This is a genomic window from Pseudomonas mandelii (assembly GCF_024138395.1).
GTDB lineage: Bacteria > Pseudomonadota > Gammaproteobacteria > Pseudomonadales > Pseudomonadaceae > Aquipseudomonas > Aquipseudomonas mandelii_E.
The window spans coordinates 343,909-456,808 of record NZ_JAMYDU010000003.1 but is presented as its reverse complement, the minus strand read 5'-3'; the positions used below and the strand labels follow the sequence as shown (position 1 = coordinate 456,808).

105 protein-coding genes, 1 tRNA gene and 3 pseudogenes (2 of these 109 running past the window's edge) are annotated in these 112,900 nt (G+C 59.0%); 58 read left to right on the top strand and 51 right to left on the bottom strand.

Translation table 11 applies throughout. The features are described from left to right. A protein-coding gene (locus NHU87_RS08380; RefSeq protein ID WP_253547335.1) for an NfeD family protein crosses the window boundary here: on the bottom strand, window positions 1-96 show its start. Its footprint begins 453 nt before the window's first position; 96 of the gene's 549 nt are visible here — the first part of the coding sequence; it begins with the start codon at window positions 94-96; its stop codon lies off the left edge, out of view. Window positions 97-311: 215 nt separating this feature from the next. On the opposite strand from NHU87_RS08380, the gene NHU87_RS08375 reads away from it, so the two are divergent. From NHU87_RS08375 to pgaD, 10 genes are all read left to right on the top strand, one after another. Further along, complete coding sequence (locus tag NHU87_RS08375) at window positions 312-779, top strand: aminoacyl-tRNA deacylase (RefSeq protein ID WP_253547333.1); 468 nt, start codon at window positions 312-314, stop codon at window positions 777-779. Between the two features lie 123 nt (window positions 780-902). Next, on the top strand, window positions 903-1,148 hold the full coding sequence (locus tag NHU87_RS08370; protein ID WP_008068578.1) for a DUF2789 domain-containing protein: 246 nt from the start codon (window positions 903-905) through the stop codon (window positions 1,146-1,148). 143 nt (window positions 1,149-1,291) lie between these two features. Next, window positions 1,292-1,537 carry a type II toxin-antitoxin system Phd/YefM family antitoxin gene (locus NHU87_RS08365; RefSeq protein ID WP_253547331.1) on the top strand — a complete coding sequence of 82 codons (246 nt, stop codon included), beginning with the start codon at window positions 1,292-1,294 and terminating at the stop codon, window positions 1,535-1,537. Further along, complete coding sequence (locus NHU87_RS08360; protein ID WP_007899567.1) at window positions 1,527-1,808, top strand: type II toxin-antitoxin system RelE family toxin; 282 nt, start codon at window positions 1,527-1,529, stop codon at window positions 1,806-1,808. The genes NHU87_RS08365 and NHU87_RS08360 overlap by 11 nt, the downstream gene beginning before the upstream one ends. A 252-nt stretch (window positions 1,809-2,060) precedes the next feature. Beyond that, window positions 2,061-2,696 (top strand): NADH:ubiquinone oxidoreductase subunit N, encoded by a 636-nt coding sequence (locus tag NHU87_RS08355; RefSeq protein ID WP_253547329.1) that lies wholly within the window; start codon window positions 2,061-2,063, stop codon window positions 2,694-2,696. A 324-nt stretch (window positions 2,697-3,020) separates the two neighbouring features. Further along, window positions 3,021-4,532 (top strand): YdgA family protein, encoded by a 1,512-nt coding sequence (locus NHU87_RS08350; RefSeq protein WP_253547327.1) that lies wholly within the window; start codon window positions 3,021-3,023, stop codon window positions 4,530-4,532. Window positions 4,533-5,024: 492 nt separating this feature from the next. After that, entirely contained in the window at window positions 5,025-7,505 is a 2,481-nt protein-coding gene (pgaA, locus tag NHU87_RS08345; protein WP_253547325.1) for a poly-beta-1,6 N-acetyl-D-glucosamine export porin PgaA, read from the top strand. A 12-nt stretch (window positions 7,506-7,517) separates the two neighbouring features. Further along, window positions 7,518-9,515 (top strand): poly-beta-1,6-N-acetyl-D-glucosamine N-deacetylase PgaB, encoded by a 1,998-nt coding sequence (gene pgaB, locus NHU87_RS08340; protein ID WP_253547322.1) that lies wholly within the window; start codon window positions 7,518-7,520, stop codon window positions 9,513-9,515. A 1-nt stretch (window position 9,516) separates the two neighbouring features. Continuing rightward, on the top strand, window positions 9,517-10,872 hold the full coding sequence (gene pgaC, locus NHU87_RS08335; RefSeq protein WP_253547320.1) for a poly-beta-1,6-N-acetyl-D-glucosamine synthase: 1,356 nt from the start codon (window positions 9,517-9,519) through the stop codon (window positions 10,870-10,872). Then, complete coding sequence (gene pgaD, locus NHU87_RS08330) at window positions 10,869-11,396, top strand: poly-beta-1,6-N-acetyl-D-glucosamine biosynthesis protein PgaD (RefSeq protein WP_253547318.1); 528 nt, start codon at window positions 10,869-10,871, stop codon at window positions 11,394-11,396. Before pgaC ends, pgaD begins: the two co-directional genes overlap by 4 nt. Window positions 11,397-11,425: 29 nt before the next feature. On the opposite strand, the gene NHU87_RS08325 is transcribed toward pgaD, so the two are convergent. Continuing rightward, window positions 11,426-12,955, bottom strand: a complete 1,530-nt coding sequence (locus NHU87_RS08325; RefSeq protein ID WP_253547316.1) for an apoptosis inducing factor family protein — start codon at window positions 12,953-12,955, stop codon at window positions 11,426-11,428. 137 nt (window positions 12,956-13,092) lie between these two features. On the opposite strand from NHU87_RS08325, the gene NHU87_RS08320 reads away from it, so the two are divergent. The 6 genes from NHU87_RS08320 to NHU87_RS08295 all read left to right on the top strand — a co-directional run bounded on the left by NHU87_RS08320 (window position 13,093) and on the right by NHU87_RS08295 (window position 17,171). Beyond that, complete coding sequence (locus NHU87_RS08320; RefSeq protein WP_253547314.1) at window positions 13,093-13,653, top strand: YbhB/YbcL family Raf kinase inhibitor-like protein; 561 nt, start codon at window positions 13,093-13,095, stop codon at window positions 13,651-13,653. A gap of 86 nt (window positions 13,654-13,739) precedes the next feature. Next, the gene (locus NHU87_RS08315) at window positions 13,740-15,500 is read left to right on the top strand and encodes a vWA domain-containing protein (protein WP_253547312.1); all 1,761 of its coding nucleotides are present in this window, start codon (window positions 13,740-13,742) and stop codon (window positions 15,498-15,500) included. Between the two features lie 17 nt (window positions 15,501-15,517). Then, window positions 15,518-16,099 carry an RNA polymerase sigma factor gene (locus NHU87_RS08310; protein WP_253547310.1) on the top strand — a complete coding sequence of 194 codons (582 nt, stop codon included), beginning with the start codon at window positions 15,518-15,520 and terminating at the stop codon, window positions 16,097-16,099. Continuing rightward, window positions 16,096-16,716 (top strand): hypothetical protein, encoded by a 621-nt coding sequence (locus tag NHU87_RS08305; protein ID WP_253547308.1) that lies wholly within the window; start codon window positions 16,096-16,098, stop codon window positions 16,714-16,716. The genes NHU87_RS08310 and NHU87_RS08305 overlap by 4 nt, the downstream gene beginning before the upstream one ends. 21 nt (window positions 16,717-16,737) lie before the next feature. Then, window positions 16,738-17,007, top strand: coding sequence for a hypothetical protein (locus NHU87_RS08300; protein WP_253547306.1), 270 nt, complete (start codon window positions 16,738-16,740; stop codon window positions 17,005-17,007). Continuing rightward, on the top strand, window positions 17,004-17,171 hold the full coding sequence (locus tag NHU87_RS08295; protein WP_253547304.1) for a hypothetical protein: 168 nt from the start codon (window positions 17,004-17,006) through the stop codon (window positions 17,169-17,171). The genes NHU87_RS08300 and NHU87_RS08295 overlap by 4 nt, the downstream gene beginning before the upstream one ends. A gap of 66 nt (window positions 17,172-17,237) precedes the next feature. Here NHU87_RS08295 and NHU87_RS08290 read toward each other — a convergent pair whose 3' ends face one another. Continuing rightward, a complete protein-coding gene (locus tag NHU87_RS08290) occupies window positions 17,238-17,531 on the bottom strand; it encodes a DUF3077 domain-containing protein (protein ID WP_253547302.1) in 294 nt (97 codons plus the stop codon). A 545-nt stretch (window positions 17,532-18,076) separates the two neighbouring features. Here NHU87_RS08290 and NHU87_RS08285 point away from each other — a divergent pair. Both NHU87_RS08285 and NHU87_RS08280 read left to right on the top strand, forming a co-directional pair. Then, window positions 18,077-18,181 (top strand): annotated as a pseudogene (locus NHU87_RS08285) (type II toxin-antitoxin system HicA family toxin); the annotation flags it as partial. Continuing rightward, a complete protein-coding gene (locus NHU87_RS08280; protein WP_253547300.1) occupies window positions 18,178-18,510 on the top strand; it encodes a type II toxin-antitoxin system HicB family antitoxin in 333 nt (110 codons plus the stop codon). The pseudogene NHU87_RS08285 and the gene NHU87_RS08280, both read left to right, overlap by 4 nt. Before the next feature lie 119 nt (window positions 18,511-18,629). Here the strand turns inward: NHU87_RS08280 and NHU87_RS08275 are convergent. Further along, a tRNA-Arg gene (locus NHU87_RS08275) sits at window positions 18,630-18,706 on the bottom strand. 348 nt (window positions 18,707-19,054) lie between these two features. On the opposite strand from NHU87_RS08275, the gene gabD reads away from it, so the two are divergent. The 3 genes from gabD to NHU87_RS08260 all read left to right on the top strand — a co-directional run bounded on the left by gabD (window position 19,055) and on the right by NHU87_RS08260 (window position 23,314). Continuing rightward, window positions 19,055-20,497 carry an NADP-dependent succinate-semialdehyde dehydrogenase gene (gabD, locus tag NHU87_RS08270; RefSeq protein ID WP_019581696.1) on the top strand — a complete coding sequence of 481 codons (1,443 nt, stop codon included), beginning with the start codon at window positions 19,055-19,057 and terminating at the stop codon, window positions 20,495-20,497. A 188-nt stretch (window positions 20,498-20,685) separates the two neighbouring features. Further along, the gene (gene gabT, locus NHU87_RS08265) at window positions 20,686-21,963 is read left to right on the top strand and encodes a 4-aminobutyrate--2-oxoglutarate transaminase (protein WP_007899625.1); all 1,278 of its coding nucleotides are present in this window, start codon (window positions 20,686-20,688) and stop codon (window positions 21,961-21,963) included. Between the two features lie 136 nt (window positions 21,964-22,099). Beyond that, window positions 22,100-23,314, top strand: a complete 1,215-nt coding sequence (locus NHU87_RS08260; protein WP_253547298.1) for a response regulator — start codon at window positions 22,100-22,102, stop codon at window positions 23,312-23,314. A 132-nt stretch (window positions 23,315-23,446) separates the two neighbouring features. Here the strand turns inward: NHU87_RS08260 and NHU87_RS08255 are convergent, their stop codons facing one another. Together NHU87_RS08255 and desA are read right to left on the bottom strand one after the other, a co-directional pair. Then, a complete protein-coding gene (locus NHU87_RS08255) occupies window positions 23,447-24,436 on the bottom strand; it encodes a GGDEF domain-containing protein (RefSeq protein ID WP_253547295.1) in 990 nt (329 codons plus the stop codon). A gap of 253 nt (window positions 24,437-24,689) precedes the next feature. Beyond that, window positions 24,690-25,871: a delta-9 fatty acid desaturase DesA gene (desA, locus tag NHU87_RS08250; RefSeq protein WP_253547292.1), complete on the bottom strand. Its 1,182-nt coding sequence runs from the start codon at window positions 25,869-25,871 to the stop codon at window positions 24,690-24,692. A 147-nt stretch (window positions 25,872-26,018) separates the two neighbouring features. On the opposite strand from desA, the gene dibA reads away from it, so the two are divergent. The 6 genes from dibA to NHU87_RS08220 all read left to right on the top strand — a co-directional run bounded on the left by dibA (window position 26,019) and on the right by NHU87_RS08220 (window position 32,384). Next, a complete protein-coding gene (gene dibA / locus NHU87_RS08245; protein ID WP_253547290.1) occupies window positions 26,019-27,944 on the top strand; it encodes a phosphodiesterase DibA in 1,926 nt (641 codons plus the stop codon). Window positions 27,945-28,180: 236 nt separating this feature from the next. Next, window positions 28,181-28,363, top strand: coding sequence for a sulfur starvation response protein OscA (gene oscA / locus NHU87_RS08240; RefSeq protein WP_022643503.1), 183 nt, complete (start codon window positions 28,181-28,183; stop codon window positions 28,361-28,363). Between the two features lie 88 nt (window positions 28,364-28,451). Then, window positions 28,452-29,465, top strand: coding sequence for a sulfate ABC transporter substrate-binding protein (locus tag NHU87_RS08235; RefSeq protein ID WP_253547288.1), 1,014 nt, complete (start codon window positions 28,452-28,454; stop codon window positions 29,463-29,465). A gap of 224 nt (window positions 29,466-29,689) precedes the next feature. Next, complete coding sequence (cysT, locus tag NHU87_RS08230) at window positions 29,690-30,508, top strand: sulfate ABC transporter permease subunit CysT (protein ID WP_033058556.1); 819 nt, start codon at window positions 29,690-29,692, stop codon at window positions 30,506-30,508. A gap of 13 nt (window positions 30,509-30,521) precedes the next feature. After that, window positions 30,522-31,391: a sulfate ABC transporter permease subunit CysW gene (gene cysW / locus NHU87_RS08225; RefSeq protein WP_253547286.1), complete on the top strand. Its 870-nt coding sequence runs from the start codon at window positions 30,522-30,524 to the stop codon at window positions 31,389-31,391. Window positions 31,392-31,394: 3 nt separating this feature from the next. Further along, window positions 31,395-32,384 (top strand): sulfate/molybdate ABC transporter ATP-binding protein, encoded by a 990-nt coding sequence (locus NHU87_RS08220; protein WP_253547284.1) that lies wholly within the window; start codon window positions 31,395-31,397, stop codon window positions 32,382-32,384. Between the two features lie 93 nt (window positions 32,385-32,477). Here NHU87_RS08220 and NHU87_RS08215 read toward each other — a convergent pair whose 3' ends face one another. Then, window positions 32,478-32,996, bottom strand: coding sequence for a DUF962 domain-containing protein (locus tag NHU87_RS08215; protein WP_253547282.1), 519 nt, complete (start codon window positions 32,994-32,996; stop codon window positions 32,478-32,480). A gap of 85 nt (window positions 32,997-33,081) precedes the next feature. Here NHU87_RS08215 and NHU87_RS08210 point away from each other — a divergent pair, with 85 nt between their 5' ends. After that, the gene (locus NHU87_RS08210; protein WP_253547280.1) at window positions 33,082-33,768 is read left to right on the top strand and encodes a Crp/Fnr family transcriptional regulator; all 687 of its coding nucleotides are present in this window, start codon (window positions 33,082-33,084) and stop codon (window positions 33,766-33,768) included. A gap of 76 nt (window positions 33,769-33,844) precedes the next feature. Then, the gene (locus NHU87_RS08205) at window positions 33,845-34,204 is read left to right on the top strand and encodes a response regulator (RefSeq protein ID WP_253547278.1); all 360 of its coding nucleotides are present in this window, start codon (window positions 33,845-33,847) and stop codon (window positions 34,202-34,204) included. Between the two features lie 125 nt (window positions 34,205-34,329). Here NHU87_RS08205 and NHU87_RS08200 read toward each other — a convergent pair whose 3' ends face one another. Next, the gene (locus NHU87_RS08200; protein WP_253547276.1) at window positions 34,330-35,334 is read right to left on the bottom strand and encodes an AraC family transcriptional regulator; all 1,005 of its coding nucleotides are present in this window, start codon (window positions 35,332-35,334) and stop codon (window positions 34,330-34,332) included. A 100-nt stretch (window positions 35,335-35,434) separates the two neighbouring features. Here NHU87_RS08200 and NHU87_RS08195 point away from each other — a divergent pair, with 100 nt between their 5' ends. The 9 genes from NHU87_RS08195 (at window position 35,435) to NHU87_RS08155 (ending at window position 43,837) form a co-directional block, all read left to right on the top strand. Further along, on the top strand, window positions 35,435-36,508 hold the full coding sequence (locus tag NHU87_RS08195; protein WP_253547274.1) for a fatty acid desaturase: 1,074 nt from the start codon (window positions 35,435-35,437) through the stop codon (window positions 36,506-36,508). Window positions 36,509-36,720: 212 nt separating this feature from the next. Next, a complete protein-coding gene (locus NHU87_RS08190; RefSeq protein ID WP_038978461.1) occupies window positions 36,721-37,047 on the top strand; it encodes a hypothetical protein in 327 nt (108 codons plus the stop codon). A 662-nt stretch (window positions 37,048-37,709) separates the two neighbouring features. Then, window positions 37,710-38,291 carry an alpha/beta hydrolase gene (locus NHU87_RS08185; protein ID WP_367399018.1) on the top strand — a complete coding sequence of 194 codons (582 nt, stop codon included), beginning with the start codon at window positions 37,710-37,712 and terminating at the stop codon, window positions 38,289-38,291. A 56-nt stretch (window positions 38,292-38,347) separates the two neighbouring features. Then, complete coding sequence (locus NHU87_RS08180) at window positions 38,348-39,280, top strand: sigma 54-interacting transcriptional regulator (protein WP_253547270.1); 933 nt, start codon at window positions 38,348-38,350, stop codon at window positions 39,278-39,280. 261 nt (window positions 39,281-39,541) lie between these two features. Continuing rightward, a complete protein-coding gene (locus NHU87_RS08175; RefSeq protein WP_253547268.1) occupies window positions 39,542-40,324 on the top strand; it encodes a MetQ/NlpA family ABC transporter substrate-binding protein in 783 nt (260 codons plus the stop codon). Window positions 40,325-40,880: 556 nt separating this feature from the next. Beyond that, on the top strand, window positions 40,881-41,546 hold the full coding sequence (locus tag NHU87_RS08170) for an amino acid ABC transporter permease (RefSeq protein WP_253547266.1): 666 nt from the start codon (window positions 40,881-40,883) through the stop codon (window positions 41,544-41,546). Further along, complete coding sequence (locus NHU87_RS08165; protein WP_253547264.1) at window positions 41,527-42,186, top strand: amino acid ABC transporter permease; 660 nt, start codon at window positions 41,527-41,529, stop codon at window positions 42,184-42,186. Before NHU87_RS08170 ends, NHU87_RS08165 begins: the two co-directional genes overlap by 20 nt. Then, window positions 42,183-42,965: an amino acid ABC transporter ATP-binding protein gene (locus NHU87_RS08160; RefSeq protein WP_253547262.1), complete on the top strand. Its 783-nt coding sequence runs from the start codon at window positions 42,183-42,185 to the stop codon at window positions 42,963-42,965. The genes NHU87_RS08165 and NHU87_RS08160 overlap by 4 nt, the downstream gene beginning before the upstream one ends. Continuing rightward, the gene (locus tag NHU87_RS08155; protein ID WP_253547260.1) at window positions 42,962-43,837 is read left to right on the top strand and encodes a transporter substrate-binding domain-containing protein; all 876 of its coding nucleotides are present in this window, start codon (window positions 42,962-42,964) and stop codon (window positions 43,835-43,837) included. Before NHU87_RS08160 ends, NHU87_RS08155 begins: the two co-directional genes overlap by 4 nt. A gap of 143 nt (window positions 43,838-43,980) precedes the next feature. Here the strand turns inward: NHU87_RS08155 and NHU87_RS08150 are convergent, their stop codons facing one another. Next, window positions 43,981-45,177 carry an AAA family ATPase gene (locus tag NHU87_RS08150; protein ID WP_253547258.1) on the bottom strand — a complete coding sequence of 399 codons (1,197 nt, stop codon included), beginning with the start codon at window positions 45,175-45,177 and terminating at the stop codon, window positions 43,981-43,983. 307 nt (window positions 45,178-45,484) lie between these two features. Here NHU87_RS08150 and NHU87_RS08145 point away from each other — a divergent pair, with 307 nt between their 5' ends. Genes NHU87_RS08145 through NHU87_RS08135 form a run of 3 tightly spaced genes read left to right on the top strand, consistent with a single transcriptional unit; the run spans window position 45,485 to window position 50,699 of the window. Further along, a complete protein-coding gene (locus NHU87_RS08145) occupies window positions 45,485-46,588 on the top strand; it encodes an efflux RND transporter periplasmic adaptor subunit (protein ID WP_253547256.1) in 1,104 nt (367 codons plus the stop codon). Then, a complete protein-coding gene (locus tag NHU87_RS08140; RefSeq protein ID WP_253547254.1) occupies window positions 46,585-47,652 on the top strand; it encodes an efflux RND transporter periplasmic adaptor subunit in 1,068 nt (355 codons plus the stop codon). The genes NHU87_RS08145 and NHU87_RS08140 overlap by 4 nt, the downstream gene beginning before the upstream one ends. Continuing rightward, window positions 47,649-50,699, top strand: a complete 3,051-nt coding sequence (locus NHU87_RS08135; RefSeq protein ID WP_253547252.1) for an efflux RND transporter permease subunit — start codon at window positions 47,649-47,651, stop codon at window positions 50,697-50,699. The genes NHU87_RS08140 and NHU87_RS08135 overlap by 4 nt, the downstream gene beginning before the upstream one ends. 112 nt (window positions 50,700-50,811) lie before the next feature. Here NHU87_RS08135 and NHU87_RS08130 read toward each other — a convergent pair whose 3' ends face one another. From NHU87_RS08130 to NHU87_RS08070, 13 genes are all read right to left on the bottom strand, one after another. Next, complete coding sequence (locus tag NHU87_RS08130) at window positions 50,812-51,441, bottom strand: class I SAM-dependent methyltransferase (protein ID WP_253547250.1); 630 nt, start codon at window positions 51,439-51,441, stop codon at window positions 50,812-50,814. Window positions 51,442-51,627: 186 nt separating this feature from the next. Continuing rightward, window positions 51,628-51,984, bottom strand: a complete 357-nt coding sequence (locus NHU87_RS08125; protein ID WP_253547248.1) for a DUF6124 family protein — start codon at window positions 51,982-51,984, stop codon at window positions 51,628-51,630. Window positions 51,985-52,544: 560 nt separating this feature from the next. Next, entirely contained in the window at window positions 52,545-53,189 is a 645-nt protein-coding gene (locus NHU87_RS08120; protein ID WP_008005138.1) for a methionine ABC transporter permease, read from the bottom strand. Beyond that, window positions 53,179-54,300 (bottom strand): methionine ABC transporter ATP-binding protein, encoded by a 1,122-nt coding sequence (locus tag NHU87_RS08115; protein ID WP_253547246.1) that lies wholly within the window; start codon window positions 54,298-54,300, stop codon window positions 53,179-53,181. The genes NHU87_RS08120 and NHU87_RS08115 overlap by 11 nt, the downstream gene beginning before the upstream one ends. Before the next feature lie 2 nt (window positions 54,301-54,302). After that, entirely contained in the window at window positions 54,303-55,112 is an 810-nt protein-coding gene (locus NHU87_RS08110) for a MetQ/NlpA family ABC transporter substrate-binding protein (protein ID WP_253547244.1), read from the bottom strand. Between the two features lie 127 nt (window positions 55,113-55,239). Further along, complete coding sequence (locus NHU87_RS08105) at window positions 55,240-56,598, bottom strand: LLM class flavin-dependent oxidoreductase (RefSeq protein ID WP_253547242.1); 1,359 nt, start codon at window positions 56,596-56,598, stop codon at window positions 55,240-55,242. Next, a complete protein-coding gene (locus tag NHU87_RS08100; protein ID WP_253547239.1) occupies window positions 56,598-57,791 on the bottom strand; it encodes an SfnB family sulfur acquisition oxidoreductase in 1,194 nt (397 codons plus the stop codon). The genes NHU87_RS08105 and NHU87_RS08100 overlap by 1 nt, the downstream gene beginning before the upstream one ends. A gap of 38 nt (window positions 57,792-57,829) precedes the next feature. Beyond that, window positions 57,830-59,071 (bottom strand): SfnB family sulfur acquisition oxidoreductase, encoded by a 1,242-nt coding sequence (locus NHU87_RS08095; RefSeq protein ID WP_253547237.1) that lies wholly within the window; start codon window positions 59,069-59,071, stop codon window positions 57,830-57,832. A 455-nt stretch (window positions 59,072-59,526) separates the two neighbouring features. Continuing rightward, complete coding sequence (locus NHU87_RS08090) at window positions 59,527-60,285, bottom strand: hypothetical protein (RefSeq protein WP_253547235.1); 759 nt, start codon at window positions 60,283-60,285, stop codon at window positions 59,527-59,529. 504 nt (window positions 60,286-60,789) lie between these two features. After that, on the bottom strand, window positions 60,790-61,539 hold the full coding sequence (tcyN, locus tag NHU87_RS08085) for an L-cystine ABC transporter ATP-binding protein TcyN (protein WP_253547232.1): 750 nt from the start codon (window positions 61,537-61,539) through the stop codon (window positions 60,790-60,792). Between the two features lie 4 nt (window positions 61,540-61,543). Then, window positions 61,544-62,209, bottom strand: a complete 666-nt coding sequence (gene tcyL, locus NHU87_RS08080; RefSeq protein ID WP_007903115.1) for a cystine ABC transporter permease — start codon at window positions 62,207-62,209, stop codon at window positions 61,544-61,546. Further along, complete coding sequence (gene tcyJ / locus NHU87_RS08075; RefSeq protein ID WP_253547229.1) at window positions 62,209-63,003, bottom strand: cystine ABC transporter substrate-binding protein; 795 nt, start codon at window positions 63,001-63,003, stop codon at window positions 62,209-62,211. Before tcyJ ends, tcyL begins: the two co-directional genes overlap by 1 nt. Before the next feature lie 327 nt (window positions 63,004-63,330). Further along, window positions 63,331-64,323 (bottom strand): D-cysteine desulfhydrase, encoded by a 993-nt coding sequence (locus tag NHU87_RS08070; protein ID WP_253547227.1) that lies wholly within the window; start codon window positions 64,321-64,323, stop codon window positions 63,331-63,333. 190 nt (window positions 64,324-64,513) lie between these two features. Between NHU87_RS08070 and epsC the strand changes: the two genes are divergently transcribed. Both epsC and betT read left to right on the top strand, forming a co-directional pair. Next, window positions 64,514-65,440: a serine O-acetyltransferase EpsC gene (gene epsC / locus NHU87_RS08065; protein ID WP_253547225.1), complete on the top strand. Its 927-nt coding sequence runs from the start codon at window positions 64,514-64,516 to the stop codon at window positions 65,438-65,440. 401 nt (window positions 65,441-65,841) lie between these two features. After that, window positions 65,842-67,797, top strand: a complete 1,956-nt coding sequence (gene betT / locus NHU87_RS08060) for a choline transporter BetT (RefSeq protein ID WP_253547390.1) — start codon at window positions 65,842-65,844, stop codon at window positions 67,795-67,797. 24 nt (window positions 67,798-67,821) lie between these two features. On the opposite strand, the gene NHU87_RS08055 is transcribed toward betT, so the two are convergent. Further along, complete coding sequence (locus NHU87_RS08055; RefSeq protein ID WP_253547223.1) at window positions 67,822-68,082, bottom strand: hypothetical protein; 261 nt, start codon at window positions 68,080-68,082, stop codon at window positions 67,822-67,824. A gap of 164 nt (window positions 68,083-68,246) precedes the next feature. Beyond that, window positions 68,247-68,429: pseudogene (locus NHU87_RS08050) on the bottom strand (SDR family oxidoreductase); the annotation flags it as partial. Between the two features lie 120 nt (window positions 68,430-68,549). Between NHU87_RS08050 and mgrA the strand changes: the two are divergent. Continuing rightward, window positions 68,550-69,587, top strand: a complete 1,038-nt coding sequence (gene mgrA / locus NHU87_RS08045; protein ID WP_253547221.1) for an L-glyceraldehyde 3-phosphate reductase — start codon at window positions 68,550-68,552, stop codon at window positions 69,585-69,587. Between the two features lie 162 nt (window positions 69,588-69,749). Here the strand turns inward: mgrA and tauD are convergent, their stop codons facing one another. The 7 genes from tauD to NHU87_RS08010 all read right to left on the bottom strand — a co-directional run bounded on the left by tauD (window position 69,750) and on the right by NHU87_RS08010 (window position 78,234). After that, window positions 69,750-70,592 (bottom strand): taurine dioxygenase, encoded by an 843-nt coding sequence (gene tauD, locus NHU87_RS08040; RefSeq protein ID WP_253547219.1) that lies wholly within the window; start codon window positions 70,590-70,592, stop codon window positions 69,750-69,752. 202 nt (window positions 70,593-70,794) lie between these two features. After that, on the bottom strand, window positions 70,795-71,628 hold the full coding sequence (gene tauC / locus NHU87_RS08035) for a taurine ABC transporter permease TauC (protein ID WP_253547217.1): 834 nt from the start codon (window positions 71,626-71,628) through the stop codon (window positions 70,795-70,797). Next, entirely contained in the window at window positions 71,625-72,419 is a 795-nt protein-coding gene (gene tauB / locus NHU87_RS08030) for a taurine ABC transporter ATP-binding subunit (protein ID WP_253547215.1), read from the bottom strand. The genes tauC and tauB overlap by 4 nt, the downstream gene beginning before the upstream one ends. Before the next feature lie 16 nt (window positions 72,420-72,435). Then, window positions 72,436-73,413 (bottom strand): taurine ABC transporter substrate-binding protein, encoded by a 978-nt coding sequence (tauA, locus tag NHU87_RS08025; protein ID WP_253547213.1) that lies wholly within the window; start codon window positions 73,411-73,413, stop codon window positions 72,436-72,438. A 254-nt stretch (window positions 73,414-73,667) separates the two neighbouring features. Continuing rightward, window positions 73,668-75,251 carry a glutamate--cysteine ligase gene (gene gshA / locus NHU87_RS08020; protein WP_253547211.1) on the bottom strand — a complete coding sequence of 528 codons (1,584 nt, stop codon included), beginning with the start codon at window positions 75,249-75,251 and terminating at the stop codon, window positions 73,668-73,670. 275 nt (window positions 75,252-75,526) lie between these two features. Next, window positions 75,527-75,910, bottom strand: a complete 384-nt coding sequence (locus NHU87_RS08015) for a PaaI family thioesterase (protein WP_253547209.1) — start codon at window positions 75,908-75,910, stop codon at window positions 75,527-75,529. Further along, on the bottom strand, window positions 75,910-78,234 hold the full coding sequence (locus NHU87_RS08010; RefSeq protein ID WP_253547207.1) for a Tex family protein: 2,325 nt from the start codon (window positions 78,232-78,234) through the stop codon (window positions 75,910-75,912). Before NHU87_RS08010 ends, NHU87_RS08015 begins: the two co-directional genes overlap by 1 nt. A 118-nt stretch (window positions 78,235-78,352) precedes the next feature. Between NHU87_RS08010 and NHU87_RS08005 the strand changes: the two genes are divergently transcribed. The 3 genes from NHU87_RS08005 to NHU87_RS07995 all read left to right on the top strand — a co-directional run bounded on the left by NHU87_RS08005 (window position 78,353) and on the right by NHU87_RS07995 (window position 80,762). Next, window positions 78,353-78,619: a hypothetical protein gene (locus tag NHU87_RS08005; protein ID WP_253547205.1), complete on the top strand. Its 267-nt coding sequence runs from the start codon at window positions 78,353-78,355 to the stop codon at window positions 78,617-78,619. Next, window positions 78,594-79,334, top strand: coding sequence for an osmolarity response regulator transcription factor OmpR (gene ompR / locus NHU87_RS08000; protein WP_253547203.1), 741 nt, complete (start codon window positions 78,594-78,596; stop codon window positions 79,332-79,334). The genes NHU87_RS08005 and ompR overlap by 26 nt, the downstream gene beginning before the upstream one ends. A gap of 114 nt (window positions 79,335-79,448) precedes the next feature. Continuing rightward, window positions 79,449-80,762, top strand: coding sequence for an ATP-binding protein (locus NHU87_RS07995; RefSeq protein ID WP_253547201.1), 1,314 nt, complete (start codon window positions 79,449-79,451; stop codon window positions 80,760-80,762). A gap of 102 nt (window positions 80,763-80,864) precedes the next feature. Here NHU87_RS07995 and rimK read toward each other — a convergent pair whose 3' ends face one another. After that, on the bottom strand, window positions 80,865-81,770 hold the full coding sequence (rimK, locus tag NHU87_RS07990) for a 30S ribosomal protein S6--L-glutamate ligase (protein ID WP_008005189.1): 906 nt from the start codon (window positions 81,768-81,770) through the stop codon (window positions 80,865-80,867). After that, window positions 81,767-82,228: an ATP-dependent zinc protease family protein gene (locus tag NHU87_RS07985; RefSeq protein ID WP_173667533.1), complete on the bottom strand. Its 462-nt coding sequence runs from the start codon at window positions 82,226-82,228 to the stop codon at window positions 81,767-81,769. Before NHU87_RS07985 ends, rimK begins: the two co-directional genes overlap by 4 nt. A 232-nt stretch (window positions 82,229-82,460) precedes the next feature. Between NHU87_RS07985 and NHU87_RS07980 the strand changes: the two genes are divergently transcribed. The 3 genes from NHU87_RS07980 to NHU87_RS07970 all read left to right on the top strand — a co-directional run bounded on the left by NHU87_RS07980 (window position 82,461) and on the right by NHU87_RS07970 (window position 85,717). Continuing rightward, window positions 82,461-82,868 carry an RNA-binding S4 domain-containing protein gene (locus NHU87_RS07980; protein WP_253547199.1) on the top strand — a complete coding sequence of 136 codons (408 nt, stop codon included), beginning with the start codon at window positions 82,461-82,463 and terminating at the stop codon, window positions 82,866-82,868. Window positions 82,869-83,090: 222 nt separating this feature from the next. Next, entirely contained in the window at window positions 83,091-83,993 is a 903-nt protein-coding gene (gene hslO, locus NHU87_RS07975; protein ID WP_253547197.1) for an Hsp33 family molecular chaperone HslO, read from the top strand. 179 nt (window positions 83,994-84,172) lie between these two features. Further along, entirely contained in the window at window positions 84,173-85,717 is a 1,545-nt protein-coding gene (locus tag NHU87_RS07970) for a phosphoenolpyruvate carboxykinase (RefSeq protein ID WP_253547195.1), read from the top strand. A 123-nt stretch (window positions 85,718-85,840) separates the two neighbouring features. On the opposite strand, the gene NHU87_RS07965 is transcribed toward NHU87_RS07970, so the two are convergent. The 8 genes and pseudogenes from NHU87_RS07965 to NHU87_RS07930 all read right to left on the bottom strand — a co-directional run bounded on the left by NHU87_RS07965 (window position 85,841) and on the right by NHU87_RS07930 (window position 90,941). Continuing rightward, entirely contained in the window at window positions 85,841-87,112 is a 1,272-nt protein-coding gene (locus NHU87_RS07965; RefSeq protein WP_253547193.1) for a type II toxin-antitoxin system HipA family toxin, read from the bottom strand. Next, entirely contained in the window at window positions 87,109-87,603 is a 495-nt protein-coding gene (locus NHU87_RS07960; RefSeq protein WP_253547191.1) for a helix-turn-helix domain-containing protein, read from the bottom strand. Before NHU87_RS07960 ends, NHU87_RS07965 begins: the two co-directional genes overlap by 4 nt. Before the next feature lie 243 nt (window positions 87,604-87,846). Then, window positions 87,847-88,200: a DUF1493 family protein gene (locus NHU87_RS07955; protein WP_253547189.1), complete on the bottom strand. Its 354-nt coding sequence runs from the start codon at window positions 88,198-88,200 to the stop codon at window positions 87,847-87,849. Between the two features lie 64 nt (window positions 88,201-88,264). Further along, window positions 88,265-88,429: pseudogene (locus NHU87_RS07950) on the bottom strand (transcriptional regulator); the annotation flags it as partial. A 113-nt stretch (window positions 88,430-88,542) separates the two neighbouring features. Further along, window positions 88,543-88,842, bottom strand: coding sequence for a hypothetical protein (locus tag NHU87_RS07945; RefSeq protein ID WP_253547388.1), 300 nt, complete (start codon window positions 88,840-88,842; stop codon window positions 88,543-88,545). Window positions 88,843-89,166: 324 nt separating this feature from the next. Further along, entirely contained in the window at window positions 89,167-89,349 is a 183-nt protein-coding gene (locus tag NHU87_RS07940; protein ID WP_253547187.1) for an antitoxin PaaA2 family protein, read from the bottom strand. A gap of 77 nt (window positions 89,350-89,426) precedes the next feature. Further along, window positions 89,427-90,554, bottom strand: a complete 1,128-nt coding sequence (locus tag NHU87_RS07935; protein ID WP_253547185.1) for a hypothetical protein — start codon at window positions 90,552-90,554, stop codon at window positions 89,427-89,429. A 108-nt stretch (window positions 90,555-90,662) separates the two neighbouring features. Then, on the bottom strand, window positions 90,663-90,941 hold the full coding sequence (locus NHU87_RS07930) for a hypothetical protein (RefSeq protein WP_253547183.1): 279 nt from the start codon (window positions 90,939-90,941) through the stop codon (window positions 90,663-90,665). Window positions 90,942-91,354: 413 nt separating this feature from the next. Between NHU87_RS07930 and NHU87_RS07925 the strand changes: the two genes are divergently transcribed. Further along, on the top strand, window positions 91,355-93,289 hold the full coding sequence (locus tag NHU87_RS07925) for a RecQ family ATP-dependent DNA helicase (RefSeq protein WP_253547181.1): 1,935 nt from the start codon (window positions 91,355-91,357) through the stop codon (window positions 93,287-93,289). A 24-nt stretch (window positions 93,290-93,313) separates the two neighbouring features. Here the strand turns inward: NHU87_RS07925 and NHU87_RS07920 are convergent, their stop codons facing one another. Then, the gene (locus NHU87_RS07920; protein WP_253547179.1) at window positions 93,314-94,816 is read right to left on the bottom strand and encodes a Fic family protein; all 1,503 of its coding nucleotides are present in this window, start codon (window positions 94,814-94,816) and stop codon (window positions 93,314-93,316) included. Between the two features lie 305 nt (window positions 94,817-95,121). Here NHU87_RS07920 and NHU87_RS07915 point away from each other — a divergent pair, with 305 nt between their 5' ends. Then, window positions 95,122-96,348 carry a 3-hydroxyacyl-CoA dehydrogenase gene (locus NHU87_RS07915; RefSeq protein WP_253547177.1) on the top strand — a complete coding sequence of 409 codons (1,227 nt, stop codon included), beginning with the start codon at window positions 95,122-95,124 and terminating at the stop codon, window positions 96,346-96,348. A 137-nt stretch (window positions 96,349-96,485) separates the two neighbouring features. Then, complete coding sequence (locus NHU87_RS07910; protein ID WP_253547175.1) at window positions 96,486-96,917, top strand: acyl-CoA thioesterase; 432 nt, start codon at window positions 96,486-96,488, stop codon at window positions 96,915-96,917. A 70-nt stretch (window positions 96,918-96,987) separates the two neighbouring features. Here NHU87_RS07910 and NHU87_RS07905 read toward each other — a convergent pair whose 3' ends face one another. From NHU87_RS07905 to NHU87_RS07890, 4 genes are all read right to left on the bottom strand, one after another. Further along, entirely contained in the window at window positions 96,988-97,482 is a 495-nt protein-coding gene (locus tag NHU87_RS07905) for a glycine zipper domain-containing protein (RefSeq protein WP_253547173.1), read from the bottom strand. A 358-nt stretch (window positions 97,483-97,840) separates the two neighbouring features. Continuing rightward, window positions 97,841-100,189, bottom strand: coding sequence for an FdhF/YdeP family oxidoreductase (locus tag NHU87_RS07900; RefSeq protein WP_253547171.1), 2,349 nt, complete (start codon window positions 100,187-100,189; stop codon window positions 97,841-97,843). Beyond that, window positions 100,186-101,025 carry a formate dehydrogenase accessory sulfurtransferase FdhD gene (fdhD, locus tag NHU87_RS07895; RefSeq protein WP_253547169.1) on the bottom strand — a complete coding sequence of 280 codons (840 nt, stop codon included), beginning with the start codon at window positions 101,023-101,025 and terminating at the stop codon, window positions 100,186-100,188. The genes NHU87_RS07900 and fdhD overlap by 4 nt, the downstream gene beginning before the upstream one ends. A gap of 94 nt (window positions 101,026-101,119) precedes the next feature. Further along, on the bottom strand, window positions 101,120-102,007 hold the full coding sequence (locus NHU87_RS07890) for a LysR family transcriptional regulator (RefSeq protein ID WP_253547167.1): 888 nt from the start codon (window positions 102,005-102,007) through the stop codon (window positions 101,120-101,122). Between the two features lie 137 nt (window positions 102,008-102,144). Here NHU87_RS07890 and lysM point away from each other — a divergent pair, with 137 nt between their 5' ends. Beyond that, window positions 102,145-102,585 carry a peptidoglycan-binding protein LysM gene (gene lysM / locus NHU87_RS07885; protein ID WP_253547165.1) on the top strand — a complete coding sequence of 147 codons (441 nt, stop codon included), beginning with the start codon at window positions 102,145-102,147 and terminating at the stop codon, window positions 102,583-102,585. A gap of 126 nt (window positions 102,586-102,711) precedes the next feature. Here the strand turns inward: lysM and yrfG are convergent, their stop codons facing one another. Then, window positions 102,712-103,374, bottom strand: a complete 663-nt coding sequence (gene yrfG, locus NHU87_RS07880; protein WP_030129609.1) for a GMP/IMP nucleotidase — start codon at window positions 103,372-103,374, stop codon at window positions 102,712-102,714. Between the two features lie 90 nt (window positions 103,375-103,464). Between yrfG and nudE the strand changes: the two genes are divergently transcribed. Continuing rightward, window positions 103,465-104,031 (top strand): ADP compounds hydrolase NudE, encoded by a 567-nt coding sequence (nudE, locus tag NHU87_RS07875; protein WP_123721690.1) that lies wholly within the window; start codon window positions 103,465-103,467, stop codon window positions 104,029-104,031. Beyond that, a complete protein-coding gene (gene cysQ, locus NHU87_RS07870; RefSeq protein ID WP_253547163.1) occupies window positions 104,028-104,861 on the top strand; it encodes a 3'(2'),5'-bisphosphate nucleotidase CysQ in 834 nt (277 codons plus the stop codon). Before nudE ends, cysQ begins: the two co-directional genes overlap by 4 nt. Before the next feature lie 101 nt (window positions 104,862-104,962). On the opposite strand, the gene NHU87_RS07865 is transcribed toward cysQ, so the two are convergent. From NHU87_RS07865 to rfbC, 4 genes are all read right to left on the bottom strand, one after another. Beyond that, complete coding sequence (locus tag NHU87_RS07865) at window positions 104,963-105,418, bottom strand: thioesterase domain-containing protein (RefSeq protein ID WP_253547161.1); 456 nt, start codon at window positions 105,416-105,418, stop codon at window positions 104,963-104,965. Window positions 105,419-105,458: 40 nt separating this feature from the next. Next, entirely contained in the window at window positions 105,459-106,853 is a 1,395-nt protein-coding gene (locus NHU87_RS07860; RefSeq protein ID WP_253547159.1) for a sigma-54-dependent transcriptional regulator, read from the bottom strand. After that, window positions 106,850-108,658: a sensor histidine kinase gene (locus tag NHU87_RS07855; protein WP_253547157.1), complete on the bottom strand. Its 1,809-nt coding sequence runs from the start codon at window positions 108,656-108,658 to the stop codon at window positions 106,850-106,852. The genes NHU87_RS07860 and NHU87_RS07855 overlap by 4 nt, the downstream gene beginning before the upstream one ends. A gap of 106 nt (window positions 108,659-108,764) precedes the next feature. Then, the gene (gene rfbC / locus NHU87_RS07850; RefSeq protein ID WP_253547155.1) at window positions 108,765-109,310 is read right to left on the bottom strand and encodes a dTDP-4-dehydrorhamnose 3,5-epimerase; all 546 of its coding nucleotides are present in this window, start codon (window positions 109,308-109,310) and stop codon (window positions 108,765-108,767) included. A gap of 177 nt (window positions 109,311-109,487) precedes the next feature. Here rfbC and NHU87_RS07845 point away from each other — a divergent pair, with 177 nt between their 5' ends. Together NHU87_RS07845 and aguB are read left to right on the top strand one after the other, a co-directional pair. Beyond that, entirely contained in the window at window positions 109,488-112,400 is a 2,913-nt protein-coding gene (locus NHU87_RS07845; protein ID WP_253547153.1) for an aminotransferase, read from the top strand. Window positions 112,401-112,716: 316 nt separating this feature from the next. Next, window positions 112,717-112,900, top strand: partial view of an N-carbamoylputrescine amidase gene (aguB, locus tag NHU87_RS07840; RefSeq protein WP_253547151.1) — the 5' end (the start) only. The gene runs 695 nt beyond the window's last position; only the first 184 of its 879 coding nucleotides appear in the window; the start codon lies at window positions 112,717-112,719; its stop codon lies beyond the right edge, outside the window.

Below are 112,900 nucleotides of genomic sequence, written 5' to 3'. Positions count from 1 at the left end.
GAGGGGGTCGGGAACCAGCACTACGAGAGTGTCCGCTGCGAAAACCGATCCGCTCAAGGCCAGCAGCAGCGCCATTGCACAGTAACGAATGTTCACTTGCCCCTCCGCAAGAGTCATTCCGTCCACGCGTCGTTCATGACTCTGTATACAAGTCTAGTTGACCCTGCATTTGTATGAATTTTGACCCGTTGTCGACGGCGTCCGACGGGCGGATTTCCCGCCGGATCCCCTCGGTAGGCCTAGACTTTTAATGGAGACAAAAAAGTTAACTGTCGTCCGCGATTTCGTTGCTACGGACACCGAGGTGCATCATGCGTATGGCAAAAACCGTGCAGAACAGCCTCGAAAAGGCTCACTGCGAATATGACATCGTTTCTCACCCGCATTCGGCCAGCAGCCTTGAAACGGCTCGGCTCGCGGGCATTCCTGCCGAACGGGTCGCCAAATCGGTGATTCTCGACGACAAACACGGCCATTACTTGATGGCCGTACTGCCCGCCAGCTGTCACCTGGACCTGAGCAAAGTACGTGGCAGCGGCGAATGGCAAGTCACCCGTGAAAGCGACCTGCCGCGCCTGTTCGACGATTGCGAGCGCGGCGCCGTGCCTGCATTGGGTGAATCCTACGGGATGGACATGGTCATCGACCCACTGCTGACCCGGCAGAAAGACATCTACCTCGAAGCCGGCAACCACAGCAACCTGGTGCACATGAGCGTGCCGGAATTTCTGAAAATGGTGCCGCATGCCCAGGTGCGCGAGTTGAGTCAGTCGGCATAGCGCTGCCGTCAATCGCGGGCAAACCCGCTCCCACTGGAGTTGCAAAAAACCTGTGGGAGCGGGCTTGCCCGCGATTGACCGCGTAGCGGTCATCCCAATTTAGCCATTACGAAGGAGCCAGACATGGAATCCCCAACCCACAGCCTCCCATCGCTGTTCAAACAACTCGGCCTGCCTGATGACGCCGAAAGCATCGATAAATTCATCGCGACCCACTCACCGCTCAAACCCGAACTGCACCTGGCGGACGCGTTCTTCTGGAGTGAGAGTCAGGCAGAGCTGCTGCGTGAGGAGATTCTGGATGATGCGGATTGGGCGGAAGTGGTGGATCAGCTGGATGTGCTGCTGAGGAAAGGGCGAGGGGTATAAAAAATCTGAATGAAAATGGCGAAATGTAAAAAAACTGTTGAGGTGTAAGAAATCTGAGCAAAAACTCAATTTTTCAGTTTTTTCAAAGGTTGCTCAGAAACAGTCAATAGACCAGAATAAAGACCTCTATTGAGGTCTTTATTATGCAAAGTGTTCTGGCCGACATGGCAGTTAGCGTGTCTGAGTTGAAGAAAAACCCATCTGCAGTTCTGAGTAATGCTCATGGTGGGCCTGTGGCAGTGCTGAACCATAACCGAGTAATGGGATACATGGTTCCGGCCGATGTTTTCGAGCAAATGATGGAGCGCCTCGATGACTTCGAGTTGGCGGAAATTGTTCGCTCTCGTAGAAATGAAACCCCGGTCCCGGTAAGCCTGGATGACCTATAAGCTTGAGTTCCTGCCATCCGCACGCAAGGAGTGGGACAAGCTGGGGCATACATTGCGTGAGCAGTTCAAAAAGAAACTGGCGGAACGACTTGAATTGCCTCGAATCCCTTCCGACTCACTGCATGGAATGCCTGATTGCTACAAAATAAAGTTGAAGTCATCGGGATACAGGCTTGTGTATCAAGTTTTTGATGAGCGTGTAGTCGTTTCTGTGGTGGCGGTTGGTAAGCGCGAACGCAGCGATGTGTACGACCGAGCCAAGAAGCGCTGATAGTTCTTAGGCCTCTCCTGTTTTTGTCGATGCTCAAGCATCGACCCGACGTACGGGCGCAACTGGCCTCGGCCCACCCAAGTCGCCAATGAGCCAGATAGATTTGTTCCTTACTTTCGGCGGCGGCCCGGAAAGCGGACGAACGCAAGGGTCACAACCCGGCAAACCCTGAGGCCGTTGCTATGCTTTGTTTTGATGGGGGCGCGCGGCGAACCCGTCGATCAGGCTTGCGTTGGTCATGGGGATCTAATAATGAAAAACCCTTATGCTCCCGGCTTCTGGTGCGCCATTGCGGCATTGGTTTTGCTGTCGGCCACCTATTTCTACGGCGTCATGCTGGCCCACCAGCTCGACAAGGCGCTGATATTCCTCGACAGCGCGGCGGCGTTGATCGCCGTGATGGCTATCGTGGTGGTCGCCTGGGCTTCTTTACAGAACCAGCGCATCAAGAAACGCCAACTCGAACAAGGCAAGACCCTGGTGCTGATATGGGACACCAAGGTGGCTTTGCGTCGTGTCGAAACCGTGTTCGACCGGTATTTCTGGGGCAGTTATTGGCAACCGGGACGCACCTTCCAGGAAGTCATGGGCGAACTCACCGGCACGCCGCTGGAAAAAAGCCTCGAAACTTTGAAAAAACAATGCCTGGCGCTGGACAAGCAAGTGGCCGATGAAGGGTGGCACTGGCTCAACAATGCGCGAGAGCTGTCCGATGTCGCCAATGCCATGGCCCGTGAGCGCTATCAGCTGGAGTTTTGTGACCCACGCGGGGAAGTGACGGGCGGGGCGGTGATCAATCGGGATTTTGAAGTGCTGGTGTATACGTGGACGGCGCGGCTCAAGAGCTTTGATCATCAATTGGATGAAATTGAGGTTCAGTATTCCTGAATTGATGTTGGCTGGACGGACGCCTTCGCGGGCAAGCCTCGCTCCTACAGGTTCGCGCCGTGCGTGATATTCGTGAATGACCCCAATCCTGTAGGAGCGAGGCTTGCCCGCGAAGGCGATTGCATGACCGCCGAAACTCTCAGCCCTTGCCAGTTGTCCACAAGCAGCAATATCCCATGGACACTCTTTCACCTTTAATCATTGGGCCGCTTTGCGGCGCAAATGCTAATCTCCATCCCACTTTCAGCGAAGTCGAGCCGCAACCTGTCATGGGTTCAGGGAAGACGACCATACTTTCAACAACGGACATTGAACGGGTACTTCATGAATAAATCAGCAGGCGTGCTTCTAGGAATTGTCGTGGCCATCGGTGCGATCAGTGCCGGCGGGGCGTGGTACACCGGCTCCAAACTCGATGGGGTGCTGAACACCTCGATCGCCGACGCCAACAAAGAACTGCAAGCCGCACTGGCAGGTTCCAATGGCAAGGCGTCGCTGGAATTGGTGTCGCTGGACCGCCATGTATTCAGCAGCACCGCGCACTACCGCCTCAAGGGCGAAGGCGAGATGTTTGGTGAAGCGCCGGTCGAGTTGCTGTTCGTCGACCGCATCGAGCACGGTCCGCTGCCGTTTTCGCGTCTGGTATCGCTGAAGTGGTTGCCGGTCCTGGCCACCAGTCACTACGAGCTGGAAAAAACCCCGCTGACCGAGAAGTGGTTCGCTGCCGCCAAGGACAAATCCCCGGTCAAAGGCGTGGTCAATATTGGCTACGACAATTCCACCAAGGGCACCCTCGAGTTTTTGCCGCTGGAAACAGCGCTGGATGACAAATCCAATTTGACCTTCTCCGGCATGAAACTCGATGTAGCCGCCAGTGCCCAGGCGCAAAAGGTCAAGGCAGACGGTTACATGGACAGCCTGAAGCTGACCACCGTGGCCGAAGATCAGACCCCGGTGCAGGTCGAGCTCAACGGCTTGACCGTGGCCAGTAACCTGAACAAAAGCACGTACGGTTATTACACCGGCGAAAACACCATCGAGCTGACCAACAGCAAGACCACCTTCGGGGCCAAGCAGTCGGTACTCGGCGTCAAGAACTTTGAAATGAAGAACAAGACCGAGGAATCGGGCACCAACGCTTCGGGGCGTGCCGACTACAAGGTCGGTGAAGTGTCCTTGAACGGCAAGGTTATCGGCTCTGCGCAGATGGCCATGAGCCTGAAAAATCTCGACATCCCGTCAACGATGTCGCTGATGCAGATCTATCAGACCAAGCTGCAACCGTACGAAAAGGCCGCCACTGAAGCCGCTGCCGCCGGACTACCGGCGCCGGAACTGAACCTGACGCCGGCCGAAGAGGCACAGGTCAAGGCCGGTCTGGAAAAACTGCTGGCCGCCGGCCCGCAGGTGGCTCTGGAAAACCTGTCGTTCAACACCAGCAACGGCGAAAGCCGCGCCAATATGGTGCTGGACCTGACCAAACCACAGTCCATGGATCTGCCGCCAGACCAGTTGGTCAAGCAGTTGATCGCCCTGTTGGACTTCAACCTGTTGGTGTCCAAGCCAATGCTGGTTGACGTGCTCACCGTGCAGTCGCAAATCGACGGCCAGACTGACGCCAAGCTCATTGCCGATCAGGCGAGCGCAACCGCCGACATGTTCAGCAGCATGGCGGTCGGCACGCAACTGGCGAAACTGGACGGTAACAACGTCGTCACCAAGCTGCACTACGCCAACAATCAGGTGGACTTCAACGGCCAGAAAATGACCCTCGAAGAATTTGTCGGCTTCGTGATGAGCAAACTCGGCGGCACTGGCAACGTCACCCTCCAGTAAAACCGCAGGCTCTACCGCAACGCCCGGCCTCTGCAACACGCAGACGTCGGGCGTTTTGCTGTCTGGGGTTTGGAGACGGGGGAGAGGGAAGAGGCCCTGAAACCTTATGCCAATCAGTTAAGCCGTAATGCGATCCGTAGCAGCTGCCGAGCTCGCGAGGCTGCGTTCGGCTGCGAAGCAGTCGCAAAATCAGAAATTTCGGTGCGTCAGGCAGAACACCATTGCTGGACTCACGACTGCTACGCAGCCGAACGCAGCCTCGCGAGCTCGGCAGCTGCTACAAAAGTGCAGCGCGGCGGAATGCTTGACTGACTGGCATCAAAGAAGCCCCACGCGTCACGAATCTGAAGAATTATTGTGTTCTGAATAGTCGACTAGGCTTGCATGCAAAACTGCGTCGATAAAGCCTGGCTGGGTCTTTCGATCCGGCTTTCCGCTACGAATGGGCAAGGGGACATTGCGACCCGGCTGGCCATGTAAGGATGCTGACGAATGCCGTGTATTGCTGGTCCCTTCATTCATCGTGGTTTACGCCCCTTGTTTCGCGTTGCGCTTTGCGGCCAATTACTGTGGCCGGCGCTGGCGTTCGCCGATACGCCTTACGACCAAATGGTTCGCGATGCACGGGCCGGCAACTACACGCCTGCGCTGACTGTATTGCGCCAAGTGCCGGTAAACCAGGCCACAACCGGCCAAATCAGCGATCACTTGCAGATCGCCAGCTGGGCCGGTCTGGACGCTGAAGTGGTCCAGGTCTATGAAACCCAAGGGCATAATCGGGCGCTGCCGGTTCAGGCCCTGACCGCCACCGCGCGTGCCTATCGCAACCTCAAACGCTGGGACTCGGCGACCCAGGTGTACAACAAGGCTCTGGCTCTTGAACCGCAAAATGCCGACCTGCAGCTGGGGCTGGCGATGACCCAGGCCGATGCTGGTAAACCTGACGAGGCGGTTGCCCGCGCCAGGGCGCTGGTGGCGGCGAAACCGGATGATCCTTCCCGCCGTTTGGCCCTGGCCTACGCCTTGACCCGTGCCGGAGCCACCTACGACGCGTTGTTTGAATACGATCAGGCCTTCATCCGCGCCGGCAGCAAGCCCGACGTCGCTCGGGAGTACGTGATTGCCCTGCAACGCGCCCGCCTGCCTGAACCGGCCTTGCGCCTGGCGCGTCAGCGGCCGGGATTGCTGGATCCGGTCACGCTGCGACGCCTTGAAGGTGACTTGGCCGCAGAACGCGTGCGCCTGGCCGAGCTGGCCACTCGCAGCGAAAAAGAACGTTATGTGATCGCCGATCGGGCGCTGGCCGATTACGACCAGTTACTGGCGACCTGGACGCCGGATCCTCAGGCCCACGATGACGTCATCCGCTGGCGAATCGACCGCATGGGCGCCCTCAAGGCCCGCGCGCGCACTGCTGATGTGATCGCCGAATACCAGAAGTTGCGCGCCGAAGGCGTGAAAATTCCGACCTACGCCCTGCGTTGGGTGGCGTCGTCCTATCTGGACCAGCGTCAGCCAGAAATCGCCACCGATTTGTATCGTCAGGTGCTGGTGGCGCCGGATGCCGATGTCGGCGACCGCCTGGAAGACAGCACTGCGCTCTATTACGCCTTGCTCGAAAGCGATAAGGCCGATGAAGCGCGTCAGGTCGCTGAAGACCTGGCCAAGACCCAGAAGCCACGGGTCGAGCTCAAAGGCTTGCCGGTGGGCAATCCCAACGATGAATGGATGGACGCGCAGCAACTCGCCGCCCAGGCCGGCACCTACGGCGCTGATCTGCCGTCGGGCGAGCAGCGTTTGCAGACGCTGGTGGATCAGGCCCCGGGCAACCTCGGCCTGCGTCTGGCCCAGGCCGATCTGTACCTGGCCCGGGACTGGCCACGGCGCGCCGAAAATCAGCTCAAGGAAACCGAGAGCACGGCGCCACGGGACATCGGCCTGGAAGTTGCGCAAGGCCACACCGCCATGGATCTGCAGGAATGGCGGCAGCTGGATGCGCTGACCGACGATGTGGTCGCGCGTTTCCCCGACAACCGTCAGGTCCAGCGTTTGCAGCGTCAGCGTGCGGTCCATGACATGGCCGAGCTGCGAGTGGAGGCCTACGGCGGCAAGAGTTATGGCGGGGGCAACGGCGACGCCGGGGCGGTCAATGGCAGTCGCGATTTCGGCATCGAAACCACGCTGTACAGCCCGCCCATCGATGAAGACTGGCGCGTGTTCGCCGGTGCCGGTTACGCCACCGGCGACTTCCAGGAAGGCACCGGTCACCATCGCTTTCAGCGCGTCGGGCTTGAACGTCGGACCCGCGACATGACCCTGGAAGCGGAAGTCTCCAACCATTCCTATAGCTTCGGTGACAAGCAGGGCGCGCGTCTGGCGATGGCCCGAGACATCGACGATCACTGGCAGTACGGCGGCAGCCTCGAATACTTGTCGGCACAAACGCCGTTGCGGGCCTTGAACAGCGACATCACCGCCAACGGCGGCAGCGGTTTCATCCGTTGGCGCGCCAATGAGAGCCGTGAGTGGAGGCTGGCGGTCAGCCCCTCGCACTTCAGTGATGGCAACAATCGTGTCGAAGCCTTGCTCACCGGTCGCGAGGGTGTTTACCGCGCGCCGGGGTTGCAGGTCGACCTCGGCCTGGAAGTCGGAACCAGCCATAACTCCAAGTCCGACGACGTGCCGTACTTCAATCCCAAATCCGACTTCAGCGTGCTGCCGACGGTGAACGTCAATCACCTGCTTTATCGCCGCTACGAAACCTCCTGGAGCCAGCAGTTCCAGGCCGGTGCGGGCACCTATAGCCAGCGCGATCACGGCACCGGCGGCGTCGGCCTGCTGGGTTACGGCCAGCGTTACAGCTGGAACGACGTATTCGAGGTGGGCGGCCTGCTGAGCGTGATCAACCGGCCTTATGACGGCGACCGCGAAACCGATCTGCGCTTGCTCGTCGACCTTACTTACCGCTTCTAGAAGAGTTTGAAGATGCCTTTTATTTCGCGTTTCATCCTTCTGCTGGGAGCGCTGTTGATCAGCGCCTGCGCCCAGCAAGCCCCGGCCTTCGCACCGCCGTCCGAACGCCCGGTGCCGGCCAATGAAAAGCCGTGGCCGAAAAACCACGTACTCGGGATTGCTTATCACGATGTCGAAGACCATGACCCCGATCAGGCGGTGGTGGCTGTACGCACCGAGCGTCTGCTCGAGCAATTGGCGTGGCTGCGGGAGAACAACTACAAACCGGTCACCGTCGACCAGATCATGGCGGCTCGCAACGGCGGCCCCGAACTGCCGCCACGGGCGATCATGCTGAGTTTCGACGACGGTTATGCGAGCTTCTACACCCGCGTGTTGCCAGTGCTGCGCGCCTATAACTGGCATGCCTTGCTGGCGCCGGTCGGGGTATGGATCGATACGCCGCTGAACCAGCCGGTGGATTTCGCCGGCACACCGCGCAAGCGTTCGGACTTCCTGACCTGGGAACAGATCCGCGAGGTTTCCCGATCCGGCCTGGTGGAAATCGCCGCCCACACCGACGCCAGCCACAAAGGCGTGTTGGCCAACCCGCAAGGCAACCTGCAACCGGCGGCCGCCACTCGGCGTTATGACGCTGCTACCGGCCGCTATGAAACCGAAGCCCAATTCCAGGCCCGGATGCGCGCCGACGTGGCGGCCATTTCGGAGAAGATCCGCAAGGTCACCGGTTACAAACCGCGGGTCTGGGTCTGGCCGTATGGCGCGGCGGATGGCACTTCGCTGCAAGTGATCAACGATCAGGGTTATCAGATGGCCCTGACCCTGGACGACGGCCTCGATGCCCTCGACAACCTGATGAGCAGCCCGCGCTTTTTGGTGGCTTCAGATCCGAATGGCGAACGCTTCGCCAACAGCATGGTGTCGGTGCAGTCCAAAGCGCCGATGCGCGTGGTGCACGTGGACCTGGACAACGTCTACGACCCAGACCCGGCCCAACAGGAAATCAACCTCGGCAAACTGGTCCAGCGCATGGCCGACATGGGTGCCAACACAGTGTTCCTGCAAGCCTTCGCCGACCCAGCGGGCGATGGCCTGGTGCACTCGCTGTACTTCCCCAACCGTCACTTACCGGTGCGCGCCGACCTCTTCGACCGCGTGGCCTGGCAGTTGCGCACTCGGGCTAACGTCAAGGTCTTCGCGTGGATGCCGGTACTGAGTTTTGCCCTGGACTCGAAGCTGCCACGCGTCACTCGCTGGGACCCGAAAACCGCTACTACGTCGATCGATCCGGACCAGTACAAGCGCTTGTCGCCATTCCATCCGAACGTGCGGCGCATCATCGGTGAAATCTACGAAGACGTGGCGCGCCTGACCTCGGTCGACGGCATCCTCTATCACGATGACGCGGTGCTGTCGGACTTCGAAGACGCCGGGCCTGAAGCTCTGAAGGTCTATGCCGCCAACGGTCTGCCCGGTTCGATTGCCACCCTGCGCGGCGATCCAGCCATGCTGCAACGCTGGACGCGGTTCAAGAGCCGCTACCTGATCGATTTCACTCACGAACTGACCGCCAAGGTCCGCGCCATTCGTGGCCCGCAAGTGAAAACGGCGCGCAATATTTTCGCCGAACCCATGCTCAACCCCGAGAGCGAAGCGTGGTTCGCGCAGAACCTCGACGACTTCCTGGGTGCCTACGACTGGACGGCGCCAATGGCCATGCCACTCATGGAAAAACAGAGCCGCCAGCAATCCGGCCCTTGGCTTGAAGCGCTGGTGGCGACGGTTAAATCGCGCCCCGGCGCCCTCGACCGCACGGTGTTCGAATTGCAGGCCCGTGACTGGACGAAAAGCACCGACGCCGACATCGACGGCGAGCAGTTGGCTGACTGGATGGGCCGCCTCAAGCGTCAGGGCGTCACCAGTTTCGGCTACTACCCGGACAACTTCCTCGAGAACCAGCCGGACCTGAAAACCGTGCGGCCCGCGCTCTCCAACAAGTGGAATCCATAACATGCTGGACAGACTTCTAGCCCTGCTGGTTCTGGCGATTGTCCTCGGGGTCCCCCTCGGGCTGATCTTTCTGCTCACCGGGCAATTCCTGATGGACTTCGTGTTCTTTTATCCGCTGTTCATGTCGGGACTGTGGATCGCCGGTGGCCTGTATTTCTGGCTGCACTGGGAGCGGCACTGGCCGTGGCAGGACGACACTTTGCCGCCAGCGCTGGCCGGCGAACCACTGATCTCGATTTTGATCCCTTGCTACAACGAAGGCGACAACGCGGCCGATACCATCCACGCGGCGCTGGCCCAGCATTACCCGAACATCGAAGTGATCGCGATCAACGACGGCTCCAAGGACAACACTGCCGCGGTGCTCGATGCACTGGCGGCGCAGGATCCGCGTCTGCGAGTGCTGCATCTGGCGGAAAATCAGGGCAAGGCTGTGGCCCTGCGCATGGGCGCCATCGCGGCGCGCAGCGAGTATCTGGTGTGCATCGACGGTGATGCCCTGCTGGCGCCGAACACCGCGGCGTATCTGGTGGCGCCAATGCTCGACAATGCGCGACTGGGCGCTGTGACCGGTAACCCGCGAATCCGCACCCGTTCGACCCTGGTCGGCCGCGTGCAGGTCGGCGAGTTCTCGTCGATCATCGGCCTGATCAAGCGCACCCAACGGGTGTTCGGGCGGATCTTTACCGTCTCCGGGGTGATCGTCGCCTTCCGCCGCACGGCGCTGAACCGGGTCGGCTACTGGAGCCCGGACATGATCACTGAAGACATCGACATCAGTTGGAAGCTGCAACTGGATCATTGGAGCATTTTCTACGAGCCTCGCGCGTTGTGCTGGATTCTTATGCCGGAAACCCTCGGCGGCCTGTGGAAGCAGCGTCTGCGCTGGGCCCAGGGCGGCGCCGAGGTGCTGTTCAAGAACATCCGTGGCATCTGGCAATACCGCCATCGTTACCTCTGGCCGCTGCTGTTCGAATACTGCCTGTCCACCGGCTGGGCGTTCACGTTCCTGTTGTCGGTGATTTTCTGGGGCGTCGGCAAGTTCGTCGAAATGCCGCCAGCCATTGCTGTCGATCACCTCATGCCACCGGCGTTTACCGGGCTGCTGTTGGCGGCGGTCTGCCTGGTGCAATTCGCGGTCAGCATCCTGATCGACCGCCGTTATGAAAAGGGCCTCGGCAAGACCATGTTCTGGGTGGTCTGGTACCCGCTGGTGTTCTGGTTCATCAGCCTGCTCACCACCCTGGTCAGTTTCCCCAAAGTGCTGTTCGGCCAGCATCAGAAGCGCGCGCGCTGGGTCAGCCCGGACCGGGGCATCAAGCCGCTGAATGACGATGAAGAGGAGGTCATCAAATGAAAATCATCAGAACCCGGCAGCGACCCTTTCTGGTCGTGATCGATGTTTTTCTCACCGTGCTCGCCTGGGTCGGGCTGCTGTATTTGCTGGCGCGGGGGTTGTGGCCATTGATCGATACCCATGACGGCCCGCGCATCGATGCGTCGTTTTTCGATGCGCTCGGCACGTTGCAGATTTACCTGTGGGTGGCGCTGTTGAACGCGGTGATCCTGATCACATGGGCGCGTTATCAACAGCGCAAAAGCAAGAGCTTCGCCCAGCGCCGTTTGCCGGCGCCGGTGGTGGATGATCAGGGGCTCAGTAAAAGCTTCAAGCTGACCGGCGACCGGCTGGCGAAACTGCGCACGCCGGGCTCGATGACCATTCATAACGATCAGGATGGCGATGTCAGTCATGTCGTTACGCACTTCTTCCCGGTCGACCCGGCCCAGCTGCCACCGCCTTTGGCGCCACTGGAGCATCCGCTGGTGATCCGCCTGCAGGCCGAAGATGACGATAACCGAGAGCCGGTTAGTCACGTCTGAGTCTGGTACGTTCCTGTTGTTTGGGTCGGTCAGGCAACGTCCCGAATCATCCGCCATGCCTCATCCACCGACAGCGGCTGTTTCATTCGTTCGGCGAGCATTGCCATGGCCCGCTCCTGATCGCAGGCAACGGCCGCCGCCACCACGCCGTTCTTGCCGAACAGGCCGATAAACGGTGGATGATCAGGGTCGCCCTTGAACTCGACCTCGTCCCAGGCCTCGGCGTGTCCGAGGTAGTCGTAGTTTTTGCCGAAGTGCCAGGTCCAGAAATACGGTACGTCGAGATAGCGCTCATCGTCGCCGAGCATATTCGCCGCCGCAATTCGTGCCTGTTGCTGAGCCAGGCGCCAGTGTTCGATCCGTTGGGGCTGGCCGTTGAGCGGGAAGGTTGCGATGTCGCCGACGGCCCAGAGCCCATCGGTCACGCGCATTCCACCATCGACCTTCAATGACTGATCTTTTTCCTTTGGCAGATCGGCAAACGGGGCCGTTGCCGGGGTGACGCCAATGCCGACCAACACCAGGTCCGCCGGCAAGCGCTGACCGTTGTCCAGTAGCACCGCTTCGACTTTGCCTGTGCCTTCGATCTGCGCGGCTTCGCCATCCGTATGAAACACCACGCCGTTGGCCTCGTGCAGGGCACGAATTGACTTGCCAACGGCATCGCCGAATTGCGCCTCGAAAGGGATGGCATGGCGGGCCAGGACAGTGACGTCCAGGCCGTATTCACGCAGGGATGAAGCGGACTCCAGAGCAATGAAACTGTCGCCAACGATCACTGCCCGCTGACCGGGTTTCGCGGCTGAAAGAATCTGCTGCGCCTGTGCTTTCGAACGCAGCACGAACACCTGCGGCAGATCGGCGCCCGGCAGTGAAAGATGATTCGGGGCACCGCCGGTGGCGATCACTGCGCCGTCATAGCTCAATGATTGGCCATCGGCCAGACGCAGGGTCCGGCGCGATGAGTCCAGCCCCGTCACTTCGCCGTTTATTCGTTCGATGCGCTGTTCACGATAAAAACTTTCATCGCGCAGTGGGGGTACTTCGTCCGGTGGCATCTCCCCGGCAATCACGAATTTGCTCAGTACCGTTCGGTCATAACCAGCCTCAGGTTCACGGTCGATCAGCAACACCCGGCCACCGAAACCTTTCTCCCTCAGTGCCGCCGCACAGGCTGTACCTGCGGCACCGGCACCGATGATCACAAAGGTCCGCTTATCGTCCGCCGGTGGGGTGCTCGCGGTGGGCATCGGCTGGTCATCGACCCAGACCTCATCGTCGCGGATTTCAAGTGGGTAGCGCCGCAGACTGTCCAGGGACGGTGGCTCGCATAACGCGCCGTCTTCAAGCCGATAGGCTGCCTTGTGCCACGGACAGATCAGTCGCCCATGACACAACGCACCTTTGGCCAAGGGAGCGCCGGCGTGGGGACATTTGCCCTGATAGGCGCGCAATTGATCGCCGACCCGCAGCAAGACGATTTTCATCTTGTCGATCCGGACCTCAAGGCCACGGTCTTGGGGCACATCGGCGAAACGGGCGACGCGATGCAGTGCCATGATCGATCTCCAGGGGATGTATCACTTAGGAGTTTGGCGCCTATGCCGAGGTTCAGCCAATTCCCCTGCCACCGCACGAACGGTCCGGCTATAGTTTGCCAGCCGACCACGGCCCCACCCGCACAAGGTGCTCCGGTATGACCCGATTGACCTCTTTGAACCCTTGGCTGGCGGCCGTTGCAGTCGCCCTTTGCGTGCAGTTTCCGGCACAGGCCCAGGAGCGTTTCACCCTCAGCATTCCCGGTGTTTCGGACAATCGCCTGTTCACCTCGGCGGCGGCCAGCGATGCCAGCGGTTGTGGCGGCAAGAACCAGTCCCCGGCCCTGAGCTGGAACGCCGGCCCTGCGGGCACGCTCAGCTATGCCATCGTCATGCACGACCCGGATGGCCAGAAAGGCTTGGGTGTCGACCACTGGATTCATTACGGCATCAAAGCCACCACGCGGCAGATCGCGGCCGGCGTCGGCGCCAAATCCGCCCTCGAAGGCGTAGGCGGCAGCAACAGCAAAGGCACCACCGGTTACATCGGCCCTTGCCCGCCCATTGGCGACAGCTCCCATCACTACCTCATTCAGCTTTACGCCCTGGACCTGGCGCCAGACGCCTTGCCTGCCGGCCTGACCCGCGCGCAGCTGATGGAACAGATCAAAGGCCATGTGCTGAAAAACAGCAGCGTGGTGCGGCGTTATCACCGCTGAAGATTTTTTCGGGGAGTTAACCCGAACCTGCCGAGGTGTCCGTCTCAGAGGATGAATGAGTCAATTTCCTCCTGAGGTCAGCCCCCATGTCCCTCCCTCTGTATTACCTCCGCCCGGCCGCCCAGGGTTTCGCCGCCGGGTTGCTGCTGGCCGTTGCCGGTTGCGGCGCTTCATCCACGCCAGATTCTGCGACGCACGCCTCTGAGACAGACAGCCCGGCTGCGGTTGCGCCACCGGCTCAAGGTGCGCTGAAAACTGAAGCGTTGGTGCGTGAGGCGGTCATGGCAGACACCGCGCAGGCCAAGCGCAGCGCGCGACCAGCACCGGTAGTCGCTTTCGCGCCCATGCCGGCCGGTGAAGCTTATCCACAGGGCTATCGGGACGAGCAGCGAGAGCAATATCAGGCGCTGGCCGATAACCCGATCCACAGCGTGGCCGAGGCGCCGGTCTCGACCTTCAGTGCCGATGTCGACACCGGCGCTTACGCCAACGTCCGACGCTTGCTCAATCAGGGGCGTTTGCCTCCCGAAGGGGCGGTGCGGCTGGAAGAAATGGTCAATTACTTCCCCTACGATTACGCCTTGCCTACTGATGGCTCGCCGTTCGGCGTGACCACCGAACTGGCGCCGTCGCCCTGGAGCCCGCATACCCGCTTGCTGCGCATCGGCATCAAGGCATCTGATCGCGCGGTGGCGGAGCTGGCCCCGGCGAACCTGGTGTTTCTGGTGGACGTGTCCGGCTCCATGGACCGGCGCGAAGGCTTGCCCATGGTCAAAAGCACCCTGAAATTGCTGGTCGATCAACTGCGCGAGCAGGACCGGGTTTCGCTGGTGGTGTATGCCGGAGAATCACGCGTGGTGCTGGAGCCGACTTCCGGACGGGAAAAAGCGAAAATTCGTACCGCCATCGACCAATTGACCGCAGGCGGTTCGACCGCCGGCGCGTCGGGTATCGAACTGGCCTATCAAATGGCGCAACAGGCGTTTATCCCCAAAGGCATCAACCGCATCCTGCTGGCTACCGACGGTGACTTCAACGTTGGCATCAGCGACTTCGACAGCCTCAAGCAAATGGCTGTGGATAAACGCAAAACCGGCGTGTCCCTGACCACGCTGGGTTTCGGTGTGGATAACTACAATGAACACCTGATGGAACAACTGGCCGATGCTGGCGATGGCAACTACGCCTACATCGACAATCTGCGCGAGGCGCGCAAGGTGCTGGTGGATCAGCTCGGCTCGACCCTCGCGGTGGTGGCGAAAAACGTTAAGCTGCAGGTGGAATTCAACCCGGCGCAGGTCAGCGAATATCGACTGTTGGGCTATGAGAATCGCGCCTTGAAACGTGAGGATTTCAGCAACGATAAAGTCGACGCCGGAGAAATCGGCGCAGGGCATACGGTGACGGCGTTGTATGAAATTGTGCCCAAGGGTGAGAAGGGCTGGCTGGAACCGTTGCGCTATGGCAATCCTGGGGCCGAGGTTTCTGCAAAAAACGGGGAATTGGCGATGCTGCGGGTGCGTTATCAGTCGTCGGAAGGTGGGAATAGTCGCTTGATCGAGCGGCCAATCTTGAGTGGAGAGCTGAATGGTGAGGCCGGCAAGCTTTCGACCGCCAGCGATGACCTGAGATTTGCCGCCGCCGTCGCTGCCTTTTCCCAGCAGCTCAAGGACGGGCGCTATACCGGTGAATTCAGCCTGAAAGACACCGAAGCCCTGGCCCGTGGCGCACGGGGCGATGATCAATTCGGCCTGCGCAGTGAATTCGTGCAATTGGTGGAGTTGGCGCAGAGCCTGCGAACCCCGACCGCCTCCAATCAACAGCCCAACGACAACCGGATAGAGTGAAAGAGGCCAGCGCTGACATGTCCGATTCTGCAATAAGCTCAGCCGCCAGCAGCGACGAATCGCTGCTGGCGCGCTACCGCTCCGGCGACGGGCCGGCGTTCGAAGTTTTGTACGCCCGTCATCGCCAGGGCCTTTATCGATTCCTCCTCGGCCTCAGCGGCAAACCCGAACTGGCCGAAGAGGTGTATCAGGAAACCTGGCTGAGCCTGATCCGCAGCACCAGTCAGCCACAAGGCCGGGCGAACTTTCGTACCTGGCTCTACCAGATCGCCCGCAACCGACTGATCGATCACTGGCGCAAACACGGAAACCACAACCCCTTGCACGACAGCTACGACGAACAAACCCACGCCCTGATCGATGACGCGGCCGACCCCGAACAACTGCTGAGCCTGAGCCGCGACGGTCAACGCCTCGAAGCCGCCCTGCAAACACTGCCCGCCGACCAGCGCGAAGTGTTCCTGCTGCGCGCCCACGGCGACCTCGACCTGCCGCAGATCGCCACCCTCACCGAAACCCCGCTGGAAACCGTTAAAAGTCGCTTGCGCTACGCCCAGCAAAAACTGCGTCGGCTGCTGGCCGAGGAGGTACTGACATGACTGACGCCAAACAGACGCCACCATCGCATGACGATGATGTGCTCAAGCATTTCCGCGACCACGCAACCGGTGAACCACCGGCGCATCTCGATGCCTTCATCCTCGCCACTGCGCATCGTGAAGCCCCCGCACCGAAGCCGAACCTGTGGCACCGCTGGCTCCGCGCCTGCCAACAACCCCGCTGGCAAGTGGCATTCGCCAGCCTCGTTGGTGTGGCCCTGATGTTGGCATTGGTGCAACGCACGCCGGAACAACTGCCGAGTTACGACTTCGCGCCTGCGCCCAAAGCGTCCGCCCCGGCCGCCAAGCCGGAAGCTGCTGCTCGCTCCCAGGCTGCACCGACCGGCGCTTTATCCGCCCCCGCACCTGCTGCGCCCATGGCGGAGTCTGCTGCACCGTTGCAGCGCGAGTCGATCAATAACGAAATGGCCGACGAAGCAAAACTCAGCAAACGCGCCGCCGCGCCGGTTAAGTCATTGGATGATCAATTACGTGAAGTGATACGCCTGCAAGAGACCGGTCAAACCCAAGCCGCCGAAGCGCTGCTGGCAGACTTGCACAAACGCTTTCCCAAGGAAAATCTCACCGCTCGACTCAAGGATTTGCAGAAAAAATGAGATGAACAGCGGTCGACAAATTTGGCATCGACACCCGAAAGCGCGCACTATCAGCCCATAGCCGATGCGTTGGAGGATGCCGTGGCACAAAAAATCGACCGCATCGCCCAAATGCTCAACTGCCCGGTGAAGGGTGAGGAATTACGGCGAGCAGTGACTGAGAGTCGTAAGGAGTTTCTTCTGGCGAAGCAGGCAGAAGAAGCGATTGAGGAAGACGTTCTTGATGATGAAGTGGTCGAGGACGAAGAAGACGATGATGACTACGACGAGTTTGATTGGACGACAGAATGAAAAAAACCTATCAGCAGCAATTTGATCGGTTACGGGTCGCAGAAATACGTGAATCTATTGCCGTCAGCCGTAATGACCCACGTCCGGCAATTCCTGCCGAAACAGTGTTTGCCGAGCTTGATGCGCTCATTAATGAGGTTGAAGCAGAGCGTAGCCGCCCTTGAAAACACTCACTCAAAAATTGCAGGCCCCGAAAAATCGGGGCCTGCTTTTTTTTGGGTGCGTTGCCGCTATTCTGCGGCTTGTTGCGTCGTCGACTGCGGTGGTCGCGTCAAAACTTTCACCACATCATCAATCACTGCTTTGCCCATCGCCGTAAAATAGTGCGCGGCCCACGCATGGCGGTCAGTGTCTTTCGAGTAAGCAGCATCCTCAGCAAACGACTTGGCCAGGAACAACAGGTCGGACGCCTGCGCCAACGCTTCGCTGATGGGCACACCACCATTCACTCGAAACAGCGGTTCAACAGAGCAGTAGTGGAAGGGTGTGAAGCCGATGGTTTTTAGTTCAGATTGGTCAGACATTGTCACCTCCATTGGCGGAGGTGCGGTGGAAGCATGATTCAAGATAGCGTTGAGGGGTGAACCGAATTTCGTACGGATTTGTATTGCGCATGGTCTAGCTCCTTGACGAGGAACTGCCACTTTTTCGTTACCAAGCGAATGGGTGGCAGCTGTGCGCAGGTTGGTAAACCGGGAGTCAAGGAATCCGGCACGCCCGAAGACGTCCCACGCACAGCCGCCATAACTCAAAATTGCGGGCATAAAAAAACGCCTGCAAATCTAATGGGGGCGCTGTTGCGCTTAACTCTCGGGTTACCAAGCCCGGTCGCTGAATTGGCAGCGACGGCAGAAGGGTATCGTGCAGGCTGATCTGCTGCAACCTCGGATATTGGGTGAATGGCAACGGCGATTGTCAGAGCACTAGTCGCCGTTGACTACCCAAGAAACGCCCAAGAACTACCAAGAAATGTACGAAGGCCGGCACGCGTCTGACACTGACGCGTGCCGCAGTTGTAAACTTTTAGTTTACAACTGCCCCTTCAGCCCGCTCACCATCGGCTTATACAGGTGTGGTCGCCACCTTTCACCGACCACACCCGGACAAAGAAGCAAAGCCCTACCAGGTTCGTGATGCTCGGGCTTTCCTTGAACAAGCAGGAGTCACCCCATGAGCGTAATGAATTACAAAGGCTATGCCGCCCGAATTGAATACAGCGAGGAAGATGGCCTGTTTGTCGGCCATATCGCTGGTATCAGAGATGTCGTTGGGTTCCATGGCGAGTCAGTGCAGGAGCTTCGAGATGCATTTGAAGAGGCCGTCACCGATTATCTGGAGACTTGCGCCAAGCTCGGGCGTACGCCGCAGAAGCCCTATTCTGGCCACCTCAGTCTGCGTTTAGCGCCAGCACTCCATGCAACTGTCGCCGTAAAAGCGCAGCTAGCCCACAAGAGTATCAATCAGTGGGTAGCTGACGTTCTTGATCGTGAGGTGCATGCCTGACCACTGCCGTTGCACCTTCCTGATAAGAAGCCGGAAGGTGTAAACCTTATTCAGGGCGAGACAGCACCCACAAAAAAGCCCCAGACCCTAAGATCTGAGGCTTTCTCGTTTCTACATTATGGTGCACCAGGCGGGATTCGAACCCACGACCCCTGCCTTCGGAGGGCAGTACTCTATCCAGCTGAGCTACTGGTGCAATGCGGGCGCCATGATACTCATATGCGTTGCGGGCGTCCATGCTGCTGAATCGTCTGCCTTTTTCAAAAGCGTAACCTGCGTTTGCTACGCTGATCTGAAAAAATAGGCAAATGCGGCGTTTTCGTTCTTTTTTTCGAACAGCCTATTGTCCTTTACCCCCTTTGATCCTAGGATTCGTTTGAGATTTCAAACGCTCTTGTCTGGGTGCTGAACCGCACGAGTTCGATTTGTGCGCTATTTATGTGCTTCAGCCCGGTGAATGATTTCCCTGACGGCAGCCTATAAGGCGCCTTTCAACAATCATAATTCGCTCCGCGCCTGCGCGGTGCTGTTAAGGAAAGCCGACATGCAGCTTAAAGATACCCAGTTGTTCCGCCAGCAAGCCTTTATCGATGGCGCTTGGGTCGATGCGGATAACGGTCAGACGATCAAGGTCAACAACCCGGCAACGGGTGAAATTCTGGGCACTGTGCCGAAGATGGGCGCTGCCGAAACCCGTCGTGCGATCGAAGCCGCGGACAAAGCGCTGCCGGCCTGGCGAGCACTGACCGCCAAGGAACGCGCGAACAAGTTGCGTCGCTGGTTCGAGCTGATCATCGAAAACCAGGACGACCTGGCTCGCCTGATGACTCTGGAGCAGGGCAAGCCATTGGCTGAAGCCAAAGGCGAGATCGTTTACGCCGCTTCCTTTATCGAGTGGTTCGCTGAAGAAGCCAAGCGTGTTTACGGTGACGTGATTCCGGGCCACCAGCCAGACAAGCGCTTGATCGTGATCAAGCAGCCGATCGGCGTGACCGCTGCGATTACTCCGTGGAACTTCCCGGCCGCGATGATCACCCGTAAAGCCGGCCCGGCCCTGGCCGCCGGTTGCACCATGGTGCTCAAGCCGGCTTCGCAAACCCCGTTCTCTGCATTCGCGCTGGCTGAACTGGCTCAGCGTGCCGGTATTCCGAACGGCGTGTTCAGTGTGGTGACCGGCAGCGCTGGCGATATTGGCAGCGAGCTGACCGGCAACCCGATCGTGCGCAAACTGTCGTTCACCGGCTCGACCGAAATCGGTCGTCAGTTGATGACCGAGTGCGCCAAGGACATCAAGAAAGTCTCGCTGGAACTGGGCGGCAACGCGCCGTTCATCGTGTTCGACGACGCGGACCTGGATAAGGCCGTCGAAGGCGCGATCATTTCCAAGTACCGCAACAACGGCCAGACCTGCGTCTGCGCCAACCGCCTGTACATTCAGGATTCTGTCTACGACGCGTTCGCGGAAAAACTGAAAGTGGCCGTGGCCAAACTCAAGATCGGTAACGGTCTGGAAGATGGCACCACCACTGGCCCGCTGATCGACGAAAAAGCCGTGGCCAAGGTTCAAGAGCACATTGCTGACGCCGTCGGCAAAGGCGCCACCGTGCTGGCGGGTGGCAAGAGCATGCAAGGCAACTTCTTCGAGCCGACCATTCTGACCAACGTGCCGAACAACGCTGCTGTGGCCAAGGAAGAAACCTTCGGTCCATTGGCGCCACTGTTCCGCTTCAAAGACGAAGCCGACGTGATCGCGATGTCCAACGACACCGAGTTCGGTCTGGCCTCGTACTTCTATGCTCGCGACCTGGGCCGTGTGTTCCGTGTGGCTGAAGCCCTGGAATACGGCATGGTCGGCGTCAACACCGGGTTGATCTCCAACGAAGTCGCGCCGTTCGGCGGCATCAAGGCGTCGGGTCTGGGTCGTGAAGGCTCCAAGTACGGCATCGAAGATTACCTGGAAATCAAATACCTCTGCCTGGGCATCTAAGCTCGGCCCGGCAAGGCATTGCTTCAAGCGCAAAGGGCACGAGAGCGCTGTCCCTTTGCGCGCTTCAAACGGAATTTTCTCTGTGGCCGGGAAAGCTGTGGCAGTCGATCATCGCATGCTGCCGTAGTTGCCTCCCCGCCGCATTTTCCTTGAACAACGCCGCCCGATGAGCGGTGAATGAGGACACTATGAGCAAGACAAACGCATCCTTGATGAAACGCCGCGAAGCCGCTGTACCGCGCGGTGTTGGTCAGATTCACCCGATCTTCGCCGAGTCCGCGAAGAATGCCACCGTGACCGACGTTGAAGGTCGCGAGTTCATCGACTTCGCCGGCGGTATCGCTGTGCTGAACACCGGTCACGTGCACCCGAAAATCATCGCCGCCGTGACCGAGCAACTGAACAAGCTGACCCACACCTGCTTCCAGGTACTGGCTTACGAGCCGTACGTGGAAGTGTGCGAAAAAATCAACGCCAAGGTGCCAGGTGATTTCGCCAAGAAAACCCTGCTGGTAACCACCGGCTCCGAAGCTGTGGAAAACTCCATCAAGATCGCCCGCGCCGCCACTGGCCGTGCCGGCGTGATCGCGTTCACCGGCGCTTACCACGGTCGCACCATGATGACCCTGGGCCTGACCGGTAAAGTCGTGCCTTACTCGGCCGGCATGGGCCTAATGCCAGGCGGCATCTTCCGCGCGCTGTACCCGAACGAACTGCACGGTGTGAGCATCGACGATTCGATCGCCAGCATCGAACGCATCTTCAAGAACGACGCCGAGCCGCGTGACATCGCGGCCATCATCATCGAGCCGGTTCAGGGCGAAGGTGGTTTCTACGTCGCGCCTAAAGAGTTCATGAAGCGTCTGCGCGCCCTGTGCGACCAGCACGGCATTCTGTTGATCGCTGACGAAGTGCAGACTGGCGCTGGCCGTACCGGCACTTTCTTCGCCATGGAACAGATGGGCGTTGCTGCCGACCTGACTACCTTCGCCAAATCCATCGCTGGCGGCTTCCCGTTGGCCGGTGTGTGCGGCAAGGCCGAATACATGGACGCCATTGCTCCAGGCGGCCTGGGTGGCACTTACGCCGGTAGCCCGATCGCTTGCGCTGCGGCCTTGGCCGTGATGGAAGTGTTCGAAGAAGAGCACCTGCTGGACCGCTGCAAAGCGGTCGGCGAGCGTCTGGTGACTGGCCTGAAAGCCATTCAGGCCAAGTACCCGGTCATCGGCGAAGTGCGTGCCCTGGGCGCGATGATCGCGGTCGAGCTGTTCGTCGACGGCGACAGCCACAAACCGAACGCCGCTGCTGTGGCATCGGTGGTGGCCAAGGCGCGTGACAAGGGCCTGATCCTGCTGTCGTGCGGCACCTACGGCAACGTTCTGCGCGTACTGGTACCGCTGACCTCGCCGGACGAGCAACTGGACAAAGGTTTGGCGATCATCGAAGAGTGCTTCTCCGAGCTCTGATTATTGATTTGTGATCTGATCGACAAAAAACCCGCTTCGGCGGGTTTTTTTATGCTGCGTGAAACATCAGCGGCAATTGAGCTGTATCGAATGGCCATCATTGACTAAGGTGCAAGCATTGCCGTTGGAGTGTGCGATGACTGCTGTGGTGTTGCCCGTTGTACCGCGAGTGCTGATTGCCGAGGCCGACCCTTGGTCCCGCGATCTGCTCAAGCAAGTGTTGTTGAATGTGCGCTGCGACGCGCGGCTGGACCTGTGTGCTGATGGCCAGGAAACACTGCACCTGTTGGCGGAAAATCCTTATGACCTGGTGATCGTCGACTGGGAGTTGCCTGGCGTTGATGGCCTGCACGTCTTGCGCAGTGTCCGTCAGCGCAAACGTAATCCGCCGCTGCCCTTCATTCTGATGAGCAGCCGCAACGACAGCGCCAGCGTGCGCGAAGTCTTGCCCCTGGCGCCCACGGCGTATCTGACCAAACCCTTGAACATGGAAAGCCTGACCCAGCGCCTGCAGGATTTGTTGCTGAGCGCCGGTGAAGAGGTGTCTTGCGAGGTCCCGTCATTGGCGCCGGGCATGACCTTGTCGGTGTACCTGGAGCGGCGGCGCGAACTGGCAGAGGGTGCGCCGTTGATGACCGACGTGCAGGTGGCGATCAAACGTAGCCTCAATCCCGATGGCCTCGATTTGACGCGGCTGGAAGACGAGATCCGCACCGACCCGCAAATTACCGCTGTCCTGATCGCCGCCGCCAACAGCGCAGCCCAGCATCATGGCGTCGCGGTGCAAACCCTGGCCCAGGCGCTGCACCGCTTGGGCACCGGGCAAAGCATGAACCTGATTCTGGGGCTCGCCCTCAAACGAAGTGCCCGGCTCAGCGATCCGCAATTGGCGGACTATGCCGAACGTTATTGGGAGTTGTCCCTGCACACCGCCGAATACGCGCGAACGTTGGCGCGTTTGCTGGATCTGGATCAGGCGCGCTGTTATTGCGCAGGCATGCTGCATTGCCTCGGCGACCTGGCGTTGCTGCGCTGTTTGCAGGAGTGGAAGCAGGCCGGCGGGGAGCTGGATGAATGGCAGGAAGTCGGCGATGCCCTGGCCGAGTTCGGCGCGGCTTACGGTTCGGCGCTGCGGGCCCGCTGGCGCCTGCCTCTGGAGTTGCGGGAGCTGATTGCGGCGGTTTACCAGTTCGGTGGCGGGGTTTACTCCCGCGAAGCGCTGGTGATGAACATGGCCGCGCAATTGGCGCGTCTGACCGAACATGAGGGGATCGAAGTGTTGTCGAAGAGCCGCACGGCGCGATTGCTCAAGATCGGATTGCCGGAATTGATGCGTTTGCGCAAAAAATGAGCTTCATGCAATACCTGTGGGAGCGGGCTTGCCCGCGATGAGGGTCTGACATTCAGCATTGAAGTAGGCTGATAGTCCGCCATCGCGGGCAAGCCCGCTCCCACAAGTTTTGCGTTGAATTTCGATTCGAGTTCAGCCAGAAATAATCCGGTTCTTGCCCTGGCGTTTGGCCTGGTACATCGCCGCATCGGCACGGGCGAACAGGCTGTCGATGCTTTCATCCTCGTGCGTAAGGCTGCTCAGACCCTGGCTGACGGTGATGCCGAAGGTCTGGTCGTCATGGCTGAAGCTCAACCGCTGAATTTCCCGTTGCAGGCGCTCGGCCACTTGCAGGGCCATGTCCGGTGCACAGCCGGGAAACACCGCGGCGAATTCCTCGCCGCCGATCCGCCCGAACAAATCACCACGCCGCAGGGCTGCGCGGCCGCTCTCGGCGATGCGTTGCAGCACCTTATCGCCTTCCTGATGGCCGTAGGTGTCATTGATCACTTTGAAGTCATCGATGTCCAGCAGCAGGAACGCCATCGGCGCACCGCTCAGCCGCGCCTGCTCGAACTCACGATTGGCGCACTCGAAGAAGTGCCGGCGGTTGCTGCTTTGGGTCAACACATCGGTGCTGGCCAGGCGTTGCAGCTCGGCTTCCATCTGCTTTTTTTCGGTGATGTCTTCGGCAATGCCGACGATGATCACCGGTTGGCCCGGCTCGGCCTGACGGTTGATAAAGCACTTGTCGCTGAGCCAGCGTACTTGGCCGTCGGCGGCGATGATGCGGTACTCGCGGTCTTCAACGGCGCCTTTGTCCAGCACTTGCGCGAGGCTACGCTCGGCGTAGTCCAGATCCTCGGGATAGACGCTGTCGCGCCAGTGGTTGTAGTCGGACAGCAACAGGCCGGCGGAGCGGCCGAAAATCCGGTCATAGGCCGGGCTGACGTAGAGCACCTGACGGGTTTCCCAGTTGAATGCCCAAAGCACGGCGTTGACGCTGACCAGCAGCGAGCTGAACAACTGTTCGCGCTCACTCAGGCGCGCCACTTCACCTTGGGCATGCATCAGCGCCATCAGGGTTTGCGCGGCTTCTGGCCACTGGGGAAGGGATGTGTCTTGTAGGTTTTTATGGACCATCGGCACAAATCTCAAAGGGCGTGCCGCTATGTCGACAGCGGCCAGAACAAGGCCCGCCTGAATGGCGAAGTGTCTTTGAGATAGGGGATTTGGAGCGAAGTTCCCGGTTTTTGTGGCGAGGGGGCAGGGGACCGCTGGGCGGTACTGGCGACGCGTTTGTAGGAGCTGCCGCAGGCTGCGATCTTTTGATCTTGAAAGAGCAAAATCAAAAGATCGTCCGAACGCGGCCCGAGCCTGCGGCAGCTCCTACATGTCAGGTGGCAGGGCGCAGGGAGTAGGTTTTCAACTGGTCGGCGAACTCACGCAGGGATTGAATCCCGCTGGCCTCGGCTTCGTGTACCCAATCCTTGATGGCAGCCAGCATGTCGTGACCATTTGAGCTGGTCTTGACCCAGATCTGTTGCAAGGCCAGGCGTTTCTCGTAAATTACCTTCAGCGCCTGGCTGTGCTCGAGCATGGTCTGGATGCGCATATGGTGTTTGTCGTCCAGCAGGCTGGTTTCCCGCGAGAGCAAACGCTTGGCCCGGTGGAACTGGTGGCGGACCGAGTGATCGACCTTTTCCAACTCTTGCTTGACCAGTGGCGCGATCACCAGCTTGCGGTACTGGGCCATGATCTGGAAGCGGTTGTTGAGGATCGCCATGGCGGTGTCCATGTCCAGGCTGCCTTTGCCTTCGACACGGTGGGCGATCGGTGCAACCCGCTGGACCTTGGCCAGGCGCAGGAAGCTGAAGACCTGGATCCAGGCCCAGCCGAGGTCGAATTCCCACTTTTTCACCGACAGTTTGGCGGAGTTAGGGTAGGTGTGATGGTTGTTATGCAGTTCTTCGCCGCCGATCAGGATGCCCCAAGGCACCAGATTGGTCGCCGCATCGCGGCATTCGAAGTTGCGGTAGCCGATGGCATGGCCCAGGCCATTCACCACGCCGGCGGCCCACACCGGGATCCACATCATCTGGATGGCCCAGATGGTGATGCCGATGGTGCCGAACAGCAGCAGGTCGATGACGCCCATGATCGCCACACCCAGCAGCGGGAAGCGGCTGTAGAGATTGCGCTCGATCCAGTCCTCGGGGCAGTTCTTGCCGTAGATGCGCAGGGTCTCGGGGTTTTCCGCTTCGGCGCGGTACAGCTCGGCGCCTTTGCGCAGAACGGTGGACAGCCCCTTGATGACCGGGCTGTGCGGGTCATCGACGGTTTCGCATTTGGCGTGATGCTTGCGGTGGATAGCCGTCCACTCGCGGGTGTTCTGCGCCGTGGTCAACCACAGCCAGAAGCGGAAGAAATGTTTCAGGCCGGCATTGAGCTCGAGCGAGCGATGGGCTGAATAGCGATGCAGATAAACCGTGACGCCGACGATCGTCACGTGGGTCATCAGCAGGGTGACTGCCACCAGTGACCAGGGCGATAAGCCAAGAAAACCTTCGTACCACATAGCCTATAGGACCCTCGATAAAGAAAAAAACAGCCGTTGCATTATCACTTAGCTCACAGATAAAACCAGTCGCCCTTTCAGATAAGAGTGGCTGGATGTTTCTTTAATCTATAATTCCAGCTTTTTTGTAGGGACATGGACGCTCTAATGTCAGCCACCTATCGCGATGCTTTGCGTGCAGCGCTGCTCTATCTGGTGCTTTCCGTAGCCTGGCTTCAGTTTAGTGGTTATTTACTGAACAGGTTCTTCGATAGTTCGATTGACCTACTGCACTGGCAGCTGATCAACGGTTATGCCTGGGTGGCGTTCAGCGCCGGGCTGATCTTCATGGCACGGGCCCGATTGTTTCGCTGCCTGGGCGTCGGCGCCAAATTGCGTGAGCGCACTGCCGACCGGGAACGTTTGCGTCAGGCGGCAGCGGTGTTCGATTGCACCCGAGAAGGGGTGCTGGTCACCAATAGCAACGGGTTGATCGTCCATGTGAACCGGGCGTTCATGGAAATCACCGGCTACCAGCGCGAGGAAGTGTTGGGGCAGCGACCGAACATGTTCAAGTCGGGCCATCACCCGCCGGGTTTCTACCAGGCTATGTTCGCGACACTCGACAGCCTCGGCGAGTGGAGCGGGGAAATCTGGAACCGGCGCAAAAGCGGCGAGATCTACCCGCAATGGCAGACGATCCGCCTCATTCACGACGATCAGGGGCAGCTCAGTCAGTACGTTGCGGTGTTTTCCGACATCAGCGCGATCAAGAACTCCGAACATGAATTGACGCACCTGGCCCACCACGATCCGCTGACCGATCTACCCAATCGTTTACTGCTTTCCGACCGTGCCGGGCAGGCCGTGGCCTCGGCGCAGGTCCACAAGCGCGGTTGCGCGTTGCTGATGATCGACCTCGATCACTTCAAGTTGATCAACGACAGTCTTGGTCACAGTGTCGGCGATCAGCTGCTCAAAGCCGTGGCTGAGCGCCTGAACGCCTTGTTCGGCCCGGGCATCACGCTGGCGCGGCTCAGTGGCGACGAATTCGCGGTATTGGCTGAAAACTGTCCGCAACCGGGGCACGCCGCGGCACTGGCTCAGCGGGTCATTGATGGTCTTAAAGAACCGTTTCAGATCGACGGGCATCCGCTGTTCATCAACGCCAGCATTGGCATCAGCCTGTTCCCCAGCGATGCCTTGAGCGCCGAGCAACTGCTGCGCAACGCCGACTCGGCACTGTTCAAGGCCAAGAGCGCTGGCCGCGACGGCTATGCCCTCTACACCGAAGAATTAACCGCGCATGCCCAGCAGCGCGTCGAGATCGCGTTCGAGTTGCGCCGAGCGCTGGAGCAGCAGGAATTGCGGGTTTATTACCAGCCCGTGCATGACCTCAAAACCAGTCGCCTGATCGGTGTCGAGGCCCTGGTGCGCTGGGAGCATCCGCAACGTGGGCTGGTGTCGCCGGCTGAATTTATCCCCATTGCCGAACGCACCGGGCTGATTGCCGAGATCGATGCCTGGATCATGCGCCAGGCCTGCCAGCAGATGTGCCAATGGCAAGCGGCGGGCGTGGTGTTGTCGTTTGTCGCGGTGAACGTTTCTTCTCGCCTGTTCGCCCGACGCGAGTTGTATCAGCAAGTGGCTCAGGTGCTGCACGACACGGGCCTGGATCCTGCGTATCTGGAGCTGGAAGTCACCGAAAGTGCGGTGATGGAAGACCCGGAAGTGGCGCTGGAGCAGATGCATCGCTTGCGCGAGTTGGGCGTGCGGTTGGCCATCGATGACTTCGGTACGGGCTATTCATCACTGCTGCGGCTCAAGCGTTTGCCGGTGCAAAAGCTCAAGATCGATCAGGGATTTGTCGCAGGCTTGCCGAGTGATGAGGACGACGCGGCGATCGTGCGGGTGATCATTGCGCTGGCGCAGAGCATGGGGATGCAAGTGCATGCCGAGGGGATCGAGCAGGTCGAGCAGGCGGCTTTCCTGCTCGAGCACGACTGTGATTTGGGGCAGGGGTACTGGTTTGGAAAGCCAGTGCCGGCGGCAGCATTGGATTGGGCCCGGGCGCCAGTGATTCTCCCACGCTGATCGTTCCCACGCTCTGCGTGGTAATGCATCCAGTGACGCTCTGCGTCACCTCTAGATCAGGGACGCAGAGCGTCCCGGGCGGCATTCCCACGCGGAGCATGGGAACGATCAGTCTTCTGGTTATATAAACATTCTTAAATAGTCTTTTTAAGAATATCCGCGCCTATCTACTATTGCCCTACGCCGTAAGCAGTGCCCGCCACTGCCAGGCATATCTCATTAAAAGGAGCAGCACCATGAGCGCATCCCTACGCAGTGTTGACGGGCAGGACGAAGCCACCATTTTGCGTGAGATCCAAAGCGCCTTGCGCGATCTGCGATTTGGCGCGGTGGAAATCACCGTGCACAACGCCCAGGTGGTTCAGATCGAGCGCAAAGAGAAATTCCGTTTGCAGCAGCCGGGCAACAAACCGAGCTGAGTTGAAAGATCGAAAGACCAAAAGATCGCAACCCGATTCCAGACCATAAGAAAAAGCCAACACACCAAGAATTCCAGGAGCTTTCACCATGTCGTCGATTCGTCATTTTGCTTTGGCCGCCCTGGCCAGTGCCCTTCTTGCTGGTTCCGCGGTTGCCAAGGATTATGAGCTGCTCAACGTGTCGTATGACCCGACCCGTGAGCTGTACCAGGAGTACAACGCCGAGTTCATCAACTTCTGGAAGAAAGATCACGCCGGCGACAACGTGAAAATCCAGCAGTCCCACGGTGGTTCGGGCAAGCAGGGTCGGGCGGTGATCGACGGTCTGCGGGCCGACGTGGTGACCCTGGCCCTGGCCGGTGACATCGATGAAATCGCCAAGCTCGGCAAGAGCCTGCCGGCCGACTGGCAGAAGCGCCTTCCGGAAGCGAGCACGCCTTACACCTCGACCATCGTGTTCCTAGTGCGCAAGGGCAATCCGAAAGGCATCAAGGACTGGGGCGACCTGACCAAAAACGGCGTGGAAGTCATTACCCCGAACCCGAAAACCTCCGGCGGCGCACGCTGGAATTTCCTCGCGGCCTGGGCTTATGGCCTGAAAGCCAATGGTGGTAACGAAGCAAAGGCCAAAGAGTACGTGCAGACCCTGTTCAAACACGTGCCAGTGCTGGACACCGGTGCTCGCGGCTCGACTATCACCTTCGTCAACAATGGTCAGGGCGACGTGTTGCTGGCTTGGGAAAACGAGGCCTTCCTGGCGTTGAAAGAAGACAGCGGCGCCGACAAGTTCGACATCGTCGTGCCTTCGCTGTCGATCCTGGCCGAACCACCGGTGGCCGTGGTCGACAAGAACGCCGAGAAAAAAGGCCATACCGAAATCGCCGAAGCGTACCTCAAGCACCTGTACAGCCCGGCCGGCCAGGAAATCGCGGCGAAAAACTTCTATCGTCCACGTGACAAGGACGTGGCCGCCAAGTACGCCAAGCAGTTCCCGACACTGGAACTGGTGACCATCGACAAGGACTTCGGTGGCTGGAAAACCGCGCAACCGAAATTCTTCAATGACGGTGGCGTGTTCGACCAGATTTATCAGGCGCAGTAACCTGAAATGGATTAGCCAACAGTCAGTTAAGCGCAATTCATGTGGGAGCGAGCTTGCTCGCGATGACGGCGGTACATTCAGCATCAATGTTGGCTGACACGCCGCTATCGCGAGCAAGCTCGCTCCCACAGGGATTGCGATGTTCATTCCTTAACTGACTGGCATTGGCCCACGGGCCCCGATTTTACCGTCGGGGCTTAGCGCATTTTCAACCAAGGACTTTTATGTCGCGTCGTATCTCCCCCGTCATACCCGGCTTCGGGCTGACGCTGGGCTACACCTTGGTGTACCTCAGCCTGATTGTGCTCATACCACTGGCGGCGATGTTCGTGCATGCCGCTCAACTTACCTGGGACCAGTTCTGGGCCATCATCTCGGCGCCACGGGTGCTGGCGGCGTTGAAGCTGAGCTTCGGCACCGCGCTCTATGCCGCGATCATCAACGGCATCATCGGCACGCTGCTGGCCTGGGTGCTGGTGCGCTACACCTTCCCGGGCCGCAAAGTCATCGACGCGATGATCGATTTGCCCTTCGCTTTGCCCACCGCGGTGGCCGGTATCGCGCTGACTGCGCTGTACACCCCCACTGGTCTGGTGGGTCAGTTCGCTGCGGACCTCGGTTTCAAGATCGCGTATACCCCCCTCGGCATCACGCTGGCGCTGACTTTCGTGACGCTTCCATTCGTAGTACGTACGGTACAGCCTGTATTGGCCGATATCCCGCGTGAAGTGGAGGAGGCGGCGGCTTGCCTGGGGGCGAAACCGTTGCAGGTTTTTCGCCATATTCTGGTGCCCGCGCTATTGCCAGCGTGGCTGACCGGTTTCGCTTTGGCCTTTGCCCGCGGGGTCGGCGAGTACGGCTCGGTGATTTTCATCGCCGGCAACATGCCGATGAAAACCGAAATTCTGCCGCTGCTGATCATGGTCAAACTCGACCAGTACGATTACACCGGCGCCACCTCCATTGGTGTACTGATGCTGGTGGTTTCCTTTGTCCTGTTGCTGCTGATCAACTTGCTGCAGCGGCGCATCGAAACCCCATAAGGAGGCGCAAAAAATGTCCCAATCGTCTATTGCAGCTGCCTCCTCGAACGCCGCCCGCCGTGGCAGTGCCACGTCGCGGCGAGTCTTGATCGGCCTAGGCTGGCTGATCTTCGCGCTGTTTTTGTTATTGCCGCTGTTCATCGTGGTGTCCCAGGGCCTCAAGCTGGGCCTGGGTGCGTTCTTCACCGCGATCTTCGAACCGGACGCCTTGTCGGCGTTGAAACTCACGGTGATTGCGGTGCTGATTTCGGTGCCGCTGAACCTGGTGTTCGGTGTCAGCGCGGCGTGGTGCGTGAGCAAATACTCGTTCCGCGGCAAGAGCATGCTGGTGACCCTGATCGACCTGCCGTTCTCGGTGTCGCCGGTGATCGCCGGTCTGGTCTACGTGTTGATGTTCGGCGCCCAGGGGGTGTTCGGCCCGTGGTTGCAGGACCACGACATCCAGATCGTGTTCGCCTTGCCGGGCATCGTGCTGGCGACGATTTTCGTCACCGTGCCGTTCGTGGCCCGTGAACTGATTCCGCTGATGCAGGAGCAAGGCACTCAGGAAGAAGAGGCTGCGCGCCTGCTCGGTGCCAATGGCTGGCAGATGTTCTGGCATGTCACCGTGCCCAATATCAAATGGGGCCTGATCTATGGCGTGGTGCTGTGTACGGCCCGAGCCATGGGGGAGTTCGGTGCGGTGTCGGTGGTTTCCGGGCACATTCGCGGGGTGACCAACACCCTGCCGCTGCACGTCGAGATCCTCTACAACGAATACAACCACGTGGCCGCGTTCGCCGTGGCGAGCCTGTTGCTGATCCTGGCGCTCTTCATCCTGCTGCTCAAGCAGTGGAGCGAAAACCGTATTAACCGCCTGCGCGCCAGCGCCGCGGAGGAATAAGTCATGTCGATCGAAGTGCGTAACGTCAGCAAAAACTTTAACGCGTTCAAGGCGCTGGACAACATCAGCCTGGACATCCAAAGCGGCGAGCTGGTGGCGCTGCTGGGGCCGTCCGGCTGCGGCAAGACCACGTTGCTGCGGATCATCGCCGGCCTGGAAACCCCGGACCAGGGCAACATCGTGTTCCATGGCGAAGACGTCTCCGGCCACGACGTGCGGGATCGCAATGTCGGTTTCGTGTTCCAGCATTACGCTTTGTTCCGGCACATGACGGTGTTTGACAACGTTGCTTTCGGCCTGCGCATGAAGCCGAAAAACCAGCGTCCGAATGAAAGCCAGATCGCGGTGAAAGTCCACGAACTGCTGAACATGGTGCAGCTGGACTGGTTGGCCGATCGCTACCCGGAGCAACTCTCCGGCGGCCAGCGTCAGCGCATCGCGTTGGCCCGTGCCTTGGCGGTGGAGCCGAAAGTTTTGCTGCTCGACGAGCCCTTCGGTGCTCTCGACGCCAAGGTCCGTAAAGAACTGCGTCGCTGGCTCGCACGGCTGCACGAAGACATCAACCTGACGTCGGTATTCGTGACCCACGACCAGGAAGAAGCGATGGAAGTCGCCGACCGGATCGTGGTGATGAACAAGGGCGTGATCGAGCAGATCGGCTCACCGGGTGACGTTTACGAAAACCCGGCCAGCGATTTCGTTTATCACTTCCTTGGCGATTCGAACCGTCTGCATTTGGGCGAAGACCGGCACGTACTGTTCCGTCCACACGAAGTGTCGCTGTCGCGGCATGAACTGGAAGATCACCACGCGGCTGAAGTGCGGGATATTCGTCCGCTGGGCGCTACCACGCGGGTGACACTGAAGGTCGAAGGTCAGAGCGAGTTGATCGAAGCCGAAGTGGTGAAGGATCACGACAGCCTGGTTGGTTTGGCGAAGGGTGAGACGTTGTTCTTCAAGCCCAAGGTCTGGCAGAAAGTCGCCAACCTTTAAAAGCTTCGCGGGCAAGCCTCGCTCCTACAGGATTTTCGTCAATCGTGAGTACGACGTAGTCCTGTAGGAGCGAGGCTTGCCCGCGAAAGCGTCCTACACCGCTGCGCGTTTCGGATTGATCCGCACACCCCCCACCCGCGCCTCGATCTGCTCTTTCAGCTCATGCCGCATTCCGAGCAAAAACGCCAACTCCACCACCACAAACAACGGCCCGACAATCAACCCCGTCACATCATCGACAAACGCCGGTTTGCGTCCTTCGTAATGATGACCGACAAACTGAATCGCCCACCCCAGCACAAACATCCCGATGCCGCTTGCGAGCCAAACCAGCGTGCTGTGCTGCGCAAGAACCTGACCCGCCCACATGCACAGACCGAGCAGCACGGTCATCAATACCCCAAGGCGCACCTCCAGGCGCAGGTAAAACCACGCCGATGCGATTGCGACCAGCATCGCGGGCGAAATCCAGCCTCCACCCCATTGCGGCCGCGACAGCAACACCGCGACCGCCACTACAATCAGCGGGATACCAATAAAGTGGCTGGCAATATTGCGCGGGTCACGGTGATAGGCGGCGTATTGACTGAGATGGTCAACGAGGCTTTTCATTGTTATTCCTCCTGTAGGGTGATTGATCATGCCCCGGGTTGCATCTCTCGCTCTGTCAGCCAGGCGACAATCTCCAGGAGTTTTCATGGACATGCAGGTTTGGCGTTCGCGCCTGGATACGGGGCAGTGGTTCAGCCATTTACCTGTTCTCTTACAGGATAGTCTGCTGGCTGCGGCCCGGGTTCGGCGCCTGCCGTCGGGGCAACTGTTATTCAAGCGCGGTGATCCGCCATGCGGGCTATACGCTGTGCTTGAAGGTTCGGTGCGTATTGGCGCGGTGAGCGAGCAGGGCAAGGAGGCGCTGCTGAGCCTGGTGGAAGCGCCGCACTGGTTCGGCGAAATCTGCCTGTTCGATGGCCAGCCGCGAACCCACGATGCCTACGCCGTTGGCCAGTGCACCCTGTTGCACATCCCGCAGGCGACGCTGCTGAAGTTGCTCGATCAACAACCGGTTTACTGGCGGCAACTGGCATTGTTGATGAGCCACAAACTGCGCCTGACCTTCATCAACCTCGAACAGCTGAGTCTGATGCCTGCCCCGGCACGTCTGGCTCATCGCTTGCTGATGATCGCCGAGGGTTACGGCGAAATCGACCCGCCGCGCCGTGTTCTGCAATTGCCTCAGGAGCAACTGGCATCGATGCTTTCCTTGTCGCGCCAGACCACCAATCAGCTCCTCAAGGATTTGCAGGGGCAGGGAATTCTGAATCTCAAGTATGGCGAGATCGAGATTCTGGATGCGCAGCGGTTGCGAGCGTTGGCGGTGATTTGAAAAAAGATCGCCAAGGTATTGGTGGGCTTTATCCGCGAACGCGCCTAGCCTGTGACGACGAGAATCGAGGTGTGCCATGCGTGTGCTGTTAGTGGAAGACGAACCCGAGACCGCCAGTCTCCTGGCCAAAGGCCTGAGCGAAGCGAGTTACGCCGTGGATGTGGCGCTCAATGGCATGGACGGCCGGCGCTTTATCGAATCCGGCGAATACGAACTGATCATCCTCGACGTGATGCTGCCAGGGCTTAACGGCTGGCAGTTGCTGCAGCAGATCCGCAAGCTCGGCGACACGCCGGTACTGCTCCTCACCACCAAGGACGGCATCGAAGATCGCCTGCGCGGGCTGGAATTGCATGAGGATGATTACCTGCTCAAGCCGTTTGCCGTCAGTGAACTGGTGAAGCGGGTGCGCAAGCTATTGCGGCGTAAACGTTGATGGCATGCGGTGAATTGATTGACGCCTTCGCGGGCAAGCCTCGCACCTACGGGAATACGCGGTCATCTGTAGGAGCGAGGCTGCCCGCGAAGAGGCCGGAACATACAAAACACCTTCCGGATCTGTCACCCCAACCCATCCCGAAACTGCCCCGGCGTCATCCCGGTCCAGCGTTTGAATGCGCGGCTGAAGCTGCTGGTGTCGGCGAACCCCAACAGATAACTGATTTCGCCTAATGAACACAGCGGGTCACGCAGATGCAGCAGCGCCAGGTTCTCCCGGCTTTCGTTGAGTAGCGTATCGAAGCGACAACCTTCGTCCGCCAGGTGCCGTTGCAGGCTGCGTAAACTCAAGTGCAGCGCCTGGGCGATGCGATCGGCCGACGGTTCGCCTTCGGGTAATTGCTCTTCAATGGCATCGCGAACCTTGCGCTCCCAGGTCAGGGGTTTGAGTTGCGCCAGGGTGCGTTTAAGCACGGTTTCGTTGTGCTCGGCGAGTTCCGGGTTGGCGTCGTCCAGATGGCTGTCGAAATCCGGCAGAGCGAACTCCAGTCTGTCTTCATCGGCGTTGAAATACACCGGCGAGCGGAACACTTTGTGCCATTGATGCGGGTCGGCAGGTTCCGGACGGCGCAGGTAAACCGCCAGCGGGGCGTAGTCACGGCCCAGGCGATTGCGGCAAGTGCGCACGTAAATCGCCGCGAAGGCATCAATGGCTTCGAAGGCTGGCGCGGGGTTGCCTTGGGGGATTTTCAGGCGGAAGTAATAGCGATCCTCTGCACGGATCAGCTCCAGATCCAGCGCGTCGCTGACCACTTGGTGATAACGCACGATGCGCTCGAAGACTTCCCGCAGGCTTCCACTGGCCACCAACGCATAACCCAGCGCATGAAAGGTGGTGGGGCTGACAAAACGCGACACCCGCAAACCAATCGCCGGATCGCCACTGACCTGCACCGCGATTTGCCACAGGCGTGTGGTGGCGGACAACGGGTAACGGGCGTTCGGGTCGTCCATCAACTGCGGGTCGAGCCCCGCCTGTTGGCACAGGGCGGTGCTGTCGAGCCCCAGCGCATCGAGCTGCTTGCGCAGGGCGCGGGTCCAGCTGGCGAGGGAAGTCGGTTCTGTCATGTTGATTGGCGCGTCCGGTCAACAGGTTGGCGTTCACGGCTACCGCTCTGCAAAGCATCACAGGGCAGGATGCGAACATCAATAACCAGAGGATGGAAGCATGGACGGTACTTCTGCAAGTCCCCAGCGACTGAATGCAGCACAGCGATCAGCGCATATTCGCGAGGTGGTATTGGCCAAGGGTGTCGAACTGCGTCAGCGCTACCCGATTCTCAATCATCAGGACGCCTTGGGTGCGGGCATTCTGGCCTTCGCGTTGGCCGGGATGATGGGGTCGGCCGTGCTGTACATCACCGGGTACATGGCGTGGTGGGCGTGTCTGTTACTCAACGCGTTTTTCGCCTCGCTGACCCATGAGCTGGAACATGACCTGATCCACAGCATGTATTTCCGTAAACAGCGCATGCCGCACAACCTGATGATGGGCCTGGTGTGGCTGGCGCGACCGAGCACAATCAACCCCTGGATCCGCCGCCATTTGCACCTCAACCATCACAAGGTGTCCGGCACCGAAGCCGACATGGAAGAGCGGGCGATTACCAATGGTGAGCCTTGGGGCATCGCGCGGTTGTTGATGGTCGGCGACAACGTGATGTCAGCGTTCATCCGCATGCTGCGGGCCAAGACCCGGGAGCACAAGCTCAGCATCATCAAACGTTTTCTGAAAGTCTATGCGCCACTGGCGCTGGTGCATTGGGGGGCGTGGTACGTGTTCCTCGGTTTCCATGCCGTCAACGGCATTGCGCATCTGTTGGGTGCGCCTATCGAATGGTCGGCGACTACATTGGCGGTGATGCAAGTGATCGACATCGCTGCCGTGGTGATCATCGGCCCGAACGTGTTGCGCACGTTCTGCCTGCACTTTGTCAGCTCGAACATGCATTACTACGGTGACGTGGAGCCGGGCAATGTGATTCAACAGACTCAGGTGTTGAATCCTTGGTGGATGTGGCCGTTGCAGGCGTTCTGCTTCAACTTCGGCAGCAGCCACGGGATCCATCATTTTGTGGTGAAAGAGCCGTTTTACATCCGGCAGATGACTGTGCCGGTGGCGCATAAAGTGATGCGCGAGATGGGCGTGCGGTTCAATGATTTCGGCACATTCGGGCGGGCGAACCGGTTTGTGCGCAAGGATGGCGTAGTGGCGAGCGAGGCGTGTGGCCGGTCATTATGACTTTTGACTTAGTATCAAGAGAAATAACGGGTGCTTGGATTGGAATAAGTTATGAAGTGTATGCATAGTGCTTATTGCGTTTTTGTAGGAAAATAGCATCTTTTTTGCGTGGACAAAGTCCAAGGGTCGAACCATGCTCAGTGTCGTGAGTTTCCAGGAGGAAACTTGCTCTCATCGGAAGATACTTATTAAACGATAAAGGAATTCGAACCATGTCGAGCATTAATGGTACTTATGTGAACTCCAACTCTGGCGCCCAATTGGTTATTACCGATGGTAATGATTCGAATGGTACCTTCAGTGGCAAGCTGAGCCAGGGCGGTGTGAATTACGATGTCAGTTATGGGCACTACCACTTCCAGAACAGTACCGGGCAACCGACCATCATCACCTTGGCCGCTTTGAATGATGGTACCGGCTACCAGGCCTGGACATTGTTCTCGCCGGACCACAACTATTCCCGACTTCGAGCTGTGGGTTCGCGCAATAACTTTGATGGGGACGTAGTGGGATTGGCCGGTGAATTCGTCAAACAATAAGCCTTGAGTTGTCGACAGGCTGATGAACTGAAAAGTGCATCAGCCTGTTGTTATGAGTACCCTTTAACTGCTTTCGCCGTTAAGTTGCTTTTGATTGCTCGCACCTCGGTTACTCTCGTAAATCTCACGCCATCCAAGAATAATTTCAATGCTTGAAATACATAGCCTTTCGTCTGGCTACAAGCCTTGTAGGGGCGGGGGCTTTGATCTTTATATATTCTATTTGGGTCTATTTATGAATTTAAATATTTCTTTAAGAAATAAGCATCTGGCCTAATAATTCATCTCAAGCCAAAAATCAGATTCCCAAAATGGTCGCGCAGGCATCCGGCGATGCTCGGCCGATGTGCCCATGATCTCAAGGTTCATTGAACCGAAATCTTTTCACGCTAAAACATTTCACGAAGGCATCAATGTGGCAGGCGCGCGGTGGCAGGCGCGCGCCGCGCGTTAACAGATTTTTGATTTCCGGGGCCGTCTCCTTGGCAGGGTGCGGCCCCTTTTTTATTCCGGACAAACACAAAATCCCTTGTGGGGGGGGCAGGCTTGATTGTGTTTCATATTCGATATTAGTATTAATAAATAGCTTCTTATTCCTTAACGGATATAACTCTTCTCCCTATACTCGGTCACGAACAGACACGCAGCAGGAGAGCTCCCCCATGCGCAACGAATCAATTCGCTATCTGATTGTGCCGGGCTGGCAAGGATCGCCGGAAGATCATTGGCAAACCCATTGGCAGAACAGCCTGCCAAACAGTGCGCGGGTGGAGCAGGCCGATTGGTTGACGCCTCGTCGTGAGGACTGGGTCGCGGCACTGGCCGAGGCGATTGCCGCCGACAGTACGCCAGTGATTCTGATCGCCCACAGCCTGGGTTGCATCACCGTCGCGCATTGGGCGGCCACCGCACCTGTGCAGTTTTTGCGTCAGGTACGCGGTGCCTTGCTGGTCGCGCCAGCGGACGTCGAGCGCCCGGCTTGCGCGCCGGCTCTGCGAAACTTTGCACCCATCCCGACTCATTTGCTGCCATTTCCGAGCCAGGTTGTCAGCTCCGACAACGACAGCGCCGTGAGCGCGCCCCGAGCGCTTGAGCTGGCGCGCCAGTGGGGCGCCGAGGCGGGGATTTTATCGGGGGCCGGGCACATCAACGTGAAGTCCGGTCACCAGCGTTGGGAGCAGGGTTTTGCGTATCTCTATCGTCTGCAAAACCGCATGGAACAGCACGCCCTGCGCCGCGCTTGAACCTTGTCCTTTATTGAACGCCCCCGTCTCCCGGCGGTTTTGGGCGGGAGTCTGCCATGAGCTTGCATGAAACCTTCGGTCAGCCGCTGCTGACCTTTCCCGATGCGGAAAAAAGCCCGCTGAGCATTCGCGCCAAGGCGTTGGTATTCGTCGATCCGCGTTCCCGTCAGTTACGCCAGGAGCTGGAACAACTGGCGCCACGTTCGATTTCGGTGTTGATCCGCGGTGAAACCGGTACCGGCAAAGAACTGCTGGCGCGACACATCCATCGCGCCAGTGACCGCGGCGGGTTGTTCGTATCAGTCAATTGCGGAGCAATCAGTCCGACTTACGCCGATGCCGAATTGTTCGGCTATGCCGCCGGCAGTTACAGCGGTTCGGCCAGCAGTCGCGCTGGCTGGTTTGGTTCGGCCAATGGCGGCACTTTGTATCTGGATGAGATCGGCGACCTGCCACTACCCATCCAGATCAAGTTGCTCGCCGCTCTGGAAAACCACGAAGTCACTCGCGTCGGCGCTCAGCATCCAAGCCCGGTGGATGTGCGTCTGGTGGCCGCTACCAGTATCGATCTGGCCCAAGCGGTGGCTGCCGGGAAATTCTATGAGCGACTTTATCACTACCTCAGCGAAGGCCAGCTCGAGCTGCCGGCCTTGCGTGAACGGATGGGCGATATTCTGTCGCTGGCCGAATACTTCCTCGGCATCTACAGCCAACGCCTCGGCCTGCCGGTGCCATTGATCAGCGAAGCCGCGCAGCATCTGCTGGAGCAGCACAGTTGGCCGGGCAATACCCGGGAACTGGAGAATGTCATCCACTTTGCGCTGTTGGTGAGCACCGGCGATGAGATTCTGCCTGAGCATTTGAATCTGCCTGAGACGGCTGTGTCGGTGGCGACGATCGAGCAGCAACTCAAACACATTCTTGGCAACGGTTCTGCCGCCGAGAAAGACGCCTTGAAAAAACTGCTCAAAGACGCCGGGCTTCTGTAGGAGCAAGCTTGCTCGCGAAGCAGACGACTCGGTCTGCCTGGGAGGACGTCTTCGCGGGCAAGCCTCGCTCCCTACAGGGGGTCGTGCGATCTGTATGAACAAAATGGAATATGAAGGTGAATAAAAGATATTGTTCGGGAATAAAAAATCCCGGTATTGTCCGCGTCACGCCAGCGATAGCACTTGGCTGGCACTTAACAAAAACCACCTGACTGTTTAGCCGTCGTCGATGACGACCGTGATTTTCGATAAGGACACTGCATGAAAAAGGTTCTGTTGTTCACCGCATTGGCGGCTGCCCTGACTTCGGGCCTGGCCTTGGCTGGCGAGAAACTGGTGGTTGCGGCGACCCCGATTCCACATGCCGAGATTCTTGAGCTGATCAAGCCAACCCTCGCCAAAGAAGGCGTGGACCTGGAAATCAAAGTCTTCACCGACTACGTTCAGCCGAACGTGCAGGTCGACCAGAAGCGTCTGGACGCCAACTACTTCCAGACCCTGCCGTACCTGAAAAACTTCAACGAAGGCAAAGGCACCAACCTGGTGACCGTGATCGGTGTACACGTCGAACCGTTCGGCGGCTACTCGAAGAAAGTTAAAAGCCTGGCTGAGCTGAAAGACGGCGCAACCATCGCCATCCCGAACGAAGGCAGCAACAGCGGTCGTGCCCTGATCCTGCTGCAGAAGGCTGGCCTGATCGAGTTGAAAGACCCGAAAAATGCCGTGTCCACTCCCAAAGACATCGCCAAGAACCCGCACAACTTCAAGTTCAAGGAGCTGGAGTCAGCCATGCTGCCGCGTGTGCTGGACCAGGTCGATCTAGGTATGATCAACACCAACTACGCGCTGGATGCGGGTTTGAACCCGGCTAAAGACGCGCTGGTGATCGAAGGTGCCGATTCGCCTTACGTAAACTTCCTGGTGTCTCGTCCAGACAACAAGGACAGCGTCGCCATTCAGAAACTGGCCAAGGCTTTGACCAGCCCGGAAGTGAAGGCATTCATCGCCAAGAAGTACAGCGGCGCGGTACTGCCGGCGTTCTGATTGCCCGCAGTCTCGAACCCCTTTAAGGTTTCAACGCCGACGGCTTTCGATAGCGTCGGCGTTTTTTATGGCGCTTGAAAATCAAAAAATCGCGGGCTTCTGTAGGAGAGCGAAGCTTGCTCGCGAAGCAGGCGACTCGGTCTGCCTGGGAGGACGCCTTCGCGAGCAAGCTTCGCTCCTACAGAGGCTGCGTCTTCAACGCCTTGCGCAACGCCACCAGCAATTTCACGATGTCTTGCGGATCCAGCCGCTGTGGCACGTTTACGTCAGCCATTTTTCTCTTCCTTGGGATGGTTCGGCCGGGGGAGTCTGGCCAAAAGCTGCACGTCCTTGGAGGGGTATTTTGAAAAAAAGATCCTTCCTACAGCGCAAAGGAAAATAGTCGTCTTCCGCTGCCGCCGCAAATCCGCAGGATAGTCTTTTGCGTGATATCAATATGCTTTAACGGTATTTAAATTCATCTTTTTATATCTTTAAAGTCGGTGCCAGCCGGGTGGTTATCCACTGCCCATGGACTGCGCCATCGTCGCTTACCGAGCGGCGTACAGGATGTTCAATGACTTTCGATTACGCGTTTATCCTCAGCACCCTGCCGGCGTTTCTAAAAGCCGTGGGCGTGACGCTGCAGGTCGGCTTTATCGCCATCGGCACGTCGTTGCTGGTGGCGCTGATCAACGCGACGATTCTGGTGTTTCGCATACCCTACCTTCAGCGCTTGGTCGGGCTGTACGTAGAGCTGGCGCGCAACACGCCACTGCTGATTCAGTTGTTCTTCGTCTACTTCGCCTTGCCCGCCCTGGGCATCAGAGTCTCGGGCTTCGCGGCGGCGATCATCACCATGACGTTTCTCGGCGGCGCCTACCTCACCGAAGTGCTTCGTGCCGGCGTGGATGCGGTGCCCCAGGCGCAACTGGAGTCCGGCTGCTCCATCGGTCTGTCTCACGGGCAATTGCTGCGCTACGTGATCCTGCCGCAAGCCGGCATCCTCAGTTTGCCGTCGCTGTTCGCCAATTTCATTTTCTTGCTCAAGGAAACCACCGTGGTCTCGGCGGTGGCGGTGCCGGAAATTCTCTACACCACCAAGAGCTACATCGCGCTCTATTACAAAACCTACGAAATGCTCGCCGTGCTGACGCTGATCTGCGTGCTGCTGTTTTTGCCGTTGTCATTGCTGCTCAGCCGTCTGGAAAGGAGGCTTCAGCATGGCCAGTTCGGGTCTTGAATTGCTCTGGATATCGTTGCCGCAATTGGGCAAGGGCGCTGCGCAAACCCTGTCGATCTCTTTTCTGAGCATCGCCATCAGCACGGTGGGCGGCGTGCTCTACGGCGTATTGCGCACGCTGAATTCTAAATGGCTGAACACGATTCTGCGGGTCTATCTGGAGCTGTTCCGGGCGATCCCGGTGCTGGTCTGGCTGTACTTACTGTTCTTCGGCCTGCCGATTTTTTTCGGGCTGAGCATTCCAAGTTTCTGGTGCGCGGTGCTGGTGTTGTCGCTGTGGGGCGCCAGCGAAGTCGGTGAAGTGGTGCGCGGCGCGTTGCACTCGTTGCCGCGCGGGCAGCGTGAGGCCGGGTTGTCGATAGGTTTGGACGGTCCGCAACTCTACGGCTACGTGCTGCTGCCTCAGGCTTTGAAGCGCATGACGCCGCCGACCATCAACGTTTACACGAGGATCATCAAGACCAGCTCCCTGGCGGTGCTGATCGGCGTGGTGGACGTGATCAAAGTCGGCCAACAAATCATCGAACGCACCTACGAATCAGTGCTGATCTACGGCGCGCTGTTCCTGTTTTTCTTTTTCATCTGCTACCCGCTGTCAGCCGCCTCGCGTGTGCTGGAGCGGCGCTGGACGCAAGCATGAGTGCATTGATCGAGTTCAAGGGTTTCAACAAGTTTTTCGGCGAGCAGCAGGTGCTCGACGGCATCGACCTGAAGGTGAAACCGGGCGAAGTGATCGTCATCCTCGGTCCCAGCGGTTGTGGCAAAAGCACTTTGCTGCGCTGCCTCAACGGCCTGGAAGTGGCTCACAGCGGCAGCTTGAATTTTGCCGGGCGCGAGTTGCTGGATAAGGGCACCGACTGGCGCGAAGTGCGTCAGCAGATCGGCATGGTGTTCCAGAGCTACCACCTGTTCCCGCACATGAGCGTGCTCGACAATTTGTTGCTCGGCCCGCTCAAGGTGCAGAAGCGCGAACGCCGTGAAGCCTGCGCTCAGGCCGAAGCTTTGCTGGAGCGCGTGGGCCTTTTGGAAAAACGCGACGCCTTTCCGCGCCAGCTCTCCGGCGGCCAGCAACAACGCATCGCCATCGTCCGTTCACTGTGCATGAACCCCAAGGTCATGCTCTTCGACGAAGTCACCGCCGCCCTCGATCCGGAGATGGTCAAGGAGGTGCTCGAGGTGATTCAGGGCCTGGCCCGCGAAGGCATGACGCTGCTGATCGTCACCCACGAAATGGCCTTCGCTCGCGCCGTGGCCGACCGCATTGTGTTCATGGATGCCGGGCGCATTCTTGAGCAACACCCACCCGAGATTTTCTTTACGAACCCGCAAACCGCACGAGCGCAGCAGTTCCTGGAGAAGTTCTCCTACGTCGCCGCACTACCCAAAACGACTCAAACAAAGGAATTGGAACTGCCATGAAAACTGCCAAGTCTTCTCTGCTGCTACTCCCGCTGTTCGGCCTGGCGCTGCTCGCCGGCTGCAACAAAACCGAAGAACCGACGAAGCCGAAAGTCGCAAGCACCGCACCGGCCGGGTATCTGGAAAAAATCAAAGCCCGGGACAAGCTGATCGTTGGCGTCTTCACCGACAAACCGCCGTTCGGTTTTGTCGATGAGGCCGGGCGCTATGTGGGGTTCGATACCGACATCGGCCGCCAATTCGCCAAGGATCTGTTGGGCGATGAGAACAAAGTGGAGTTCGTTGCAGTGGAGCCGGCGAGCCGGATTCCATTCCTGCAAAGCGACAAGGTTGACCTGATCCTGGCCAACATGACCGTGACACCGGAGCGCAAGGAAGCCGTGGACTTCACCAACCCGAATCTCAAAGTTGCAGTGCAGGCACTGGTGCCGCAGGCGAGTTCGGTGAAGAGCCTCGATGACCTTGCGACCCGCACCACCATCGTGACCACAGGCACCACGGCGGATATCTGGCTGACCAAGAATCATCCGGAGTGGAAACTGCTCAAGTTCGAGAAAAACTCCGAGTCTTTGCAAGCGCTGGCCAATGGTCGCGGCGATGCTTATGCGCAGGACAATCTGGTGCTGTTCAGCTGGGCCAAGCAGAACCCGGGCTACCGCGTGCTCGAGGAAAAACTGGGTGCTGAAGCACCGATCGCACCGGCGGTGAAGAAGGGCAATATCGAACTGCGTGATTGGGTGAATGTGGAGTTGGCGAAGTTGGGCGAGGAGAAGTTTTTGCTCAAGCTGTACGACCAGTATGTGCGTAAAGAACTGAGCGATGACACCAAGCCGGAGAGCGTGATTGTCGAGGGTGGGAAGTGGCAGGGGTGATTCTCTGAGTCATGCGGTGATCTCTCGGCCGTCATCGCGGGCAAGCCCGCTCCCACAGGGTTTGGTGTGGACGCAGTTTCTGTGGTCACTGAAGATCATTGTGGGAGCGGGCTTGCCCGCGATGGCGGTTTATCAGACACCATCTAATCCGGCCAATACCACGCCGGCTCATCCAGCATCCGCTGCCCGACCATCCCGGTCTGGCCGAAATTCTTTTCCAGCACAATGCAATTGCATTCCGGGTCTTGCTGCAACGCCGAGATCAAGCGCCGCGCATGGGACACCACCCACACCTGACACTGCTCGGACGCTCGAATGATCAATCGCGCCAACGCCGGCAACAGGTCTGGATGCAGACTGGTTTCTGGCTCGTTCAACACCATCAACGTCGGCGGTCGAGGGGTCAGCAATGCCGCGACCAGCAGCAGATAGCGCAACGTCCCGTCCGACAACTCGGCGGCGGACAACGGCCGCAACAACCCTTCCTGATAAAACTCGATCGCAAACCGCCCACCTTGCAGCGGTTCGATGTTCAGTCGCGCGCCGGGAAAGGCATCGCTGATAGCCGCCTGCAACGCCTCGGGATCGCCGATTTCAATGATGGTCTGCAAGGCTGCCGCCAAGTCGCGACCGTCGTGGTGCAGCACTGGTGTGCGGGTGCCGAGTTGCGGTTGGCGAACCGGTGCGTCGGCGTCACTGCGAAAGTGATCGTAGAAGCGCCAGCGCCGGATGAACTCGCGTAATTCCAGAACCTCCGGCGAAGAACGCAAGCTGCCGACCTGATCGAACAGGCTGTCGAAATTCGGTGTGTGCTGGGCCAATATATCCCAGCTGCGATTGGCTCGGGCACGGATCATCGGGCCGTCGCGATCCACCAGCAGGCTGGCCGGACGATAAATCGGTCCGGCCCAGACGCATTCACGCTTGATTTGCGGGTCGAGGTTGAAGCGGGACGGAATAGGTGAACTGTGTTCGGGAAGCATGAAGTGGCCGTTGGAATCGGGCAGCCCGAGGCTGATCGAATAGCTGAAATCCTCACCGGCAAATCCCAGCCGCAGTCGTTTGACGCCGTGTCTCACCGTTGCCTCGACTGGGACTTCACCATTGCGCATGCGTCGGGTGATGTTTTCGGGGCCGGCCCAGAACGTCGAATCCAGCCCACCCTCGCGAGCCAGCGCATTGACCACGCCACCCTGAGCGGTTTCCGCCAATAGGCGCAAGGCGCGGTAGAGGTTGGATTTGCCGCTGCCGTTGGGGCCGGTGATCAGGTTCAACCGGCCAAGCGGAATCACCAATTTATTGATCGAGCGGTAATTGGCCACCGCGAGGGTTTTGAGCATGGGTAGCTTCCTGCTGCAGGGTTCGTCATTCTGCCTTATTGTCAGCAACACGGTGATCCCCTGTAGCAGCTGGCGAAGCCTGCGTTCGGCTGCGCAGCAGTCGTCAATCCGGGCTGCACGGTGTGCCTGATGTACTGCGCGCGCTGATTTTACGACTGCTGCGCAGCCGAACGCAGGCTTCGCCAGCTGCTACAAGGATTGTGGCGTGATCGCTTTATTCAAGGCCGTCAGGTGCGCGTTTGGAACCCTGTTCTAAGCTCTCAGTCGTATCGTCACTGGCACATTCGTACAACGCAAAGGAGTTTGCATGGCGGGTCCCGGATTGAAATTAATGGTTGGCCTGAGCCTCATCGCCTTGCTGACCGCCTGTGGCGATAAAAAACCGGTCGAGAAAGACCGCCCGCGAGTCTTCGTGCAAGAGGTCAAGCCATCGGATTACGCCGCCGCGGTGACACTCACCGGTGACGTCCAGGCCCGAGTTCAAACCGAATTGTCGTTCCGCGTGGGTGGCAAAATCATCCAGCGCATGGTCGATGTCGGTGACCGGGTTTCGGCCAAACAAGTGCTGGCCAAACTCGACCCGAAAGACCTGCAAACCACTGTTGACTCGGCCCAGGCTCAAGTCGTTGCCGAACAGGCTCGGGTCAAACAAACCGCCGCCGCCTTCGTTCGCCAACAAAAACTCCTGCCCAAGGGCTACACCAGCCAGAGCGAATACGACTCCGCCCAAGCCGCCTTGCGCAGCAGTCAGAGCGCATTGACCGCTGCTCAGGCGCAATTGGCTAACGCCCGCGATCAACTGAGCTACACCGCGTTGATTGCCGATGCGCCGGGGGTGATTACCGCGCGCCAGGCCGAAGTCGGCCAGGTGGTGCAAGCCACGGTGCCGATTTTCAGCCTGGCCCGGGACGGCGAGCGTGACGCGGTGTTCAATGTTTACGAATCGCTGCTGGCCGAGCCGCCGTCGGATAGATCGATTGTGGTCAGCCTGCTCGACAACCCGAAGATCAAAACCACCGGTACCGTTCGGGAAGTCACGCCGGCGGTGTCCGCGCAGACCGGCACGGTGCAAGTCAAAGTCACCCTTGATAGCCTTCCCGAGGGCATGCAGCTCGGCTCGGTGGTGAGCGCCACTGCCAAGCCAGTCGGTAAAACCGCGGTGGAACTGCCCTGGTCGGCGCTGACCAAAAACGTCAGTGAACCGGCCGTGTGGCTGGTGGACGCCGAGGGCAAGGCGCAGTTGCATACGGTCACGGTCGGTCGTTATCTGACCGGCAAAGTCATTGTCAGCGCCGGCCTCAACGGCGGCGAAAAAGTCGTCACCGCCGGCGGCCAACTGCTGCATCCGGGCGTGCAGGTGGAGATCGTCGAAAACACCTATAAGACGCCAACGACAGGAGCCCAGCCATGAAGCGCCTGTTGCTGTTGTCCGCCGCTGCACTATTGGTCGCTTGCTCCGATGAGGAAGCGCCGCCAGAACCGGTTCGGCCGGTGTTGTCCGTGGAGGTGAAAGCGCTCAATCAAGAAGACCTCGGCCGGTTTGCCGGCAGCATTCAGGCCCGTTACGAAAGCAACGTCGGTTTCCGGGTGCCGGGGCGTATCGCCAGCCGTAACGTCGATGTCGGCGCCGAAGTCGAGAAGGGCGCTTTGCTCGCGACCCTCGACCCCACCGATCAGCAGAACCAGTTGCGCTCCGCTCAAGGTGATCTGGCGCGTGTGCAGGCGCAGCTCATCAATGCCCAGGCCAACGCCCGGCGTCAGCAGGAGCTGTTCAATCGCGGGGTTGGCGCGCAGGCGCAACTGGACATCGCCCAGACCGATTTGAAAACCACCCAGGCCTCCCTCGATCAAGCCAAGGCCGCAGTCGATCAGGCGAAGGATCAACTCAATTACGTCGAGCTGCGCACCGACCACAAAGCCATTGTCACCGCCTGGAACGCCGAAGCCGGGCAAGTGGTGACGGCGGGCCAGCAAGTGGTGACCCTGGCGCAGCCGGACATCAAGGAAGCGGTGATCGATTTGCCCGACACCCTGGTCGATCGATTGCCAACCGATGTGGTATTCCAGGTCGCCTCACAACTGGACCCGAGCATCACCAGCACCGCCATCGTGCGCGAAATCGAACCCCAGGCCCAAAGCGCGACCCGTACCCGTCGGGCTCGTCTGAGCCTGACCGATACGCCGCCGGGCTTTCGCCTCGGCACGGCGATCAGCGTGACCCTCAGCTCCGCGATCAAACCGCGACTCGAACTGCCGGTGAGCGCGCTGCAGGAGGTCGATGGAAAGCTGCGGATCTGGGTCGTTGATCCGCAGACGCAAACCGTTTCCCCACGGGAAGTCAGCCTGATCAGCCGGACCGATGACACGGTGGTCCTGGCCAACGGCGTGAAGTCCGGCGAGCGAGTGGTCAGTGCCGGTGTGCACAGCCTCAAACCGGGGCAGAAAGTGAAAATTGACGAGGACAGCCCGCGATGAAAGGGAGTTTCAACTTATCCGAATGGGCCCTCAAGCATCAGTCGTTTGTCTGGTATTTGATGTTCGTCGCACTGCTGATGGGCGTGTTCTCGTACCTGAACCTGGGGCGCGAAGAAGACCCGTCGTTCACCATCAAAACCATGGTGATTCAGACCCGCTGGCCCGGCGCGACCCAGGAAGAAACCCTCAAGCAGGTCACTGACCGGATCGAGAAAAAACTCGAAGAACTCGACTCGCTCGACTACGTGAAAAGCTACACACGCCCCGGCGAATCGACGGTCTTCGTTAACCTGCTTGACACCACCAGCGCCAAAGACATCCCGCATATCTGGTACCAAGTGCGCAAGAAGATCAACGACATTCGCGGTGACTTCCCGCAAGGCCTGCAAGGGCCGGGTTTCAACGACGAGTTCGGCGACGTGTTCGGTTCGGTGTATGCGTTTACCGCCGACGGCCTGTCGATGCGCCAGTTGCGCGATTACGTGGAGCAGGTGCGTGCCGAAATCCGCGAAGTCCCGGGGTTGGGCAAGGTCGAGATGGTCGGCGAACAGGATGAAGTCCTTTACCTGAACTTCTCCCCCCGCAAACTGGCCGCCCTCGGCATTGATCGGCGCGAGGTGGTGCAGACCCTGCAATCGCAGAATGCCGTGACCCCGGCCGGGGTGATCGAGGCCGGCCCGGAGCGGATTTCGGTGCGGACCTCGGGCCAGTTTGCCTCTGAGAAAGACCTGGCCAACGTCAACCTGAAGCTCAACGATCGCTTCTACCGACTGGCCGACATCGCCAACATCAGCCGTGGCTATGTCGATCCGTCGACTCCGGAGTTTCGCTTCAACGGTCAGCCAGCCATCGGCCTGGCGATCGCCATGAAAAAGGGCGGCAACATTCAGGACTTCGGCAAGGCGCTGCACCTGCGCATGGATGAGCTGACGGCGGACCTGCCGGTGGGCGTCGGTGTACACACCGTTTCCGACCAGGCTGTAGTGGTGGAAGAAGCCGTCGGCGGCTTCACCAGTGCGTTGTTCGAAGCGGTGGTGATCGTGCTGATCGTCAGCTTCATCAGTCTCGGCGTGCGCGCCGGGTTGGTGGTGGCGTGTTCGATTCCGTTGGTGCTGGCGATGGTCTTTCTCTTCATGGAATACAGCGGCATCACCATGCAGCGGATTTCCCTCGGTGCGCTGATCATCGCCCTCGGCCTACTGGTGGACGACGCGATGATCACGGTCGAGATGATGGTCACGCGCCTGGAAATGGGCGAAACCAAAGAGCAGGCGGCGACTTTCGCCTACACCTCGACCGCGTTCCCGATGCTCACCGGCACGTTAGTCACCGTGGCGGGTTTCGTGCCGATCGGTTTGAACGCCAGTTCCGCCGGTGAGTACACCTTCACGCTGTTCGCGGTGATCGCGGTGGCCATGCTGGTGTCGTGGGTCGTCGCGGTGCTGTTCGCCCCGGTACTTGGTGTGCACATTCTGAGCGCCAAGGTGAAGCCTCATGACGCAGAGCCGGGGCGCATCGGGCGGGCGTTCAATGGTGGCCTGCTCTGGGCGATGCGCAATCGCTGGTGGGCCATCGGCATCACCGTGGCGCTGTTTGTGCTCTCGGTGTTTTCCATGCAGTTCGTGCAGAACCAGTTCTTTCCGTCCTCGGACCGCCCGGAAATTCTCGTCGATCTGAACCTGCCGCAAAACGCCTCGATCGCCGAAACCCGCATGGTTGTGAATAAGCTCGAAGCAACGCTCAAAGACGACCCGGACATCCTGCGCTGGAGCACCTACATCGGCGAGGGCGCGATCCGTTTCTACCTGCCCCTCGACCAGCAATTGCAGAACCCGTACTACGCGCAACTGGTGATCGTCAGCAAAGGCAAGTCACGCCCAGCCTTGACTGCTCGCCTGCAAAAACGCCTGCGTGAAGAGTTCGTCGGTGTTGGCAGTTACGTCCAGGCCCTGGAAATGGGCCCGCCGGTGGGACGGCCGATTCAGTACCGGGTCAGCGGCAAAGACATCGATCAGGTGCGCAAACACGCCATCGCCCTGGCCACCGAACTGGATAAGAACTCGCATATTGGCGAAATCATTTACGACTGGAACGAACCGGGCAAAGTCCTGCGCATCGACATCGCCCAGGACAAGGCACGGCAACTTGGGTTGTCGTCGGAAGACGTGGCGAACCTGATGAACAGCATTGTCGTCGGCTCTCCGGTGACGCAGGTCGATGACGATATTTACCTGATCGACGTGGTCGGCCGCGCTGAAGATGCTGAGCGCGGCAGCCCGGAAACCTTGCAGAACTTGCAGATCGTCACTCCTGGCGGCACGTCGATTCCACTGCTGGCATTCGCCACCGTGCGTTATGAACTCGAGCAGCCGCTGGTATGGCGCCGTGATCGCAAACCGACCATCACCATCAAGGCCGCGGTGCGCGACGAGATTCAGCCGACCGACCTGGTGAAACAGCTGCAACCGGACATCGACAAATTCGCCGCCAGTTTGCCGGTGGGCTACAAAGTCGCCACCGGCGGTACCGTGGAGGAAAGCGGCAAGGCCCAAGGGCCGATTGCCAAAGTCGTGCCGTTGATGCTGTTTTTGATGGCGACCTTCCTGATGATCCAGTTGCACAGCGTGCAGAAGCTGTTCCTGGTGGCCAGCGTCGCGCCGCTCGGGCTGATCGGCGTAGTGCTGGCGCTGATCCCGACCGGCACGCCGATGGGCTTCGTGGCGATCCTGGGGATTCTGGCGTTGATCGGCATCATCATCCGCAACTCGGTGATTCTGGTGACCCAGATCGACGCTTTCGAGAACGACGGCTACACGCCGTGGGATGCGGTGGTGCAGGCCACGGAACATCGGCGCCGGCCCATTTTGCTGACAGCGGCGGCAGCGAGCCTGGGGATGATTCCGATTGCCCGCGAAGTGTTCTGGGGACCGATGGCCTACGCGATGATTGGCGGGATCATCATCGCGACGTTGCTCACGCTGCTGTTTTTGCCAGCGCTGTACGTGGCCTGGTACAAGGTTCGCGAGCCGAAGAAAGAGGTGCAGTAAGGCGAGCGCTGCGCGCTCATCGCGGGCAGGCTCGCTCCCACATTGGGTCGCGTCCGCCTGGACAACTCGGTCCCTGTGGGAGCGGGCTTGCCCGCGATGGCGTCCTGTCAGGCTACACCGGCTTACGCCAAACACTCGCCAACCAAGGCTGCTGCTCCCGCGGCAGTCCCGCCGGCCGGTAGTAATGCTCCAGCTCCACAAACCCCGCCTCGGTCAGCAACTCCTGCCACGCGTGAAGATCGTAATAAGCCCCATAACGCGGCCCGTTCCAGCCTTCCTGATTCTCACCCCGCGGATTGGAACTGAATAACACTCCACCCGGCTTCAACGCCTCGCGCAATTGCTTCAACACCCGAGGTAATTCCTGACTCGGGATGTGGAACAGCACCGCATTGGCAAATATCCCGTCAAACCGCTCGGCCGGCAGATCGAGTTTCAGAAAGTCTTGCTGCCAGACTTCGCAACCACTGTCCTCCCGCGCCATCTGCGCAAATTTTTCCGAACCGTCGAGGCCGACGGCGGTATGGCCCATGCGGGTGAAGGTTTTCAGGTCACGGCCAGGGCCGCAGCCAAAGTCGAGAAGGGTGAACGGTGCGCCACCCTGAATATGCCGCAACAGGGCATCGATGTTCTGGCTGACATCGTGATCGCGGGTGCCTTCACGGAAATCCTCGGCCACCGCGTTGTAATGGTCCAGGGTGGTGGAGGTGATCTGCTCCAGATCGTCGGGAGTCTGTTTCATGGTCGGCTGCGCAGGCAATTGGGATTCGCCGAATATACGCCATGACGCCGCGGGCTGCTGCGCAGCCATTCGCGAGCAAGCCTCGCTCCTACAGGGGATCGGTGGTGCCAGAACGACGTAACTTCTGTAGGAGCGAGGCTTGCCCGCGAAGGCAATATCACTGACAACCAATGACTCAGGCCAAACTCAGCTCTGCTTCATCCCCAGACATTCAATGGACCGATCAACCATCGCCTTGGCAATCTCCAGCAAATGCCAGACGGAAAACACCAATGCCCGATCGGCCCCCTTGAGCTGATCACCACACTGATACGCCTTGACCGAGGCGCAGCGCAGTATATCGGCGACGTAGAGCTGGGCGTCTTCGAAGCTCACGTCTTTGCTGACGTTGTAGAAGCGCAATTCATCGGGTGGTGAGGGCTGCTTGCCGGTGAGGTGGAAATCGATTGCACGGTAAAGCGCCGATCGATCCCTGAGCGGGTCTTCAGTGGCGGTTTCGTTAGTGGGGTTTTCGGGAGGTGGATCGGGTACGGATTTTTTCATGTGTTGCTCCTATTGCCACATGGGAGCCATCACTTATCGCCTACTAAACGATTGGGTGGCGGCTGTGCGCAGGTTAGTAGGCCGGTCAATAGGAAAACCGGTGCACCCGAAGATGCCCCACGCACAGCCACCATATTCTGCATGCGGCAAACATTGCCGGACATGAGCATGGAATCGCTATGCGCCTATTGATCCGGGCTACTAAACCCGATCACTGATGAGCAGTGACGAACCGAGACTAGCCACGGAATTTGGCAGGCGCAAGCGAGCGGAATGATCTAGGAAACGTCCTGCGAATGAAAGGGATCTGGCCTGCTGGCGCTCTGATTTTCTTGTGCGAAAACTTCCCCTTCGGCGAGGGGATTGTCTTAATGCCTGTCAGTTAATCCGTAACGCGATCTGTAGCAGCTGGCGAAGCCTGCGTTCGGCTGCGTAGCAGTCGTGAAATCAGAGTTCACGGTGTTTCAGGAAGACTGTGCAAGCAGGATTTACGACTGCTTCGCAGCCGAACGCAGGCTTCGCCAGCTGCTACAAGGTGAGCGTCGCAGCTGCTATCTCGATCAGCGCTTGTTGAGTCCCCGAGCCAACCGATCCCCACCCAACTGAATCACCGCCACCAACACCACCAGCAACACAATCACCGTCAACATGATCTGGCTGTCGAACCGCTGATACCCATACCGGTAAGCGATGTCCCCCAACCCACCGGCACCAATCGCCCCGGCCATGGCTGAGGAGTTGATCATCGTCACCAACGTAATCGTGAACCCACCGACAATCCCCGGCAGCGCCTCAGGCAACAACACATGCCAGACGATATGCCAGCGTCGGCAGCCCATCGCCTGCGCGGCTTCAATCAACCCATGGTCGACCTCGCGCAAACTGACTTCGGCAATACGTGCAAAGAACGGCGTGGCCGCAATGGTCAGCGGCACCACGGCAGCCCAGACGCCATACGTGGTGCCGACGATCAACCGGGTAAACGGAATCAGCGCCACCATCAAAATCAAAAACGGAATTGAACGGAACAGGTTCACGAACGCGCCCAAGGCGCGGTTCAGTGCCGGTGCTTCGTAGATCCCGCCCTTGGCGCTGGTGACCAGAATCACCGCTAACGGAATGCCCGCCAGCAGCGCAATCAACGACGACACACCCACCATCAAAAACGTGTCGATAAAACCCTGAAGCAACCGATCAAACCACATAACCCAGTACCTCCACCTGTTGCGCCCAGTTGCCAGCGCGCTGACGCAATTCCTCGGCGCCGAGGGACGAACTGGTCACCGCCAGCAGCAATTGCCCGAGCGCATGCCCCTGAATCCGTTCCACGCCTCCTTGCAGCAAACGCACGCGGCCACCAAGGGCGCTGAACAGCGCCGCTAGGTCTGGCTCGTCGCTGGCACTGCCGGTGAATTGCAAACGCAGCACCACAGCGCTGTCCGAAGACTGCGGCTGCTCCCGCAAACGGCTTTGCAGCTCTTGCGGCAAGCCGTGTTGCAGCGGCGCGAGCAAGGTCTTGCTGACTTCATGTTGTGGGTTGCCAAAGACTTCCCAGACCGGCCCTTGCTCGACGATTCGCCCGTGTTCCAGCACCACGACCCGATCACAGATATCGCGGATCACCGCCATCTCGTGAGTGATCAGCACGATGGTCAGGCCCAGGCGCCGGTTGATCTCGCGCAACAGGCCGAGGATCGATTGCGTGGTCTCCGGATCCAGCGCCGACGTCGCCTCGTCACACAACAGAATCTCTGGGTCGTGCACCAGCGCTCGGGCGATGCCGACGCGTTGTTTCTGCCCGCCGGAAAGTTGCGCCGGGTAGGCTTTGTGCTTCTCCTGCAGGCCGACCAGTTCCAGCAATTCGCGGACTTTGCGCTCGCGCTGCTCCTTGGGCACACCGGCGACTTTCAGCGGCAATTCGACGTTCTGCCAAACCGTCTTGGCCGACATCAGGTTGAAGTGCTGGAAGATCATGCCGATCCGTCGCCGCAATGCCACCAAGCTGTCTTCATCGAACTCGCCAATATCCACCTGATCGATCAGCACCCGCCCGCTGCTCGGTTGTTCGAGACGGTTGATGGTGCGGATCAGCGACGACTTGCCCGCGCCGCTGCGACCGATGATGCCGAACACTTCGCCGTGCTGGATCGCCAGGTCGATGCCGTGCAAGGCCGCCACCGGACCTTGCTGGCCGTTGTAGGTTTTACCCAGGCCGATGAAGCGCACGTGGGCGCGATTCAGGTCTGGGTGCAGTTCGGTTTGTGTGGCGTTATGTGGCTCCGGAAGTTCCAGTCGCCGTTGGATCGCGGCCGTCATACTCAGCTTTCCCAGCCGGCTTGATAGAGCTTGCCGTGGGCTTTATCCAGTGCTGCGCGAACGGCTGGCGAATGCTGGTAGATGTCGACGAATTTGATCAAACGTGGGTCGGTTTTGCTTTTCGGCTGGATCACGAACTGGATCACGTATTCCTTGTGATCGAGGCCGTCGAACAGCAGGGCGGAGCTGGCATCGAAGGTCTTCGACAGACGGATGTAGGCCGGGTAGCCCTGGACCAGATCGGCGTCGTCGTAGGCGCGCACCAGTTGTACGGCCTCGACCTGAAGGATTTTGATTTTCTTCGGGTTGGCGATGATGTCCTCTTCGGTGGCTTTGTAGCCGACGCCCGGTTTGAGGGTGATCAGCCCGGCCTTGGCCAGCAGTTGCAGGCCGCGACCGCTGTTGATCGGGTCGTTGGCGATGGCCACGCTGGCGCCTTCGGGCAACTCGGCGAAGCTTTTGTATTTTTTCGAGTAGAGGCCGACGTTGTTGATGATGCCCGGGGCGAACGGCACCAGGTCAAAACCAGCGGCGGCCTTGGCGTTTTCCAGGAATGGGATGTGCTGGAAATAGTTCACGTCGATATCGCCCGAGGCGAGGCTGACGTTGGGGGCGATCCAGTCGCTGAACTCCACCAGTTCGACTTTCAGGCCTTGTTTGTTGGCTTCTTCGACGGCGGCTTCCAGGGGGATGGCGAAGGCGGCGGTGGTGCCGACTTTCAATGGCGCGTCGGCGGCGAAGGTGATGGAGCTGAAGAGGCCGAGGGCCAGGGCCAGTGCTTTGACTGGGTGGGAGAGGTAGTTTTTGGTCATGATGGCTATTCCAGTCAGTGCATAAATGTGTGGTGTCGGTTCGGGCCTCATCGCGGGCAAGCCCGCTCCCACAGTGTTCTCGGGTGTTCACACAATCCCTGTGGGAGCGGGCTTGCCCGCGATGCTTTTAGCGGCGAAACGCCGACCCGGTATGTTGCTCGGGCAAATACGCCTCTCCGTGGAACAGCTTTTCCCGCAAGCTTCCCTCGTCATAAGCCGTCTTGTATGACCCACGCCGCTGCAACTCCGGAATCACCAAATCTATGAAATCCACATAGCTTTCCGGCGTAACAATCCGCGTCAGGTTGAAACCATCCAGACCGGTTTCGGCGATCCACGATTCCAGCTCATCGGCCACCTGCTGCGGAGAGCCGACCACGGTGATGTAGCGACCACCGAGGGCGTGTTGTTCCAGCAGTTTGCGGCGGGTCCAGTCGTTGTTTTGCAGGTTTTTGGTGGCGGACTGGATGGCGTTGCTCTTCACGTACTGAATCGGTTCGTCGAGTTCGTACTCGGAAAAATCGATCCCGGTCGACGCCGAAAAATGCGCCACACCGGCCTCAGCGCTGGCGTAGCTCAGGTACTCGGCGTGCTTGGCCCAGGCCAGCTCTTCTGTCTCACCGACGATCACGTTCAAGCCCATGAACATCTTGATGTCCCAGGGATTGCGCCCGGCCTCGACGGCGGTGGCGCGAACCTTGTCCACCTGAACTCGGGTCGCCGGTTTGTTTTGACCACTGATGAACACGCACTCGGCATGGCGACCGGCGAACAGCAAACCGCGATCGGAACTGCCGGCCTGGAACAGCACCGGCGTGCGTTGCGGCGACGGTTCGCAGAGGTGATAACCCTCGACCGAATAGAACTCACCCTTGTGCTCGACCTTGTGCACTTTGCCTGGCTGGGCGTAGATCCGTTGTTCGCGGTCGTTGAGCACCGCGCCGTTTTCCCAACTGCCTTCCCAGAGTTTGTAGAGCACTTGCAGGTATTCATCAGCCTGGTCGTAGCGGCGGTCGTGTTCCACCTGTTCGCTCAGGCCCATGGCCTTGGCGGCGCTGTCGAGGTAGCCGGTGACGATGTTCCAGCCGACCCGACCGCGACTCAGGTGATCGAGCGTCGACATGCGTCGGGCGAACAGATACGGCGGTTCGTAGGTCAGGTTGGCGGTGAGGCCGAAGCCGAGGTTTTTGGTGACGGCGGCCATGGCCGAGACCAGCAGCAGCGGGTCATTGACCGGCAACTGGATCGACTCTTTGAGCGGCACGTCCATCGAGTTTTGATAGACGTCGTACACGCCGACGATGTCGGCGATGAACAGACCGTCGAACAGTCCGCGTTCCAGCAGCTGCGCCAGTTCAGTCCAGTATTCGATGGTCTTGTATTGGGTAGAGTTATCCCGTGGATGCGTCCACAAACCATGGTTGATGTGCCCGATGCAGTTCATGTTGAACGCGTTGAGCAGGATTTTCTTTTTGGCGTCGGCCATCAGATGGTCCCCCGCAACGGCGGGTTTTCATCGTTGAGGTAGTAATTGCCCACCGCGTGATACTTCCAGCGCACCGGGTCATGCAGGGTATGTACCCGAGCGTTGCGCCAGTGGCGATCCAGGCCGTGTTCGACCAGGGTCGCCTGACTGCCCGCCAGTTCGAACAAGGTGCTGCCAGCGGTGAGAGAGATTTCGGTGCTGATGGCCCGGGCTTCGGCGACGGCAATTGAGGCGGCGGCGACGGTCTCGGCATTGGTGTCGGCCTGTGCCTGGTCGAGGAATTCGCCGGAGCGTTCCAGCAAGGCTTCGGTGGCGTGTAGGCGAATAGCCAGGTGGCCGAAACTCTTGATCGTCAGCGGGTCTTCGATGGCTTTGTCGTTGCCGGAATCAATCCACGGCCGGGTCTTGGTGCGCACAAAATGCAGTGCATCTTCGTAAGCGGCGCGGGCGATGCCGGTGTCGATGGCGGCATGGAGAATCTGCGCCAACGGGCCGACGGTGGTCGGGCGCTCGAAAGCGCTTTGAAACGGGATCACATCTTCGGCCGCGACGTAGACATCCTCGAACACCACCGAACCGCTGCCAGTGGTGCGCTGGCCGAAGCCGCTCCAGTCGTCGATCACCGTCAGGCCTTTGCTGTTGCGCGGGACGAAGGCCAGTTGCTGCACACCGTTTTCGTCCACCACTGACGTCGGGATGCGCTGGGCGTAAATCGCACCGGTGGCGTAGAACTTGCGGCCGTTGATGCGGTAACCGTTGCCATCGCGAGTCAGGCTGGTGACGCGATCATGGGCGGTTTTGGTGCCCAGTTCCGCGAGTGCATTGCCGAAGCGCTGGCCGGCCAATACTTCGGCGTAGAGACGTTTTTTCTGCTCATCAGTGCCGTTCACGCGCAGCACTTCGAGGGCGTAGAAATGGTTCTGGGGAATTTGTCCGAGGGAGCCATCGGCCTGGGCGATCAACGCGATGACCTTGGCCAGGGTGACGTTGGAAACCCCTGCGCCGCCGTATTCTTTTGGCACGCTGATGCCCCAAAGACCCGAACGGGAAAACACTTCCAGTTCCGGGAGCGGCAAACGACGTTCGCGGTCGCGCAGGGCGCTGTCGCGTTTGAAATCGTCGGCCAGGTCACTGGCGACGATCAGGGCTTGCTCATCGCTGGTGATGACCGCGACGTGGTGAGAAAGAGTCATGTGTTTCTCCAGAGATCTGGTCAAAAAGGTTCTGGTCGTCAGATCCAGGAATGCCGCGCAGGCAAGGTTCCGTTGAGGTGGTAAGCGCCGACGGCGTGATATTTCCAGCGCACCGGGTCGTGCAGCGTGTGCACCCGGGCGTTGCGCCAGTGGCGGTCGAGGTTGAATTCGGCGAGGGTGGCGCGGCTGCCGGTCAGTTCGAAGAGCTTTTCGCTGGCCAGCAGCGAGATCTCGGTGGTCAGCACTTTGGCTTCAGCCACGGCAATCGAAGCGCGTGCAGCGGACTCGGCGGTGAGCGGCGCGGCGTTGACCTGATCGAGTACTTGCCCGGCCTTGCGCAGCAGCGCTTCGGCGGCGTGCAGTTCGATTTTCAGCTTGCCGATGTCGGCGATCACGTAGAGGTCGTCGCTGGCCCGTTCGACCTTGGCGTCGATCCAGGGCCGTGCACGCGTTTTTACGAACTCGATGGCGTCATCGATGGCGCCTCGGGCGATGCCGGCGTCGATGGCGGCTTGAATCAGCTGCGACACGGCGCCTTGGGTATTCGGGCTGTCGTTGATCTTCCAGTTATCCACCACCAGCTCGGCGTCGACCCGCACGTTGTTGAGCAAAATGGTGCCGCTGGCGGTGGTGCGCTGGCCGAAACCCGACCAGTCATCGACGATGCGCAGGCCCGGGGTGCCACGACGAACGAAGGCCAGCACTTGCTTGCCGTCGTCGTTCAGCGCCTTGACGGCGACCCAGTGGGCGAACAGGGCGCCGGTGGAATAGAACTTCTGCCCGTTGATGACGAAGCCATCGCCGTCGGCGGTGATCCGCGCCTTGAGCTCCAGGGTGTTTTTGGTCCCGCGCTCTGGTCCCGCGTTACCAATTCGCCAGCCTTCGAGCACGCTTTTGAATAGCTGTTTTTTCTGCGGCTCGGTGGCACTGCCGAGTATCAGGTTGAGAATCCCGAACTGGTTCTGCGGGATCTGCCCCAAAGCCGGGTCGGCCGCGGAAATGATCGCGAATACCGAGGCTAAGGTGACGAATGAAACTTGCGGGCCACCGTACTCTCGCGGGATGGCAATGCTGCCCAGGCCACTGCGGGTGAACTGTTCGATTTCCGACCACGGCAGCTTGCGCTGCTGGTCACGTTTGGCTGCTTGCAGGCGGGCGATTTGCGCCAGCTCATGGGCAGCCTTGATGGCTTGTGCGTCGTTGCGTAAGACCTGCGCGGGCAACAACAATGGGGCGATGTCCAGATCACTCTGGACGATTGCATCTGCCAGACTGGACATCAGTGCCGCTCCTTGGCTGCACGCAATGCCCTGGCGATGTGCACTGGGGTGATTGTGTTCCGGACCATACCTACCTCACATCTCATGGAAGCGCCGCGATCGTTGCGGCGAACGAAAACAAGAATGTCCGGTGGTCCGGTTTATATACCATAAACGTGTATAAATAATTTATGAACTAACTTTTAGGAATATGCATAGAAGGGTCGTTACCCTTTAAGCCGCCAAGATCGCAGCCTTCGGCAGCTCCTACAGGGGAATGCGTTCGGCGTAGGAGCTGCCGAAGGCTGCGATCTTTTGAGTCTTGTAGCAGCTGGCGAAGCCTGCGTTCGGCTGCGTAGCAGTCGCAAAATCAAGCGCCGTGATTATTCAGGTTAATCGCGGACTCAGGATTAACGACTGCTGCGCAGCCGAACGCAGCCTCGCAGCCTCGCAGGCTCGACAGCTGCTACAGGGGCTCATCGCTTTCGGGATTCAGCGGCCATGAGCGCTTCTTTCGGTGGCACTTTCAGGTAGGGATTGGCACAGCCGATCTTCAGTGTGCGTGCCGGTGCCCAGCGCGAGTTGTTACCCACGCGGTCGAGGATGCAGTAAGTCACTTCCAGTCGCAGGTCTTCGCCGGCTTCGAGAATGATCGCCGGGGGCACCCAGACCTGAATCGGCTGTCCCACATCGCAAGCCTTGAGCTTGGGCAAATCCATGCGCACATCGCCCCAGCGCAGGGTGATTTCGTCGTCGGCGGCCATGTTCAGGTAAGGCTCGATGGTCAACGGGACACCGCGTTTGACCTGATTCGGATTGACCCCCTGACGACGAATGGTTTCAGGGATGAACACCGGCGCCAGGCTCTGGTTTTCCTCATCGCAAAGAAGCAGGCCGCCCGGGCAATCGAGCTTGATCTGGACGCGTGCCGCCGGTGATACCGCGGCCCCTTGCCCGACCTGCATGACTTTGTAATGGACGCGGGCGGAACCATTGGCAATGAAGCTTTCCGGCACCCGCAGGCTCACCGCTTTACCGCCATGGTCGGGGCCCAGGACACTGGAGGCCACGTAGCAGTTGTTCCAGAACAGTTCGATCAGATCGCCTTCGTCCATTCCGGAATAAGGAGCCACGTCGATCATAAGGTGAGCGGCGGAGGTGATGTTGATGCCGGCCTTGTGGCTTAGCGCCAAGGTCGGGGCTGCAAGTTCAGGTTTGTTCGAAGTGCTTGTCATGGGTTTCTCTCCTTGAAGCTTTGCCGCGAAGTCCATTTCTGAAAGATCGAAAGGCGTGAATCACCAGGCAACAAAACGATTCACTATTTGCGCGCTTAAACAATGATTGAGTGGGATGGCTGTTGCCTGTTGGGGACTAGATAAGAGTGCGCTTGAATAGGTGTCAATAGCGTTGGTTGGTTAAAGGTTAGTTCTTGCGTGATTCAGAAAGCTCCTACGAGGTATGGTTAATAAACCGCATCGCTCTGTCGAATAAAGGCCGATATTTGATGGGTTTTATGCCTCTGAGGCAGCAACCCTTTGAGCTAGGGCAGCAGGGTGTTTTATAAATTTAGGCGATATGAATCTGTTGCAGGACATATATATGTACCGCATGGGGTAACGGGAAGTTATTTATGATGAGGGCGAATCAAGAAAATGCTGAAAGGCGGCTATAGGCTTTTATAAGGCGGGCTTAATGTCACTTCCATCCCTGGAAGTTGACAGTTTCCGAATTAGGCAGCACTAAGTGTTATTAAGAAACTTGCTGAGAAACTGCTTCGTCCGTTCCTCTTTCGGATTGGCAAACAGTGCCTTGGCTTCGCCTTGTTCGACGATCACACCCTTGTCGAAAAACACCACACGGTTGGCCACGTCCCGGGCAAAGCCCATTTCGTGGGTGACGATCACCATGGTGCGTTTCTCCTCGGCCAGGCCGCGGATAGTCGCCAACACTTCGCCCACCAGTTCCGGGTCCAGCGCCGAGGTCGGTTCATCGAACAGGATCACTTCCGGTTCCATCGCCAACGCCCGGGCAATCGCCACACGCTGTTGCTGACCGCCGGAGAGGCGTCGCGGGTAAGCGTCTTCCTTGCCCGCCAGGCCGACCTTGGCCAATAGCTTTTTACCCAGGGCAACGGCTTCGGCACGCGGGATCTTTTTCACCACCAACGGGCCTTCGATCACGTTTTCCAGGGCCGTGCGATGGGGGAACAGGTTGAAGTTCTGGAACACAAAACCCACATGCTGGCGCAAGCGCCGTACCAGGCTCTGCTGCTGGTTCAGGGGGCGGCTGCCATCGATCTCGATGTCGCCGACCTTTATCCGGCCGCTGCTAGGTTCCTCGAGAAAATTCAGGCAGCGCAGGAAGGTGGTCTTGCCCGAGCCGCTGGGGCCGATGATCGCCACCACCTCGCCTTCCTTCACCTGCAGATCGATGCCGTTGAGCACCACCTGACCCTTGAACTGCTTTGTCAGTTTTTCCACGACAATCATTGGGTCAGGACTCCTGGTCGTGCCGATTGACCCGCGCTTCCAACTGGTTCTGCAGGTGCGAGAGTACAGTCGCCAGAACCCAGTAGATCAGCGCAGCGGCAAGATACATGGTGAAAATTTCGAAGGTACGGGCGGTGATCAGCTGCGCTTGGCGGAACAGTTCCGGCACCTGAATGGTGGCTGCTAGGGCGGTGTCCTTGACCAGCGAAATAAAGCTGTTGCCCAAAGGTGGCAGAGCTGTGCGCGCCGCTTGCGGCAGGATGGCCCGGCGCAGGGTTTGCGCGCGGGTCATGCCGATACTGGCGGCGGCTTCCCACTGGCCGCGCTCGATGGAGCTGATCGCGGCACGCAGGATTTCGCAGGCGTAGGCGGCCATGTTCAGCGAGAAGCCGATCAGGGCAGCCGGCAGCGGATCAAGTTCGATACCCAATTGCGGCAAGCCGTAATAGATCACGAACAGTTGCACCAACAACGGCGTGCCGCGAAAGAACGACACGTAGATGCGGGCGATCCAGCTCACCAGTTTGAAGCGCGACAGCCGCATCAACGCCAGGCCGAAGCCCATCAGCAGGCCGAAGAACATTCCGCCCAGGCTCAGGATGACCGTGTAGTACGCGCCCTTGAGCAGAAAGGGCGCGGAGTCCAGCGCGAGTTGGAAAGCTTCTCCCATTATTGAGTGACGTCAGCGCTGAAGTATTTTTCCGAAAGCTTTTTCAGCGTACCGTCGGCACGCAGCTTGTCGATGGCGTTGTTCACCGCGGCCAGCAGCTCAGGCTCGCCTTTGCGCAGGGCAATACCGGCTTCCTGGCGGGAGAACGCTTCGCCTGCGGCGGCAGTGTCCTTGGCTTTCCTGGCATATTCCAGCGCGGCCAGGCGGTCGATCAGGATGGCGTCGATGCGGCCGACGCGCAGGTCCTGGAACTTGGTCGGATCATCTTCGTAGGTGCGGATGTCAGCCTTAGGCACATTCTCTTTCACCCACTGCTCGTAGTTGGTGCCCAGACCTACGCCGACTTTCTTGCCGGCCAGATCGGCGGCGGTCTTGATGGTGTCTTTGTTTTTGGTCAGGGTCAGCGCCTGAATCCCGGAAACGGTGTAAGGCGTGGAGAAGTCGTACTTCTTCTTGCGCTCTTCGGTGATGGTCACCTGGTTGATCACCGCGTCCAGACGCTTGGATTCCAGGGCTGCGAGGATGCCTTCCCATTTGGTCGGCTGCAGTTTGACCTTCACGCCCAGCTCTTTGGCCAAGGCCTCGGAGAACTCGACTTCGAAGCCGCTCAGTTTGCCGGCCTCGTCGACGAAGCTGAACGGTGGATAAGTACCTTCCAGACCGACGTTGATCACGCCTGCGTCCTTGATTTTTTGCAGCTGCTCACCGGCCACTGCCTGCCCGAGCAGGCCGGCGCTCAGCGCCAGGCCCAGCGAACCCACCAGCAGATTTCGACGTAATGCGGAAAAATTCATGACAAGCCCCTGTGTTTTCTTATGGAAGACGCTTAAGGAAAGTTGGCAAATTCGGGATTTGAACGACTGCGATATCCTGCCCTAAAGCAGCTTATGCGTCTTGCTGCAAATTCGCCTGCGGCGTGACTATATGATGTTGTCTTTAGATAGGAAAATACTAAATATTAAGTTTGTTATTCTTTTATGAGATATGCGGGGGTGGAGATCGTTCCCACGCTTTCATGATCGTTCCCACGCTCTGCGTGGGAACGCCTCTAGGGACGCTCCGCGTCCAGTGACGCAGAGCGTCACGGGCTGCATTCCCACGCGGAGCGTAGGAACGATCAGTTAGAGCACCGAGGTATAGGCAAACAACGCCGGCGCGCCACCGGTGTGCAGGAAGATGATCGGGCCGTCATCGAAGCGCTGGCGCCCGATGCCGTCGAGCAATCCGGCCATGGCCTTGCCGGTGTACACCGGATCCAGCAACAACCCTTCCTGACTCGCCAGTAGCTTCAGCGCGGACAATGTTCCGGCATTCGGCTCGCCATAACGCGGACCGAAATATTCGTCCCACAGTTCGATTTTGAAACTCGCCGGCAGGCTCACGCCCAACAGCTCGGCCGTACGCTCGGCGAGGCCCTCAACTTTCGGACGTTGAGCTTCATCGCTACGGGAAACGGTCACGCCGATCACTGGCAAATCCGGCAGTGCTTCGCTCAATGCCAGTGCCAGGCCGCTATGGGTGCCGGCACTGCCGGACGCCAGCACCACCGCGGCGAATTGCAGCCCGGTGTCCTTGATCTGTTCGGCCAGTTCCAGGCCCGCACGGACATAACCCAACGCGCCCAATGCATTCGAGCCACCAATCGGCACCAGATACGGCTTTTTGCCGTTGCTGCGCAAACGCCCGGCCAGCGCTTCCAATTGCTCGTCGGCATTGTCGAGGTTTTCCACCAACTCGACCTTGGCATCGAACAGGTCCAGCAACAGCCGATTGCCGTTGCCGACATAGTTGCTGTCATCAGTGCCGAGTGGATTTTCCAGCAGCGCCACGCAGCCCAGGCCAAGCTTGGCCGCAATGGCAGCCGTCTGGCGCACATGATTGGACTGAATCGCGCCGGCAGTGATCAACGTATCAGCGCCCTGAGCCTGCGCATCGGCGGCCAGGTATTCGAGTTTGCGCAGCTTGTTGCCGCCCAGTGCCAAGGGTGTCAGATCATCGCGTTTGACGTACACATCGCGGCCCAGCCAGGTCGACAGGCGTTCGAGTTTTTCCAGGGGAGTAGGATGACCGAGCAGGTCGAGGCGGTTAAAGCGGGCAAGCTGTTGTTTGATCATGGGTCCGTACTGGCGGAGGAAGATGTCAGGACTATAGGCACGGGTATTTAGTGGAGCAACTGCCAATCGCTTATAGCCGAAAGTATTGAGCACAGCACTATTGGTTCTTAATTCGGCTGCAAGCCGTTGCCGTAAAGTAATCGCGGTTAACGCGGCCAGACAGTCCGGCCGCCCGTGAGGAGTTTTTACTGTGAGCGAGCGTTCCAGCCATTGGCAATTGCAGACCATCGTCAGCCAACTGCGTACGGCGCGCGAGCAGTGGCGTGCACAAAACGGCCGTGCCAGCGGCGAGCAGGGCGGTCGCGAGTTGCCATCTCGAGCGGCCATGGCGGACATTCTCGAAGCCTTATGCGGTGCGCTGTTCCCGATGCGATTGGGGCCGGTGGATTTGCGCGAGGAGAGTGAAGATTTCTACGTTGGTCACACGCTCGATGTCGCGTTGAATGCGTTGCTGGCTCAGGCGCGGCTCGAATTGCGTTATGCCGCGCGCCACAGTGCCCAGGCCGATACTGAAGTCGAGGCCAAAACCATCCAGATCATTCAGGACTTCGCTCTCGCTTTGCCGGGGTTGCGCAGCCTGTTGGATACCGACGTACTGGCGGCCTATCACGGCGACCCGGCGGCTCGCAGTGTCGATGAAGTGTTGCTCTGCTATCCGGGAATCCTGGCGGTGATTCACCATCGCCTGGCCCATCATTTGTATCGCGCCGGCTTGCCGCTGCTGGCGCGGATCAGCGCGGAAATCGCCCACTCTGCCACCGGCATCGACATCCATCCGGGGGCACAGATCGGTCGCAGTTTCTTCATCGATCACGGGACGGGCGTGGTGATCGGCGAGACCGCGATCATTGGCGAGCGCGTGCGGATTTATCAGGCGGTGACTCTGGGCGCCAAACGCTTCCCGTCGGACGAGGACGGACAGTTGCAGAAGGGCCATCCGCGGCATCCGATCGTCGAGGACGATGTGGTGATCTACGCCGGCGCGACGATTCTGGGGCGGATCACCATAGGCAAGGGCTCGACCATCGGCGGCAACGTCTGGCTGACCCGCAGTGTGCCGGCGGGGTGCAACCTGACCCAGGCGAATCTGCAGCATGATGATGGGACGCAGAAATAAGTCCTTCACCTGAGACTGATCGTTCCCACGCTCCCGCGTGGGAATGCCTCAAGGGACGCTCCGCGTTCCAGGGCCGCCGCCGATGCAGTGCCTGGCACCGATGTGACGCAGAGCGTCACGGGGCTGCATTCCCACGCAGAGCGTGGGAACGATCGCGATAACCCTACCTCAAACGCATCCTTGAGCTAGCGTAGGAAAGCGACCGCCGAGCCCCAGGATTAGTCCTTAGCCCCCTATCCATGTTTAACTTGAACGCTCATTCAAGTTAAACCGCCGGTTTGCTGCCCGCTCACAACAGGAGGCTTGCCTTTGCCGAGTCCGTTATTGATTGCCCTGTTTCATCCCCTTGAGGTGCGCCTTTCATGAGTGCACCGTCCACCCCCGCAAGCGGCCAGGTCCGCATGAATCCGCCGGTGTTTTATTTCGCGGCGACCTTTATTTTGTTGTTCGCCGTTGTGGTCATGGCGATACCTGAACAGGCCGGTGCCTGGCTGTTGCAGGCGCAAAACTGGGCGGCCAATACGGTCGGCTGGTACTACATGCTCGCGATGACGCTGTATCTGGTCTTCGTGGTGGTCACCGCCTTGTCTGGCTACGGCAAGATCAAGCTCGGTGCCGACCACGACGAGCCCGAATTCAGCTACCTGTCCTGGGCCGGCATGCTGTTCGCCGCCGGGATCAGCATCACGCTGTTTTTCTTTTGCGTGTCCGAACCGCTGACGCACTTGGCGCAACCACCGCAAGGCGAGGCTGGCACGGCGGATGCGGCGCGTCAGGCGATGCAGATTCTGTTTCTGCACTGGGGCCTGCACGGTTGGGGCGTGTTCGCCTTCGTCGGCATGGCGCTGGCCTATTTTGCCTATCGACATAACCTGCCGCTGGCCCTGCGTTCGGCGCTGTACCCACTGATCGGCAAGCGCATCAACGGCCCGATCGGTTACGCGGTGGACGGCTTCGGCATCATCGCCACAGTGTTCGGCCTCGGCGCCGACATGGGCTTTGGTGTGTTGCACCTCAACTCGGGCCTGGACTACCTGTTCGGCATCGCTCACACCCAGTGGATTCAGGTCGGCCTGATCACGCTGATGATGGGCGCGGCGATCATCGTCGCGGTGTCCGGCGTCGATAAAGGCGTGCGGGTGATGTCCGACATCAACATGCTGCTGGCCTGTGCGCTGCTGCTGTTCGTGTTGTTCGCCGGCCCCACCCAGCACTTGCTCAATACGCTGATCCAGAATATCGGCGACTACCTCGGCGCCTTGCCGATGAAGAGTTTCGACCTCTACGCCTATGACAAACCCAGCGACTGGCTGGGCGGCTGGACGGTGTTCTACTGGGCCTGGTGGATTGCATGGTCGCCGTTCGTGGGCCTGTTCATCGCGCGGATTTCCCGTGGCCGGACCATTCGCGAATTTGTCTTCGGCGTGCTGCTGATCCCGCTCGGTTTCACCCTGGCGTGGATGTCGATCTTCGGCAACAGCGCCATCGACCAGGTCCTCAACCACGGCATGAGTGCGCTCGGCATGTCGGCCATCGACAACCCGTCGATGACCCTGTACCTGTTGCTGGAAACCTATCCGTGGAGCAAAACCGTGATCGCGGTCACGGTGTTCATCAGCTTCGTGTTCTTCGTCACATCCGCCGACTCGGGCACCGTGGTTCTGTCGACATTGTCCGCCAAGGGCGGTAACCCGGATGAAGACGGGCCGAAATGGCTGCGAGTGTTCTGGGGCGCGATGACTGCGCTGGTGACCAGCGCGCTGCTGTTCTCTGGCAGCATCGACGCCTTGAAGTCAGCGGTGGTGCTGACCTCGTTGCCGTTCTCGATGATTTTGCTGCTGATGATGTGGGGGCTGCACAAGGCGTTTTATCTGGAGTCGCAGAAGCAGATCGCGCAACTGCATTCTCTCGCGCCAGTGTCTGGAGCACGACGCGGCGGCTGGCGTCAGCGCTTGAGTCAGGCGGTGCATTTCCCGTCGCGCGATGAGGTCTATCGTTTCCTCGACACCACGGTGCGCCCGGCGATAGAAGAGGTGACGGCAGTGTTCGTCGAGAAGGGCTTGCACGTGGTTGCTCAGCCCGACCCGGCAAATGACAGTGTCAGCCTGGAGATCGGTCATGGCGAGCTGCATCCGTTCATCTATCAGGTACAAATGCGCGGTTACTTCACGCCGTCCTTCGCCCGTGGCGGCATGGGTTCCAAGCAACTCAACAATCGCCGTTACTACCGCGCCGAAGTGCATTTGAGCGAGGGCAGTCAGGACTACGATCTGGTGGGCTACACCAAGGAGCAGGTCATCAACGACATCCTCGATCAATACGAACGGCACATGCAGTTCTTGCACCTGGTGCGTTGATTGAGGAGGGGGGCTGACGTCTGGTCAGGCGTCAGTACTCATCGTCATGAACAACACCAGCGCCGCCACCGGCACGCCGAACACCGCGCTGCCCACCACCAGTTCCGTGCTCAACGGCTGGCCGGCGTTGACCATGCCGACCGCGCCATTGATCAAGGTCAACGCCAGCCACAGCATGACAAAGCTGTAGGCCAGGGTCTGGCGGGGGAAACCGATTTTCTCGCCGATGAGCAACATCAGCGCCAGAAGGACCAGGCCGAAGAAGATGATGATGGTGGTGTGCATGGTGCGTTCCTCTCCTTCAGATTTGTGGTGTCTTTGAGGCCGTCTTCGCGGGCAAGCCTCGCTCCTACAGGGTCGGTCACGGGATTGTGTTCGACCCAAATCTGTAGGAGCGAGGCTTGCCCGCGAAGGCGTCCTCACTGCTCTTCCCGATACATCGAGCATAGTTAAACCAACCCACCATTCACCCGCAGAATTTGCCCATTGACCCAGGCCGAATCCGGCCCCACCAGAAACGACACAACGCGAGCAATATCCTCCGGCTGACCCAAACGCTCCAGTGGAGGCATCTTGGCGAAGTTCTGGATTTGCTACTCACTCTTGCCGTGCAAAAACAGCTCAGTCGTCACCATCTGTGAAACGTTTCAGCATTTTCTCGAGTCCGAGGTTTATCGGCGTTTGTCCAAGCGTATGCTGGGCAACTTGCAAAGCAGTCGATACCACATTCAAGACAGACAAGAGAGGATTCGATGACCTACACCGCTGCCGAAAACCGCTACGATTCCATCCCTTACCGCCGTGTAGGCCGTAGCGGGCTGGTGCTGCCGGCGTTGTCCCTGGGCTTGTGGCACAACTTTGGCGATAGCACGCCAATCGATACCCAGCGTTCGTTGCTGCGCACGGCATTCGATCTGGGCATCAACCATTTCGACCTGGCCAACAACTACGGCCCACCGTACGGCAGTGCCGAGATCAACTTCGGTCGCTTGCTGCGTGAAGACTTCAAGCAGTACCGCGACGAGTTGATCATCTCCAGCAAGGCCGGTTGGGACATGTGGGCCGGTCCTTACGGTCAGGGCGGTGGTTCGCGCAAATACGTGCTGGCCAGCCTCGACCAGAGCCTGCAACGCCTGGGCCTGGATTACGTAGACATCTTCTATTCCCACCGTTTCGACCCGGACACGCCGCTGGAAGAAACCGCCAGCGCACTGGCCACCGCGGTGCAGCAGGGCAAGGCACTGTACATCGGCATCTCGTCATATTCCGGGGTGAAAACCCGTGAAATCGCCGGGTTGCTGAAAGAGTGGAAAGTGCCGCTGCTGATTCATCAACCGGCCTACAACCTGCTGAATCGCTGGGTGGAAAAGGACCTGCTGGACACCACCGATGAACTCGGCACCGGCGTGATCGCCTTCACGCCATTGGCTCAGGGGCTGTTGACCGACAAGTACCTCAACGGCGTGCCAGCGGATGCGCGGGTCAATCGTCCGGGCGGTGGTTCGTTGCAGGCGTCGCACCTTTCCGAAGCCAACATCGCTCATGTGCGGGCGCTCAATGACATCGCCAAGCGCCGTGGACAGAGCCTGGCACAGTTGGCGCTGGCCTGGACCCTGCGCGATTCACGGGTGACCTCGGCGCTGATCGGTGCAAGCCGGCCGGAGCAGATCATCGAGAACGTCGGGGCGTTGAAGAACTTGAGTTTTAGCGTGGAAGAGTTGGCGGAGATTGACCGGTTTGCCCAGGAGGGTGGGGTCAATTTGTGGGAGAAGCCTTCGACGGCGGAGTAAGTGTTCGGCTCCGGATATTCTGGCGCCCGTTCTGGCCCCATCGCGGGCAAGCCCGCTCCCACAAGGTTATCGGTTGACCGCAAAATATTGGTCAATACAAATCCTTGTGGGAGCGGGCTTGCCCGCGATGGGGCCATCAATGTCAGTACAAAAACTGGCTGATTATCGAAAAAACGGCACATCTCCCAACACCGTCGCCCGCTGCATCACTCGCCGCGCCGGGCGGTAATCATCCACCGCGTGATGCTGGGTCACGCGGTTGTCCCAGAACGCGATGTCGTCTTTCTGCCAGCGCCAGCGAATCGTGAACTCCGGCCGTGTGGTGTGGGCGAACAAGAATTTCAGAATCACCTCGCTTTCCGTTTCCGACAGCTCATTGATCTTCGACGTGAACCCTTCATTGACGAACAATGACCGGCGCCCGCTCACCGGATGCGTGCGAATCACCGGGTGTGACAGTGGTGGATTCTTCCTGCGTGCTTCCTCCCACTGAGCCAGGGCTTCAGGGGTGTTGCCATAGCGCTCCAGTGGGAACGAACGGGTGAAATCGTGAGTGGCGGTCAACCCTTCGAGCAGAGTTTTCATCGGTGCGGACAGTGCTTCATACGCCGCAATACCACTGGCCCACAGCGTGTCGCCGCCAAATTCCGGCAGCAACTTGGCGCTGAGCACCGCGCCCATCGCCGGGGTCGGCAGGAAGGTCACGTCGGTGTGCCAGATCGCGTTGTCCCGTACGTCAGTGACGGCGGTGTCGAGGATCAGTACTTCCGGCTGCTCCGGCACGTTCGGGTAGATCGGATGAATGTGCAGGTCGCCGAAATAGGCGGCGAATCGCGCTTGCTGTTGCGGTTCGATCGGCTGGTCGCGGAAGAACAGCACTTGATGCTTGAGCAGTGCCTGCTCGATGGCGTCGCGTTGCTCCAGGTTCAGCGGCTGGCTGATATCGACGCCGCTGATTTGCGCGCCGAGGGCGGAGCTTAAAGGGGCAATGGTCAGGTTGCTCATGGTGTTCTCTTCAATTCTGCGGGCGGTACATGAATTTTGTGAACGACACCGCACCTGTAGGAGCTGCCGAAGGCTGCGATCTTTTGATGTTGTTTTTAGAGAGCAAGATCAAAAGATCGCCGCCTCGTTTCACTCGACAGCTCCTACAGGGTTGATCCAAAAAAAGGGGGTATCAAGGCAGTTGCTCCCACATTCAAATGCTTCAGTGAGCCTGGCCGTGCCATGGCACCAGTTTGCGTTGCAGGGCACGCAACCCCATTTCCATGACGAAGGCGATCAATGCGATCACCAGAATCCCCAGCACCACCACGTCGGTGACCAGGAACTGCGCGGCCGACTGCACCATAAAGCCCAAACCACTGGTGGCGGCGATCAACTCGGCGGCCACCAGCGTCGACCAACCCACACCCAAACCAATTCGCACACCGGTCAAAATATCCGGCAAGGCACTGGGCAAAATCACATGGCGAATCAACTGCGCCCGAGTCGCGCCCAACGACTGCGCGGCGCGCAATTTGGCCGGGTCGACGGTGCGCACGCCAGTGGCGGTGGCAATCGCGATCGGGGCGAAAATCGCCAGGTAGATCAACAAGACTTTCGATAACTCACCGATGCCGCACCAGATCACGATCAGCGGCAGATAAGCCAGCGGCGGAATCGGGCGATAGAACTCGATCAGCGGATCAAGAATGCCGCGAGCGATGCGGTTGTGGCCGATGGCGATGCCGACCGGCACGGCGGTCAGCACGGCGAAACCCAGGCCCAGGCCAATACGGCTGAGGCTCGCGCCCAAATGCTGCCACAAGGTCGAATCCATGTAGCCGGTAGTCACCAGCAGCCAGCCTTTTTGCAGCACGGCGGAGGGTGGCGGCAGGAACAGCGGTTCGATCAAACCAGTGGCGGTGACGGCCCACCAAATTGCAACGAGAGCGACCAGCGTCAGCACGCTGATCCAGCGCGTGTTCAAGCTGCGACGCAGCGGAATTACCGTCGACCCCGACTTCACCGTCGCGGCGGGAATTTCATAGGTGCTCATGCGCGCTCCTGCCGCTGGACGGCACTGCGTTGGGAGAACACTTTGGCGAGCACGTGTTCGCGGGTTTCGATAAAGCGCGGGTCGGATTTGATCGCCCGCGCCGATTCTCCAGCAGCGTAACGCTGACCGAAGTCCAGGCTCAGACGCTCGACGATTTGCCCGGGGTTGGGCGCCAGCAGAATCAGATCCGTGGCGAGGAACACCGCTTCTTCAATGTCATGGGTAATCAGGAACACCGGTTTGGCGGTGCGCTGCCAGACTTGCAGCAACAGCTCCTGCATCTGTTCGCGAGTGAAGGCGTCGAGAGCGCCGAAGGGTTCATCCATCAGCAAAACCCGAGGGTCTGCGGCAAGGGCACGAGCGAGGCCGACACGTTGTTTCTGCCCGCCCGAGAGCTGCCAGATTCGGCGGTTTTCGAAACCGCAAAGGTCCACCAGCGCGAGCATTTCCCGGGCGCGCAGTTCACGTTTTTCCCGGGGAACGCCGGCCAGTTCCAGACCGAAGCCGACGTTGGCCAGCACGTCCTGCCAAGGCAGCAGGGCGTCGTCCTGGAACACCACGCCGCGTTCGGCGCTCGGGCCTTTGACCGGCACGCCGTCAAGGGTGATGCGCCCGGCACTGGGCTCGACGAAGCCGGCAATCAGGTTCAACAGCGAGGTCTTGCCACTGCCGGACGGACCGAGGGCGACCAGTAACTGCCGGGGCCCCAGGCTCAAGGAAATATCCGCCAGCACAGGTTCCGTGCTGCCTGGGTACTGTGCGCAGATGCGCTCCAGCTGAAGCAAAGCCATCGCGGTTAACTCCCGATCAATTGGTGATGTATTTGGCGCTGACGTACGGCGCGTAGTCCGGCAGCACGGCCTCGACCTTGCCTTGTTCCTTGAGGAACACCGCGGTGTCGGTAATGGCCTTGGTGGTCGGCGCGCCGAGGGTGATCACCTGATCAGCCGCGAGCGGGAAGACGTTGCCTTGCAACAGCAATGGAATGTCGCTGGCCTTGGCACCGGAGAGCTTCACCAGTTTGTCGACGTTGCTTTGGTTGGCGAGCCAGGCTTTCGGGTCTTTGCGGTAGTCGGCGTAGGCATCGAGGGTCACTTTGGCAAACGCAGTGACGATTTCCGGGTGCTTCTGGGCGAAATCCTTGCGCACGATCCAGGCATCGAAAGTCGGTGCGCCGAACTTGGCCAGTTCGCCCGAAGTGATCAGCACTTTGCCGTTTTCTTTGGCCACGCCGAGCGCCGGGTCCCACACGTAGGTGGCGTCGATATCACCGCGTTTCCACGCAGCGATGATTGCCGGCGGGGCGAGGTTGAGCACGGTGACTTTCGATGGGTCGATGTTCCAGTGTTTCAGCGCGGCCAGCAGGCTGTAGTGGCCGGTGGAAACGAACGGTACGGCGATTTTCTTGCCGATCAGGTCTTGCGGGGTCTTAATTCCGGAGCCATCGCGAGCGACCAGCGCTTCGGCGGCGCCGATCTGGGTGGCGATGAGGAAGGTTTCTACCGGAACTTTGCGGGTAATTGCCGCCGTCAGGGGACTGGAACCGAGGTAGCCGATTTGCACATCGCCAGAAGCGATGGCGGCAATGATGTCGGCGCCGTTGTCGAATTTGCGCCAGTCGATGTTGGCTTTGGTGGCTTTTTCGTAAGTGCCGTCGGCTTGGGCGACTTTGGCCGGGTCAACGGTGGTCTGGTAGGCGACGGTCACATCTGCCGCCTGAGCCAGGAAACTCGCCGAAGCCAGAAACGCGGCGGCCAGGAGGCGAAGAGGGGAAGTCAGTTTCATCGGGAAGCTCCTTGTCAGGCGACCGAGAGTCGGCGTGAAAAGGAGACTAAATGATATAATAATCCGAAAATAAATAACTTTTTCGAATTACCTTATGAGCGGAAAATTCTAAAGGATCAAAAGATCGCAGCCTGCGGCAGCTCCTACAAAGGTAGCGTGGGAATCTGAAATTGCGTGATGCGGGCAAAAAAATCGCAGCCTCGACACTGTCCCGTAGGAGCTGCCGCAGGCTGCGATGTTTTCACAGACGCCGCTTAATTACTGATCGCCAGAATGCTCGCCTGATAAGCCCCGACAAACACATCGAAATCGCCGACTTCGTTCTGTTCCAGCTCCACCTGCTGAGCCAGCGACGAACGTGCCAGCTCTTCAAATCTAGCCTGTTCTTCGCCCGAAAGCGGCTCGCTACGGAAAAATTCCGCATGCACCTGACTCTGACGCAAGGAGAACTGAGCAAAGCTTTCCTTGTGCTCGGCCATCGCCGCCAACACCTGAGCCGATGGCGTCAGGGATGAGTCATTGACCTTGGCCAGTTGTGCGTCCAGTGCTTTGCTGTGGGCTTCGCCGCCATGGCTTTGATCCAGCAGCGCCGCCAATGGCGCAATCTTTTCCAGCAATTCGCCGGCCCATTCCTTCATGTCTACCGGGTGCCCGTCGCGTTGCAATTGCAGGCCCGGACGACGACCTTCCTTGACCACGCTGAGGAAGTTAGATGTCGCGTTGCCGCAAGACGTACTGGTCAGCAGCGGGCTGTCATTCAGCGCGCAGTACAGCAGGAACGCGTCGAGGAACCGCGACTCGGTGAGGTCGATGCCCATCGGCAGGAACGGGTTGATGTCCAGGCAGCGTACTTCAACGTACTGAATGCCACGGGCCACCAGCGCCTGAATCGGCCGCTCACCGGTGTAGGTCACGCGTTTCGGGCGGATGTTGGAGTAGTACTCGTTTTCGATCTGCAGGATGTTGGTGTTGAGCTGAACCCACTCACCGTCCTGGTGCGTACCGATCTCGACGTACGGCGGGTAAGGCGTAGCCACCGCTTTGCGCAGACTGTCGGTGTAGCTGGTCAGATCGTTGTAGCACGGCGTCAAACCGGCCTGGGCGTTGCTCTGGTAACCCAGATCGCTCATGCGCAGGCTGGTGGCGTACGGCAGGTACAAGGTGTCCGGGTCCAGCTGTTCCAGTTGATGCGAGCGACCGCGCAGGAAACCGGCGTCCAGCGCCGGCGAGGCGCCGAACAAGTACATCAGCAGCCAGCTGTAGCGACGGAAGTTGCGGATCAGCGCGATGTAGGCCGACGACTGATAATCGCGATCGGTGCCGACAAAGCCTTCGGCCTCTTTAAGCAGCGGCCAGAGCTTTTCCGGCAGGGAAAAGTTGTAGTGAATCCCGGCGATGCACTGCATGGTCTTGCCATAACGCAGGGCCAGGCCCTTGCGATAGACGTACTTGAGCTGACCGATGTTGGAGGTGCCGTAATAAGCGATCGGGATGTCTTCCTCGGCCGGCAACGGGCACGGCATCGATGGACTCCACAGGTACTCGCTACCGAGCTTGCTGTAGGCAAACCGATGGATCTTATCGAGGCTCGCCAAGGTATCCGCCGGGTCTGGCAGGGCCGGCGTGATGAATTCCAGCAGCGACTCGGAATAGTCGGTGGTGATTTGTTCGTTGGTCAGCGCGGAACCCAATGCTTCGGGGTGCGGCGTTTGCGCCAGGCGCCCTTCGCCTGTCACGCGCAGGCATTCACGTTCGATGCCGTGAAGGCACTGTTCGAGCAGAGAGAGGTTAGCGCGCTCGCCAAGCAGAGCCAGGCGGCGGTTGAGAAGTTCGCTCAAGTTGGATTCCTTCACGCGTCAGTCGCCCCAATATGGGGGTGGGCAAGACGGTCTACAAGGGTGAAGTTAAAACTGGCGTTTTCGCCTGGTTTTTTCGAGCCGCACAGGCCTGATGCCGGTCAGTCAGGAATTGCACAATCCCTGTGGGAGCGAGCCTGCTCGCGATGGGGGACTGTCAGTCAACATTTAGGTCGTCTGACACACCGCCATTGCGAGCAGGCTCGCTCCCACAGGTTTTCATTGCGCTGAAATTAACTCAAATTGATGACGAGTAGCTACAGGACAGCGAACGTGCCTTGTGCTTTTGCGACGAGTTTGTCGCCTTGCATCACGTCGGCTTCGACCACCAGCGTGCGGCGGCCCGGGTGGAGCACCCGTGCCGTGCACATCACTTCACCGTCGGCGACGGCGCGGATGTAGTTGATCTTGCACTCGATAGTTGCGCTCTGCTGGTCAAAGCCGTGGGTGCTGGAACAGGCCAGCCCCATGGCAATGTCCACCAGACTGAACAAAGCGCCGCCGTGCAGTTTGCCGCCGCGATTGCGCAGTTCTGGCTCAAGCGCCAGGGCGACTTGCGCCACCCCGGTTTCCAGACTGTGCAAGCGACATCCCAGCAGCTTGAAAAACGCACTTTCGGTCAAGCCGGCCGGGATCTCCATCAGCGTTTTTTCAACTGTTTGGCGTTAGCGAACAGCGAGGCCATGGCGTTGTTGGCCGGGGCTGCTGCCGTGGTTTCCTTGCGCGGTGCGGTGTTCTGGGATTGGCGTGGTGCCGAACCCGGACGTGCGCCACGGGCACCGTCGATCTTCTCGCCCGGGGTGTCGCTCATGCGCATCGACAGGCCAACGCGTTTGCGCGGGATGTCGACTTCCATGACCTTCACCTTGACCACATCACCGGCCTTCACCGCTTCGCGCGGATCCTTGATGAACTTCTCCGACAGCGCGGAAATGTGCACCAAACCGTCCTGATGCACGCCGATGTCGACGAACGCGCCGAAGTTGGTCACGTTGGTCACCACGCCTTCGAGGATCATCCCCAGCTGCAAGTCTTTGAGGTCTTCGACGCCTTCCTGGAACTCGGCGGTCTTGAACTCGGGACGCGGGTCGCGACCGGGTTTTTCCAGCTCTTGCAGGATGTCGGTGACCGTTGGCAGACCGAATGTTTCGTCGGTGTACTTCTTCGGATCGAGGCGTTTGAGGAAGCTCGCGTCGCCGATCAGCGAGCGAATATCGCGGTCGGTTTCAGCGGCAATTCGCTGCACCAACGGATAGGCTTCCGGGTGAACCGCGGACGAATCCAGTGGGTTGTCGCCGTTCATCACGCGCAGGAAGCCCGCCGCCTGTTCGAAGGTTTTCTCACCCAATCGTGCGACTTTCTTCAGCGCCGCGCGGGTTTTGAACGCACCGTGCTCGTCGCGGTGGCTGACGATGTTCTGCGCCAGGGTCGCGTTGAGGCCGGAGATACGGGCCAGCAGCGCCACGGAGGCGGTGTTGACGTCGACGCCCACGGCGTTCACGCAGTCCTCGACCACCGCATCCAGGCCACGCGCCAGTTTCAGCTGCGACACGTCGTGCTGGTACTGGCCGACGCCGATGGATTTCGGATCGATCTTCACCAGCTCAGCCAGCGGATCCTGCAAGCGACGGGCAATCGACACTGCGCCACGGATCGATACGTCGAGGTCCGGGAATTCCTTGGAGGCCAGTTCCGACGCCGAGTACACCGATGCACCCGCCTCGGAGACCATGACTTTGGTCATCTTCATGGCTGGGTATTTTTTGATCAGCTCAGCAGCGAGCTTATCGGTTTCACGGCTGGCGGTGCCGTTGCCGATGGCGATCAAGTCCACCGAATGCTTGGCGCACAGGGCGGCGAGCACGGCGAGGGTCTGGTCCCACTTGTTGTGCGGTACGTGCGGGTAAACCGTGGCGTGATCCAGCAGCTTGCCGGTGGCATCGACCACGGCAACCTTGCAACCGGTGCGCAGACCCGGGTCGAGGCCAAGGGTGGCGCGCGGGCCGGCCGGGGCCGACAGCAGCAAGTCGTGCAGGTTGTGCGCGAACACGTTGATCGCTTCGGTTTCCGCGCCGTCGCGCAGCTCGCCCAGCAGGTCGGTTTCCAGGTGGGTGTAGAGCTTGACCTTCCAGGTCCAGCGCACCACTTCGCCCAGCCATTTGTCGGCGGCACGGTTCTGGTTCTGGATGCCGAATTGCTGGCCGATCATGCCTTCGCACGGGTGCATGGTGCCCGGCAGTTCGTCGCCGACTTTCAATGCAGAGCTGAGAATGCCTTCGTTGCGGCCACGGAAAATCGCCAGCGCGCGGTGCGATGGCATGCTTTTCAGCGGTTCGTCGTGTTCGAAGTAGTCGCGGAACTTGGCGCCTTCCTCTTCCTTGCCGGCGATCACGCGGGCACTGAGGGTGGCTTCCTGCTTGAGATAGTTGCGCAACTTGTCCAGCAGGCCAGCGTCTTCGGCGAAGCGCTCCATGAGGATGTACTTGGCGCCTTCAAGGGCGGCTTTCACATCGGCCACGCCTTTTTCGGCGTCGATGAAGCGCGCGGCTTCGGTTTCCGGGGCCAGCGAGGGGTCGTTGAACAGGCCGTCGGCCAACTCGCCGAGGCCGGCTTCCAGGGCGATCTGGCCCTTGGTGCGGCGCTTCTGCTTGTACGGCAGGTACAAGTCTTCGAGACGGGTCTTGGTGTCGGCGAGTTTGATGTCGCGTTCGAGTTGCGGGGTCAGTTTGCCCTGTTCTTGAATGCTGGCGAGGATGCTGATCCGCCGTTCGTCGAGTTCTCGCAGGTAGCGCAGACGCTCTTCCAGATGACGCAACTGGATGTCATCGAGGCTGCCGGTCACTTCTTTCCGGTAGCGGGCGATGAAGGGAACGGTAGATCCTTCATCTAGTAGCGCGACGGCCGCTTCGACCTGTTGTGGGCGTACACCGAGTTCCTCGGCGATGCGGCTGTTGATGCTGTCCATAAAACCACCTGACAAATTGTGAAAGCAGGCTCGCAGGCGCAGAGATAAGGGCTCGGCGAGTCTGGTTGAGCGGCCTGGCGTGCGCCGCTACCTGAGCCAACAGGCTTCCCGTTGACCCGTGAAATCGAACAATTACTGCCAGCGCCATGAAAAAAAGCGGCTGTTTACAGTAACGATCAGACGTTGCCTGACACAAAAGGCCGCGCATTATAACCAGCGTTTTGTCCATTCGGGGGCATCGCGGGTTGTAGGCACAATGCCCGGTTTTCTGGCGGTGAAGGAAAAATCTGCTAACAATGCACACGGTGCGTATAACGGCAGCTACGCCATAATGCGCGCCGAGATCAAAGGAGCATCCAATGAGCAGCACTGCAAACAATGCTGAAGGCGAAAAAATTCTTATTGTTGACGACGATCCTGGGCTGAGCAGCCTGCTGGAACGCTTTTTCGTCAGCAAGGGCTACCGTGCCCGCGCCGTACCGAACACTGAACAAATGGACCGCCTGCTGGCGCGTGAAGTGTTCAATCTGATCGTCCTCGACCTGATGCTGCCCGGCGAAGACGGCCTGACCGCTTGCCGCCGCCTGCGCACGGCGAACAATCAGATTCCAATCATCATGCTGACCGCCAAGGGCGATGAGCTTAGCCGCATCAAGGGCCTCGAACTAGGCTCCGACGATTACCTGGCCAAGCCGTTCAACCCGGACGAGCTGATGGCGCGGGTCAAGGCCGTTCTGCGTCGTCAGGCAACCCCGGTGCCAGGCGCCCCGGGTAGCGAAGACGAAAGCGTGACCTTCGGTGACTATGAACTGTCCCTGGCCACCCGCGAACTCAAGCGCGGTGACGAAGTGCACATGCTCACCACCGGTGAGTTCGCGGTGCTCAAGGCGTTGGTCATGAACGCGCGTCAGCCACTGACCCGCGACAAACTGATGAACCTGGCCCGTGGCCGCGAATGGGATGCCCTGGAGCGTTCCATCGACGTGCAGATCTCCCGTCTGCGCCGGATGATCGAGCCCGATCCGTCCAAACCACGCTACATCCAGACCGTCTGGGGCGTGGGTTATGTGTTCGTTCCGGATGGCGCCGCCACGAAGTGATTGGTGATTTGTAGGAGCGGGTCTTGCGGGCAAGGGGCCAGATGACCTTTCCCGCAGACCCGCGATCCGCAATATGCGAGCATGCTCGCTCCTGCAAGTGTGTAGCGGTTACTCATGAAAACCCCTGTTTGGTTCCCCCAGAGCTTCTTCTCCCGCACCCTGTGGCTGGTGTTGATCGTCGTCCTGTTCTCCAAGGCGCTGACCCTGGTTTATCTGTTGATGAACGAAGATGTGCTGGTGGATCGCCAATACAGCCACGGCGTCGCCCTGACGCTACGCGCCTATTGGGCTGCCGACGAAGAAAATCGCACTAAAATCGCCGATGCCGCGACCCTGATCCGGGTGGTGGGCGCTGGTGTGCCGGAAGGCGAGCAACACTGGCCCTACAGCGAGATTTATCAACGACAAATGCAGGCCGAACTGGGTGCCGACACCGAAGTGCGATTACGCATGCACTCACCGCCGGCGCTGTGGGTCCGGGCGCCCAGCCTGGGCGATGGCTGGCTGAAAGTGCCGCTGTACCCGCACCCATTGCGCGGCCAGAAAATCTGGAACGTGCTCGGCTGGTTCCTCGCCATTGGCCTGCTGTCCACCGCCTCGGCGTGGATCTTCGTCAGCCAGCTCAATCAACCGCTGAAACGTCTGGTTTATGCCGCGAGACAACTCGGTCAGGGTCGCAGCGTGCGCCTGCCGATCAGCGATACACCGAGCGAGATGACTGAGGTTTATCGCGCCTTCAACCAAATGGCTGAAGACGTTGAACAGGCGGGGCGCGAACGCGAACTGATGCTGGCCGGTGTGTCCCACGACCTGCGCACGCCGCTGACCCGTTTGCGGCTGTCCCTGGAGCTGATGGGCGCCCACAGTGACCTGACGGACGACATGATCCGCGACATCGAAGACATGGACGCGATTCTGGATCAGTTCCTGGCATTCATTCGTGATGGACGTGACGAGTCGGTGGAGGAAGTGGACCTGAGCGAGCTGGTTCGCGAAGTTGCCGCGCCGTACAACCAGAACGAAGAGAAAGTGCACTTGCGCCTGGAACCGATCCAGCCGTTCCCGCTGCGTCGGGTATCGATGAAGCGGCTGTTGAACAACCTGATCGGTAATGCCTTGCATCACGCCGGCAGTGGAGTGGAAGTGGCGGCCTATGTATCCGGGGATACCAGTGCGCCGTATGTGGTACTGAGCGTCATGGACCGTGGCGCGGGAATCGACCCGTCGGAGCTGGAGGCGATCTTCAACCCGTTCACCCGTGGCGATCGGGCCCGGGGTGGAAAGGGAACCGGATTGGGGTTGGCAATCGTGAAGCGGATCGCTTCGATGCATGGCGGGAATGTCGAATTGCGCAACCGCTCCGGCGGGGGGCTGGAAGCGCGGGTGCGGTTGCCGCTGGGGTTGATGTTGCCAAGGGATGCGGTTTAACGGCTGAAAAGATCGCAGCCTCGCTCCGCTCGACAGCTCCTACAGGAGAATGCGATCCCCTGTAGGAGCTGTCGAGCGAAGCGAGGCTGCGATCTTTTCGCTTCAACCTTTCCCTTTGGTCCGAGTCATATTCGGCCCGCCATTTTTCTCCAGATGCTCGATGATGATCCCCGCCACGTTCTTCCCGGTGGTGGTTTCAATCCCTTCCAGCCCCGGCGACGAGTTCACTTCCATCACCAGCGGCCCGTGATTGGAGCGCAGGATATCCACCCCCGCCACCGCCAACCCCATGACCTTCGCTGCACGCAATGCGGTCATGCGTTCTTCCGGCGTGATCTTGATCAGGCTCGCACTGCCGCCGCGATGCAGGTTGGAGCGAAACTCCCCCGGTTTGGCCTGGCGTTTCATCGCCGCGATTACCTTGTCGCCGACGACAAAACACCGAATGTCCGCGCCGCCGGCTTCCTTGATGTATTCCTGAACCATGATGTTCTGCTTCAGGCCCATGAACGCCTCGATCACCGACTCCGCCGCCGTCGCAGTTTCACACAGCACCACACCGATGCCCTGAGTGCCTTCCAGCACCTTGATCACCAGCGGCGCGCCGTTGACCATCTCGATCAAGTCGGGAATGTCATCCGGGGAGTGGGCAAAACCGGTGACCGGCAAACCGATTCCCCGGCGCGACAGCAATTGCAGCGAACGCAGTTTGTCCCGCGAACGGGCGATGGCTACCGATTCGTTGAGCGGAAACACGCCCATCATTTCGAACTGACGCAACACCGCGCAGCCATAAAACGTTACCGATGCGCCGATCCGCGGGATCACTGCATCGAAACCCTCGAGCGGTTTGCCACGGTAGTGGATCTGCGGCTTGTGGCTGGCAATGTTCATGTAGGCGCGCAGGGTGTCGATCACCACCATTTCATGGCCACGCTCCATACCGGCTTCGACCAGACGACGGGTGGAATACAGACGCGGGTTCCGCGACAGCACAGCGATCTTCATGCAACACCTGTGGAGAAGGTAGATACCGGGAACACCGGCTTGTCTTGTACATACTTAATGCCCGGATTGACCACCAACTGGCCGTCGATCAGGGCTTTGGAACCGAGTAACAGGCGATAACGCATGGACTTGCGGCAGGCGAGGGTGAACTCGACCCGCCAGACCCGATCACCGAGGGCCAGGGTGGTGCTGACCACATAGCGCATCTGCGCATGGCCATTAGAGCTTTTAATGGTTTTCCTCGTTACCAGCGGGGCTTCGCAGCGTCGGTGACGCAGCTGCACTACCGTGCCCAGGTGCGCGGTGAAGCGCACCCACTGTTCCCCATCGCGCTCGAACGGCTCGATGTCGGTGGCGTGCAGGCTGGAGGTGCTGGCGCCGGTGTCGATTTTTGCCCGAAGGCCAGCGACTCCCAAATCCGGAAGCGCCACCCACTCGCGCAGACCGATAACGGTCAAATGGTCAAATGTCTTCAAAAGTGCTCAACCGGCAAAAACCGCTCAGACCGCGTGCGGCCGAATTCGCGGTATTCACGCAGAATAATGGGTAAAAGGCGACAGATATCTACTGCCCGGATTTCCATCCCTCAACGTGCGGGGGAATGCCTGCATTCTAATCCACAGTGTGAGGATTCATGGCACGACAGAAACGGTAGTACAGTTCATCGATATTTCAGAATGAGGTCATCCAATGGCACAAAAAAGCGAAGAGGACGACAAGGTCCGTCTCGATAAATGGTTGTGGGCCGCGCGTTTTTATAAAACACGTGCCTTGGCCAAGGCCGCGATTGAGAGTGGCAAGGTGCATTGCCGGGGCGAGCGCTGCAAGCCAGGCAAGGAGCCGAGGGTCGGCGATGAGTTTCAGATTCGCACCGGCTTCGAGGAGCGCACCGTGGTAGTCCAGGCGCTGTCGAGCGTGCGCCGTGGCGCGCCGGAGGCTCAGGCCCTGTATGCCGAAACCGAAGCCAGCATCGCCAAACGCGAAGCGGCTGCGGCCATGCGCAAGGCTGGGTCATTGGGCGTGAGCACCGATGGCAAGCCAAGTAAGAAGCAGCGCCGGGATCTGTTCAAGTTTCGCGGCAACAGCAACGACGAGTAGTGACGGCCGTCGGGCACAGACTTGCAATCGCGCACCTGTGTAGCCATATGGGTGTTCTCGACGCGGCAAAATGAAAACGCCGTTCGTCGAAAACCGAGGTTTGACCTTGCTTGGAACAATCCCGGATTGTTCATAAAATGCCCTTACGGCTGAACTTTGCCCGCCGCAAACGGCGGATGACGCGATTTTTCTTTTTTGTCACCCTTTCAGATACCCAGACCTATGACCAATCTATCGGATAACGACTACACCCAACGCTTCATCTTCGATGACAGCGACACCCGCGGCGAGCTGGTTGGGTTGGAGCGTAGCTATGCCGAAGTCCTCGCCAAACACGCCTATCCGGAGCCAGTCGCGCAACTGCTGGGCGAACTGATGGCGGCGGCAGCGTTACTGGTTGGCACCTTGAAGTTCGATGGCTTGCTGATTCTGCAGGCCCGTTCCGAAGGCCCGGTGCCTTTGCTGATGATCGAATGCTCCAGCGAGCGCGAAATCCGTGGCCTGGCGCGTTACGAAGCCGACCAGATTGCCCCCGATGCGACCCTCGCCGACCTGATGCCCAATGGTGTGCTGGCGCTGACCGTCGACCCGACTCAGGGTCAGCGTTACCAAGGCATCGTCGACCTCGACGGCGAAACCCTGTCGGAGTGCTTCACTAACTACTTCGTCATGTCTCAGCAGGTCGGCACGCGTTTCTGGCTCTACGCCGATGGCCGCCGAGCCCGTGGCCTGTTGCTGCAGCAATTGCCTGCCGACCGTCTGAAAGACGAAGAAGAACGCGCCGCCAGTTGGCAGCACATCACTGCCCTGGCCAGTACCCTGACGGCGGATGAATTGTTGAGCCTGGACAATGAAACCGTGCTCCATCGCCTCTATCATGAAGAACAAGTGCGCCTGTTTGACGTGCAGAACCTGCGCTTCCATTGCAGCTGCTCTCGGGAACGCTCGGGCAATGCGCTGGTCAGTTTGGGTCTGGATGATGCCCAGGCACTGGTCGTCGAACATGGTGGCGCTGTCGAGATCGATTGTCAGTTTTGCAACGAACGCTACCTGTTCGACGCGGCCGATATCACCCAATTGTTTGCGGGTGCCGGGGTCGATACGCCGTCAGATACCCGCCACTAAAACGTTTCAGTGCAGGTAAATTCACTGCTAAGCGCCGGAATAACGCCGTTCTGACGGGAGGGCCCTACACTTTTTGGGCTTTTCTGGCATAATCCGGCCCACTTTTTTCGCGGTAGTAGTGCACGACTTTCTACTACAAAACGTTTGGAGCACTCGGCCACTGGCCGACGGGGAACCTCATGACGCAAGCCAATAACGCCGTGTACACCGATCTGAGTGTTGATGATCTGGTTAAAGAAGCCCTGAATCGCGGTGAAGGCGAGCTTGCCGATACCGGCGCGCTGGTTGTTCGCACCGGTCACCGTACCGGCCGTTCGCCAGTCGATCGTTTCATCGTTGAAGAGCCGACCACCCAGGACGCCATCGCCTGGGGCCCGATCAACCGCAAGTTCCCGGCCGACAAGTTCGATGCCCTGTGGGCTCGCGTCGAGGCCTTCAACAACGCGCAAGAGCATTTCGTTTCCCACGTGCATGTAGGCGCTGCCGAAGAGCACTACCTGGCCGTGAAGATGACCACCCAGACTGCCTGGCAGAACCTGTTCGGTCGTTGCCTGTTCATCAACCCGGCCCAGTACAACCCGGCTGGCCGTGAAGAGTGGCAAGTTCTCAACGTCGCCAACTTCGAATGCGTGCCAGAGCGTGACGGCACCAACTCCGACGGTTGCGTGATCCTCAACTTCGCACAGAAAAAAGTGCTGATCGCCGGCATGCGTTACGCCGGTGAAATGAAGAAAGCCATGTTCTCGGTGCAGAACTTCCTGCTGCCTGCCGCCGATGTGCTGCCAATGCACTGTGCTGCCAACATCGGTGAAGCAGGCGACGTGACCCTGTTTTTCGGCCTGTCCGGCACCGGCAAAACCACCCTGTCCGCCGATGAAAGCCGTTACCTGATCGGTGACGACGAACACGGCTGGGGCGAGGGTGTGGTGTTCAACATCGAAGGCGGTTGCTATGCCAAGTGCATCGACCTGTCCGAGAAGAACGAACCGGTCATCTGGAAAGCCATCAAGCACGGCGCCGTACTGGAAAACGTCGTACTCGACCCGGTCACCAAGAAAGCCGACTACGCCGACGGCAGCCTGACCCAGAACAGCCGCGCCGCCTACCCGCTGGAGCACGTCGAAAAGCGTTCCGAGAAGAACCTCGGCGGCGAGCCAAACGCGGTGATCTTCCTGACCTGCGACCTGACCGGCGTCCTGCCGCCAGTCTCGATCCTCAGCGAAGAACAAGCGGCCTACCACTTCCTGTCCGGCTACACCGCACTGGTGGGCTCGACCGAAATGGGTTCCGGCAGCGGCATCAAATCGACCTTCTCCACCTGCTTCGGCGCACCATTCTTCCCGCGCCCGGCCGGCGTATACGCAGAACTGCTGATCAAACGCATCCGCGGCTTCGGCTCCAAGGTCTACCTGGTCAACACCGGCTGGACCGGCGGCGGCTACGGCGTTGGCAAACGCTTCAACATCCCGACCACTCGTGGCGTAATTGCAGCGATCCAGAGCGGCGCGTTGATCGGTGCTGAGACTGAGCACCTGGACACCATCAACCTGGACGTGCCGTTGGCTGTGCCGGGCGTTGAGACTGGCCTGTTGAACCCGCGTAATACCTGGGCTGACAAGACTGCTTATGATGAGGCTGCGAAGGCGTTGGCTGGGTTGTTTGTTGAGAACTTTAAAAAGTTTGAAGTGAGCGACGCGATCAAGGCTGCTGGGCCGAAGTTATAAGAATCGGTAGTGGTTTGAGGTAAGAGAAAGCCGCCTGAGTAGGGCGGCTTTTTTGTGGGCGCGATTCAGTTCCCTTGAAGCAGAACTGGCAATCTTCCCTGCGTCGTAGTTGGCGCGTTGAGGCTAATTACCCGAAAGCCGAAACGCTGGGGCCATGTTGTCTCTCTCTCTCTTCGAAAGCCCCAAGGCACTGGCCACCGTTGACCATTGGCTGACAGCTTCCTGAAAGTTTTCGATAATTTCGTCTGTGTCCTTACGGCTGACACGGAAGTACTCTGCTACTTCGCGAGCGAGCTCAAGATCCAAGGCGTTGTCTGAATCGGTGATGTTGAGTTTCAATCCATCAGCATGTGGTACCGGGTTCATGTCATAGGCTTCAGACAGGCGCCATCCTCGACCAGGATCAAGGATAAAACCATGATTGCGCAGGTGGTCGTCGGTGTTGGAAACCAGGATGTTGAACACGATACGAGACCACAACTCGCGAAGATCCGCGTAAGTTTCTGAGCCGTGCTTTATGAGCACTTCAGCCAATTCCAGGTAGCTGGCACCTGCCGATGCATCGTCACCGTCGACCCTGTCTGTCATGGTCATGGCTGAGGCGAAGTGCAGTCGACCACCATTTTTTGTTCGGTCGAAGCGCTTAACCATGAAGCAGTGATGATCGCTCGCGAAGCGTTGCGCCACACCATTCGCTACCCGCAGTCCGCAGCTATCTGCCAAGGCATTCACCACCAGTTCCCAACCACCGACGTCATAGTCATCGCGAGTGCTTGGAAATTTAGCGATCCACAAATGACCAGCTTCGTCAGCGACACTGGCCTTAGGCCTGGCTCCGCCCAATGAGCCACCTGGTGCAATCAACATTCTCAGCCATTCGCGTCCATCGGGAGCGGTGTTGTCCTCATCGCGCTCCAAGGCGCGACTTGCCTGCTCCAAGGCGCGTAACTCGACGAAGGGCGGAGCAGCCAACCCATCGCGATCATCCAGAAAATTGCCTTGGTCATTGAGTTTGTAGCGGATCGCCCCGACCCGGTAGCGGTCATGAACACCCAGAAGAAAATCGGACTCGTACAGTTTGGTTCCGTCAGGCGCCAAGCCCTCGCGGATATCTCGCTCCAGCCGGCGCTTCATCAGCAACTGACCCCACCGATCAGGGCTTGAGTCAGCAAATATGCCAAACCGGCTTTGATGTTGACCTGGGTACTGACGACCTTCAAAAAGTCCGATACGGGGATCAAGCGAAATGAAATTTAACGCCGGATCGGCCAGTGCGGCAGAGTCGTACTCAAACTCAAATATGTTTGCGGAGCGGGTTTTCCTTACGTGCAGGAACCCAAGTCGTCTTGGACCGTTCAAGGTTTCCCAGTCGGCATACACAGCGATTAATGTCATTTCTCACCTTCCGTAGGCTTGTTCTTTTTCTTGATCACCAAGCGGGATAACGAGTGGGTGCTGAAAGGGAAATCAGGAAGAGGATTTGATTCGGGACCAGATTTTTCAATGAGTTGATCCCTCTTTTCGTCAACGGGAGGCGGCGTTCGGGTCGCAGCAATGCTTCGTGCACTTCGGCGCTTCTTGACTGAGAGTTTTGCTCCGGGGGTTAACTGAGCATCTTGAAGTTGTCGCCCTAACTCATCCGCTGCGGCGAGCTTGCTCAAGTCCTTTTCCAGCCCCAGCACCTGCATCACCGCCAAATAGGCGCCCATCGTCACTCCCGATCCACCGGACTCTAGAGAGCGCAGTGTCGTCAGCGACATGCCAGCCCTCTCGGCTACTTGTTTGGCTGTCAGCTTTCGGCGCAGTCGAGCGAGTTTCAGTCGCTCGCCAAACTCGGAAAGCAGCTTGGACGCGGCGGGCAAGAGTGGTGCTGTTTTCTTAGCCATATGCCATTATTCCTTCATTTTTAAGCCTAAACTGCCAGAATAATAGCACTTAATGGGTTGGCTGCTTCACGGTCTTACAGGGTTACGGGATCGACCTATCTAGGGTTGCCATTCCTTGTCTATGCAGATGATCGATCATCAAAACTGCCATTATTCCAGTCGAAATATGCCTAAACAGCCAGAATAATGCCACTCATCTTGAGGCTGGCGTTGGTTGCGGCGGGTGGAGTATCGATATGCGCGTTACAGGTCCTCCAATCTTTGTGTCTCCCACCGTTGCACCTTGATCGCTTGGTAAAGCATGCCAATGGTCAGCGGAATTTTGTCGCCGCGTCCTTTCGCCCTGCGTTTGAGGAACACATCAAACCCTTCCGGCTGAAAGTACCGATACGCGTCGTAATCAACGAAGTCGATCCCAAACTGTTCTTCCAGCGCTTCCATCAAATGCCGTGCATCAGCGCCATCACAGCCCAGGTCAAAGTTGATCGAGGTGGTGAGGCTGATGATTTTGCGTTCGGGCAGGCCGAGTTCTTCGTGCAGCAGCTGCATGAGCAGGTGCATGGCGTGGTCATCGGGGAAGTTGGGGGCGAGGTTCATGGTGCATCTTCCGTTGGGTGTATATCGATGAGGATTAAGCCCGACTTTGCGGCGAGTCGGGGTCGTCAATCGGCACTGTGAACTTGGTCAGAGTCAGATCGGTAGCCTTACGAATTTCTTGGACTTGCAACGCATCAACATGGAATTCGCGGGAAGGCTCTCGCTCACCGCGTAAGATTTCGTTCATTTGTTGCATGCTTTCCATTAGCTCATCAGAAAACTTGCTCATGATTATCTCCAGTGTTCGATGACGGCTTTCGGCGCTCGGTATCCCAAGAGCCGAACGCGGAGCGTCCGTAGAGGCATTCCCACGCAGAGCGTGGGAACGATCTTCACTCTGCGTCAGGCCGGTGCTTTCCAATTCATCATGCGTTGTTGGGCGACTTTCAGCAGGTCGCAGCCGTCCTGGGTAAGCAGGTAGAGCGCATGGGTGATGTGGGGAATGTCTTCGATGTCGCCGTGTTTGAAGCAAACGCAGTGCAGGGTTTTGAGGAGATCACTGGAGGCTCGGATTCGCTGGAGGGCGGCTTCGAGGATGTCTTGGGGATTGGCCTCTGTGTCGATGATCAGGAGCGGGGTGTCGGTTAGGTTGGTTTTTAGCGGGCGGTAGCGTTCTGTTGTGAACTGATTCCAGCTATTCATTTTAATTATCTCTGAATGTATCGGAAGAACCGCCAACACCGTGACCAAGCGGTGGAGGCGGACTGTGTTCAGGTTGGTCAAACCGGCAGAGATAACCCGGTACGCCGAGGCGTCCCAAACACAGCCGCCATAAAGCGTGCCGACAAAAAAAGATGTCGGCAGCATACAAGGGCATGCGTCAGTTATCTCTGATTTTCGGGTGACCAAGCCCGAGCCGCTGATTTGGCAGCGACAGTCACGACTATAGATTTGAGCTACGGAGCGGCGATAGTCGACAAGGAGCCTTCTGTTGTAGGAACGGGATGAAGCTTTGATAGGCCGTTGCTACCGATCTGCCGACCGCTTCAACAAGTCACGTTTTTTCGCCATCAGACGCCTGACTTCTTCGTCCGGAATACTCGGTCGAGGATCATCGATGCTGGCCTGTACCTGCTGGATGAACCATGCCTCGTAGGCCGCATTATCGATTTGCGTCTCAGAGTCGTTGTCGCGCGTTTTGTCCGTCATTCAACTTCACCTCTATATCAGTTTTTAGAAATCCCGCGCCCATCACGGAATGCGTTTACCTTGCGCCGCCCACCCGATCAACAAATATGCTGATACGCCGCAACATCCAGCACGCTAGTCGTCAGCCCGGTCGCCGGCGTATAGATCGTGCCTTTCACCGCCGAGAAGTTGACTCCTTTGCTGCCGAGCGAAACAAAGCGTTCGCCTTGATCCAGCTCGGTGAAGTAGGTGTAGGAATATTTGTGCATCAGCCGGTACTTCGCTTCGTTGTCGACCATGGCTTTGCCGAGGTTCTCCAGATCGGCACGGGTTAAGTTCAAAGATTTGTCCAGTTGCACGCCCCAACGCTTGAGGCAAACTTCGGCAAAGTGGCGGACGAACCGGCCTGGTTCGGCCAGGGTTTTCGGGCCGTTGACGCCGTCGGGGGAAGCATTGCCGGCCAGGGTGGCGTGACGGCCGGGTATGGGGTAAATGTGAGTTTTGGTGCCGGTGGCGGTTTGCGGAATAACGCAGCTGAAACCTTTCGAGCGTTCGTCCCGGGCATAGAAACCTACATACTCTTTGACGTTGGCGCCGAGTTTGACTTTGTCATCCTGAAAGTTGCCAATGCCAGGCACCGGATCAATCGCAAAGATATTAACCGGAATGTTTTTAAGCGCGCTGTCCTTGAACATGGCGTTGGCCAGCATGTGGCAACTAATGCCGCCGCGGCTCCAGCCCACCAGGTTGACTTGGGTGGGCATAACACCGTCCTTGCGGAAGGTTTTGATGATCTGTTCTTGCAACGCCTGCTGGGTCACGCTGCGATCACCATAGTTGTATTTGCGCCAGAACCACGAGCCTGCAACTTGCACGTCTTCGATGGGGATCCCTGCCGCTTTGAGGCGGTTATATTCCTCTTCGGTCAGTTGCTCGCGCTGCCAGCTGCACTGGCCTTTGATGATATTCATCGCATGCTGGACGTTTTGCTCCCAGCCTTTGCCGAACAGTGTGCCGCTGAGGCCGTAGTCCTCGGACTTGGTAAAGAGGTCATCGGCTTGCAGGTTACCGCTGCCGGGGCCGTCGACCACGATCCATTCGGCGAACTCCCTGCCGAGATGGTGGGATGCGAGTGTCGACACCAGTTCGCCGTCCCAATAATTTGCATTAGTGTCGTCGAATTTAGTTGAGCCAGTGCCACAGAAAAAAATAGTTAATACAGTCATTTGTGTTGCTCTTGTTTTATGTAAGAGCTGGCACGTTAGTTTGTGTCGTTTGAAGAGTGAAGTGATTAGTTGTTGCTGGTTTTGTAAGATATATTAGTTGCTAGTATTTTACTTGATTCGCTGTTTGGCGACTTCAAGAAGTTCGCAACCATCTTGGGTCAGCAAGTAAAGTGCGTTGACGATGTTGGGAATGTCTTTCACGTCGGCCTGTTTGAAGCACAAGCAATAGAGCGTTTCGAGCAGGTCGCTGGCGGCGCGGATGCGTTGCTGGGCGGCATCAAGAATCTCGTGAGGATTGGCTTCGGTGTCGATGACCAACACGGGGGTATCGCTGTAGCTGGTTTTGAGCGGGCGATAGCGGTCTGTTAACGATTGGAACGTGTTCATCGAGGTCAGTCCTGTGGGAAGTCGTGCAGTCTCGCTGGCAGGCCGACACAGTGTTTTCAGCCGCGTCGAAAACTATAGAGGGCTGCGGCGAGGCATCGCAAGGTGGCGCAAATGGACAGGTTTTGTAGGGGATTTACCGTCGATGTCACCCTTTGCCTACGCTCACCCCGAGTATTTTTTAAGCTTTTCCCTAGAGGTCGATATTCCTACGGGATTGTCAGGCTTAACGCATCAAAGCTCTGTAGGGTGCGCGCCAGAATTTGTAGGACGTTTCGAAGCGTCTGAGTCGAACGATCATCCTCTCGACCTATCCGCTGTATCATCCAGTATCGTTTTGCCCCCGACCTTCTCTCGACTCGCTGCGTTTGCCGGCTAGGCTTTGGGCTTCGCAGCGGTCAACGGAGTGACAGCTTATGCACAACACCCTGGAACAGGTTTTCGGTTATCCACAGTTTCGGCCCGGCCAGGAGGCGGCGGTCAGTGCTGTGCTGGCCGGGCGTTCGGCGGCGGCGATTTTCCCGACCGGTTCGGGCAAGTCTCTTTGCTATCAATTGCCGGCCGTGTTGCTGCCGCACCTGACATTGGTTGTGTCGCCCCTGTTGGCGCTAATGCAGGATCAGTTGGCGTTCTTGCAGCGCCACGGCATAGCGGCGGGCAGTATCGATTCGGCCCAGAGCCGCGATGACGCCAGCGATGTGATGGCCCGGGCAAAGTCCGGGGAATTGAAGATTCTGATGATTTCCGTGGAGCGCCTGAAAAACGAGCGCTTCCGCCATTTTTTGCAGCAAGTGCCCATCTCGCTGCTGGTGGTGGACGAGGCCCACTGTATCTCTGAGTGGGGTCACAACTTCCGCCCCGATTACCTCAAGCTGCCGGACTACCAGCGTCAGTTCAACATCCCTCAGGCCCTGCTGCTGACCGCCACCGCGACACCCAAGGTGATCGCCGACATGGAGGCCAAATTCGCCATCGCGCCCGAGGATGTGGTGACCACCGGATTTTACCGGCCCAACCTCAACCTGTTGGTAGAACCGGTACGCGGCCCGGACAAGCGACGACGCCTTGTCGAGTGGATGAGCCAGCGTCCCGGCCAGCCGAGTATCGTCTACGTCACCTTGCAGAAAACCGCCGAGCACATCGCCGAACATCTGGGGCGGAACGGCATCCAGGCCGAGGCCTATCACGCCGGTTTACCCCATGAGCAACGGGAAGGAATACAGAAACGGTTCATGGGTGGGCAGTCCAATTGCATCGTCGCCACCATTGCGTTCGGCATGGGCATCGACAAGAGCGATATCCGCAACGTGGTGCATTTCGACCTGCCAAAATCCATCGAAAACTACAGCCAGGAAATCGGTCGCGCCGGGCGTGACGGTCAGCCGTCTGATTGCCTGGTGCTGGCCAACCGCGACAGCCTCAACGTGCTGGAGAACTTCGTCTACGGCGATACGCCGGAACGGGACGGCATTCGTTGCGTGCTCGACGAATTACAAGCCGCTGTGCCCGAGGGGCAGTGGGAGTTTCTGCTGGGGCCGCTGGCCGATCAGAGCAACATTCGCCAGTTACCGCTCAAGACCTTGCTGGTACAGCTGGAGCTGCGCGCAATAATCGCACCGCGTTATGCCTATTACGCTGAATACCGCTTCAAGTATTTGCAGGAGCCCGAGGCTTTGCTGGCCCGATTTGAAGGTGAACGAAAGGACTTCGTCTCGGCGATCATCCAGACCTCCAGCCGCGCACGGACGTGGGCCACGGTGAATTTCGATGCGCTATATGAGCAGTATTCCGCCGAGCGCAGTCGGGTGGTCAAGGCGCTGGATTACTTCCAGGAGAAGGGCTGGGTCGAGGTCGAAAGCAAGCAGATGACCGAGGTTTACAGCTTGCTGCAAGCGGACTTTGATTCCCAAACCCTGAGCGCTGAATTGCACGCCTACTTTACCCAACACGAGCGCACTGAGATCGCACGGATTCACGCCATGCTCGATCTGTTCGCTACCGACGAATGCCTCGGTTATCGCCTGGCCGAGTACTTCGGCGACGAAAACGCGCCCCGTCAGTGTGGGCATTGCTCCGTGTGTCACGGTCAGGTGGCGCGATTGCCGGCACCACCGGAATTGCCGGCGCTTGTGGATAAAAATTTCGAGGCGCTGTGTGGTGATTTTATCCACAGGCACGAGCAGCACACGGGGAGTGCTCCATCGGCGGAGCGCGTGACGAGGTTTCTGTGCGGGATCAGCGTGCCGCTGTTTACCAAGCTCAAGGCGCGGTCGATTTCGGGGTTTGCGGCGTTGGAGGATTATCCGTATAGCGACGTGCGCGACTGGGCTCAAGCGCACCTGCCAAGCTGAAACAGGGCCTCTTACAGAGGCCGTTCAAACGTCTTCAGAAGACTCACCGTAAGCATCGGCCAATAGCGCCTGAGCTTCTTGCTCTAGAAAGTCGAAAACATCTTCCTGAATCAATCCTTGGTATTGTTTGCGTCGGCCTTTGGACACGATGCCGTTTTGATCCAGGCACTGCATGACTAGCCTGGACAATAGATTGCCTCGAACGTCGTAGTTTTCGTTTACAACCTTCACAAGAGTATCGAATCGCTGAAGAAAATCGGTTTCCTCTCTCAGCTCCACCTCGAGGGCTCGTTTGGCCATTTCCATCGTGAACGCTACGCAATCAGTGGCATCCCAATAGCGATAGATACTGGGATCGCCGATGAAGTTGAAGCTCATTGTTTCCGCATCGATCCAGCGAACATCCCAAAACTCACGGGCTGGCTTTGAGAAAGACTGTAGTGCTTCCAGATAGTGTTGTTCTTCACGCTTCATAGCGACCGAAACAGGTAGCAAGAGGCCGTTTTCGAGAGCACCGCTTCGGCACAGAGCCAGGTGGATCAAGAAGCGCGAAAGGCGGCCATTGCCATCCATGAAGGGGTGCAGAAAGACGAAGCCAAAAGACGCGATGCCTGCGGCGACCAATGGGTCGAGTTGCTCTGGTGCTCTGTTGGCGAAGGTCATCAACTCTTCCATCAACTCACGGCAGAGCTCGGGGTCTGGCGGCACGTAGGTCACGCCAGCAGCACCGCGAAATGAATTACTCAGGTGGTTTTGTTCGTGTCGGAATGCTGCCGCACGATCAAAGGGGTTGGAAATCGCGCTGTTCTGCAACGCGACGAGATAATCTTCCGTAAGTGGCTGGCGCTCATGTGCCTGGCGGAGCAGTTGCACAAATCGTTGCGCTTTTTGCTCACTGGGGGCTTCCTTCTCGATTGCGAACGAGTTTTCAGTTTCGCTCAGATACGCCCAATTGATCGTCCGATCCATCATCTCTTTTGGAAGGGAGCCAATAAAGGCTTTTGATCGGCCAAGAATGTCATAGTTGAGTAGGGTCTGGATCTCCGCGGTGCGTTCGACTGTTGCGCAATATCGAAGTGTGCCAAGCCCATTGAAGTCGACTCGCCAGCGCGAGTTTCGGACTGATGGCCCGGTTATGTAATTGTCCGGGTCAAATAGAAAAGTAGCGGTGCCGCGAGGGTTGTCGGGATAGTTCAGGTGCTGGTCAGTGAAAAATTCCCAGAGGAAGCAAATTTTGCGCAGGTAAGCGCTACTGGGAGCCTCGGTTATAGCGTCGACCAATATTTGTCCATCAATGCGGGGGAGTGCCTGAGCAAGAATGGCGAGATTGACGCCCTCATGCTTTAGCGCAAACAAGATATGTGCGAGGTAGTCTTCTTGCGCAGGCGCAACGCTCTGCGGGACGGACAATGCACCACCGATTTTCTCCAGGCGGGTGACTGGCTGGGTGAGCGCTGGCCGTTTCACCTCGATAGCTTTTAGATCCAGCGCGTCAATCAAATGGGCATAGCCCACTCTGTTTCCCATCGCAGTTCCCCTATGTGGGTAAGATTTTTTTTACCACACCAAGATTTTTTTTAAAATCATCAAATCAGATAAGAAAATTTTAACCTGATTAAAGTGATTGGCTAGCACCCATTTGGGTCTGGTTCACTCCTTTGTGGTTCTTCCTGAGTTCTGGGTCCCCAAGGTAGCGGTTGTGGGAATAGGCTCCCCGCAATGAATGGCACATCCATCCCCTGAATGTCGCTCATCACAGGAATAAATTTCAAAAAAGCCCCGCGCCTGACTATGGTGAGGACTGTCTTTGGATCGCTAACAAGAGAACAACCATGAGCCAGACACCGTTCGATATTCAGCGCGCCGCCGTGATCGGCGCGGGCACCATGGGTCGTGGCATTGTCATGTGCCTGGCCAACGCCGGGGTGCCGGTGCAATGGGTCGATAACAATCCGCAGATGCTTGAACAAGCGCTGACCAGTGTGGCGGAGACTTACGCCCACAACGTGCGTCAGGGGCGGATCGACCAGGCAGAGGCGGATGCGCGCATTGCGAGGGTGACGGCGGTTGCCGATTACGCGGCTATCCGCGATGTCGATCTGGTCATCGAAGCGGTCTACGAAAACCTCGAGTTGAAACAGGAAATTTTCCGCGAACTCGACGGCCTGATGAAACCTGAAGCGATTCTGGCCAGCAATACTTCGGCGCTGGACATCGACGCGATTGCTGCTGCCACTCGCCGTCCGCAGCAGGTTTTGGGCCTGCATTTCTTCAGCCCGGCGCACATCATGAAATTGCTGGAGATCGTGCGCGGCGCCCAGACGGAACCGGCGGTGCTTGATGCAGCGCTGGAGCTGGGCAAGCGCATGGGCAAGGTCAGCGTGGTGTCGGGCAACTGCCACGGTTTCATCGGCAACCGCATGCTTCATCCATACGTGCTCGAAGCGCGCAAGATGCTGCTGGAAGGCGCTTTGCCTTATCAAGTGGATGCGGCGCTACAAGGTTTTGGTTTCGCCATGGGGCCGTTCCGCATGTACGACGTGGTCGGCATCGATCTGGAGTGGCGCGCTCGGGAACTGGCTGGCAAAGGTCAGGATGCGCCGGAGGTTCAAGTGGACAACCGCTTGTGCGAGCTGGGGCGTTTCGGTCAGAAGAGTGGCGACGGGTATTACCACTACGAACCGGGCAGTCGCCAGGCTGAGCACGATCTGGAAGTCGACGCGCTGGTACTGGAAGTCAGCGAAGGGTTGGGGTTCCAGCGTCGCGAGATCGGCCCTGAAGAGGTTCTGGAGCGTTGTTTGCTGGCGCTGGTCAACGAAGGGGCGAAGATTCTTCAGGAAGGTATTGCGACGTCGGCGCATGACATCGATCTGGTGTACCTCAATGGTTATGGTTTCCCGGCGGACAAGGGCGGGCCGATGGCCTGGGCGGATCAGCAAGGGTTGGAAGATATTCATCTGCGGTTGTTGCAGCTTGAGACCAAGCAAGGCGATCACTGGGCGCCGGCGCGGTTGATTGGTGAACTGGCGGCGCAAGGTAAAGGGTTTGCCGACAAGTGATTTACTGATCGTTCCCACGCTCTGCGTGGGAACGCCTCCATGGACGCTCTGCGTCCGCTCCTGAATGTGCGTCACGGGCTGCATTCCCACGCAGAGCGTGGGAACGATCATGAATCCAACTCCAGGAACCGACTCTGATGTCCAACCCGATGCCCCAACGCACCGATTACCCCCACTTCCAGCCCATCACCACCCGCTGGCATGACAACGACGCCTACGGTCACATCAACAACGTCACCTACTACAGTTTTTTCGACACGGCAGTGAACACCTACCTGATCGAAGTCGGCGGTCTGGATATCCATGACGGCGAGGTGGTGGGATTTGTGGTGAGTTCGGCCTGCGACTACTTTGCCTCCATCGCTTTCCCGGACCGGATCGAAATCGGACTGCGTGTGGGCAAGTTGGGCAATAGCTCGGTGCAATACGAGCTGGCAGTGTTTAAGGCAGATGAAGATGAAGCCTGCGCGGCGGGACGCTTCGTGCATGTGTTCGTGGATCGGACCACGAATCAACCGGTGGCGATTCCTGCCGGATTGCGCGGGGCGTTGGAGCGACTGGCGATCTGAGAGGCAAAAAAAAATCGCAGCCCGAGGGCTGCGATGTTTTGATCTACCGGTAAACGAGGCGATTAAAACTTCAGTCGTCGTCGTGGTAGCGGTGTTTATGTTTATGCTTGCGATGGCCATAGGCATGACCACGACCTGGATGGCCGTCACGGTAGTAGCGACGATCATCACGGCCACGATAGGAACGACGATCATCATCGTCATCGCTCTTGTTGCCCATGTAGTTACCCAGCGCGCCACCGGCGCCGCCGCCTGCTGCGGAGCCGATCAGGCTGCCGGTGGTGCCGCCCATGCTGCGGCCGACCACGTTACCGCCTGCTGCGCCCAACGCACCACCAATGGCTGCTTCGCCACGGCTGCGTTTGTCTGCGCCGACTGCGCTACCACCCGCGCCGCCCAAGGCCGCGCCAATGGTTGAACCTGTACTGCCGCCTAACGATTGACCGACGACCGAGCCAAGAACCCCGCCCAATGCGCCGCCCACACCTGCTTCGGTGGTGCCGCCTGCAGAAGCGAAGCCACTGACCAGGCCAAGGGACAACAAGAGAATCGAGGAGAACTTCATAGAGGAACCTCAAGGGGATGACGGCGCGATCCTGAGGCTGTGTTGTGGTTGTGACAATCGAAATCCGACGAGTAACACGACTTGAGCACAATTCTATAAGTTACTGTTTTTTGGGCGGAACTTAAGTGTTTTTCGCCGGTCTTTAACTACTTCGCAAAGGCCGTTTCTATACAGAAACGGCCTTTTTTGTGGGCGTTTGGAAAGTGTTCGAAGGGTGTCGATAGTGCATTGCCAAGTCGAATGTCTTCGCGGGCAAGCCTCGCTCCTACAGAGTTTTAGAGTCGTCCACTGACTCCGTGAACGACACAATTCTGTAGGAGCGAGGCTTGCCCGCGAAGAGGCCAGACCTGCCGCCGCGTTAAGCCGACTTGGCCATGATCAACCCAGTCTCACTCGCCGCCTCCAGCCGAATCGCCACAAACTTCGACGTCGGCGTATGGCTGCCATCCCCGGTGCTTTCCAGCGGCACCAGCGGGTTCACTTCCGGATAGTAAGCGGCCGCTTGCCCGGCAGGAATATCAAACGCCAGCAGCGTGAAGCCCTTCACCCGCCGCTCACGGCTATCATCCCAGATCGAAACGATGTCAGCCTTCTGCCCTGGTTTGAAGCCCAGGCGAATGATGTCGGCCTCATTGACGAACAACACATCCCGTTGACCTTTTACCCCGCGATAACGGTCATCAAGACCATAAATCGTGGTGTTGTACTGATCGTGTGAACGCATCGACTGCATGATCAGGTCCGGCAGCACGCCGGTGGCGCGGGTACGTTCGTGCACCAAGTCTTTGGGCAGCATGTTCGCACGGAAGTTGGCCCGACCCGATGGGGTATTCCAGCGACGTGCGCGGGCACTGTTACCCAGGTGAAAACCACCCGGGTTCAGGATTTTCTCGTTGAAGTCCCGGAAGCCCGGGATCGTGTCGGCGATCAGGTCGCGGATGCGGCTGTAATCGGCCACCAGCCAGTTCCAGTCCACCGGTTTGCTGCCCAGGGTCGCGGCGGCGATACCGGCGATGATTGCAGGCTCCGAGCGCATCTGGTTCGACAGCGGCTGCAGTTGACCGTTGGAAGCGTGGACCATGCTGAACGAGTCTTCCACGGTCACCGCTTGGGCGCCTTCGGTCTGGATATCGATGTCGGTACGGCCCAGGCACGGCAGGATCAGCGCATCTTTACCATGGGCCAAATGGCTGCGGTTGAGCTTGGTGCTGATCTGCACGGTCAGGTCGCAGTTGCTCAAGGCCTGGAAGGTCCGTGGGCTGTCCGGGGTGGCTTGGGCGAAGTTGCCGCCCAGGCCGATGAAGACTTTGGAGCGGCCGTCGGCCATGGCATGAATCGCCTCGACCACGTTGTGGCCGTTTTCACGCGGCACCTTGAATTGGAAGCGGCGCTCCAGAGAATCGAGGAACGCCACCGGCGGACGTTCGTTGATGCCCATCGTCCGGTCGCCCTGCACATTGCTATGGCCACGCACTGGGCACAGACCGGCACCCGGCCGTCCGATGTTGCCACGCAGCAGCATCAGGTTGGCGATTTCCTGGATGGTCGGCACCGAATGACGATGCTGGGTAATGCCCATGGCCCAGCACATGATCACGTTTTTGCCTTTGGCGTACATGCGCGCTGCTTGCTCGATTTCCACCAGCGTTAGGCCGGACTGCTCGACGATCTGCTCCCATGGGGTGTCGTCGATGACGCCCATGTATTCCAGCACGTTGACGGCATGTTCATTGAGGAAGTCGTGATCGAACACCGCCGGTGCACCAGCGTTCTGCGCGTCGCGTTCCCATTGCAGCAAAAATTTCGCCATGCCGCGCAGCACCGCCATGTCGCCGCCCAGCGCAGGACGGAAGTACGCGGTATTGGTCGGCTTATCGCCGTTGGTGAGCATTTCCAGTGGGTGCTGTGGATGCTGGAAGCGTTCCAGGCCGCGTTCTTTCAGCGGGTTGACGCACACCACCTGAGCGCCGCGTTTCACCGCTTCGCGCAGGGGTTCGAGCATCCGCGGATGGTTGGTTCCGGGGTTCTGGCCCCAGACGAAAATCGCATCGGCGTGTTCGAAATCATCGAAGGTCACGGTGCCTTTGCCGATGCCGACACTTTGCGCCATGGCCACACCGCTGGCCTCGTGGCACATGTTCGAGCAATCGGGGAAGTTGTTGGTGCCGTAGGCACGCACGAACAGCTGATAGAGGTACGCCGCTTCGTTGCTGGCGCGGCCCGAAGTGTAGAACTCGGCTTGATCCGGGCTCGACAGGCCCTGCAAATGTTTACCGATCAGCGCGAAGGCGTCATCCCAGCTGATGGGTTGGTAACGATCGGTCTCGGCGTTGTAGCTCATCGGCTCGGTCAGTCGGCCCTGATACTCAAGCCAGTAGTCGCTCTGTTCCAACAGCGAGGTGACGCTATGTTTGGCAAAGAATGCAGCGTCGACACGCCGTTTGGTCGCTTCCCAGTTCACCGCTTTGGCGCCGTTCTCGCAGAACATCACCATGCCTTTTTCCGGAGAATCGCCCCAAGCGCAACCTGGGCAGTCGAAGCCGCCATTCTGGTTGGTCTTGAGCATTATGCGCAGGTTTTTCAGCGCGTTATCGCTGGTCAACCAGGCCTGGGCGACGCTGATCAGCGCGCCCCAGCCACCGGCTGGGCCTTTGTAGGGCTTGTAGCGGGGGACGGGTTTCTGGTCGGCTTGACGGTGTTGACTCACGCTTGATTCTCCAACGCTGGGCTGTAGACCCGCGGTGCACTTTTCTGCGGCAGGTGGATGAGATTGAGGTTGTGACGACGGGCCCATTGCACGGCAAGGCCTGTGGGCGACGACAGGCTGACCAGGGTCTGGATGCCGGCGCGTAAAACTTTCTGGATCAATTCGAGACTGCAACGACTGGTGACAATCGCCAGGCCGCCGGTGGTCGGGATCTTCTGGCGGATCAACCCGCCGATCAGCTTGTCGAGGGCGTTGTGCCGGCCGATGTCTTCACGGCCCAGCAGCAATTCACCGTTGCCATTCATGAACACCGCCGCATGCACCGCGCCGCAATGCTGGCCCAGCGGCTGAAACTCGCCGATGCGCTGGCGCAGGCCGTCCAGCCATTCGGCCGGGGGCAGTGGGGCGCCGGGCAGGACTTTGAGGTCGGGCAGCGCTTGCTCCACCGCTTCCACGCCGCAGAGGCCACAACCGCTGGTGCCGGCCAGTTGCCGGCGCTGCTGCTTGAGGTTCCAGAAGGCGCGGTTGGCGATGGTCACTTGCGCGTATTGCGCCGAACCTGTGCCACTCAGTTGCAAGTCGTAGATATCTGAAGCGTCTTCGATGATGCCGCTGCCGAGGCTGAAGCCGACGATGAAGTCTTCAAGATCCGTTGGCGTCACCAACATGACCGCCTGGCTGATGCCGTTATAGGCAATCGCCAACGCGACTTCTTCGGCCAGCGCGGTGCTGGCCGATTCGGTGTATTCAAGGTTGCAGTAGCAGTATGTCTGGCTTGCGGCGGTCGCGGGCGTTTCAACAGCAGGCGCCGCGCGGGCAGGGCGCTTGGCGTTCATTAGGCATCACCGACGGTTGGGTCAGCTTTAAGCCTAGGCGCGTCAACATGTCGCGTCTAATTGCTATTACTGATCTGCCGATAGATGACGTCGATCAAGAGCCTGTCATTGATTGCTGATAGATCGCGAAACACGCTTCTGCAAGCGCCGAACGCGGAGCGCTGCGGCGCATGATCAGCCCTAGCCGGGCGAGGGTCTGGGCGCTTTCGATGGGCTGCAGGCGCAAGTGATCGGTGAGGTTTTCGAGACCGCCATCCAGCGGCATCACAGCACAGCACAGGCCGCCGTGTACCGCTTGTAACAATTGGTGGACTGCGTCGGTTTGCAGCAACGGTTGGGGGGCCAAGCCACGGCTGTGGAAGTTATGGTCGATGGACTGGCGAAAATGCATGCCGCTGGTGAGCATGCCCAGCGGCAGTTCAATCAACGATTTCCAACTCAAGGGCGCGTCGCCGAAACTGAAGAAACGCTGATCGTAGAGCAAGCCCATGCGGGTTTCGCTGAAGGCCAGGGAGTCAAAACGTTCGCCATCCAGCCGTTCCAGATAGGAAACGCCGAGGTCGAGGCGATTGTTCGCCAGTTGTTCGAGGATTTGTTCGGAACTCAGTGCCGAGAGTTCGAAGCGCAGGTTCGGGTGTTCTGCGTGCAGGCGTTGCATCAGCGGTACCGGGTCGAAACTCGACAGCGGAACCACGCCCAGACGCAACGTACCCACGAGGTTGCCGCGACAGGCTGCCGCTTCGGCCTGCAAACCGTCGTAGGCCGCCAGCACCGTACGCGCCCACGCCAGCACGCGTTCGCCCGGCGCGGTGAAACCTTCGAAGCGCTGGCCGCGGTTGACCAGCGGCAGGTCGAGCTCTTCTTCGAGGCTGCGCAGGCGCATGGACAGGGTCGGCTGGGTGATGTGACAACGCGCGGCGGCTTGGCCGAAGTGGCGGGTTTCGTCGAGAGCGATGAGGAATTTGAGCTGCTTGATGTCCATCTTCGCTCCAGGGCGCGGGCAAGGTTTGCGATTCTACCGCCTGCGCGGGGTTGGGTCATTGGTCGGCTGGGAACCGGACATTGCACGGCTGGTCTAGTCTTTGGCGTCTGGAACCTAAACCCCAAGGAGAGTGCACCATGAGTATTTTTAGCTTTGTGAAAGAAGCAGGCGAAAAACTTATCGATCTGCTGACACCTGGCAACGCCAATGCCAGCGAGCAGTTGAAGGAACATATCAGCAAGGTCGGCCTGGGTAATCCGAATGTTCAGGCGACCATCGAGGGCGACAAAGTCATCATCACCGGTGAAGTGGCGAGCCAGGAAGAGAAGGAAAAAATTCTGCTGGCCGTGGGCAATATCCAAGGCGTCGGTAGCGTGGATGACCAGATTACTGTGACTGGGCCGGTGGCGAAGGCTGCTCGTTTCGTTACCGTGAAAAAGGGCGACACCCTCAGCGCGATTTCCAAGGCTGAGTACGGCGACGCGAACAAGTACAACAAAATCTTCGAGGCCAACAAACCAATGCTTTCGCACCCGGACAAGATCTATCCGGGGCAGGTGTTGCGGATTCCTGAGTAAGGTTCAAGACCGTGTGATGGCCTTCGCGGGCAAGCCTCGCTCCTACAGGTCCGTGTCGTGTGCATATTCTGCGAACGACATAAATCTGTAGGAGCGAGGCTTGCCCGCGAAGCAGACGACTCGGTATCAGAGCCCGGCAATCAATTCCCGATAATCCCCCACCGCCGCAAACTCGGCCGTGTCCTTCGGCCCTTTGCGGCTGTCCGGCTCGCTCACGGCCAGCAGATGCGCCACGCCAAAATTGCGTGCACTGCGCAGAATCGGCAACGTATCGTCGATAAACAGACTGCGTGTCGGGTCGAAGCCGATGTCGGCCTGCAAGGCATCCCAGAACTGCGGGTTTTCCTTGGGGAAACCGTAATCGTGAGAGCTGATCAACCGCTCGAAATACGGCGCCAGTTCAATTCGTTCCAGCTTCAATGACAGCGAGTCACGGTGGGCGTTGGTGATTAGTACCACGCGCTTGCCGGCCCGTTTGATCGCCGCCAGAAACGTGTCCGCATCCGGGCGCAGGGCGATCAAGTGCGCGGTTTCCAGTTTCAGTTCGCGCACCGACAGCTTCAGCTCGGCGCTCCAGAAGTCCAGGCAGTACCACTGCAACTGACCGGCATTGCGTTCGAACAACGGCTGCAATTCCAGCTCCGCCATGGCCCGGCTCACCCCATGCAGCTCGGCATAACGCTGGGGCAGGTGTTCCATCCAGAAATGATTGTCGTAGTGCAGGTCCAGCAACGTGCCGTCCATATCCAGCAAAACGGTATCGATGTCGCGCCAGGGCAGCAGGGACATAAAAAACTTCTCCAGCGGTAAAAAAGATATCCGAGATAAACAATCAGGATAGGCCGGGTATAGTAACGCGCTTACGCCAAGGAGCCATTTATGCGCCAGAAACCCACCGTACTCGCCCGCGAGATCGTCGCCACCAGCCGTTTGTTCTGTGTCGAAGAGCTGAAGTTACGCTTTTCCAATGGCGTTGAGCGCACTTACGAGCGTCTGGTCAGCAAAGGCACCGGTCATGGCGCGGTGATGATCGTGGCGATGCTCGACGCGGAGCACGCGGTGTTGGTGGAGGAATACTGCGGTGGCACCGATGCATACGAGCTGTCCCTGCCCAAAGGCTTGATCGAGCCGGGCGAAGACGTGTTGGCGGCGGCCGAGCGCGAGCTCATGGAAGAGGCCGGGTATGGCGCGCGGCAGCTTGAACATTTGACCGAGTTGTCGTTGTCACCGGGCTACATGAGCCAGAGAATTCAGGTGGTGCTGGCCACCGACCTGTACGAAGAACGCCTGGAAGGCGACGAGCCCGAGCCGATGGGGGTGGAAAAGATCAACCTGCGTGAATTGTCATCCCTTGCGCAAAACCCGCGATTCACCGAGGGCCGTGCCTTGGCGGCATTGTATCTGGCTCGTGATCTACTGACTCAACGTGGGGTGTTCCTGCCATGACGTTGAATTTCCCCCATCCGTTGATGGCGCCAGTCGTTGAACTGGCTTTGAAGGCTGGCGAGGCGATCCTGCCATTTTGGCGTATCAACGTTGCAGTCACTGCAAAGTCCGATGATTCGCCCGTTACAGCTGCCGACATGGCGGCTCATCATCTGATTCTGGCCGGGCTGACGGCGCTGGATCCGAGCATTCCGGTGCTGTCCGAAGAGGACGCCAATATCCCCCAGAGCGTGCGCGCTGGCTGGCAGCGCTGGTGGCTGGTCGATCCGTTGGACGGGACCAAGGAGTTCATCTCGGGTAGCGAAGAGTTCACCGTCAACATTGCGCTGATCGAGCAGGGCCGTGTGGTATTTGGCGTGGTGTCGATGCCGACCAATGGGCGTTTTTATGTCGGCGGTGCCGGGGTGGGGGCCTGGCGTGGCGATAAAGACGCCGAGCCGTTGCCAATTCAGGTTCGCGACGTTCCGGCTACGGGTGAAGCTTTTACGGTGGTCGCCAGTCGTCGGCATTCGAGCCCTGAGCAGGAACGGTTACTCGCGGGGTTGAGCGACAGCCTGGGTGAGCTGCAACTTGCCAATATCGGAAGTTCGCTGAAATTTTGCCTGCTGGCGGAAGGGGCAGCGGATTTTTACCCGCGGTTGGCGCCGACATCGCAGTGGGACACGGCCGCTGCGCAAGGTGTGCTGGAAGGCGCGGGGGGGGAGGTGCTGGATTTAAATGGTGAGCCGTTCTGCTATCCGGCGCGGGAGTCGTTGTTGAATGAGTTTTTCCTGGCGCTGCCGGCTAAGGCGGCATGGCGGGAGAAGTTGTTGGCTTTGGCCCGCGGTTAAGATCAAAAGATCGCAGCCTCGCTTCGCTCGACAGCTCCTACAAGGGAACGCATTCCGACCTGTAGGAGCTGTCGAGCGAAGCGAGGCTGCGATCTTTTGCTTTACCGGTGAAGGACATACTGCCCGGTAAACTTCACTGCATCCTCTTCACTCCCTGCATTCACGATCCGCGAATGCAGCGTCAACCGCGCCCGTCCATATCGCTCATACATCGCCAAAAACTTCTTCCACACCGCCGCACTCGGTGCATGACAAATTGCCGTCGCGTCCATGGTGACCGGCAGCGGATAGCTGATCTGCCCTTCCTGAATCACGATGTGCCCGTCTTCAATGCCTGCTTCGTGCAAACGCAAATGCAACCAGCCCCAGCCGGCCAGCACTGCGCCGCAATACAGGCTGCCGCCGAACATGGTGCTCTTGTGATTGACGTTGGCCTCCAGCGGCAGGTGCAGGCGCAGTTGTTGGTCGTGCCAGTCGAGCACTTTGAGGCCCATCTTCCGCGTGAGGGGGATGTCGGAATGGAGGATCGATTCCAGGTGACGACTGTCGCGGTTCATTCACTGGCCTTTTGTTTGAAGAGGATGATTTTACGGTAGCTCAATCGAGGTCGTCGGTTTGGCTGCTGGCACCGCTGTCGGCGAAGTTCAGACCATGCTTGCGCAGCTTGTCATGCAAAGTTTTGCGCGGAATGCCGAGTGCTTCGGCGAGGCTGCGCACGGAACTGTGCGAGCGCGCCAGTTCGGCGGCAATCAGGCTCTTCTCGAAGTTCTCCACTTGCTCGCTCAGACCGCCGCTGACCACTTCAATCGTGCTGCCGACGCCGCCATCTGGCGCGCTGTTGTCCAGCGCCAGTTCCAGGCCCAGGGCAAAGCGTTCGGCGGCATTCTGCAATTCGCGCACGTTGCCTGGCCAGGTATGGCGCAATAGCAGCGCCCGGTGCCCCGGCTGCAATTCGTGGGGCGGTAAACCGTGTCGGGCGCTGGCTTCATCGGCGAAATGCTGGAACAGCATCAACGCATCCTCGCCCCGCTCGCGCAACGGCGGAATGCGCAGCGGCGCGACGTTCAGGCGGTAATACAAGTCGGCACGGAAGCGGCCCTGATCAGCGGATTGACGCAGGTCTTCCTTGGTCGCGGCGATGATGCGGATGTCCAGCGGGATCAACTGATTGCCGCCCAAGCGCTCGACCACCCGCTCTTGCAGCAAGCGCAGCAGTTTCACCTGCACGTCCAGGCTCATGCTTTCGATTTCATCGAGGAACAACGTGCCGCCGTTGGCGAATTCGAACTTGCCGATGCGGCGCTTCTGCGCGCCGGTAAACGCACCGGGTTCATGACCGAACAGCTCGCTTTCCACCACCGACTCGGCCAGCGCCCCGGCGTTGATCGCCACGAACGGGCCGTTACGCCGACTCGACAAATCGTGCAGCGCGCGTGCCACCACTTCTTTGCCCGCACCGGTTTCACCGAGGATCAGCACGTCGGCCTTGGTTGCCGCCAGTGCACCGATCTGCTCGCGCAGGCGCAGCATCGGCGCCGATTGCCCCACAAGTCGAGCGCTCAGTTCGTTGCGATCGCTCAGGGCCAGACGCAGGCTGCGGTTGTCCAGCACCAGCCGGCGCAGGTCCAGGGCTCGACGTACGCTGTCGAGCAGGGAGTCGCTGGCGAAAGGTTTTTCCAGAAAGTCATAGGCCCCGGCGCGCATGGCTTGTACGGCTAGCGGTACATCGCCGTGGCCGGTGATCAGCAGCACCGGCAGCTCCGGATCCTGGGCGTGGAGTTCGGTCAGCAGTTCGAGACCGTCCATGCCCGGCATGCGGATGTCGCTGACCACCACCCCCGGCCAGTCGCGTTCCAGTTGCCCGGCCAGGCCTTTGGCTTCAGCCAGCGGCAGGATCTTCAGGCCGGCCAGGTCGAGGGTCTGGCTCAGGGCCTGACGCAGGTGGGGATCGTCGTCGATCAACACGACCTGGATGCGGTTGTCGATGGTCATGCACTTCGGTCCTCGGACGGTTGCAGGCTCACGCCCGGTGCGCCTGCGCGCAATTTCAGGGTAATCAGGGCGCCACCTTCCTTGTGGTTGGAGAACGACAGTTCACCGCCGAAGGCGCGCATCAGCGTGTCGCAGATCGCCAGCCCCAGCCCAAGCCCCTGAGTGCGGGTCTTGGTGGTGTAGAAGGGCTCGCCGGCACGACCCAGCGCTTCCAGGCAGAACCCGGGGCCGTTGTCGCGAATGTACAGATTGACGCCATCGGCGGTGGACTCGGCACTCAACCAGAGTTTACGCGGCGGGCCTTTTTCCGTCAGAGCATCGAGGGCATTGGCCAGCAAGTTACCGAGTACCTGGCGCAGACGGGTTTCCCCGGCCTCGACCCACAGGGTGGCCGCCGGCAGGTCGCGGATCAGCTCGACTTCCATGCTGCGCCGACGCTTGGCCAATAACGCCAAGGCATCGTCCAGTGCTGGTTGCAGGGCCACGCTTTCCGGGGCGTGACGATCACGCCGGGCGAAGGCGCGCAGGTGGGCAATGATCGAGGCCATGCGCCCGGTCAATTCGCTGATCAGCTTGAGGTTACCGCGAGCATCCTCGGTGCGCTGATGATCGAGCAGCACTTCGGCGTTTTCCGCGTAGCTGCGAATTGCCGCCAGCGGCTGATTGAGTTCATGGCTGATGCTCGCCGACATCGTCCCCAGCGCCGAGAGCTTGCCGGCCTGCACCAGGTCATCCTGCGCGCGCACCAGTTCTTGCTGAGCGTGTTCGCGCTCCAGCACTTCCTGTCTCAGTCGACGGTTGAGGCCTTCGAGGTCGCTGGTCCGTTCGGCGACCCGGCCTTCCAGTTCCTGACGGGCCTTGCCTTCGAAAGCGATTCGTTCCAGGTAATGGCGTCGGCGTTGCATCATTAGGCCGAGCAACAGCATCAATACCAATAGCGTTGCGCCGCCAATGGCCACGACGGTGCGTACCGGGCGGTCGATCAGGGTACGTGGTGCAAGGATACTGACGCTCCAGCCGGTTTCTTCGATCTGCCGGGTTTGGGTCAGCCAGGCGTTGGCGTCGAGATTCAACGGCTTGGGATCACGGGTGGGGTAGGGTTGAATCGCGGCGATGGCCTCGCGCTCTGCGTCGCTCAATGGGCGGGTCGAGCGGAAACGCCACTCGGGCCGTGACGTGAGGATGACCACGCCGTTGTGGTCGGTCACCAACAGCTGTTCCGGGGTTTTGCCCCAGAGGCTTTCGGTGTGGTCGAGGTCGACCTTGACGACCAATACACCGATGATTTTTTCACGATCACGCACCGCTGCGGCGAAGAAGTAACCGCGTTTGGCCGAGGTCGTCCCCAAGCCGAAGAAGCGCCCCAGACGCCCGGCCATCGCTTCACTGAAATAAGGCCGGAAGGCGAAATTACGGCCAACGAAGCTGTCGTGCTTGTCCCAGTTGGAGGCCGCCAGCGTCTTGCCAGTGGTGTCCATCAGGTACATGACTTCGGCGCCGGTCTGGGCACTGATGTTTTTCAACAGGCGATTGGCATTGCCCTGAATCACGCCCTCGTCGGGCGCGGCCAACGTCGTGCGCAGGGCGGGCAGCTCGCCGAGAATCTGCGGCAGCACTTCATACCGGTGCAGGGTGCCCAGCAGGTTGGCGACGTAGAGGTCGAGGGTCTGACGGTTCTGTCCGGCCAGTTCGCTGCGGTAATAACGCTCGGCCAGATGCTCCAGCGGCCACAGCAAGGGCGCCAGGCACAAAGCGAGCAACGCCAGGCTGCGCCAGCGGGGTCTGCGAGGAAGGGTCGGAGTCATGAGCATCAAACGCCTGTGGATACAGACGCATTATGCCTAGGCTTGCGGGCGCAGTCTGCGCACCTGGGGTCAAGTGCGCGCTGGCGGTGAAAATTCACACAGCAATTCAGGAAAAGACTTCAGCGTCCTTGAAGAGCGCGGCGGACTGATCCTTGGCCGAAAGCTTCGGTGCTTCGTCCAGCTGCCAGTCAATGCCCAGGTCCGGATCGTCCCAGCGAATGCTGCGCTCGGCCGACGGGGTGTAGTAGTCGGTGGTTTTGTAGAGGAATTCGGCGAAATCGCTCAACACCACGAAACCATGGGCAAAACCTTCCGGCACCCAGAGTTGGCGATGGTTGTCGGCAGAAAGACGCACAGCGACCCATTTGCCGAAATGCGGCGAGCTGCGGCGAATGTCCACCGCCACGTCCAGCACTTCACCAGCGGTGACACGCACCAGTTTGCCCTGAGTGTTTTCCAACTGGTAATGCAAACCGCGCAGTACACCTTTTTGCGAGCGGGAGTGGTTGTCCTGAACGAACTGAGTGTTCAGGCCGGTTGCCTCTTCGAAAGCCTTGGCGTTGAAGCTCTCATAGAAGAAGCCGCGCTCGTCACCAAATACCTTGGGTTCGATGATCAGAACACCGGGCAGGTCGGTGGTGACTACATTCATGGTGTTTCTCCAGCAATAGGCGTGATGGCCGACATTCTTACGCAAAGTGGCGGCGGGTGCGAGTGGGGTGGTGAAGAGAAATGCGCGAGCATTTGATTCGCGCCAACCAGGAAGAGGGTTGCGTATCGCCCCAAGCAATGGCGATATAAGCGCCTAATAAAATTTCAGGGGGTTTGTATGCCGCTCGCCACGTTGATTCACCGCGCCAGTCTGCCCAGCCCGCAGGTGTCTGCGGCGCAAGCGCTTGAGCTGCTGGAAGAGCATTACGGGCTGAGCGGGCAGTTGCAGGCGCTTGGGAGCCAGCAGGATCTCAATTTTCGCGTCGACAGCGAGCAGGTGCGTTTCGTCCTGAAAATCTGCCGTGGTGATTACTCGTCGCTGGAGCTGCAAGCTCAGCACGCAGGGCTCAAGCATCTGGCTGAATATTCTGGCGTGCAGGTGCCACGAGTTATCCCTGCCAAAAACGGCGCAGACTTGCTTTCCCTGGAGGTCGGCGGCCAAGCGGTGCATATGCGCCTGCTCGATTACATCGACGGCCAGTCGCTGACGCACCTTGATCATCTGAGCCATTCAGTGGTTGCCGGTTTCGGTCGGCTTTGCGGCGAAATGGACCTGGCGCTAGCCGGTTTCGATCATCCGGGCCTTGAGCGCACCCTTCAATGGGACGCCCGCCACGCCAACACGTTGATCGCGCATTTGCTGCCGGTGATCAAGGATGAGCGGCAACGAGCGTTGATTGCTAAAGCGGCCGAACAGGCCGAGCGCCATTTGCAGCCACTGGTGGGTAAGCTGCCGGTGCAGGCGATTCACATGGACATCACCGACGACAACGTGGTCTGGCAGCGGGATTCTCAGCGCCAATGGCAGTTGCAGGGCGTGATCGATTTCGGCGATCTGGTTCGAACCTGGCGGATCACCGATCTGTCGGTGACTTGCGCCGCGCTGCTGCATCATGCCGATGGCGATCCGTTCTACATTTTGCCGGCGGTTCGGGCTTATCACGCGGTCAATCCGTTGCAGCATGAAGAGTTGCTGGCGCTATGGCCGCTGATTGTTGCGCGTTCGGCGGTGTTGGTGCTGAGTGGCGAGCAGCAGGTCAGCATCGATCCGGGCAATGAGTACAGTCGTGACAACCTGACCCATGAGTGGGAAATTTTCCGCGTTGCCACGTCGGTGCCATTGGAATTGATGGAGGCGGCGATTCTTACTGCAGTCGGGCAAAGCCTGCCGAGCATCGGCAGTGAAAGCTTCGCGCCATTGTTGCCGAGTCTGGTGGGGCGAGAATTTGCGTTGATCGATCTAGGCGTGCTCAGCCCGCATTTCGAGGCGGGTAACTGGGAGCAGCAAGGAATCGATCTGCGTTTGTTGACGGAAGCCGCCGCAGCTCACGGTCTGGCGGCCAGTCGATATGGCCAGTATCGTTTGTCCCGCACTCGGCCGGACAGCGCCAGCGAACCGGACACTTTCCCGTTACACGTTGCATTGCGAGTGCCCGACGGCACGGCGGTCGAAGCGCCGTTTGCCGGGGTGATCCATATCGAAGGGGAGAATTTGCTGCAACTGGACGGCCCAGAGCTCAGCGTCCGATTGTGGGGTGTGGCCCCATCGGTACGCAGTAGCGCGGCACTGGTCAAAGGCCAGGTGTTGGGTTCGGTCAGCGGGCCGTTGATCGTGCAGTTGTGTCGAAGCGCTCAGCTCGACGCGCCGTTGTTTTGCACACCTTCGCGCGCGGCAGCCTGGCAGGCGTTGTGCCCTTCACCTGCCGTGTTGCTGGGCCTGGCCTGTAATGCGGAAGAAGAACTCGACCCGCAGACATTGCTGGTTCGCCGTGACGCGAGTTTCGCTCGCTCCCAAAAACACTATTACGTCGACCCGCCGCGCATCGAGCGAGGCTGGCGCAATCACCTGATCGATATGCAGGGGCGCTCTTACCTCGACATGCTCAACAATGTCGCGGTGCTCGGTCATGGCCATCCGCGCATGGCGGCCGTCGCCAGCCGGCAGTGGTCGTTGCTCAACACCAACTCGCGTTTTCATTACGCAGCGATTGCCGAGTTTTCCGAGCGCTTGCTGAAACTGGCACCGGACAACATGGATCGCGTATTTCTGGTCAACAGCGGTACCGAGGCCAATGATCTGGCGATCCGCCTGGCCTGGGCCTACAGCGGCGGTCGAGACATGCTCAGCGTGTTGGAGGCTTATCACGGCTGGTCGGTGGCGGCGGATGCGGTGTCGACTTCGATTGCCGACAACCCCAAGGCCTTGAGCAGCCGTCCCGATTGGGTGCATCCGGTCACCGCACCGAACACCTATCGTGGTGAGTTTCGTGGCGTCGACAGCGCCCCCGACTATGTGCGTAGCGTCGAGCACAACCTGGCGAAAATCGCCGAGCAGAAACGCCAGTTAGCCGGTTTCATCTGCGAGCCGGTGTACGGCAATGCCGGCGGTATCTCGCTGCCGCCGGGCTATTTGAAGCAGGTCTATGCGCTGGTCCGCGCTCTGGGCGGGGTGTGCATCGCCGATGAGGTGCAGGTCGGTTACGGCCGCATGGGCAAATTCTTTTGGGGTTTCGAAGAACAGGGCGTGGTGCCAGACATCATCACCATGGCCAAAGGCATGGGTAACGGCCAGCCGCTGGGCGCAGTCATTACTCGTCGGGAAATTGCCGAAGCGCTGGAGGCGGAGGGTTACTTCTTCTCGTCGGCTGGTGGCAGCCCGGTCAGTTGCCAGATCGGCATGGCAGTGCTGGATGTGATGGAAGAAGAAAAACTCTGGGAAAACGCCCAGGTCGTGGGCGGGTATTTCAAGGAACGTCTTGAAGCGTTGATTGACCGGCATCCGTTGGTAGGAGCGGTGCATGGTTCCGGCTTCTATCTGGGCGTGGAGTTGATCCGCAATCGAGAAACCCTCGAGCCCGCGACCGAAGAAACCACGGCGTTGTGCGATCGCCTTCGAGAGTTGGGAATCTTCATGCAGCCGACGGGTGATTACCTGAACATTCTCAAGATCAAACCGCCGATGGTCACCTCGCGTCAGAGCGTGGATTTCTTTGTCGACATGCTGTCGAAGGTGTTGGACGAAGGGTTGTAAGACTTGATACCGCTTTCGCGGGCAAGCCTCGCTCCTACAAGTCCGTGTCGTGCGCAAATTTCGCGAACGACATAAATCCGTAGGAGCGAGGCTTGCCCGCGAAGGAGTCATGAAGACATACATGCAATTCGATTGTTATCGGGATTAAGTGAGATTTTTCCGACGGAAAGAATGTTTATCGCTTTAAAAGCCGATTTTTATCGGCTATAAAGTCGCCTCTGCCCACACGGTGTGGACGAACCACGCCCGGTCTGCCTCTTTCTGTCACCGGTCGATGCCACCCTCGACCTTCAAGCACTTGCCCAGGAGATGATTCATGAGCCGTATCGTTACCGTCGCCGCTACCCAGATGGCCTGTTCCTGGGACCTTGAAGCCAACATCGAGACCGCTGAGAAGCTGGTCCGTGAGGCCGCGGCGAAAGGCGCGCAAATTATCTTGATCCAGGAGCTGTTCGAGGCGCCGTACTTCTGCCAGAAGCCGAACCCCGATTACCTGCAAC

What these genes read in the sequence shown, in the direction of transcription:
- NHU87_RS08235 (WP_253547288.1), top strand. Translation starts at nt 28,452, where the DNA reads ATGTCGTCGATTCGTCATTTTGCTTTGGCCGCCCTGGCCAGTGCCCTT.
- gabT (WP_007899625.1), top strand. Translation starts at nt 20,686, where the DNA reads ATGAGCAAGACAAACGCATCCTTGATGAAACGCCGCGAAGCCGCTGTA.
- NHU87_RS07905 (WP_253547173.1), bottom strand. Translation starts at nt 97,482, where the DNA reads ATGAAGTTCTCCTCGATTCTCTTGTTGTCCCTTGGCCTGGTCAGTGGC.
- cysT (WP_033058556.1), top strand. Translation starts at nt 29,690, where the DNA reads ATGTCGCGTCGTATCTCCCCCGTCATACCCGGCTTCGGGCTGACGCTG.
- rfbC (WP_253547155.1), bottom strand. Translation starts at nt 109,310, where the DNA reads ATGAATGTAGTCACCACCGACCTGCCCGGTGTTCTGATCATCGAACCC.
- NHU87_RS08350 (WP_253547327.1), top strand. Translation starts at nt 3,021, where the DNA reads ATGAATAAATCAGCAGGCGTGCTTCTAGGAATTGTCGTGGCCATCGGT.
- NHU87_RS08260 (WP_253547298.1), top strand. Translation starts at nt 22,100, where the DNA reads ATGACTGCTGTGGTGTTGCCCGTTGTACCGCGAGTGCTGATTGCCGAG.
- betT (WP_253547390.1), top strand. Translation starts at nt 65,842, where the DNA reads ATGAATCCGCCGGTGTTTTATTTCGCGGCGACCTTTATTTTGTTGTTC.
- NHU87_RS08310 (WP_253547310.1), top strand. Translation starts at nt 15,518, where the DNA reads ATGTCCGATTCTGCAATAAGCTCAGCCGCCAGCAGCGACGAATCGCTG.
- oscA (WP_022643503.1), top strand. Translation starts at nt 28,181, where the DNA reads ATGAGCGCATCCCTACGCAGTGTTGACGGGCAGGACGAAGCCACCATT.
- NHU87_RS08175 (WP_253547268.1), top strand. Translation starts at nt 39,542, where the DNA reads ATGAAAAAGGTTCTGTTGTTCACCGCATTGGCGGCTGCCCTGACTTCG.
- NHU87_RS08095 (WP_253547237.1), bottom strand. Translation starts at nt 59,071, where the DNA reads ATGTCCAGTCTGGCAGATGCAATCGTCCAGAGTGATCTGGACATCGCC.
- NHU87_RS07920 (WP_253547179.1), bottom strand. Translation starts at nt 94,816, where the DNA reads ATGGGAAACAGAGTGGGCTATGCCCATTTGATTGACGCGCTGGATCTA.
- ompR (WP_253547203.1), top strand. Translation starts at nt 78,594, where the DNA reads ATGAGCAGCACTGCAAACAATGCTGAAGGCGAAAAAATTCTTATTGTT.
- NHU87_RS08205 (WP_253547278.1), top strand. Translation starts at nt 33,845, where the DNA reads ATGCGTGTGCTGTTAGTGGAAGACGAACCCGAGACCGCCAGTCTCCTG.
- tcyN (WP_253547232.1), bottom strand. Translation starts at nt 61,539, where the DNA reads ATGATTGTCGTGGAAAAACTGACAAAGCAGTTCAAGGGTCAGGTGGTG.
- pgaB (WP_253547322.1), top strand. Translation starts at nt 7,518, where the DNA reads ATGCCTTTTATTTCGCGTTTCATCCTTCTGCTGGGAGCGCTGTTGATC.
- NHU87_RS08355 (WP_253547329.1), top strand. Translation starts at nt 2,061, where the DNA reads ATGAAAAACCCTTATGCTCCCGGCTTCTGGTGCGCCATTGCGGCATTG.
- NHU87_RS07855 (WP_253547157.1), bottom strand. Translation starts at nt 108,658, where the DNA reads ATGACTCCGACCCTTCCTCGCAGACCCCGCTGGCGCAGCCTGGCGTTG.
- NHU87_RS08290 (WP_253547302.1), bottom strand. Translation starts at nt 17,531, where the DNA reads ATGTCTGACCAATCTGAACTAAAAACCATCGGCTTCACACCCTTCCAC.
- NHU87_RS08305 (WP_253547308.1), top strand. Translation starts at nt 16,096, where the DNA reads ATGACTGACGCCAAACAGACGCCACCATCGCATGACGATGATGTGCTC.
- NHU87_RS08070 (WP_253547227.1), bottom strand. Translation starts at nt 64,323, where the DNA reads ATGATCAAACAACAGCTTGCCCGCTTTAACCGCCTCGACCTGCTCGGT.
- NHU87_RS08220 (WP_253547284.1), top strand. Translation starts at nt 31,395, where the DNA reads ATGTCGATCGAAGTGCGTAACGTCAGCAAAAACTTTAACGCGTTCAAG.
- tauA (WP_253547213.1), bottom strand. Translation starts at nt 73,413, where the DNA reads ATGAAACTGACTTCCCCTCTTCGCCTCCTGGCCGCCGCGTTTCTGGCT.
- NHU87_RS07890 (WP_253547167.1), bottom strand. Translation starts at nt 102,007, where the DNA reads ATGGACATCAAGCAGCTCAAATTCCTCATCGCTCTCGACGAAACCCGC.
- NHU87_RS08100 (WP_253547239.1), bottom strand. Translation starts at nt 57,791, where the DNA reads ATGACTCTTTCTCACCACGTCGCGGTCATCACCAGCGATGAGCAAGCC.
- NHU87_RS07915 (WP_253547177.1), top strand. Translation starts at nt 95,122, where the DNA reads ATGAGCCAGACACCGTTCGATATTCAGCGCGCCGCCGTGATCGGCGCG.
- nudE (WP_123721690.1), top strand. Translation starts at nt 103,465, where the DNA reads ATGCGCCAGAAACCCACCGTACTCGCCCGCGAGATCGTCGCCACCAGC.
- NHU87_RS08115 (WP_253547246.1), bottom strand. Translation starts at nt 54,300, where the DNA reads ATGACGGCCGCGATCCAACGGCGACTGGAACTTCCGGAGCCACATAAC.
- NHU87_RS08195 (WP_253547274.1), top strand. Translation starts at nt 35,435, where the DNA reads ATGGACGGTACTTCTGCAAGTCCCCAGCGACTGAATGCAGCACAGCGA.
- NHU87_RS07980 (WP_253547199.1), top strand. Translation starts at nt 82,461, where the DNA reads ATGGCACAAAAAAGCGAAGAGGACGACAAGGTCCGTCTCGATAAATGG.
- fdhD (WP_253547169.1), bottom strand. Translation starts at nt 101,025, where the DNA reads ATGAACGCCAAGCGCCCTGCCCGCGCGGCGCCTGCTGTTGAAACGCCC.
- NHU87_RS07845 (WP_253547153.1), top strand. Translation starts at nt 109,488, where the DNA reads ATGCCGCTCGCCACGTTGATTCACCGCGCCAGTCTGCCCAGCCCGCAG.
- mgrA (WP_253547221.1), top strand. Translation starts at nt 68,550, where the DNA reads ATGACCTACACCGCTGCCGAAAACCGCTACGATTCCATCCCTTACCGC.
- pgaC (WP_253547320.1), top strand. Translation starts at nt 9,517, where the DNA reads ATGCTGGACAGACTTCTAGCCCTGCTGGTTCTGGCGATTGTCCTCGGG.
- NHU87_RS08255 (WP_253547295.1), bottom strand. Translation starts at nt 24,436, where the DNA reads ATGGTCCATAAAAACCTACAAGACACATCCCTTCCCCAGTGGCCAGAA.
- NHU87_RS07930 (WP_253547183.1), bottom strand. Translation starts at nt 90,941, where the DNA reads ATGAACACGTTCCAATCGTTAACAGACCGCTATCGCCCGCTCAAAACC.
- NHU87_RS07935 (WP_253547185.1), bottom strand. Translation starts at nt 90,554, where the DNA reads ATGACTGTATTAACTATTTTTTTCTGTGGCACTGGCTCAACTAAATTC.
- NHU87_RS08295 (WP_253547304.1), top strand. Translation starts at nt 17,004, where the DNA reads ATGAAAAAAACCTATCAGCAGCAATTTGATCGGTTACGGGTCGCAGAA.
- NHU87_RS08190 (WP_038978461.1), top strand. Translation starts at nt 36,721, where the DNA reads ATGTCGAGCATTAATGGTACTTATGTGAACTCCAACTCTGGCGCCCAA.
- NHU87_RS08055 (WP_253547223.1), bottom strand. Translation starts at nt 68,082, where the DNA reads ATGCACACCACCATCATCATCTTCTTCGGCCTGGTCCTTCTGGCGCTG.
- NHU87_RS08105 (WP_253547242.1), bottom strand. Translation starts at nt 56,598, where the DNA reads ATGGCCGACGCCAAAAAGAAAATCCTGCTCAACGCGTTCAACATGAAC.
- NHU87_RS08150 (WP_253547258.1), bottom strand. Translation starts at nt 45,177, where the DNA reads ATGCTCAAAACCCTCGCGGTGGCCAATTACCGCTCGATCAATAAATTG.
- rimK (WP_008005189.1), bottom strand. Translation starts at nt 81,770, where the DNA reads ATGAAGATCGCTGTGCTGTCGCGGAACCCGCGTCTGTATTCCACCCGT.
- NHU87_RS08370 (WP_008068578.1), top strand. Translation starts at nt 903, where the DNA reads ATGGAATCCCCAACCCACAGCCTCCCATCGCTGTTCAAACAACTCGGC.
- NHU87_RS08155 (WP_253547260.1), top strand. Translation starts at nt 42,962, where the DNA reads ATGAAAACTGCCAAGTCTTCTCTGCTGCTACTCCCGCTGTTCGGCCTG.
- NHU87_RS08145 (WP_253547256.1), top strand. Translation starts at nt 45,485, where the DNA reads ATGGCGGGTCCCGGATTGAAATTAATGGTTGGCCTGAGCCTCATCGCC.
- NHU87_RS08185 (WP_367399018.1), top strand. Translation starts at nt 37,710, where the DNA reads ATGCGCAACGAATCAATTCGCTATCTGATTGTGCCGGGCTGGCAAGGA.
- NHU87_RS08135 (WP_253547252.1), top strand. Translation starts at nt 47,649, where the DNA reads ATGAAAGGGAGTTTCAACTTATCCGAATGGGCCCTCAAGCATCAGTCG.
- yrfG (WP_030129609.1), bottom strand. Translation starts at nt 103,374, where the DNA reads ATGTCCCTGCTGCCCTGGCGCGACATCGATACCGTTTTGCTGGATATG.
- NHU87_RS08180 (WP_253547270.1), top strand. Translation starts at nt 38,348, where the DNA reads ATGAGCTTGCATGAAACCTTCGGTCAGCCGCTGCTGACCTTTCCCGAT.
- NHU87_RS08215 (WP_253547282.1), bottom strand. Translation starts at nt 32,996, where the DNA reads ATGAAAAGCCTCGTTGACCATCTCAGTCAATACGCCGCCTATCACCGT.
- NHU87_RS08140 (WP_253547254.1), top strand. Translation starts at nt 46,585, where the DNA reads ATGAAGCGCCTGTTGCTGTTGTCCGCCGCTGCACTATTGGTCGCTTGC.
- NHU87_RS07955 (WP_253547189.1), bottom strand. Translation starts at nt 88,200, where the DNA reads ATGAACCTCGCCCCCAACTTCCCCGATGACCACGCCATGCACCTGCTC.
- pgaA (WP_253547325.1), top strand. Translation starts at nt 5,025, where the DNA reads ATGCCGTGTATTGCTGGTCCCTTCATTCATCGTGGTTTACGCCCCTTG.
- NHU87_RS07910 (WP_253547175.1), top strand. Translation starts at nt 96,486, where the DNA reads ATGTCCAACCCGATGCCCCAACGCACCGATTACCCCCACTTCCAGCCC.
- pgaD (WP_253547318.1), top strand. Translation starts at nt 10,869, where the DNA reads ATGAAAATCATCAGAACCCGGCAGCGACCCTTTCTGGTCGTGATCGAT.
- NHU87_RS08325 (WP_253547316.1), bottom strand. Translation starts at nt 12,955, where the DNA reads ATGGCACTGCATCGCGTCGCCCGTTTCGCCGATGTGCCCCAAGACCGT.
- NHU87_RS08365 (WP_253547331.1), top strand. Translation starts at nt 1,292, where the DNA reads ATGCAAAGTGTTCTGGCCGACATGGCAGTTAGCGTGTCTGAGTTGAAG.
- NHU87_RS08200 (WP_253547276.1), bottom strand. Translation starts at nt 35,334, where the DNA reads ATGACAGAACCGACTTCCCTCGCCAGCTGGACCCGCGCCCTGCGCAAG.
- NHU87_RS08320 (WP_253547314.1), top strand. Translation starts at nt 13,093, where the DNA reads ATGACCCGATTGACCTCTTTGAACCCTTGGCTGGCGGCCGTTGCAGTC.
- NHU87_RS08130 (WP_253547250.1), bottom strand. Translation starts at nt 51,441, where the DNA reads ATGAAACAGACTCCCGACGATCTGGAGCAGATCACCTCCACCACCCTG.
- NHU87_RS08165 (WP_253547264.1), top strand. Translation starts at nt 41,527, where the DNA reads ATGGCCAGTTCGGGTCTTGAATTGCTCTGGATATCGTTGCCGCAATTG.
- NHU87_RS08375 (WP_253547333.1), top strand. Translation starts at nt 312, where the DNA reads ATGCGTATGGCAAAAACCGTGCAGAACAGCCTCGAAAAGGCTCACTGC.
- desA (WP_253547292.1), bottom strand. Translation starts at nt 25,871, where the DNA reads ATGTGGTACGAAGGTTTTCTTGGCTTATCGCCCTGGTCACTGGTGGCA.
- NHU87_RS07945 (WP_253547388.1), bottom strand. Translation starts at nt 88,842, where the DNA reads ATGAATAGCTGGAATCAGTTCACAACAGAACGCTACCGCCCGCTAAAA.
- NHU87_RS07965 (WP_253547193.1), bottom strand. Translation starts at nt 87,112, where the DNA reads ATGACATTAATCGCTGTGTATGCCGACTGGGAAACCTTGAACGGTCCA.
- NHU87_RS08015 (WP_253547209.1), bottom strand. Translation starts at nt 75,910, where the DNA reads ATGGAGATCCCGGCCGGCTTGACCGAAAGTGCGTTTTTCAAGCTGCTG.
- tcyJ (WP_253547229.1), bottom strand. Translation starts at nt 63,003, where the DNA reads ATGAATTTTTCCGCATTACGTCGAAATCTGCTGGTGGGTTCGCTGGGC.
- NHU87_RS07865 (WP_253547161.1), bottom strand. Translation starts at nt 105,418, where the DNA reads ATGAACCGCGACAGTCGTCACCTGGAATCGATCCTCCATTCCGACATC.
- tauB (WP_253547215.1), bottom strand. Translation starts at nt 72,419, where the DNA reads ATGGCTTTGCTTCAGCTGGAGCGCATCTGCGCACAGTACCCAGGCAGC.
- NHU87_RS08120 (WP_008005138.1), bottom strand. Translation starts at nt 53,189, where the DNA reads ATGTGGTTTGATCGGTTGCTTCAGGGTTTTATCGACACGTTTTTGATG.
- cysW (WP_253547286.1), top strand. Translation starts at nt 30,522, where the DNA reads ATGTCCCAATCGTCTATTGCAGCTGCCTCCTCGAACGCCGCCCGCCGT.
- NHU87_RS08210 (WP_253547280.1), top strand. Translation starts at nt 33,082, where the DNA reads ATGGACATGCAGGTTTGGCGTTCGCGCCTGGATACGGGGCAGTGGTTC.
- dibA (WP_253547290.1), top strand. Translation starts at nt 26,019, where the DNA reads ATGTCAGCCACCTATCGCGATGCTTTGCGTGCAGCGCTGCTCTATCTG.
- NHU87_RS08110 (WP_253547244.1), bottom strand. Translation starts at nt 55,112, where the DNA reads ATGACCAAAAACTACCTCTCCCACCCAGTCAAAGCACTGGCCCTGGCC.
- NHU87_RS07995 (WP_253547201.1), top strand. Translation starts at nt 79,449, where the DNA reads ATGAAAACCCCTGTTTGGTTCCCCCAGAGCTTCTTCTCCCGCACCCTG.
- NHU87_RS07970 (WP_253547195.1), top strand. Translation starts at nt 84,173, where the DNA reads ATGACGCAAGCCAATAACGCCGTGTACACCGATCTGAGTGTTGATGAT.
- NHU87_RS08360 (WP_007899567.1), top strand. Translation starts at nt 1,527, where the DNA reads ATGACCTATAAGCTTGAGTTCCTGCCATCCGCACGCAAGGAGTGGGAC.
- NHU87_RS08010 (WP_253547207.1), bottom strand. Translation starts at nt 78,234, where the DNA reads ATGGACAGCATCAACAGCCGCATCGCCGAGGAACTCGGTGTACGCCCA.
- NHU87_RS07860 (WP_253547159.1), bottom strand. Translation starts at nt 106,853, where the DNA reads ATGACCATCGACAACCGCATCCAGGTCGTGTTGATCGACGACGATCCC.
- hslO (WP_253547197.1), top strand. Translation starts at nt 83,091, where the DNA reads ATGACCAATCTATCGGATAACGACTACACCCAACGCTTCATCTTCGAT.
- NHU87_RS08090 (WP_253547235.1), bottom strand. Translation starts at nt 60,285, where the DNA reads ATGACAAGCACTTCGAACAAACCTGAACTTGCAGCCCCGACCTTGGCG.
- NHU87_RS08125 (WP_253547248.1), bottom strand. Translation starts at nt 51,984, where the DNA reads ATGAAAAAATCCGTACCCGATCCACCTCCCGAAAACCCCACTAACGAA.
- NHU87_RS07925 (WP_253547181.1), top strand. Translation starts at nt 91,355, where the DNA reads ATGCACAACACCCTGGAACAGGTTTTCGGTTATCCACAGTTTCGGCCC.
- NHU87_RS08170 (WP_253547266.1), top strand. Translation starts at nt 40,881, where the DNA reads ATGACTTTCGATTACGCGTTTATCCTCAGCACCCTGCCGGCGTTTCTA.
- cysQ (WP_253547163.1), top strand. Translation starts at nt 104,028, where the DNA reads ATGACGTTGAATTTCCCCCATCCGTTGATGGCGCCAGTCGTTGAACTG.
- NHU87_RS07960 (WP_253547191.1), bottom strand. Translation starts at nt 87,603, where the DNA reads ATGGCTAAGAAAACAGCACCACTCTTGCCCGCCGCGTCCAAGCTGCTT.
- tcyL (WP_007903115.1), bottom strand. Translation starts at nt 62,209, where the DNA reads ATGGGAGAAGCTTTCCAACTCGCGCTGGACTCCGCGCCCTTTCTGCTC.
- NHU87_RS08280 (WP_253547300.1), top strand. Translation starts at nt 18,178, where the DNA reads ATGAGCGTAATGAATTACAAAGGCTATGCCGCCCGAATTGAATACAGC.
- NHU87_RS07940 (WP_253547187.1), bottom strand. Translation starts at nt 89,349, where the DNA reads ATGACGGACAAAACGCGCGACAACGACTCTGAGACGCAAATCGATAAT.
- NHU87_RS08315 (WP_253547312.1), top strand. Translation starts at nt 13,740, where the DNA reads ATGTCCCTCCCTCTGTATTACCTCCGCCCGGCCGCCCAGGGTTTCGCC.
- lysM (WP_253547165.1), top strand. Translation starts at nt 102,145, where the DNA reads ATGAGTATTTTTAGCTTTGTGAAAGAAGCAGGCGAAAAACTTATCGAT.
- tauC (WP_253547217.1), bottom strand. Translation starts at nt 71,628, where the DNA reads ATGAGCACCTATGAAATTCCCGCCGCGACGGTGAAGTCGGGGTCGACG.
- tauD (WP_253547219.1), bottom strand. Translation starts at nt 70,592, where the DNA reads ATGAGCAACCTGACCATTGCCCCTTTAAGCTCCGCCCTCGGCGCGCAA.
- NHU87_RS08160 (WP_253547262.1), top strand. Translation starts at nt 42,183, where the DNA reads ATGAGTGCATTGATCGAGTTCAAGGGTTTCAACAAGTTTTTCGGCGAG.
- gabD (WP_019581696.1), top strand. Translation starts at nt 19,055, where the DNA reads ATGCAGCTTAAAGATACCCAGTTGTTCCGCCAGCAAGCCTTTATCGAT.